This window comes from Chryseobacterium taeanense (assembly GCF_900099685.1).
In the GTDB taxonomy this organism is placed as follows: domain Bacteria; phylum Bacteroidota; class Bacteroidia; order Flavobacteriales; family Weeksellaceae; genus Chryseobacterium; species Chryseobacterium taeanense.
In genome coordinates, this window is the sequence record NZ_FNDW01000005.1 from 115,343 (window position 1) to 230,685 (window position 115,343).

The 115,343-nt window shown below is 36.4% G+C and carries 87 protein-coding genes (2 of these 87 running past the window's edge); 71 read left to right on the forward strand and 16 right to left on the reverse strand.

Annotation, left to right across the window (positions count from 1 at the left end; all coding sequences use genetic code 11):
• The 6 genes from BLR30_RS09070 to BLR30_RS09095 form a co-directional block, all read left to right on the forward strand.
• A protein-coding gene (locus tag BLR30_RS09070) for a SusC/RagA family TonB-linked outer membrane protein (RefSeq protein WP_089857376.1) crosses the window boundary here: on the forward strand, positions 1–674 show its end. Its footprint begins 2,368 nt before the window's first position; 674 of the gene's 3,042 nt are visible here — the last part of the coding sequence; its start codon lies beyond the left edge, outside the window; it ends in the stop codon at positions 672–674.
• A gap of 10 nt (positions 675–684) precedes the next feature.
• The gene (locus tag BLR30_RS09075) at positions 685–2,760 is read left to right on the forward strand and encodes a RagB/SusD family nutrient uptake outer membrane protein (RefSeq protein WP_175443633.1); all 2,076 of its coding nucleotides are present in this window, start codon (positions 685–687) and stop codon (positions 2,758–2,760) included.
• 203 nt (positions 2,761–2,963) lie between these two features.
• Positions 2,964–5,066, forward strand: coding sequence for a bifunctional aldolase/short-chain dehydrogenase (locus BLR30_RS09080; protein ID WP_089857382.1), 2,103 nt, complete (start codon positions 2,964–2,966; stop codon positions 5,064–5,066).
• 150 nt (positions 5,067–5,216) lie between these two features.
• Positions 5,217–6,497, forward strand: a complete 1,281-nt coding sequence (locus BLR30_RS09085; RefSeq protein ID WP_089857384.1) for a sugar isomerase — start codon at positions 5,217–5,219, stop codon at positions 6,495–6,497.
• A gap of 396 nt (positions 6,498–6,893) precedes the next feature.
• Positions 6,894–8,282, forward strand: coding sequence for an FGGY-family carbohydrate kinase (locus BLR30_RS09090; RefSeq protein ID WP_089857386.1), 1,389 nt, complete (start codon positions 6,894–6,896; stop codon positions 8,280–8,282).
• Positions 8,283–8,335: 53 nt separating this feature from the next.
• The gene (locus tag BLR30_RS09095; protein WP_089857388.1) at positions 8,336–9,487 is read left to right on the forward strand and encodes an alpha-hydroxy acid oxidase; all 1,152 of its coding nucleotides are present in this window, start codon (positions 8,336–8,338) and stop codon (positions 9,485–9,487) included.
• Between the two features lie 106 nt (positions 9,488–9,593).
• On the opposite strand, the gene BLR30_RS09100 is transcribed toward BLR30_RS09095, so the two are convergent.
• The 11 genes from BLR30_RS09100 to BLR30_RS09150 all read right to left on the reverse strand — a co-directional run bounded on the left by BLR30_RS09100 (position 9,594) and on the right by BLR30_RS09150 (position 25,287).
• Positions 9,594–10,634 (reverse strand): hypothetical protein, encoded by a 1,041-nt coding sequence (locus tag BLR30_RS09100; RefSeq protein WP_089857390.1) that lies wholly within the window; start codon positions 10,632–10,634, stop codon positions 9,594–9,596.
• Positions 10,635–10,744: 110 nt separating this feature from the next.
• Positions 10,745–11,188, reverse strand: a complete 444-nt coding sequence (locus BLR30_RS09105) for a nuclear transport factor 2 family protein (protein ID WP_089857392.1) — start codon at positions 11,186–11,188, stop codon at positions 10,745–10,747.
• A gap of 83 nt (positions 11,189–11,271) precedes the next feature.
• Positions 11,272–12,318 (reverse strand): GntR family transcriptional regulator, encoded by a 1,047-nt coding sequence (locus BLR30_RS09110; protein WP_089857394.1) that lies wholly within the window; start codon positions 12,316–12,318, stop codon positions 11,272–11,274.
• A 307-nt stretch (positions 12,319–12,625) separates the two neighbouring features.
• A complete protein-coding gene (locus tag BLR30_RS09115; RefSeq protein WP_089857396.1) occupies positions 12,626–14,761 on the reverse strand; it encodes a hypothetical protein in 2,136 nt (711 codons plus the stop codon).
• Positions 14,762–14,931: 170 nt separating this feature from the next.
• Positions 14,932–18,540: a DUF4450 domain-containing protein gene (locus BLR30_RS09120; protein ID WP_089857399.1), complete on the reverse strand. Its 3,609-nt coding sequence runs from the start codon at positions 18,538–18,540 to the stop codon at positions 14,932–14,934.
• 214 nt (positions 18,541–18,754) lie between these two features.
• Complete coding sequence (locus BLR30_RS09125; protein WP_089857401.1) at positions 18,755–20,158, reverse strand: glycoside hydrolase family 28 protein; 1,404 nt, start codon at positions 20,156–20,158, stop codon at positions 18,755–18,757.
• 93 nt (positions 20,159–20,251) lie between these two features.
• Entirely contained in the window at positions 20,252–21,157 is a 906-nt protein-coding gene (locus tag BLR30_RS09130; protein ID WP_089857403.1) for an alpha/beta hydrolase, read from the reverse strand.
• A gap of 24 nt (positions 21,158–21,181) precedes the next feature.
• A complete protein-coding gene (locus BLR30_RS09135) occupies positions 21,182–21,916 on the reverse strand; it encodes a rhamnogalacturonan acetylesterase (protein ID WP_089857405.1) in 735 nt (244 codons plus the stop codon).
• Positions 21,917–22,118: 202 nt separating this feature from the next.
• A complete protein-coding gene (locus tag BLR30_RS09140; protein WP_089857407.1) occupies positions 22,119–23,369 on the reverse strand; it encodes a glycoside hydrolase family 88/105 protein in 1,251 nt (416 codons plus the stop codon).
• A 104-nt stretch (positions 23,370–23,473) separates the two neighbouring features.
• Positions 23,474–24,922 carry a contractile injection system tape measure protein gene (locus tag BLR30_RS09145; protein WP_089857408.1) on the reverse strand — a complete coding sequence of 483 codons (1,449 nt, stop codon included), beginning with the start codon at positions 24,920–24,922 and terminating at the stop codon, positions 23,474–23,476.
• Positions 24,923–24,966: 44 nt separating this feature from the next.
• Complete coding sequence (locus BLR30_RS09150) at positions 24,967–25,287, reverse strand: hypothetical protein (RefSeq protein WP_089857410.1); 321 nt, start codon at positions 25,285–25,287, stop codon at positions 24,967–24,969.
• A gap of 522 nt (positions 25,288–25,809) precedes the next feature.
• Between BLR30_RS09150 and BLR30_RS09155 the strand changes: the two genes are divergently transcribed.
• From BLR30_RS09155 to BLR30_RS09230, 17 genes are all read left to right on the forward strand, one after another.
• Positions 25,810–26,355, forward strand: coding sequence for a Pvc16 family protein (locus tag BLR30_RS09155; RefSeq protein ID WP_089857412.1), 546 nt, complete (start codon positions 25,810–25,812; stop codon positions 26,353–26,355).
• Positions 26,356–26,398: 43 nt separating this feature from the next.
• A complete protein-coding gene (locus BLR30_RS09160) occupies positions 26,399–28,144 on the forward strand; it encodes a phage tail sheath family protein (RefSeq protein ID WP_089857413.1) in 1,746 nt (581 codons plus the stop codon).
• A gap of 84 nt (positions 28,145–28,228) precedes the next feature.
• Complete coding sequence (locus tag BLR30_RS17905) at positions 28,229–29,953, forward strand: phage tail sheath family protein (protein WP_089857416.1); 1,725 nt, start codon at positions 28,229–28,231, stop codon at positions 29,951–29,953.
• 32 nt (positions 29,954–29,985) lie between these two features.
• A complete protein-coding gene (locus BLR30_RS09170) occupies positions 29,986–30,417 on the forward strand; it encodes a phage tail protein (RefSeq protein ID WP_089857418.1) in 432 nt (143 codons plus the stop codon).
• A 24-nt stretch (positions 30,418–30,441) separates the two neighbouring features.
• Positions 30,442–31,764 (forward strand): phage tail sheath family protein, encoded by a 1,323-nt coding sequence (locus BLR30_RS09175; protein WP_089857420.1) that lies wholly within the window; start codon positions 30,442–30,444, stop codon positions 31,762–31,764.
• A gap of 31 nt (positions 31,765–31,795) precedes the next feature.
• Positions 31,796–32,227, forward strand: a complete 432-nt coding sequence (locus BLR30_RS09180; RefSeq protein WP_089857418.1) for a phage tail protein — start codon at positions 31,796–31,798, stop codon at positions 32,225–32,227.
• 2 nt (positions 32,228–32,229) lie between these two features.
• Entirely contained in the window at positions 32,230–32,697 is a 468-nt protein-coding gene (locus BLR30_RS09185) for a phage tail protein (RefSeq protein ID WP_089857422.1), read from the forward strand.
• Positions 32,698–32,897: 200 nt separating this feature from the next.
• Positions 32,898–33,059: a DUF5908 family protein gene (locus BLR30_RS17730; RefSeq protein WP_175443634.1), complete on the forward strand. Its 162-nt coding sequence runs from the start codon at positions 32,898–32,900 to the stop codon at positions 33,057–33,059.
• Positions 33,059–33,793, forward strand: a complete 735-nt coding sequence (locus tag BLR30_RS09190) for a CIS tube protein (RefSeq protein ID WP_089857424.1) — start codon at positions 33,059–33,061, stop codon at positions 33,791–33,793. Before BLR30_RS17730 ends, BLR30_RS09190 begins: the two co-directional genes overlap by 1 nt.
• Position 33,794: 1 nt before the next feature.
• A complete protein-coding gene (gene vgrG, locus BLR30_RS09195; RefSeq protein WP_089857426.1) occupies positions 33,795–35,540 on the forward strand; it encodes a type VI secretion system tip protein VgrG in 1,746 nt (581 codons plus the stop codon).
• Positions 35,541–35,544: 4 nt separating this feature from the next.
• A complete protein-coding gene (locus tag BLR30_RS09200; RefSeq protein ID WP_042722688.1) occupies positions 35,545–35,835 on the forward strand; it encodes a PAAR domain-containing protein in 291 nt (96 codons plus the stop codon).
• A gap of 155 nt (positions 35,836–35,990) precedes the next feature.
• The gene (locus BLR30_RS09205) at positions 35,991–36,401 is read left to right on the forward strand and encodes a GPW/gp25 family protein (protein ID WP_089857428.1); all 411 of its coding nucleotides are present in this window, start codon (positions 35,991–35,993) and stop codon (positions 36,399–36,401) included.
• A gap of 88 nt (positions 36,402–36,489) precedes the next feature.
• Positions 36,490–39,540: a baseplate J/gp47 family protein gene (locus BLR30_RS09210; protein ID WP_089857430.1), complete on the forward strand. Its 3,051-nt coding sequence runs from the start codon at positions 36,490–36,492 to the stop codon at positions 39,538–39,540.
• A 24-nt stretch (positions 39,541–39,564) separates the two neighbouring features.
• A complete protein-coding gene (locus BLR30_RS09215) occupies positions 39,565–42,354 on the forward strand; it encodes a hypothetical protein (RefSeq protein WP_089857432.1) in 2,790 nt (929 codons plus the stop codon).
• Between the two features lie 13 nt (positions 42,355–42,367).
• Complete coding sequence (locus BLR30_RS09220) at positions 42,368–45,568, forward strand: Ig-like domain-containing protein (RefSeq protein ID WP_089857434.1); 3,201 nt, start codon at positions 42,368–42,370, stop codon at positions 45,566–45,568.
• 129 nt (positions 45,569–45,697) lie between these two features.
• The gene (locus BLR30_RS09225; RefSeq protein ID WP_089857436.1) at positions 45,698–48,277 is read left to right on the forward strand and encodes a PKD domain-containing protein; all 2,580 of its coding nucleotides are present in this window, start codon (positions 45,698–45,700) and stop codon (positions 48,275–48,277) included.
• Positions 48,278–48,352: 75 nt separating this feature from the next.
• Positions 48,353–49,288 carry a hypothetical protein gene (locus tag BLR30_RS09230; protein WP_089857439.1) on the forward strand — a complete coding sequence of 312 codons (936 nt, stop codon included), beginning with the start codon at positions 48,353–48,355 and terminating at the stop codon, positions 49,286–49,288.
• Positions 49,289–49,355: 67 nt separating this feature from the next.
• Here the strand turns inward: BLR30_RS09230 and BLR30_RS09235 are convergent, their stop codons facing one another.
• The gene (locus BLR30_RS09235) at positions 49,356–50,021 is read right to left on the reverse strand and encodes a S24 family peptidase (protein ID WP_228400749.1); all 666 of its coding nucleotides are present in this window, start codon (positions 50,019–50,021) and stop codon (positions 49,356–49,358) included.
• 888 nt (positions 50,022–50,909) lie between these two features.
• On the opposite strand from BLR30_RS09235, the gene BLR30_RS17735 reads away from it, so the two are divergent.
• The 14 genes from BLR30_RS17735 (at position 50,910) to BLR30_RS18065 (ending at position 60,568) form a co-directional block, all read left to right on the forward strand.
• On the forward strand, positions 50,910–51,068 hold the full coding sequence (locus BLR30_RS17735) for a hypothetical protein (protein WP_175443635.1): 159 nt from the start codon (positions 50,910–50,912) through the stop codon (positions 51,066–51,068).
• A 77-nt stretch (positions 51,069–51,145) separates the two neighbouring features.
• Positions 51,146–51,340, forward strand: coding sequence for a hypothetical protein (locus BLR30_RS09240; protein ID WP_089857442.1), 195 nt, complete (start codon positions 51,146–51,148; stop codon positions 51,338–51,340).
• Positions 51,341–51,404: 64 nt separating this feature from the next.
• Entirely contained in the window at positions 51,405–51,800 is a 396-nt protein-coding gene (locus tag BLR30_RS09245; protein WP_089857445.1) for a hypothetical protein, read from the forward strand.
• A gap of 355 nt (positions 51,801–52,155) precedes the next feature.
• A complete protein-coding gene (locus BLR30_RS09250; RefSeq protein WP_089857449.1) occupies positions 52,156–55,647 on the forward strand; it encodes a hypothetical protein in 3,492 nt (1,163 codons plus the stop codon).
• A gap of 4 nt (positions 55,648–55,651) precedes the next feature.
• Positions 55,652–55,888 (forward strand): hypothetical protein, encoded by a 237-nt coding sequence (locus BLR30_RS09255; protein WP_089857451.1) that lies wholly within the window; start codon positions 55,652–55,654, stop codon positions 55,886–55,888.
• Complete coding sequence (locus tag BLR30_RS09260) at positions 55,879–56,091, forward strand: hypothetical protein (RefSeq protein WP_139164610.1); 213 nt, start codon at positions 55,879–55,881, stop codon at positions 56,089–56,091. Before BLR30_RS09255 ends, BLR30_RS09260 begins: the two co-directional genes overlap by 10 nt.
• Positions 56,092–56,250: 159 nt before the next feature.
• The gene (locus tag BLR30_RS09270) at positions 56,251–56,949 is read left to right on the forward strand and encodes a hypothetical protein (protein WP_089857457.1); all 699 of its coding nucleotides are present in this window, start codon (positions 56,251–56,253) and stop codon (positions 56,947–56,949) included.
• Positions 56,950–57,148: 199 nt separating this feature from the next.
• Positions 57,149–57,337 carry a hypothetical protein gene (locus BLR30_RS09275; protein WP_089857459.1) on the forward strand — a complete coding sequence of 63 codons (189 nt, stop codon included), beginning with the start codon at positions 57,149–57,151 and terminating at the stop codon, positions 57,335–57,337.
• 6 nt (positions 57,338–57,343) lie between these two features.
• On the forward strand, positions 57,344–57,622 hold the full coding sequence (locus tag BLR30_RS09280) for a DUF6966 domain-containing protein (protein WP_089857462.1): 279 nt from the start codon (positions 57,344–57,346) through the stop codon (positions 57,620–57,622).
• A gap of 57 nt (positions 57,623–57,679) precedes the next feature.
• Entirely contained in the window at positions 57,680–57,970 is a 291-nt protein-coding gene (locus tag BLR30_RS09285) for a hypothetical protein (RefSeq protein WP_089857464.1), read from the forward strand.
• A gap of 48 nt (positions 57,971–58,018) precedes the next feature.
• A complete protein-coding gene (locus tag BLR30_RS09290) occupies positions 58,019–58,669 on the forward strand; it encodes a hypothetical protein (protein ID WP_089857466.1) in 651 nt (216 codons plus the stop codon).
• Positions 58,670–59,131: 462 nt separating this feature from the next.
• Positions 59,132–59,362: a hypothetical protein gene (locus BLR30_RS09295; protein WP_139164611.1), complete on the forward strand. Its 231-nt coding sequence runs from the start codon at positions 59,132–59,134 to the stop codon at positions 59,360–59,362.
• A gap of 108 nt (positions 59,363–59,470) precedes the next feature.
• Entirely contained in the window at positions 59,471–60,154 is a 684-nt protein-coding gene (locus tag BLR30_RS09300) for a hypothetical protein (protein ID WP_089857469.1), read from the forward strand.
• 144 nt (positions 60,155–60,298) lie between these two features.
• A complete protein-coding gene (locus BLR30_RS18065) occupies positions 60,299–60,568 on the forward strand; it encodes a DUF1573 domain-containing protein (protein ID WP_089857475.1) in 270 nt (89 codons plus the stop codon).
• Between the two features lie 26 nt (positions 60,569–60,594).
• Here BLR30_RS18065 and BLR30_RS09315 read toward each other — a convergent pair whose 3' ends face one another.
• The gene (locus tag BLR30_RS09315) at positions 60,595–62,373 is read right to left on the reverse strand and encodes an AMP-dependent synthetase/ligase (RefSeq protein WP_089857477.1); all 1,779 of its coding nucleotides are present in this window, start codon (positions 62,371–62,373) and stop codon (positions 60,595–60,597) included.
• A gap of 275 nt (positions 62,374–62,648) precedes the next feature.
• On the opposite strand from BLR30_RS09315, the gene BLR30_RS09320 reads away from it, so the two are divergent.
• Entirely contained in the window at positions 62,649–63,788 is a 1,140-nt protein-coding gene (locus tag BLR30_RS09320) for an acyl-CoA dehydrogenase (protein ID WP_089857479.1), read from the forward strand.
• Between the two features lie 243 nt (positions 63,789–64,031).
• Here BLR30_RS09320 and BLR30_RS09325 read toward each other — a convergent pair whose 3' ends face one another.
• On the reverse strand, positions 64,032–64,946 hold the full coding sequence (locus tag BLR30_RS09325; protein WP_089857481.1) for a DUF4349 domain-containing protein: 915 nt from the start codon (positions 64,944–64,946) through the stop codon (positions 64,032–64,034).
• A gap of 548 nt (positions 64,947–65,494) precedes the next feature.
• On the opposite strand from BLR30_RS09325, the gene BLR30_RS09330 reads away from it, so the two are divergent.
• Positions 65,495–67,765: a zinc-dependent metalloprotease gene (locus BLR30_RS09330; protein ID WP_089857483.1), complete on the forward strand. Its 2,271-nt coding sequence runs from the start codon at positions 65,495–65,497 to the stop codon at positions 67,763–67,765.
• 80 nt (positions 67,766–67,845) lie between these two features.
• Here BLR30_RS09330 and BLR30_RS09335 read toward each other — a convergent pair whose 3' ends face one another.
• A complete protein-coding gene (locus tag BLR30_RS09335) occupies positions 67,846–69,441 on the reverse strand; it encodes a peptide chain release factor 3 (RefSeq protein ID WP_089857601.1) in 1,596 nt (531 codons plus the stop codon).
• 417 nt (positions 69,442–69,858) lie between these two features.
• On the opposite strand from BLR30_RS09335, the gene BLR30_RS09340 reads away from it, so the two are divergent.
• From BLR30_RS09340 to BLR30_RS09495, 31 genes are all read left to right on the forward strand, one after another.
• On the forward strand, positions 69,859–70,689 hold the full coding sequence (locus tag BLR30_RS09340) for a CPBP family intramembrane glutamic endopeptidase (RefSeq protein ID WP_089857484.1): 831 nt from the start codon (positions 69,859–69,861) through the stop codon (positions 70,687–70,689).
• A gap of 40 nt (positions 70,690–70,729) precedes the next feature.
• Positions 70,730–71,302, forward strand: a complete 573-nt coding sequence (rdgB, locus tag BLR30_RS09345; RefSeq protein WP_089857487.1) for an RdgB/HAM1 family non-canonical purine NTP pyrophosphatase — start codon at positions 70,730–70,732, stop codon at positions 71,300–71,302.
• A gap of 170 nt (positions 71,303–71,472) precedes the next feature.
• Entirely contained in the window at positions 71,473–72,387 is a 915-nt protein-coding gene (locus BLR30_RS09350; protein ID WP_089857489.1) for a ribonuclease Z, read from the forward strand.
• An 8-nt stretch (positions 72,388–72,395) separates the two neighbouring features.
• Positions 72,396–73,166: a TIGR02757 family protein gene (locus BLR30_RS09355; protein ID WP_394332373.1), complete on the forward strand. Its 771-nt coding sequence runs from the start codon at positions 72,396–72,398 to the stop codon at positions 73,164–73,166.
• 12 nt (positions 73,167–73,178) lie between these two features.
• Positions 73,179–73,709, forward strand: coding sequence for a DUF1003 domain-containing protein (locus BLR30_RS09360; protein WP_175443636.1), 531 nt, complete (start codon positions 73,179–73,181; stop codon positions 73,707–73,709).
• A gap of 194 nt (positions 73,710–73,903) precedes the next feature.
• Positions 73,904–76,279, forward strand: a complete 2,376-nt coding sequence (locus tag BLR30_RS09365; RefSeq protein ID WP_089857494.1) for a choice-of-anchor L domain-containing protein — start codon at positions 73,904–73,906, stop codon at positions 76,277–76,279.
• Positions 76,280–76,453: 174 nt separating this feature from the next.
• On the forward strand, positions 76,454–80,038 hold the full coding sequence (locus BLR30_RS09370) for a choice-of-anchor L domain-containing protein (protein ID WP_089857498.1): 3,585 nt from the start codon (positions 76,454–76,456) through the stop codon (positions 80,036–80,038).
• 120 nt (positions 80,039–80,158) lie between these two features.
• Complete coding sequence (locus tag BLR30_RS09375; RefSeq protein WP_089857500.1) at positions 80,159–82,531, forward strand: choice-of-anchor L domain-containing protein; 2,373 nt, start codon at positions 80,159–80,161, stop codon at positions 82,529–82,531.
• Positions 82,532–82,991: 460 nt separating this feature from the next.
• Positions 82,992–86,990, forward strand: a complete 3,999-nt coding sequence (locus BLR30_RS09380) for a hypothetical protein (protein WP_089857501.1) — start codon at positions 82,992–82,994, stop codon at positions 86,988–86,990.
• Positions 86,987–87,727 carry a hypothetical protein gene (locus tag BLR30_RS09385; RefSeq protein ID WP_089857503.1) on the forward strand — a complete coding sequence of 247 codons (741 nt, stop codon included), beginning with the start codon at positions 86,987–86,989 and terminating at the stop codon, positions 87,725–87,727. The genes BLR30_RS09380 and BLR30_RS09385 overlap by 4 nt, the downstream gene beginning before the upstream one ends.
• 52 nt (positions 87,728–87,779) lie before the next feature.
• On the forward strand, positions 87,780–88,277 hold the full coding sequence (locus BLR30_RS09390; protein ID WP_089857505.1) for a hypothetical protein: 498 nt from the start codon (positions 87,780–87,782) through the stop codon (positions 88,275–88,277).
• A 349-nt stretch (positions 88,278–88,626) separates the two neighbouring features.
• The gene (locus BLR30_RS09395; protein WP_139164612.1) at positions 88,627–88,908 is read left to right on the forward strand and encodes a hypothetical protein; all 282 of its coding nucleotides are present in this window, start codon (positions 88,627–88,629) and stop codon (positions 88,906–88,908) included.
• Between the two features lie 611 nt (positions 88,909–89,519).
• Positions 89,520–89,930, forward strand: coding sequence for a 5-fold beta-flower protein (locus BLR30_RS09400; protein ID WP_089857510.1), 411 nt, complete (start codon positions 89,520–89,522; stop codon positions 89,928–89,930).
• Between the two features lie 265 nt (positions 89,931–90,195).
• Positions 90,196–91,473, forward strand: a complete 1,278-nt coding sequence (locus BLR30_RS09405; RefSeq protein ID WP_089857513.1) for a hypothetical protein — start codon at positions 90,196–90,198, stop codon at positions 91,471–91,473.
• Between the two features lie 124 nt (positions 91,474–91,597).
• Complete coding sequence (locus BLR30_RS09410) at positions 91,598–92,461, forward strand: hypothetical protein (protein WP_089857515.1); 864 nt, start codon at positions 91,598–91,600, stop codon at positions 92,459–92,461.
• Positions 92,462–93,117: 656 nt separating this feature from the next.
• Positions 93,118–93,858: a hypothetical protein gene (locus tag BLR30_RS09415; protein WP_089857517.1), complete on the forward strand. Its 741-nt coding sequence runs from the start codon at positions 93,118–93,120 to the stop codon at positions 93,856–93,858.
• A 593-nt stretch (positions 93,859–94,451) separates the two neighbouring features.
• A complete protein-coding gene (locus tag BLR30_RS09425) occupies positions 94,452–94,673 on the forward strand; it encodes a hypothetical protein (RefSeq protein ID WP_089857521.1) in 222 nt (73 codons plus the stop codon).
• 61 nt (positions 94,674–94,734) lie between these two features.
• Positions 94,735–96,051: an ATP-binding protein gene (locus tag BLR30_RS09430; RefSeq protein WP_228400750.1), complete on the forward strand. Its 1,317-nt coding sequence runs from the start codon at positions 94,735–94,737 to the stop codon at positions 96,049–96,051.
• 393 nt (positions 96,052–96,444) lie between these two features.
• Positions 96,445–97,017 (forward strand): hypothetical protein, encoded by a 573-nt coding sequence (locus BLR30_RS09435; protein ID WP_089857523.1) that lies wholly within the window; start codon positions 96,445–96,447, stop codon positions 97,015–97,017.
• A complete protein-coding gene (locus BLR30_RS09440; protein WP_089857525.1) occupies positions 97,014–97,454 on the forward strand; it encodes a lysozyme in 441 nt (146 codons plus the stop codon). The genes BLR30_RS09435 and BLR30_RS09440 overlap by 4 nt, the downstream gene beginning before the upstream one ends.
• Positions 97,455–97,594: 140 nt before the next feature.
• Positions 97,595–98,440, forward strand: coding sequence for a hypothetical protein (locus BLR30_RS09445; protein ID WP_089857527.1), 846 nt, complete (start codon positions 97,595–97,597; stop codon positions 98,438–98,440).
• A 2-nt stretch (positions 98,441–98,442) separates the two neighbouring features.
• Positions 98,443–99,861: a hypothetical protein gene (locus BLR30_RS09450; RefSeq protein WP_089857529.1), complete on the forward strand. Its 1,419-nt coding sequence runs from the start codon at positions 98,443–98,445 to the stop codon at positions 99,859–99,861.
• 1 nt (position 99,862) lies between these two features.
• Positions 99,863–102,085 carry a pyocin knob domain-containing protein gene (locus tag BLR30_RS09455; protein WP_089857531.1) on the forward strand — a complete coding sequence of 741 codons (2,223 nt, stop codon included), beginning with the start codon at positions 99,863–99,865 and terminating at the stop codon, positions 102,083–102,085.
• 399 nt (positions 102,086–102,484) lie between these two features.
• Positions 102,485–102,928 (forward strand): sugar dehydrogenase complex small subunit, encoded by a 444-nt coding sequence (locus tag BLR30_RS09460; protein ID WP_089857533.1) that lies wholly within the window; start codon positions 102,485–102,487, stop codon positions 102,926–102,928.
• The gene (locus tag BLR30_RS09465) at positions 102,925–104,988 is read left to right on the forward strand and encodes a GMC oxidoreductase (protein WP_089857536.1); all 2,064 of its coding nucleotides are present in this window, start codon (positions 102,925–102,927) and stop codon (positions 104,986–104,988) included. Before BLR30_RS09460 ends, BLR30_RS09465 begins: the two co-directional genes overlap by 4 nt.
• A 6-nt stretch (positions 104,989–104,994) precedes the next feature.
• The gene (locus tag BLR30_RS09470; RefSeq protein ID WP_089857538.1) at positions 104,995–106,485 is read left to right on the forward strand and encodes a ferritin-like domain-containing protein; all 1,491 of its coding nucleotides are present in this window, start codon (positions 104,995–104,997) and stop codon (positions 106,483–106,485) included.
• Positions 106,486–106,506: 21 nt separating this feature from the next.
• On the forward strand, positions 106,507–108,060 hold the full coding sequence (locus tag BLR30_RS09475) for a peroxidase, FMP-type (protein WP_228400751.1): 1,554 nt from the start codon (positions 106,507–106,509) through the stop codon (positions 108,058–108,060).
• A 374-nt stretch (positions 108,061–108,434) separates the two neighbouring features.
• On the forward strand, positions 108,435–110,450 hold the full coding sequence (locus tag BLR30_RS09480) for a BCCT family transporter (RefSeq protein WP_089857540.1): 2,016 nt from the start codon (positions 108,435–108,437) through the stop codon (positions 110,448–110,450).
• 192 nt (positions 110,451–110,642) lie between these two features.
• Positions 110,643–111,440: a 4-hydroxy-tetrahydrodipicolinate reductase gene (locus tag BLR30_RS09485; protein ID WP_089857542.1), complete on the forward strand. Its 798-nt coding sequence runs from the start codon at positions 110,643–110,645 to the stop codon at positions 111,438–111,440.
• Positions 111,441–111,590: 150 nt separating this feature from the next.
• Positions 111,591–112,427, forward strand: coding sequence for an SDR family oxidoreductase (locus BLR30_RS09490; RefSeq protein WP_089857543.1), 837 nt, complete (start codon positions 111,591–111,593; stop codon positions 112,425–112,427).
• Between the two features lie 80 nt (positions 112,428–112,507).
• Positions 112,508–113,422 carry a helix-turn-helix domain-containing protein gene (locus tag BLR30_RS09495; RefSeq protein WP_089857545.1) on the forward strand — a complete coding sequence of 305 codons (915 nt, stop codon included), beginning with the start codon at positions 112,508–112,510 and terminating at the stop codon, positions 113,420–113,422.
• A 205-nt stretch (positions 113,423–113,627) separates the two neighbouring features.
• On the opposite strand, the gene BLR30_RS09500 is transcribed toward BLR30_RS09495, so the two are convergent.
• Entirely contained in the window at positions 113,628–114,665 is a 1,038-nt protein-coding gene (locus BLR30_RS09500; protein ID WP_089857547.1) for a serine hydrolase domain-containing protein, read from the reverse strand.
• 392 nt (positions 114,666–115,057) lie between these two features.
• On the opposite strand from BLR30_RS09500, the gene BLR30_RS09505 reads away from it, so the two are divergent.
• Positions 115,058–115,343: the beginning of a sensor histidine kinase gene (locus tag BLR30_RS09505; protein WP_089857549.1), read on the forward strand. Its footprint extends 806 nt past the window's final position; only the first 286 of its 1,092 coding nucleotides appear in the window; the start codon lies at positions 115,058–115,060; its stop codon lies beyond the right edge, outside the window.

The window sequence follows — 115,343 nt, forward strand, 5'->3', positions numbered from 1 at the left end:
GCGTAGTAAAGCCAGCAACCGGTACGCCCAAGCCAGGAGATATGAAGTTTGCCGCAGATAATGAAGCGGGAGATCAGTTTACCAGAAAAATGCAGAAAATCGGAAATGGTACGCCAGACTTTATCGGGGGAATCAGCAATAATTTCTCCTACAAAGGCTTTGATCTGGCTGTGTTTATGAAATTCAGTGTCGGAAACGATATTTACAATGCCACCAAGCAAAGTTTAAGTCCATATGCGATGTTCCAGAATGTTCCTTCAGAATTCGGAGACAATTATTATCATCTGATTGATCCTAACACAGGACAGGCAACAACCAATTTAGTGAGATTAAAAGAACTAAACCCAAATGAGAGCTCCAGTCTTTGGAGTTTAAGCAATACAAATACGACCAATATCGCTTATCCTTCATCCTATTATGTAGAAGACGGCTCTTATCTGAGAATTTCTCAGGTAACATTAGGATATTCTTTTCCTAAAGATTTTCTAAATAAAGTAATGCTTAGCAATGCCAGAATTTATTTTACGGTTAACAACCTGGCAACAATTACAGGATATTCAGGCTATGATCCTGAAGTATCAGCAGCAAGCGGAGTAACAGTGACACCCGGATACGACAGTTCTACATATCCTCGTTCAAGAAGCTATGTGCTTGGCCTTAACCTAACTTTTTAAATGTATAATCATGAAAAATATATATAATACTCGAAACCTTTTAAGAAAAATAGTAATTCTTCCTTCGATTGTTGTTGCTGTTCTCGCAATGAATTCATGCAGCGAGGATTTCCTGGATCAGCCTGCTTATAATTCGTTGGATACAGAATCTGTATTTAAAAATCTGGATACGGCAGAGATGTTTGTTCTGGGATGCTACAGAGGGATCGTTCCTACTGAAATGTACTACCAGCTGGGAGCCGGAGATACCGTAACTCATTCTTCGGAAGACGGCTCTACCAATAATTCCAAATACAATATTGCCAATTATAAATACGATGCCTATACGCCGAATACGGTAACAGGAATTTATTCTGCCATGTACGCCGTGATAGAAAGAACGAATATTGCCGTTAGTGGACTTAGTAAAATGGAAGCCAGTACAAAACGTGATGCTTTATTGGCTGAGGTGAAAGCAATCCGTGCTTTTTGCTATTATAATTTGATTCGTGTTTACGGAGACGTTCCTTCGGTTTTTAAACCTTTAGACGAGATGGATCAAAATGATCCGAATACTTTATACCCAAAACGTACTTCCAGAGATGAAATTTATGATCGTATTATCGCTGATCTTCAGGAATCCGTAGGTAATATTCCGAATTTCGGACAAAGTGGATATTCAACGACAGAGCGTCTAACAAAGCAGGGAGTGAATGCACTGTTGGCAAGAATTGCTCTTTATGCAGCAGGATATTCTCTTCGTTGGGATCTGAATACAGGAAGTGGAGCTATGATGTCTCGCAGAAGCGATAATGCAAGAATTCAGCAATTGTATCAGATTGCAGATAATGCCTGTGCCTCCATTATCAACGGAGGCAACAATTCCTTAGTTCAGGCTCAGGGTGGAAAAAGCGGTTTCGAATACCTGTGGTATAATTTCTGTCAGAGAAAATTCTCTGTAACCAATTCTGAAATCCTCTGGCAAATCGCTGAATACGGACCCAATACAAATTCAGCTTTCGGAGTTTATGCACATCCTGGATCCCGCGGTGGCACTTACGGATCGCGTAAAGCTTTACAGTTTATGCTTCCCAGCTATTATTTGTCATTTAATCAAGGAGATACACGTAGAGATGTTTCTTGTACATCATACAGCATCTATTTCTTAAATAATGGGAATGCAAGCGACAAATGGGTAAATGTAGGAACTACTTACTCATGCATTATGCCCGGGAAATTCAGGATAGGGTGGTGTGTGGAACCTCAAGCTGCAGACGGACGTAACCTGAACATCCCGCTATTAAGATATTCTGATGTTTTATTAATGTATGCGGAAACCCAGAACTATTTAAACGGCGGACCTACTGCTGCTGGAACAGCTGCTTTTATGCAGGTAAGAAACCGTGCAGGAATCGGAAACCTACCGGCTCCTACAGGTCAGCAGGCTTTTGAATCTGCAATTGTTCAGGAACGTAAATGGGAATTTGCAGGTGAGTTTAATCTTCGTACAGATTTAATCAGGATGAACCGTATTGCAAGTGAGATCGAAGCAACAAAACAAGCTATGAAAAACTTATCAGACCGTACAGGTCAGTTTGCAAACATACCGGTTTACCGTTTGTATAAATATCATCAGAATGCACAGGTCTACGGAGACCCGTTCTTGGCGGTCACTTATATCGAAATTACAAATCCTACAGAAATTGCAACGATTTTAAATGTTCCTACCAACTCCGCGAATTATGATGCTTATCAGACTGCATTGGCATCTATTGTTATGGCACATGGTCAGACTGTAACGGCTGGAGACAAATGGTATCCTGTAAATATGTTTCAGGCGTACACAAGTACATTCAACGGAAATGCAAGAAAAACCGTAGGGTTTACAGGTGGATTTAATGCACTGCAGATCGGAAATATTATCTATACAAAACCCACAGGTTCAGCAGAAAATGGAGGAACCTATCCGAACTGGATCGAAGGTGGAGGAGATGGCCTTTTCTATGGATTTGTACCTAACAAAACAGAATTGCTTCCCTTTGCTGCAGCTTCGGCAGGGCATCCTTTAGTGGATAATCCGAATCTTACACAGCTTCCGGGATATTAACCATCACTTGAAATAAACAGAACCAATCACAAAATGTTAATTTTATTTACCTGAAAATAATATTGTTACAGGCAGATTTAAAGCTAAAGAGAATAGAGTTTTAATTTATCTTTAAATTAAGCCTTTAGCAGTATAGTACGGGATGCTGTAAAAAATATTACCATCTAATTTTGGGTAAAAATTTAGAAATATTAAGATAACAAATGGAAAATGTAAAAACATTCAGATACGTAAACTATTTATGGGATGAAAATAAAGCCGCATCTTTAGGAAATGATCAGGTTGCTTTGTTTCTATACCGCTCAAATATACTGGGGGCAGACCTCAGAATCACCAATTACGGAGGAGGAAACACAAGCTGTAAAACCATTGAAAAAGATCCTTTAACCAATGAAGAGGTTGAGGTAATGTGGGTGAAAGGCTCAGGAGGAGATATAGGAACGTTAACAAGAAAAGGAATTGCAGGTCTTTACACAGAAAGATTACGTAACCTGAAAAATGTTTATGAAGGTCTGGAAGATGAAGATAGAATGGTAGGTTTATTCGACCATTGTATTTATGATCTCGACAGCAAAGCGCCTTCCATTGATACACCTCTTCATGGCTTGCTTCCATTCAAGCATATAGATCACCTTCATCCGGATGCTCTGATTGCTGTTGCAGCAGCGAAAGACAGCGAAAAAATTACGAAAGAAATCTGGGGCGATACAATGGGCTGGGTGCCTTGGCAGCGTCCTGGTTTTGATTTGGGATTACAATTAGAAAAATGTTTAAATGATAATCCGGGAATCAGAGGGATTGTTTTAGGCAGTCATGGATTATTTACCTGGGGAAATACTTCATACGAATGCTATATCAACAGTCTGGAAGTCATCGAAATGGCTTCCGAATATATCGCTAAAAAAATTGAAGAAAAAGGTCAGGTTTTTGGCGGACAAAAAGTAGAATCTCTTCCCGCCGAAGAAAGAAAAAATAAAGCAGCTCAATTGATGCCTTTGTTAAGAGGTTTAGCCTCTTCGGAAAACAGAATGGTAGGTCACTTTACAGACAGCGAAGTCGTCATGGAATTTATCAACAGTAATGATCTGGAAAGATTGGCTCCGCTGGGAACTTCCTGTCCCGATCACTTCCTCAGAACGAAAATTCAGCCCTTAGTTCTTACTTTAGATAAAAATGAAGATCTCACCGATTCTAAAGCTGTTTTTGAAAAATTAACTCCACTTTTTGAGCAATACAGACAGGAATACAGAGACTATTATGAAACCTGTAAACATGCTAACAGTCCGGCAATGCGTGACCCAAATCCGGTCATCATTATTTATCCGGGAGTAGGAATGTTCAGTTTCTCAAAAGATAAGCAGACAACGCGTGTTGCAAGCGAATTTTATATTAATGCCATCAACGTGATGCGTGGTGCAGAAGCTATTTCAGAATACACATCATTGCCAAGACAGGAAGCTTTCGACATAGAATACTGGCTATTGGAAGAAGCCAAGCTTCAGAGAATGCCGAAAGAAAAACCGTTATCAAGAAAAATTGCCATCGTTACCGGAGCCGGAGGCGGAATAGGGCAAGCCATTGCAGACAAAATGATAGCTGAAGGAGCAGTTGTAGTCTATACAGATTTGAATAAAGAAGCCGTAGAAACTGCAACATCAAAATACAGTAAAGATCAGGCGGTTGCTGTTGCGTGTGATGTAACCAAGGGAGAAGAAATTGTGAATGCTTTTAAACAAACAGTTTTAGCATTTGGAGGTGTAGACATTATCGTTCATTCTGCTGGTTTGGCGATTTCTAAATCATTAGAAGATACCACTTCAGAAGATTGGGATTTGCTGGAAAATGTATTGGTAAAAGGTCAGTTTTTAATGTCAAAAACTGGCGTTGAGATTATGAAAAAACAGAATCTGGGCGGAGATATCGTCAACATTGCAAGTAAAAACGGATTGGTTGCAGGGCCAAACAATGTCGCATACGGAACAGCAAAAGCTGCTCAGCAGCATATGACAAGATTATTGGCAGCCGAACTGGCAGCTGATAAAATCAGAGTAAATGTGGTGAATCCGGACGGAGTGATCGTGGGGAGTAAAATCTGGGAAGGTTCCTGGGCAGAAGGCCGTGCAAAAGCAAACGGAATTACCGTTGAAGAATTACCGGCTTTTTATGCAAAAAGGAATCTTTTAAACGAAATTATCCTTCCTGAAGACATTGCCAACGGCGTTTTTGCCTGTGTTGCAATTTTGAATAAAAGTACAGGAAATATCATCAATGTAGACGGAGGAATGGCTAATGCATTCCCGAGATAATTTAAATTTAACCACAAATCGAAGATTCGACGAAGTCAAAAGGCAAAAAAGTTTAGATATAGAATTTAGATTTTTGAACTTATGTTTTCAGTAATTTAGCTTTAATTGAACCAAAAACTTTTGTGACTTTTTGAGGTAAAAAAATAAATCATGATTATAGGAAAAGATATTATTGAACAAAACAATAAAAGTGAAATCGAAAGTTTTAATTCGGATTTCGCATATTTATCAGATAAACTCACAAAATCAGGGACAAACGTTGCTGAAATTGTCAACAAAATCGCTGATTTTCAGGTAGCCATTCCGAGTTGGGCTTTAGGTGCCGGAGGAACCCGGTTCGGGAGATTTTCTTACGGCGGCGAACCCGCAACATTGGAACAGAAATTAGATGATGTTGGATTAATTCACGCCCTCACGCATTCCGCAGGAGCTGTTTCATTGCATATTCCGTGGGATATTCCAAGTGATGTAGCGGCTATTAAAGAAAAAGCAGCATCTCACGGATTGGTTTTTGATGCGATGAATTCAAACACGTTTCAAGATCAACCGGGAGCGAATCATTCTTATAAATTCGGTTCTTTAAATACGACCAACGAAGATGCAAGAGCTTACGCCGTTGAGCATAATAAAGAAGTTATCAGAATTGGAAAAGAATTAGATTCAAAAAGCTTAACCGTTTGGTTAGCTGACGGAGCGAGTTTCCCCGGACAGCTGAATTTCCAGACAGCTTTGTCTAAAACGGAGCAAAGTTTAAAGGAAATCTACACAGGAATGCCCGAAGACTGGAAATTATTTATCGAATATAAACCTTACGAACCGAATTTCTATTCAACAACGATTCAGGATTGGGGTACTTCTTTCATGCTGGCTAATGCCTGTGGAGAAAGAGCTTATACCTTGGTTGATTTGGGTCATCATTTGCCCAATACAAACATCGAACAAATCGTTGCAACGTTGATGTATAAAGGAAAACTTGGAGGGTTTCATTTCAACGACAGCAAATATGGAGATGATGATTTAACGGTTGGATCAATCAAACCTTATGCTTTGTTCTTGATTTTCAATGAACTGGTGTACGGAATGGAGAACAATCCGCAGAATCCTTATCCGGCATGGATGATTGATGCAAGCCATAATATCAAAGATCCGTTGGAAGATCTTATTCAGTCTTTGGAAGCGATTTTAATAGCTTATGCACAGGCGCTTTTAGTAGATCAAAAAGCATTAAGAGAAGCTCAGCTGAATAATGATGTGGTTCGCGCTCAGGAAATTTTACAAAATGCGTACAGAACAGATGTTCGTCCATTATTAAAAGCTGCAAGAACGCAGACAGGTGCGGCGCTGGATCCTATTGCAGCCTACAGAAAGCTTAAAATAAGAGAAAACTTAATCTCCGAAAGAGGCTTACATGTAAAAGCAACAGGATTATAAACCTGTTTTAATCTGATAATTTGAACTTTCAAGTGCAATCGAAAGTTTTTAATTATATGTATCCTTATATTTTTATCATTAAGGTTGAAAGTGTTCGGATTATCGAGGTTTAGTAATACAGTGTAGAAAATGAGTGGATTTTTTCTCTTGAACCTTATTATCTGAACACTCCTTAATGGTGTGGAAATAACTAAATTTAAATTGAATATTCAAAAAATATAATTATCATTTGCTGAGTGAAACACCCTTGCGAACTTAAAAATGCAATAGTCAAGAAAATATTTGCGACTTTGCGTTAAAATAAAATAGAAACAAGCAAATTAGCGCTATTTGTGTTTAAATAAAAGATTACTTCGTCGCTTCGCTCCTCGCAATGACAAAAAATTCATCCCAAGAATGTCTAAAAAAAAGAAGGTAACCATCGTATTTGATATTGGAAAAACCAATAAAAAATTCTTTCTGTTTGATAAAAACTATAAAGAAGTCGTTCGTGAGTACACTGAATTACCGCTCACGACGGATGAAGATGGTTATCCTACGGAAGACTTGGTTGCACTTCAAAACTGGATTAAAGATAACTTCAATGCCATTCTCGATAATGAAAATTTTGACGTGAAAGCCATCAATTTTTCTACTTACGGAGCAAGTTTTGTACATCTGGATCAGAAAGGGAATGTCCTCACGCCATTGTACAATTACACCAAACCGATGGACGAGGAAATATTGGACTTATTCTATAAAAAACACGGAAGCAGGCTTAAAATAGCCCGAGAAACTGCTTCTCCACAAACAGGAATGCTCAATTCCGGATTGCAGCTATTCTGGTTGAAGTATAAGCATCCCGAAGTTTTCAAAAAAATTCGCTACAGCCTTCATTTACCTCAGTATTTATCATATCTGTTTACCGGAATTTGTGTGTCTGAATTTACTTCTATTGGATGCCACACCAATTTATGGGACTATGACAAAGCAGATTATCACGACTGGGTGTACGAAGAAGAAATTGACGCTCTGCTGCCACCGATTGTACCAACTTCAGCAAGCATCAACACTTCCTATAGAAATAAAAAAATTAAAATTGGGGTCGGAATTCATGACAGTTCTTCAGCGCTTTTACCGTATATTTTAAGTAAAAAAGAACCCTTTTTACTGCTTTCCACAGGAACCTGGAGTATTTCCCTTAATCCTTTTAATGATGAAAGTTTAACCGACGAAGACATCGAAAACAATTGCCTGAATTATATGAGAATTGATGGGAAACGTGTAAAAGCATCCCGTTTTTTCATGGGAAATGAATATAAAATTCAGGTTGAAAAATTGTGCGCACATTATGGAAAAGAATATGGTTTCCATAGAGAAGTTGAATTCGACCAGGATTTGTACCTGCGTCTCATGAAACACAAAGCGGTTTATTTTCGTTTTGAAGGAATTATTTTAAAAAGAAAAATAATCAGCGCAACAGATTTAAATTCTTTTGCTACTTTTGAAGAAGCCTATCATCAGCTGATGATTGAACTGATGGATTTGCAGATTCACACCATAACAAATGCTATCGGAAATTCAGAAATTAAAAATATTTATATTGATGGCGGATTTACCGACAATGATGTGTTTATGAAACTGATGTCGCACCATTTTCAGCATTACAATGTGATGTCTACTCATTCTCCGTTAGGTTCTGCGTTGGGTGCTTCCATGGTGATTTCAAACAAGAAAATAGACGAAACTTTTTTACAGCAGCATTATCAGATGAAAGTACTTCAACCGTTACTTTTTAATTTATAAAGTATTTTATTAATAGCAACTATCAACCATTAACCGTCAACCAATAACATATTATGGCATTTCCATTTGATACCCGTTATGCATCTCTAGAGTTACTCATCGAAAGAGCTAAAAAAAGAATGCCCCGTTTTGCTTTTGAATATCTGGACGGTGGCTGCAATGAAAATATAAACCGCGATAGAAATACAGACGAATTAAGAGAAGTGCTTCTGCGTCCGCGTTATCTTAATAACAATTTTGCGGAAGCTAATATGGAAACCGAATTATTCGGGGTAAAATATTCTGCGCCTTTCGGGATTTCTCCGGTAGGTTTACAAGGTCTAATGTGGCCGAACGCTCCGGAAATTCTGGCAAAAGCAGCTTTTAAACATAATATTCCTTTTATTTTAAGTACCGTTACCACAAGCAGTATTGAAAGAATTGCTGAATTAACGGAAGGAAAAGCCTGGTACCAGCTGTATCATCCGAGAGAAGAATGGTTGCGCGATGATATACTTGACCGTTGCGAGGCTTCCGGATATGATGTATTGGTAGTTTTGGCAGATGTTCCGACATTCGGATACAGAGCCAAGGAAATCAGAAACGGTCTGGCCATGCCGCCACAACTGAATTTCAGAAATGTATCACAAGCTTTGGTAAAGCCTCAATGGTGCCTGGAAATGTTAAAACACGGTGTTCCAAGCTTCAAAACGATGGAAAAATATATGGATAAAAACATGAACGTAAAACAATTGGGACAGTTCATGAACTCTACTTTTTCAGGAAGGTTAAATTCAGATAGAATCAAAGCCATTCGAGATAAGTGGAAAGGGAAACTTGTCATCAAAGGGGTTGCTTCCGACGAAGATGCAGAGGAAGCGGTACGGTTAGGTTTTGATGGAATGATTATTTCCAATCATGGCGGAAGACAGCTGGATGCCGGAGAATCTACGATTGCCGTAGTAAAAGAAATCAGCGAAAAATATAAAGGTCAGATCAAAATCATGATGGACAGCGGCGTAAGAACTGGTCCGGATGTTGCCCGTGCGTTGAGCTGCGGGGCCGAATTTACCTTTATGGGAAGAACTTTTATGTATGCCGTAGGAGCTTTAGGTGACAAAGGCGGCAATCATATTATCGAAATGCTTAAGATGCAGTTCAGGCAGGTAATGGAACAGCTTTGTTGTGAAAAACCGGAGGATTTGCAGAACTTTAGAGTGAAGTAGTAATTTTGTAATATAATTGCATTGAAAGCTATTTAAATTTTAATTAATTCTTTTTAGAATAAATTCATATTTATAATAAAATTCAAAGCATATCAAACTGCTGATATTATTTGATATCTTCTATGTTTATCCAGCCTGTTTGAGGTAAACCATCCTTTGGATCTGAAAAATTAATTAATGTCCAGTTTGGTTGTTTTTTAACTATAATAATTTCAAAATCTTTAGGTAATTCATTAATGACAAGTGATTTTATGTTAGGTTTTAATTTTATTTTACATTTTTTGCTTGTAAATGATATTTTATCATTTTTACTAATTTCACCTTTTACCTCTTCAATACTTTTTAAAATTGTTGTATTTGCCTTTTGAAGTTCTATGACTTCTAATTTTGTAGCAGGCTCAGGTTTATCTTTAATAAAATCATAATATTGATGTAAGCTTGCAAATCTCAGAATAACATCAATAATAAATAACACGAGAACCCCAGCATCTTTATATTTTAGGTAAAATTCTTCAACTAATTTAAGAAAGGATTTAAATTCAATGGAAAAATTTTCAGGACTTAAACTAGTTGAGTCAGTTGTTAATTGATCAGATAGAATTATTGCTTCGTTTGTTAAATCCTCAAAATTTTCAATAATATTCCAGTCATGGTTTAATGAGGCTATTTTTGCTATTTCACTTGAAAGACTACTAAATGCTGTATTGAGGTTTTTAATTTTACTTAACTCGGTCTTGGCAATAGAAGTAGAATTGATAACTCCTAATGATTTGAATAGATTTCCATTAAGATATTCTTGTTGTTTCACTAAGTTTGAAATAGCACTTAATGTAGAATCTGGTATTTTTATTGATTGGCTAATTTTTTGAAAATCATGGTTTTGAAGTGCTTTTGAAAAAGTCATCATTGATGCATTTAAACTTTCATTAATTTTATTTGCACTAATTAAACTATTTTGAAAACTACTATTGGCAAGTAATTTTGATATTGGCATTAAAGCAGATAAAGCATCAGGTTGAATATTTATATTTGAACTTTTCGCTAACTCATTCATTTGAATTTGTAATGGCGAAGATAATACACTTAATGATTTTGTTTTTTCAGATAATCCATTTATCAATTTTAGAAAGTCAAAAATATTGCTCATTTAATATATTTATTACGTGGATGTTAAAGCTAATAATTAATTTTACATAATCCAATCAATAAAATTAGAAAATTTACTCTGAGAACTTCTATTAATTTAAGCTGAATAATTTACTTTTTCTTCTCAGATTTCACGGCCTGTCTTGCCAGTAATTTCCAGCTGTTTTTCACTTTAGCCCAAACCAGTAAAATATCCAGTGTCACATCTCCCGGAGCTTTTCCGGCATCGGCTGTCGTTGCATAAAAATGATGGCGGACAATTGCTGTATTTCCAACAATCTGAACATTTTGATTGGTAATTTCAATGGTCACAAAATCTGATTTTTTGCTGACTAATTTTTCTACAAATTCTTTTGCATCATCAATATGTCCTCCCGAATGCCCGTACGTAAGTTCCGGTAAAATCAAGGATTCCAGTGCGGGTTTTTCACCGCTTATCATGGCAAGCCTAAGTTTTTCAGCAGCTTCAGTAACTGCTTCTGTATCATTTTTTTTCTGTGCTGAAACGAAAATAATCATCAGAAAGCTCAGTGTAAAAATTATTTTTTTAATCATGATAAAATAGGATGTTTAATTTAATTGTTAAGTTAAATAATTGCGCAATCGATTGCGCTTTTGTTTGAAATCTTATTTAAATATTAAAGAGAATCCCTCTGAATAAATTTAAAAACATTATTCACCGATTCTTTCTTATTTTTTAAAATCATATACGCTGCAGATTCTCCCATCGCTTTAAAATCTGTTGTGATAACGGTAATTCCAAGCAGTTCTTTCAGCGGAGTTTCATTGTAGGAGATTATTCCAATGTCTTTTCCCAGTTCAAGATTATTGTGTCTGATCTGTTTTACCAGATTCACCAGGTCACGTTCACGGATGGTGATAAAAATATCTTTGTCCTGCAGTTCCATGTCGGGGTAAATTTCGTCAAGAATTTCATAATCAAGCTTAAAATCTTTACAAAATTTCTCGAAACCACGGGCAATACGGAAAGGATAGGGGTGAATGTCTTTAACAGGATAAACGAGAATTATTTTTTCATAGTTCTTGATTTTATCCAATCCTTCCTTTAAAGCATTGTAAATATCGTGTTCAAAATCCTGAAAAATAGAGCCGTATTCTCCTGAAATATTCGGTTTTGTGTTATCGAGCATTAACAATTTATTCTTCGGGATTTTTTCAATAATATCAATTACTTTTTTCGTAGAGCTTGTATGCTTTGATTGCTCGTCTCGGAAATGAGGCATGATTACATAATAGTCGAAACCGCCCATATTTTTTTCCAGTGCATTGATAAAAAGTGTCTCGTCACAATGATAAATATACATTTCTACATTGCCTTTGGTACCGATTGCATTCACAAAATAATTATAAATCATCATTTTGTAAGTGCTGGGTTTGTTAATCAGAAAAAAGATATTAATGGTATCATTCTTATTGATGCGGGAAATATAATATCCTTTCCCCTTTACAGACTCAATAATCTGCCTTTTTCTAAGTTCTTTGTAGGCTTTTTCTACCGTATCCCGGGAAAGAAAGCACGATTCGCTTAACTCGTTAATAGATGGAATTTTTTCACCGATTTTTATTTCTCCGCCGTCAATTCCATCAAGAATAGAATCGACGATTTGTTTGTATTTGGGAACTCTGGAGTTTTCGTTGATGTGTATTTCAAAAGTTTCTGCCATGATTTTTCCTAAGAGAAATTATTTTAGTTTAACAAAAATCAATTTTAGAAAATTGATTTGCGACAGAAGACAAGTTACAAAAATTTACAATAACTGATAATTGCCATGTTTAATAAAATTTATTATTATAATTAATTGATTTTTAAATTATTGTGTTTATTTGTTTTTGTAAGTTTAAACTTTTCAAATTACCAATTTCGTAACGTAAAATCAATATCGTTCTATTTTATTATAATTTTTAAAAGCTTTAAATCAAAAAAGCCTGCCCCTTATTGGGACAGACTTAACTATATGAATGTGAAACTTTTTAAGGCATCTTTTTAAATCCTTCTGCTTTTATTTTCCATGTTCCGTCTTTCGGAAAACCGGGAAATTCTCCCGTTGAACTGTCCCAACCTTCGAGCATCATCGCAACGGCTGTTAAAGTTCCTCCATTTCCGGGAAGATAAATTCTCAATCTTCCATCCTGAAAATTATGTCCATTTTTCAAATAGGTATTGGTTTGAATATTCATGAAAAGTGCATCCAAAGCCTTGTTTGGAAGACCTAATCTTGCTGCTGTCATCGCTGTCATCGGAAAATCCCAACCCCATGTATGTTCCCAATTCCATCTTTCCCAAACGATATCCAATGTATTTTTCATGATTTTTTTATCCAGTTTCGGTGATTCTGGAACCATTCCCAAAGCTCCTAAAACAGAAGGATGGTCTGTCATCCATTTTGGAAATGTGAAAGAATCTTTTGCCGATTCCGTCGATAAATAAACACCATCATGAACCGGAAGCGGAGCCAATTTATTAATCATATCGTCCCATTTTTTATCTCTCGGTTCGCCTAATCTTTCTTTCCAAAGTTGCGCCACTTTCAAAGCCCAATCCCAATACGCCACTTCATAAGTCGGGTTAAAAGTATCTTTTGCAGGGAAAACTTCCTGCGCAGGAATGACACCTTTTCCTAGATTGTAACGGTTTTTCTCTTTGTCATATGTTGCAAAATCAGCCATAAATTCTGCCGTTGCATACACCAAGTTTTTATATTTTTCTAAAACTTTTTTGTTTTTGTTGTGACGGTATAAAAGTTCGGTCATATAAATTAAATGAGGTTGCTCCCAAATCAAAAACGCTGCTACAGAAGACGGACTTTCGTTTCCTTCGTTATCCGACATTTTAATCCATCGAACGCCTTTGTAACCTTGTCTTTCCGCTAATTTTTTAGCTTTTTCAAACGACCTGAAATAATAATCCAATTGTTTTTCCAAAATTTCCGGTCTTCCCCACAAAGCATAATGAACGCCGTGCCACCAATGCATTTCCGTGTGCGGTTTTCCGTACCAGCTGTTGAATGTCAAACCAGTTTCCTGCGGCGGATTGCTCCCTCCACACTGAACTTTTGTTAAATATTCAGACAAAACAATTCTACGCTCCAATTCATTGGCTCTTTTATCGGTACTTCCTTCAAAATCTACGGCAGCACCGCTTTCCCAGAAATTTTTCCAACCAGAAATGCTTTCTTTTTCAGCATCAGCAAATAAACTTTTTGAAGTTTTCTGTTTTTTCTCTGAAAATTCAACCGTCAATTCTAAATTTCTACTTTTTGAAGAAGGCTCGCAAACAAAATAATGTTTTCCAGCCTCGCTCAATTTTCCATCAGTGAAATACAGTTGCGTAAAATAATCTGCAGTCTGTAATTTATGTTCAATCAATCCCTGAGTTGAGTTGGACGAAATAATTTTTGTGAAGTGCCTATCTGCATTACCATAAAAAGCCGCTTCATCCAAAAACTGTCCGCTTGGATAAGGGTATTTTGCGAAAACCTTCAATCTTTTTTGAGAAATTAAATCAGACTCAATTTTAACCCCGATTTTATCTGAATTTTGAAAAGAAGCCGTCCATACTTTCACAGGAGTTCCTTCTAATGAAAACTCGCTGGTGATAATTCCTGTCCATAAATCAATTTTTTGGTTGATGTTTTGCAAATCTGAAACTTGTGCTTTTTGTCCGTTCTTTTTAATCAATTCAAGACCGACATTTCCGAGTTGCAGACGATGTTGGTTGACTCTGAAATATTCGACTGCTTTTTTGTTACGTTCCGGTTCCTTGATTTGAACACTGTACAAGGCTTTTCGACCGTCATTATTGAAGTCGTAAGGTTTTAAAGTCTCCTCGAATTTGAAATTTTCGGTATTTGGAAAACTGTTCCAGCCCCATTCCGACTGCGTTCCCAAAGAAACTCCGTTTTTATAATATTCAGGGAATGACTGCATTCCGGTGATGTCAACGGTGTACGCAAATTTACCGTTTCCAACCGTTAAGGTTGATAAAGTATCTGCTTTTACATTGACGATATTATGTCTCTTAACGACCTTCTTTCGGTCGATTTTCTGGGCATTCAAGGATGAAAACCCGATGCAGAAAAGGCTTAGATATATTGCAATTTTTTTCATTTTTAAATTTATTTTGTTTTTAACCGCAAAAGAGACAAAAGATTTCTCTTATTATTTAGCTGTTCAAAAGGTGGCAAAACGAGAATGTAAAATCATACATTTTGCAAACTTTTGAATTTTCTTATTTTCAAGCATTTCTTTTGAATCTTTTGTGGTAAAATATTTCATATTTATTTTAAAACAGTCGCACTCATCATTCCAATCACGACATCATTGCTCACGGCTGTGAGTTTTATCGATTTTAATTCTTTATTTGGGTCAATCGGCAAATCCAGAATGGTTGCAGCTCCGCCATCAACCTGTCGGTCTGTAAATCCCTTGATGCTTGAGTATTTGCTTAAAGTTCCGCCTTTATACAATTCTCCTGTCTTCAATTTTACACGATACGGAATTTTATCATCCGGAATTTCAAAAGCAAAATTATCATCAAACAAATCCTGCTCAATCGGCCACCAATTGGTTGGGTTTTTCATTTCCAATTCTGAAGTTGAACCGTCAACGTATTGAACCGTAATTGTTCCATTCACAATCTGCGACTGCATCGGATTTGTAGAACCTGCCACCAAAAAGTAGATTTTCTTTCCTTTTCCTGTTAAAGGAATTTCAATCGAATCAGGATAATTGTCCCACTGACTTGCAAAGACAATATTTTTATCTGATTTATCAATTAAAAAAGGAATTCCAAGAAAGTCAACCTTGTTGTTCTTTCTCTTATTCATTAATCCGCTGTCATCAATTTGAGCGATAATCAACGGATAGCACCAGTTCCCGATTCCCTGCCACGGAAGCTGTAGAGTAGGGACTTTCAATCTTGGTGAAAGGTATTTCTGATTGAAAATCTCAGTGACTTTTTCATTGTACTTTGAAGCCAAAGAAATATTGTTGAACTGACCTTGGTTTTCAATTTCCCAATCGGTGATTTCAATATTTTGTTTAATTCCGTTGTATTCAAGCTCGATAGAATTGGTTCCTTTACTTAAATAATTTGTTGGAATTTCAATGGTTGTATTTTGATTTTTCTGAATGCTGAATATTTTATTTAAACCATTAATACTCAGTTTTCCATTAATTGAATTTGCTGATTTTGATTGAATCTGAAGTTTTTTATTCAACCATTTTGTTTCCAAAGGAAAACGGATATCTACATTCACAGGTTGCCACCAAGTTGTTCCGTTTTGTTCTAACTGAATAAAGAAAGTTCCTTTTCTCTCCTGCGGGTTAAGTTCAAACTTGTGGTTGACCACCCCGTCTTCTCCCTTTGGTCGAATCCACCCCTCCAGAGGAGGGGAATTTTTAATCAAACCTTGTGGGTCGTAGATGTTTTTGATTTTCTTTTTTGAATCGGAATTTAACTGAAGACTTTCTGATATATAATTAACGTAATCGGTTTGTTCGTTTTTAATTTCTTCTCCTGAATATTTGATTTCAATTTTAAAATCTTTTCCTTTCGGCGTTTCAAACTGAATAATCGGCTGTAAAATAGAATTAGGTTTAACTTTCCAATCTACTTTTTTTCCATTCACTTTCACCGATTTGATGTTGGACTCATTCACAGCAATCTGCATTTCCAACGCTACAGGATTCTGATATTTTGAATTAAATAAATATTCAGTTTTCTTGGAAGTTCTTTTAAACTGATAATCCCAATCAGGAAGCTTCAGTTCGGCAGAATTCCAGTCTTTCGGAAAACCAGGCTTGATGCTGATTTTATTTTCTAATAAATTCGGATAAACTCCGAAAAGTCCTTCTGTCAAAGTTCTTGAAGCCACGCCAATCGGGTCGGCAAAATCTCGGTATAATTCTCCACGAAATGCATCGTAATGGGAAAGCTGTTCAAAATTCCCCGGACTGATGCCATAGTACATCGATTCGACCAGATTTCCCTTCCAAAGTTGGAACGCATCTTCATTTCTTCCGGCTTGCCAATACGCCAAAGCGGTCTGTAAATTTTCCGCCAAAGCGACATTGTTGATTGACCAATCGTAGGGTTGCCAGTTGGTTGTGGAAAGCGTATAGTAGTTTTTATCTTTCTCTCCTTTTACCGTCACCGGAATTTTAGGCGTATGATGATTGATGTATTGTAAATTCTGATAATCTTCAAATTCATTTAAAATAAACGCATCCGAAACATGATAAATCGACCATATTCCCGGTTTGTCGTGAACGATTTGGTTGCCCAAAGCATCTTTATATTCAGCAAAATAGCCTTTGTTTTTAATCCAAAGTTCATTTTTCATCGCCTTTAAAATCGCATCAGCTTCCTGTTCGTAAGGTTGCGGATTTTTACCAATGATTTTTGCCAATTTCGCCATTTCACGGTTGGCTCTGTAATTATAAGCCGAAGTGTGTGTCACTTTTCCACCTGAATATTGAAGCGCATCGCTTGCCCAAATCGCCGCATACGCATCATACAAATCGCCACGCTTGAAGTTTCGTTTTTCCCAATCCATATGGCGAACCATCGTTGGCCACATTTTCTTCAGAAATTCTTTGTCGCCCGTGTACTTGAAATGCGAAAACAGCTGGTCAAAAAACACCAGATTCATATCGTAATGGTGCGGTTTGGTATTGTCATTCGGGTTTCTGGAAATATATCCGCTTGAAAAAACCGAGGTTCCCATTTTTTCTTCGTGACGGGCAAGATGACGGATCGTGTCCATTTCCACGGGTGCAAAATCAGGTTTCAAAACCTGCGAATTGGCATAACTTTCAAAATGTTCTTTCGCCCTGTCGTGCCAACTCAACGCATCGGCTGTGTAAGCTCCTCGCCAAGCATTCAGTCGCATTCTCCAGGCAATAGCGCCGTGAAGAAAAGTCGGACTTTCCCAAATTCCGTCAGCTGCAACCGCTAAATTGGCTCCGAAATTATTTAAATCTGCATCGGGAGTTTTGAGCTGAATTCTATTGGTTAATGTTAAACGAGCTTTTTCAGCTTCATCAAATATGTTTTTTAAGTCTTCATCCGAAAAGTTTTTAGCTGATTTCCCTTTCGCAATTTGGATATAAACCGGATTTTTTTGCGAAGAATACGAAGCGTAAACAATCGGAGATTTTTCAGTTTTATTTTGAGTAAACTCAGAAAGTTTTTCTAAAGTCGTCGCATCGGTTTGCTGTAAAGAATTGATATTTGAAAAACTTCCGCTTACGATTTGAGTTTCTTTTTTCTTATTTAAATAATTAAGTTGAAACTGATTTTTATTAAGTTGAAACTGATTATTCAGGCAATATTCAGGAAGCAAATAAAATCCGGATTCCGGATCTGCACCGATGTCGCCGTTTCTGCTGAAAGTTGTTCCGCTTGCTCCGCCAAAAACTGCATAGATTTTTGTTGATGAATCTATGTTTAGCGTTTCCATTTTTAAAACCAAACCTTCTTCTTTCGCTTGAGCCAAAACGGTTAATTTCAAAGTTCCGTTTCCAAGAATCGGGTCTTTGATTTCATATAACATCGAACCCGGACGATAACGGGTTTCAATTTTATCAGCCTGAATTAATTTTTTTATCGAATTACCTTTCTGAATAGCAAACTGAAGATTGCCACCCATTCCGGGAAGATACAATGCGAATTCCGGCAAATCTCCGGCTTCCACTCTTGATGCGCGATTGTCTCCGTACAACGCACGGTTGAAACGGTATTTTCCGTTGACCAATAAAAAATCGCCTTTGTCTTCTTTATAGTGCAGTTCACGCTCATTGTTATGCCAATGTTTCGATTGAGCAAAAGAATGGGAAAGTGCCGACAAAACAATCAGTCCGGCAAGTATGGTTGTTTTTCGCATTTTATTTTATGTAGTTTTGAACACTAAGTTCACAGAGTTTTTATTATAATTGATTTAATAATTTTAGTCTCACAAAGCCGCTTCGCTTAAAAAAGCATTATAAGTTTACAAGTAATCTTATACAAGCAAAGTGGCTTTGTGGACTTTTAAGCAATATAATTTTTAAAAACATTGTGTTCTTTGTGTTCATTTATGCAGACTCTGAATAATTTTTTTACGGTTTTAACTCAGTTAAAGGTTGTCCGTTAACGGTTACATTTTTCAAGGTTACGTTTTTCATATAATCCACTTTGTAAGGAATCTGAACGCCCACCATTTTAGCATTAATCATTGTAAAATCGGTTACCGGAGAAGATTCGTAAGCATCTGAGAATACAGCATATTTTCCGCCTTTGTCAACTGTTAGATTTTCCACCCAGATATTTCTGATGGTTGGAATGTGATTTCCCGGCTTTTCGTAATGCATATTGAAACGAACCGCAGCTTCTTTGTAAGCTCCCACTTTTGTGTTATAGAAAAACACGTTTTCGATGATTCCACCACGGCTTGAGCTGGTTTTAATTCTTAAAGCACGGTCAAGATTTTTGCTATCCATTACGTTTCCAATAGCGTAAATATTTTTCGCACCGCCCGCAATTTCGCTTCCGATAACGACACCGCCGTGACCGTCTTTCATCTCGCAGTTTTCGATGATATGGTTTTCGGCAGGTCTTCCGATGTCTTTTCCGTCCTCGTCTCTTCCGGATTTGATAGCAATACAGTCGTCTCCTGTGTCGAAATAGGAATCTCTAATCCAGACATTTTTACAGGCTTCAGGGTCGAAACCGTCGTTATTCGGTCCGTGACTGATAACTTTTACTCTTTCAATTAAAACATTTTCACACAAAACAGGATTTAAGTTCCACATCGGAGAATTTTTCACCAAAACATCCGCCATATAAAAGTTTTTCGACTTGTAAGGCTGAACGAAATTAGGTCTTAAATACCATCCGTCTCCGAAAATTCTTTCTCTGGCAGGTTTTCTCTGCGCCATATATTCGTGAAGCTTCGCGCGGGCAGGATTTTGTCTTCCCGGACGGGTTTCGTTGTAGCCATATTTTGTCGCACCACACCAAAACCACCAGTTGTCGTTGTTGGCGTTTCCGTCCAAAGTTCCTTTTCCTGTTACTGCGATATTTTCTTCTTCGTAAGCGTAGATCAACGATGAATAATTCATACATTCCATTCCTTCCCAACGCGTGAAAACGATAGGGTAGTCTTTGCTATCCTGACTGAATAAAATCGTAGAATCGTCTGTTAAATGTAGATTGACATTAGATTTTAAATAAATTGCTCCCGTTAAGAAAACGCCGTTTGGAACGACAACTCTTCCTCCGCCTTCTGCATTGCATTTTTCAATGGCTTTTTTGAAAGCTTCCGTATTTTTTGTCTTTCCGTCACCAACTGCTCCAAAATCGGTAATCAAATAATCCACTTTTCTAAATTCAGGCTTTTTGATTTGCTTTTTTAACGCTTTGATTTCTTTTAAAGGCTGTTTTGCGGAAGTCCACGGTTTGTATTGTGCCGAAACAGTTATGGACAAAACTAAAGCGAATAAAAGTGGAATATATTTTTTCATAAGGATTTAGATTCAAGATTTTTGAAGAAGTTCTTCGTTTTGCAAACTAATATTAATACAAAGAAAAATTATCCTGCACTGTCGGTTACGAGATTATTTGTCAGGAAATAAGGTTTTCAGCCAATCAGAACATAGTTTTTTCCAGTTGTCAGTGAGCTCGGATTTATTGGTAATTCCGATTTTGTGTTCGCCTTCAGGAAAAACTAACAATGCGCCTTTCACTTTATTTTTCGTCATAGCCTGATAATAAAGAAGGCTGTTCATCACCGGAACAGTTTTATCATTTTGAGCGTGAATCAATAGTGTTGGAGGCGTTTTATCTGTCACCCGGTTTTGCATCGAGTATTCGTTGATTTTTTCCTGAGAAGCATTCTCTCCCAGTAAACTTTTACGACTTCCAACGTGAGCGTATTCACCTAAATCGATAACGGGAGAAACCAGAATTGCGAAATTTGGAATGGTTGGTATGGATCTCCAGTCGTTTTCCAGCTCTGTATAATCTGTGGTAATATTGCTTACTGATGCTGCCAAATGTCCGCCTGCGGAAGTTCCTATAACACCAATCTGGTCAGAGGAAATCCCATATTGAGAAGCATTTCTTCGAAGATATTTTATTGCTGCCTGAACATCCTGCAATGGTGCAATTTCTCTTTGCTTTACATCGGGAGAAATTGGTAATCTGTAATTCAAAACAAAAGCTGAAATTCCTAAAGTGTTAAACCATTTTGCAATCTGAAATCCATTCAGGTCATAAGTCAGTTTGTAATAACCTCCGCCTGGAATCACAATCACTGCCATTGGTTTTCTGTCTTCTTTTGGCGGTAAAAAAGCAAATAATTCAGGTTCTTTGATTTGTACAAGCCGACCGTCTTTCTCTTCATTTTTTAATTCTAAGCCTTTGGAATTCGGCATCTGACCTTTTGGCCAAAGCGTAATTTTTTCCTGGGCAGAAATTAGATTTACAATTAAAATCAAAAAGAATAATCCGAATTTTTTCATTGTCAATTGTCTAATGATAATGAGTTATTTGGTGTATTTTTCTAATCCGGTATTTAAAGGTTTCAAAGCGTTAACCGCAAGTTTCGCAACAGTTTCCGCGCCTAAGCGTGATAAGTGCGTGTCATCCGCTTTATCCTTGTCATAATAAGGGTTTTCGCCTGCTTTGAAATGAAGATGGAGTAGCTTTGATTTTTCCGGACCAGCTGCAATTTCCATTTGTTCTGTCAACAATTGCATATCAACGAAAGGCACTTTCATTGCATCGGCAATCAATCTTACTACCAGCGGATATTCTTTGTGTGTATCTACTAAAACACCATTTTCATTAAAATTCCTTCTTGTGATGGAGGTCATCAGAATCGGCGTTGCACCTTTGGCCCTGGTTTCGGTCACATATCTTTCCAGGTTAGCTCTATATTGTGTATAAGGATTAGTGAATTTGGTCGAGTCTTTCAGCTTTTGGTCGTTATGCCCAAATTGAATAATCACAAAATCTCCTTTTTTGAGTTGCTTCTCGACTTTGTCCCACCGACCTTCTGTTCTGAAGCTTTTTGAGCTTCTGCCATTCATAGCGTGGTTCTGGATTTCGATTCCCGATGTGAAAAATTGCGGAAGAACTTGTCCCCAGCCGTGTTCCGGATTTTTTTCCGGATTATCCTTATTTGACATTGTAGAATCGCCAATTAAAAATAAGGTTGGTTTCTGAGCAAATATTATTAATGAAAGAAACAGAAATATGATGGAAAGTTTTTTATGCATTTTTTGAATTGTTTTAAAGTTGAATCATTCGCAGCCCGGCTTGATGATAATTTATTATTTATTTTAATTGGAATCATCGAACCACTTCGTTAGGTTTGAACGAACTTTTCGAGAGCCTCAGAGTGACAAAGCAGGAGTCCTTCGACTTCGCTCAGGATAAACTACAGACGGAAAAGCTGCCCTAATTTAAATAATTATACTTTTATTTCTCGAATTCTAAGCTTGCCAAAATAAATGGACCTGTTCCTTTTCCGTCATTGGAACGGATTTTTTCGTTGACATAATATTCGTAAGAACCGTCTCTGTAAGGTTTTCCGCCTAAACCGGCAACAGCGCAACATTTGTTGAGATTGACAACGCCATTTTCATCAACTGTGATTAAGTTTTTGATTATGCCGTCATAGCCTTTTTTCGCTGCAGCTTTGTAAGATTGTGGCAAATAACCTTCGTTTACAGATTTGATAATGGTGTAAACAAACATCGCCGAAGCGCTCGCTTCCTCGTAATTGCCATTTTCCAAAGGTTTATCCAAGACCTGATACCAAAGTCCGGAATTCTTATCCTGAACTTTGATGACAGCATCTGAAAAAGATTTGATATAGGAAATGATTCTCGCTCTGCCGGGATGATTCTCCGGAAGATAATCTAAAACATCTACCATTGCCATTCCGTACCAGCCCATTGCGCGACCCCAGAAATTAGGAGAAAGTCCGGTTTCTTTATTTGCCCAAGCCTCTTTTTTACTTTCGTCCCAGGCGTGATAAAGCAATCCTGTTTTTTTGTCTAAAAGGTTTTTCTGAACGGAGTCAAACTGAAAAACAATGTCGTCATAAGCTTTTTGAGCGTCTGCGCCTTTTGTGAAATCTTTAGTATAGTGTGTGTAGAAAGGCATTCCCATATAAAGACCATCCAGCCAAACCTGGTATGGATAGATTTTCTTGTGCCAGAAAGAACCTTCTTTGGTTCTTGGCTGACCATCGATTTGTGAACGTAAGGTTTGAAGTGCTTCCAGATATTTTTCTTTTTTCTCTTTTTCGTAAAGATAAAGCAATACGTTTCCACTATTCAGCATATCGATATTGTACTTTTCTAACTCATAGGTCTGAATGGTTCCGTCTTGATTAATTAACTTTTCGCCCAAACCACTGATGTAATCATAGTATTCCTTCTTTCCCGTTTTTTCGTAGATTTTTTCTGCGCCGTCTAAAACAATGGCAGAAGGGTAAGTCCATTTTGGGCTTTTGCTGAAATCCAGCATCCAGGCTTCCGGGAAACGATGCATCTCGGAAAGTAACATTCTTTCCGACCAATTCAGATTAGTGGGAACAATTTTTCCTGATTGGGATTTTGAAGTTTCTGTTTTAACCTGGGCTGATTGTGCAGATGATAGAAAAATTCCTAAAGTTAGAGTTGCTAAAAAGATGATTTTTATTTTATGACAGGTATGATTCATCAGTAACAATTTTAACTGCAATCTAAAATGTTTAAGATAAATAATTATCCTGCACTGTCGGTGTAATTAATTGAAAATTTTCTGTAAGTAAGTTTAAGAATAAATTACCAATTGACAAACATGAATTTTTCCTTCCATGGCAATTTTACGAGACCAATTCCCCAAGCAAGTTTATCAAGTAAAACATCCTGTGTTTTTCGTTCTACGGTGAGGGTATAATCATAATCGGTGACAACCAGCTTACCCGAACGTTGAAAAAACTCATTTTGTAATAATGCCGGAGATGAATTTTTCATTGGCTTCCAATTGTGCAGAACACTTTCAATCACATTTGTAGCTTGTGTCTTATGCTTACGCGAAAGTTTTATATGTCTGTTAATACTTTGATGTATCGGAATATTGCATAAGAATTTTTCAAAAGTCATGTCATATTCGGGAGCATTTGTGTTTCCGGTAGCAATGAAATGCAGCAGATGAGCGCACAATTCAGGATCCGTGAGTTCCTGGGTTTCAGGATGCAGAAGATCACAATGTTCAAAAAAGGTTTTGATGAAAGGATGTATTAAAATAAGTCCTGCATTCCGGACATACTGTCCATTATTCGCAATTGCTTCCTCATGGTTTTCTGTTGTATGCTTATTTATTATTTCTTCATTAATATTCGTGTTTTCTTGCTGATCTTTTATTTCGGTTTTATAGCTTTCAATACGTTCAAGAATTTCTTTTTCTTTCATAAAAGGAAATACCTCAGCTACAGTTTTCCAATTTTCAGAACTTTTTAGATTGTAAAATTCCGCTGGATTTACTTTTAAGATTTGTTGTAAAAAATATTCCTGAAGATTACTTCCCGGGGACTTCAAATATTCCGATAACAAATGCAAAATCAGTTTCCAAACGACAATCCTGTCCTGATAATTTAATTTTGATATTCGTCGGATCATTTCAGTCTCCAAATTGATCTTTAATTCCTTATTTTCTAAAATAGCTAAGCATAATTGAGGAATTTGCCTGTCCGAAAGCTGATGAATAATACGATCCTGAACATATTGATTCGACAAAACAGAAATCATACTTTTTTTGAAGTTTTTGGCTGAAATAAGTTTATCAAACATTTTCGTTTCCAGAAAATCAATGCTTTTCTTATCTGAATTCCACCAGGGCATACATCCATTTTCTAAAAAATAGATAAAGGTCTGTACCATTTTTTCCTGAAAGCCAATTATATCTGCTTCAGTTTCATTTTCTTTTCCCTGCCCGGAAGTTTTATCAAGCTTTGATATTTCAGATAGTTCCTCTTTGAAGAGCAGGACAATTTTATCTCTTAATTCAGTATTCAGCGAACTGTTTTTTATATCCAGATTTAGTTCTAAGCAGGGAATTTGCAAAGTATTACCGGCTAGTTTTTGCTCTAAACTGTTGATGTATTTTTCTATTTCAGGGAAAACATCAATAGACAAAAAATTATTGATATCATCTTTTATACGATATGCTTTCTCTTTATTGTTGACGGTAATTTCAACAACTACTTTCTGGATGATATGATCCTGCTTCACTTCAAATAGATTTTAATTTTGCAATATTGAGTTTCCCGCTGTTTTTATTTTTTATCAAATTCCCCGCCCCAGAAACCTGCCGGACAAAGGCTTAATTTTGATCTCTGTTTTGCGCTCAGTCTGCATCCGCATCCTCTGATAAATCCGTCTTTTGGAGAATCTGCAAGTTCAAGTGTTTCAGGATTCATCCACTTCATCGCGTTGCAATTGTTGCCGTTTTTTAAAGGGCAGGCATTACAGATTTCTTCCCGTAAAGAGAAAATAGCTTCTTCATCCTGGTTTGCCATGCCTATTTTTGAACGCAGTTCATTGAAATGGCCGCCAATGATTTCATTGCGCTTGCCAAAAAGATTTTTAATATTCATTCGATTTAAGTTTTAAGATTATTGGGGTCAAAATTAGAGGAAGAAAATCCATCTTACGAATTATGAAGGCTGTCTGTTCTGTCTTTGCAGTAAAAAGCAAAATCATAAATACTTGTGCTTTTCCGGAATTTTTTGTTATGAAAAACGCTATGAAATTTTTTTAGAAAAGCAGTTTTGTTAATTTAAACCAAATGAAATGTGAAGAATATTTGCAGACTTATTTACATCAAAAACTTACAATACTGTTAGCTTTCACATTATAATGAAATAAATATTTTTTAGACCAAAATCTGGCTTCAAATTTCACCACGACTGGAATAAGGAAGTTTTAAATTTAAATTGCTGTTTTAATTTAATATTATAAATTATTGATTAATAAATATTTGTAAATTTATTTTTTTCATTTTTTTGAGAGAAATTAAAATGTTATTTACTGCAAAGACAGGTTTGACCCCTCAAAATATTTGTCTTTTGATTGACTGTGATTGTATGTTTGCAGCATAATAATAAAGAACAGAAATTATGATTGATAATGTACTAACGGTTTTAAAAGATACGCTGAACGTTGCAACTGATTTACATGATATTGTGGTGGTAGATAATATCGGAAAACACGAAGACGATACTTCAGGCCTCGACAATAAAGTTGTGATCACTTTAGTAAGTGTTGAGGAAGAATCTACCATGAAAAACGCCTCAAGATATAATCAGATAAAAACAGGCAACACCCCGGTTCGCTATGAATTGGAGAGTGCTCCGGCTTACCTGAATTTATATGTAATGATTGCTGCAAACAGAACAAGATATTCAAATGCTTTAATAAATATTTCAAAAGTTATCGAGATATTTCAGACAAACAATGTGTTGCAATACAATGATTTAAAGTTCAGGATCGAATTGCACTCCATTCCATTTGAGCAGTTAAGTTATGTCTGGGGACTATTAGGCGGAAAGGTAATGCCTTCTGCGTTCTACAAAATCAGTGTAGTAAAAATTGCAGCAGATACACCACCAATCAATATTGAATTAATTGATGAAGTAGATATTAAAAGTATCAAAGTCGATTAATCATAAAAAAAAACAAATAACCTTTAACTTAAATTTTTAAAACATGGCAAATTCAACAACGCCAGGCGTTTTCATTGAAGAAATTACTAAGCTTCCCAATTCAATTGCATTAATAGATACGGCTATGCCGGTATTTATCGGGTACACAGAAAAAATACCTGCAGGCTATAATATTGATGATAATGATAATGAAAAGCTTAAAATCAGCTCTCTTTTGGAGTATGAAGATAAGTTTGGAAAAGCAAAAAAAGAAAATATCCTGCTGAAAGATGTAAAAGATAAAGGAACAACGCTTATAGCGCCGGATGTGCAATATTTAATGTACTATTCGCTTCAGATGTATTTTGCCAATGGCGGCGGCCCATGTTATATTGTCTCTGTCGGAACTTATGATTCGGCATCAGCAGGCGTAGAATTATCTTCCCTAAAACACGGACTGGATGTTACTGAAACCATAAAAATTATAAAAGAACCTCTTCTTATCGTTTTCCCCGATGCAGTGTCGTTAGCAGAATCATATTTTTATGATCTTTATAAATATACGATAGGAAAATCAGAGAATAAAAACAGATTTGCCATTTTTGATACTTATGAAGGGAATTCTGTCACACTTTCAAATGATCTTAATACCATCGGTAACTTCAGAAAAGAAGTAGATCTTACCACGTATGCAGCAGCTTATTTCCCTCACTTAACTACCATTCTGAATTATAGCTTTGATGAAACAAATACGCCTATCATTCATACCGGTCTTCAGCAAGAAGAACAAACCAGCGCAAGTTTTTATGCGGGTGAAATTGCAGCTTTGGATGAATTAAAAAGGCTGGCTGGTGAAGAAATCTCAAAACCATCTGTAAATGCTATGGTACTTGCAGATTTATTAGGACAGGCGATTGCCATCGCAGAAGAAGTTAATGAAAATGCCGATGAAGCCTCTGAGGAAACAGATCATGCAAAAGCTGATTTAACAGAAGCAATTGCAGAAGCAAAAATTGTATTGGAAGCAATATATGACGGGACGATAGACGATTTTGTGATACCTGATGATGTAGAAGAAGCGCCAGCCTTCACTGGAGAGTTTGATGAATTGAAAACCGCTATTCTTGCTGTAAAGGACAAAGTAGGAGCAGCAAATGGTTTAACACTTAAAAATTTAGAATCATCCCATTCGGCATTATACAACCAGATAAAAAAGGAAATCATGTCATTGAAGGTTGTTTTGCCTCCATCATCAGCAATAGCAGGAATGTATGGAAGAATAGACAGTACAAGAGGTGTGTGGAAAGCACCGGCCAATGTCAGTCTTAATTATGTCATGGCTCCGACAGAAAAAGTTTCGGATGTAGAGCAATCAGATTTAAATATAAATGATTCAGGATCAATAAATGCCATCAGGACTTTTACAGGAAAAGGGACTTTAGTCTGGGGGGCAAGAACTTTTGATGGTCGAGACAAAATTGCCGAAGAAGATAATGTATGGAAATACGTGCACGTACGTCGCTATTGTGATATGATTGAGCAGTCGATAAAAGTAGCGCTCAAAATATTTATCGACGAACCGACAATTCCTTTCACCTATGCAAGGGCAAAAACAATGTTGGAAAATTTTCTCAACCAGCAATGGATCGAGGGCGCATTGGCAGGAAGTACTCCCGAAGAGGCTTACAAAGTGCAGGTTGATGGAACCAAAGATGAAATTACAAATAATAATATTCTGAATGCAAGAATCGAACTTGCAGTAGTACGCCCGGCAGAATTTATCACATTAAATTTCTCACACAAATTATAAAAATTCTAAAAAATAATCAGTCACCAGTAAACATTCGAAGTTTCACTTCGAGGTATATTAATCTTAATTTAAAAATTTTAACAAATGAATTACAAAACCCCTGGAGTCTATGTGGAGGAACTGGAAAAATTTCCACCTTCTGTAGCGCAAGTTGAAACGGCCATTCCTGCTTTTATCGGATATACAGCACTTGGCCAGAAGAATAAACCAACAAGAATAACTTCTATGTTGGAGTACGAGCAACTTTTTGGAAAAGCAAATCCGGAAACGTTTGCCGTTGCTTTCAAAGATGGCGTTGCAACCGCAACACAACCTAAAGTAAGCGATTTTAAAATGTATTATGCCATGCAGATGTATTTTGCGAATGGTGGAGGACCTTGTTATATCGTTTCAGTAGGACACTATGATGATGAGGTAACGGTAGGACCCTCTACAGCAGAAGGAACTTTATTATTCGGTCTTGAACTCCTGAAAAAAGAAGACGAGCCTACACTCATTTTGTTTCCTGACATTCAAAACTTAATTCCTGGTTTGGCAGATATTGATGCAGCAGAAGAAGCTTTTGTAGTTGCATCAGGTTACGTTACAGTTGCTACGGCTGCTAAAGCAGCTGCCCAAGCTGTTAAAGATGCCATCGAAGGAGGAGCCAATCCTGCGGCTGCTATTGCCGCTGCTACTGCAAAGGTTAACGATTATACAGTTACCAACGACAATAATGCTGTTCAAGTTGCTGCTTATCATGCTGCTAAAGCTGTAGAAACTGCTGCCAAAGCTGCTAATGTCGCCAATGCAACTGTCGCTAGTATTACAAGTGCTGCAAACATTGTTGTTACTAATTTTAATAATTATTATACGCTTGCTGATACAATTGAACAAGATTCACAAGATTATGCACTTGCTTTAAATTCTGCTTTAGATAATAGCACATTTGCTGCTAATGTTTATTCTCTTTATAACAGTGCTTTGAATCAGGCAGAACTCATGAAAGACAGATTCGTTATTATGGATGTTTTAGGAAATGATGCTATTTTCAGAGATAAAGTAAATGCATCAGGCTTAAAATACGGCGCAGCGTATTATCCAAAACTAAAAACGATTTTAAGTTATGCTTTCGACGAGGCTGAAGTTTTAGTGACCAGTGCATCAGGTCTCAACAATTTAGCTGATTTAAAATCTGCGAATTCAGAATTATACAACCAAGCTAAAAAAGCTATTGAATCAAAACAAGTAGTATTGGCTCCGTCTTCATCAATGGCGGGAGTGTATGCTAAAGTAGACAGCACTTCCGGAGTATGGAAATCACCGGCTAATGTTGGACTTAATTTCGTAGAAGCACCAACAGAAAAAATTTCTGACAGACAGCAAGATGCACTTAACGTAGATCCTACAGCAGGAAAATCTATCAACGCAATCAGAACATTTACAGGAAAAGGAACATTGGTTTGGGGCGCAAGAACACTGGACGGAAACAGCAACGAGTGGAGATACATCTCTGTACGTCGTTTCTTCAACATGGTTGAAGAATCTGTGAAAAAAGCAACAGAACGTTTTGTTTTTGAACCGAATACAGCCAACACATGGATTAGAGTACAAACGATGATCGAAAATTTCCTTAATCAGCAATGGCAAGACGGCGCTTTGGCAGGAAGCAAGCCTGAAGAAGCATATTACGTAAGTGTTGGTTTGAACAAAACGATGTCTGCCCAGGATATTCTTGAAGGAAGAATGAACATCGAGATCGGTATGGCTGCGGTACGTCCGGCAGAATTTATCGTGCTTCGTTTTTCACACAAATTACAAGAAGCATAAAAAAACTAAATAACAATTAAATATAAAAAATTATGAGTACATATCCATTAGTAAAGTTTGCCTTTGAAGTAGATTGGGGCGGAACGAAGGTAGGTTTTCAGGAAGTATCGGGATTAAATGTTGAAGCAGGTCTTATCGAATACAGACACGGAGCGAGTCCTGATTTCAGCAAAATCAAAATGCCGGGATTAAAAGTTTTCAATAACATTACGTTAAAAAGAGGAACTTTCAAGTCAGATAACGAATTTTTCGATTGGTTCCAGTCGATTCAGTTGAACACGGTAGAAAGAAGATCAATCACGATTTCTCTTTTAGACGAAAACGGTGAACCTGCGGTAACTTGGAAAGTTAAAAATGCCTTCCCGTTGAAAATGCAGTCTACAGATCTGAAAGCAGAAGGAAACGAGGTGGCGATCGAAACGCTGGAATTGGCACACGAAGGATTAACTATTGAAAATAACTAATTAATAATTTAAAAATCTAAAAAAATGAATTACAAAACACCAGGAGCCTACGTAGAGGAAATTGCAAAATTCCCACCATCTGTAGCACAAGTAGAAACAGCTATTCCTGCTTTTATCGGATATACAGAAAAAGGACCGAAAAATGAGCCGACAAGAATTTCATCAATGCTGGAATACGAAACAATCTTCGGAGAAGCAAACAAAGAATCTTTTACAATTACTGAAACATTAAATGATGGAGTATATACTACGAATGCAGAAGTAACTCCTAGTCCTTTCAAAATGTATTATGCGATGCAAATGTATTTTGCGAATGGTGGAGGACCATGTTATATCGTTTCTGCAGGAACAGCAGCAGGGTATCCAGCTTCAGTAGTGAAAGCTGATTTGGAAAAAGGTCTTGCTACTTTAGAAAAAGAAGACGAGCCAACGCTTATTGTTTTCCCGGATGCTGAAGCTTTAGCTGATGGAGCTTACCGATTATACGAATTGGCTTTAGACCATGCAGAATTAATGAAAGACAGATTTGTCATCATCGATGTTGTTGGAGATGTCAATGAATTTAAAGACACAACAGGACCTTCTGTAGGACCTAGCGGTAAAAGATTAAAATATGGAGCCGCTTATTATCCAAAATTAGAAACAATTCTAAATTATTATAACAATAACACTATTAGTTTTAATGGAAGTTCTGAAAATTTAGATGATTTAAAAACTACAGATTCAGCTAAATATAATAGAATTAAAAAAGCTATTGAATCTCACAGAGTGGTATTGGCTCCATCTTCAGCAATGGCGGGAGTGTATGCGAAAGTGGACAGCACTTCCGGAGTATGGAAAGCTCCGGCAAATGTAGGACTTAATTATGTAGTTGCACCTACCGTAAAAATCTCTCATGAAGAGCAGATGGAATATAATGTAAATGCAACCGGTAGATCCATCAACGCGATCAGAACATTTACCGGAAAAGGAACATTGGTTTGGGGCGCAAGAACACTGGACGGAAACAGCAACGAGTGGAGATACATCTCTGTACGTCGTTTCTTCAATATGGTGGAAGAATCTGTGAAAAAAGCAACAGAACGTTTTGTTTTTGAACCGAATACAGCCAACACATGGATTAGAGTACAAACGATGATCGAAAATTTCCTTAATCAGCAATGGCAAGACGGCGCTTTGGCAGGAAGCAAGCCTGAAGAAGCGTATTATGTAAGTGTAGGATTAAACAAAACCATGTCTGCCCAGGATATCTTGGAAGGAAGAATGAACATCGAGATCGGTATGGCTGCGGTACGTCCGGCAGAATTTATCGTGCTTCGTTTTTCACACAAATTACAGGAAGCATAAAAAACTAAATAACAATTAAATATAAAAAATTATGAGTACATATCCATTAGTAAAGTTTGCCTTTGAAGTAGATTGGGGCGGAACGAAGGTAGGTTTTCAGGAAGTATCGGGATTAAATGTTGAAGCAGGTCTTATCGAATACAGACACGGAGCGAGTCCTGATTTCAGCAAAATTAAAATGCCGGGATTAAAAGTTTTCAACAACATTACGTTAAAAAGAGGAACTTTTAAGTCAGATAACGAATTTTTCGATTGGTTCCAGTCGATTCAGTTGAACACGGTAGAAAGAAGATCAATCACGATTTCTCTTTTAGACGAAAACGGTGAACCTGCGGTAACTTGGAAAGTTAAAAATGCCTTCCCGTTGAAAATGCAGTCTACAGATCTGAAAGCAGAAGGAAACGAGGTGGCGATCGAAACGCTGGAATTGGCACACGAAGGATTAACTATTGAAAATAACTAATCATGGCTCTTTTATATCCTCCAACCAGTTTCTCTTTTATTGTTAACGGGATTTCGACTACAGAGGGTATTGACTCCAGATTTCAGTCTATATCTGGTTTATCAACAGACATTCCAACCGAAGAATATGCCGAAGGCGGTGAAAACAGATTTGTTCACCAGCTTCCTTTAAGACCAAAATATCCTAATTTAGTTCTTAAGCGTGGACTGATCGTAAGTTCCGGATTGATAAGCTGGTGCAGAAACGCCATGGAAAACTTTGAATTTGAACCCAGAAACCTCGTTGTTTCTCTTTATGGAGGGCTTCAATCTACAGCACCTTTAATGGTTTGGAATGTAGTAGGAGCATATCCGGTACGATGGGAAGTTTCAGAATTCAATGCAGAAGAAAGCAAATTGGCTATTGAAACAGTAGAACTGAAATACAGATATTTCACCATACCCACATCGTTAGCAAGTTTAGGCTTGTAATTTCTAAATCATATCTAAGCACATCGCAGTGTGTTAGTTTTCTGATAACATTCAGCAAAAATAATTTTTCATAAAAGATAACAGATTGGTCTGTCAAAAGACTGAATGCACTTGTTATGTGCTTGGATTTTTTAAAATAAATATGTTAAATCATTGATTTTTAATACTTAAAGTTGAAAATTGATTAAAAAACAAACGAAATGCCAATAGAAATAAAAGAGCTTCACATTAAAATAAATGTGGACGAGAAAACAGCAGCAGCGACTACCGCTTCATCAGCAGATGAGGCAAAAATCATGCGGGCTGTGAGTGAAAGTGTAGAGCAGGCAGTAAATATTCAACAACGTAAAAAAGAAAGATAATGGGAGAAATGGCAAAAGTAACGATACAGACCTACAAAGATAACGGCTATGGTCAAAATGCTTTAATTAATAGTAAAGCTTTTAAAGCCCTCATCAATCCGACAGGTTTTTCTATAACCCATAAGGTGGAATATGATACGTCACAACCAGAAGGAGCTAATGCTACCAATTCGAAGTTTGTTAAAAAGTCTCCTCAGTCTTTACAGTTAGAGTTTTTATTTGATGGAACAGGAGTGACAAAATCGAATCCTGGCAATAAGCTTATCAATAAGATAAAAGAAGGCTTGGGAAAAGATCCTTTCAGTAAAACAGCTGTAGAACAGCAATTAAAGGACTTTTATGAAGCGACGGGTGATTTTAAAGGAACAATTCATAAACCATATAATGTTATTGTCAGCTGGGGGAAGTTCAAATTTGAAGGATCTCTTACAGAACTTACGATAGATTACAAATTATTCAATAATGATGGAACTCCTTTGAGAGCTATTGGAAAGGCTACTTTTTTAGAATCAATTAGTGATGAACTTGCAGCAGCGATGGGGAAAAAATCTTCCCCAGACCTTACCCACAAAAGAACAGTACAGGACGGAGATACACTTCCCTTAATGACCGAAAAAATTTACGGCGATTCTAAATACTATCTGGAAGTAGCAAAAGTAAACGGTCTCATTAATTTCAGACAACTCATTCCCGGACAGGAATTGTTCTTTCCGCCATTAGAAAAAGTTTCATAAGATGAATAACAGCGGATACATACAAACAGCAAAAAACCCGGATTTAATAACTTTTAAAGTAATGTCCGGAGATACGGAACTGCCCGGAAAGTATGGGGTAAAAAGCATTGTCGTAGAAAAAGAAGTCAACAGAATTCCTTATGCCCGCATTGTCATTATAGATGGAAGCGTTCCGGAACAGGATTTTAAATTAAGCAATGAAGAACTACTGATTCCCGGAAAAGAAATTGAGATCACGGCCGGATACCATTCTAAAGAAGAAACCATTTTTAAAGGAGTTGTCGTAAAGCATAATATAAAAGTCAGAAACGGTTCATCTTACCTTATCATAGAATGTAGAGATAAAGCCGTAAAAATGACTTTGGGAAGAAAAAGCAAATATTTCTACGACAGCAAAGACAGCGATATCATCGAAGAATTGATAGGAAATAGCGGCGCTACTGCCGACGTAGAAGCTACTACAAACTCACACAAAGAACTGGTTCAGTATCAGTCTTCGGATTGGGATTTTATGCTGACCCGCGCACAGGCCAACGGAAAACTTTGTTTTGTTGAAGATGGGACGGTTAAAGTAGCAAAACCTGATTTCAGTGGCGAAACTGTGGAAACTGTTGTGTACGGATCCTCGGTACATGAATTTGACGGAGAAATTGATGCAAGAGATCAGTTCAGTAAAATTACCGCCAAAACATGGAGTTACACCGATCAGGAACTTACGGAAGTTGAAGCGCAGGATCCGGCCATCAGTCTCAATGGAAATCTTTCATCTGGTGACTTGGCAAAAGTTTTCGGAATTGAAGACTTACAATTGAAACACGGCGGAAATCTTACTCAGAGTGAATTGCAGGATTGGGGAGATGCCAAAGCAACTTTTCAGCAATTAGCCAAAACAAGAGGAAGAGTGAAATTCCAGGGAATTCCATCGGTGAAACCAGGCGTTACCTTAACACTTCAGGGAGTAGGAAACCGTTTTAATGGGAAAATATACGTCACAGGCGTACGCCACGAAATTGTTGATGGAAACTGGCTCGTAGATGCTCAGTTTGGTCTTTCTCCGACTTGGTTTTCAGAAACATATGATATCAGTGAAATGCCGGGCTCGGGAATTATTCCTGCCATAAGCGGATTGCACGTCGGAATTGTATCACAATTAGAATCTGATCCGGATGGTGAAGACAGGATTTTAGTACAAATCCCCATCATTAATAACGAAGAAGAGGGTATCTGGTCAAGAATAGCTACCCTGGATGCTGGAGAAAACAGAGGATCTTTTTTCAGGCCGGAAATCGGTGATGAAGTGATTATCGGATTTATCAACGATGACCCCAACGATGCAGTAGTCCTGGGAATGCTGAACAGCAGTACAAAACCGGCCCCGATTGTAGCTTCGGATGATAACCACGAAAAAGGATTTGTCACCCGGAGTGAAATGAAAATGATCTTTAATGACGATAAAATTTCCTATACGCTGGAAACCCCAAAAGGCAAAAAAGTGATCTTAGATGAAGATGCAGATATCATCAAAATTGAAGATGAGCATTCTAATATGCTGACGCTTAATAAAGACGGAATCAGTATCGAAAGTTCTAAAGATATCAAGATCAAAGCTAAAGGAGACATCAATATGGAAGGAGTCAATATCAACGTGAAAGCCAGTGCGCAGTTCAAAGCAGAAGGAAGCTCAGGTTCTGAACTTAAATCCGGAGCAGTAACCGTTGTAAAAGGCTCTCAGGTAAAAATCAATTAACAGGATGAAACCGGCAGCAAGAATTACAGATATGCATACCTGCCCTATGGTAACAGGAAATGTTCCGCATGTTGGCGGGCCCATTATTCCGGCAGGAGAACCAACCGTATTAATCGGCGGGAAACCCGCGGCAAGAGTAGGAGACAAAGCAGTATGCACGGGGCCTATGGATACCATTGCATCAGGATCTTCAAGTGTTTTGATCGGGGGTAAACCGGCAGCAAGAATGGGAGATTCCACCGCTCACGGAGGGGTAATCTCCGCAGGAGAAGCTACTGTTTTAATTGGCGGATGATATTTAAAAATAGTTTCTGATTCAATCATGAACTACCCTTTGAATATTATCTACCTGAAAACAGAAATGTAAAACATCAATAACAAAACGGTTGTCATAACTGAAACTCTATGTTACAGATGCAGGATGTTACAAATAAACATAACAAATAACGTATGAAAATAAATACAGATTTTTTAGGAATAGGCTGGAGTTTTCCGCCTGAGTTTAATCAGACTGAAGGAAAACTGGCAATGACCACCGACGTAGAAGACATCAATAACAGTCTTATGATCCTGTTGTCAACACGTCCCGGAGAACGTGTCATGTTCCCGGATTATGGATGCGATCTTCAGGAAATGCTCTTTAAGCCACTGGATCTTACACTGATTACTCAAATGAAAGGAATCATTGAGCGCGCCATTTTATATCACGAACCCAGAATCAACATTCTGAGTATTGAAATTGATGCTCAGGAAGAACTTGAGGGCGAAGTTTTAATACAAATTAATTACGAAGTAAGAAATACTAATACAAGAAGCAATATGGTTTTTCCTTTTTACAAGGGAGAAGCTACCGAAATATAATGAATTACGGGATGTCTGTAGCCATTTTAAATACTACCAAACACTACATAAGTATTGCATCTGACCATAGATAGATAAATATAAAAAAATGAAAAAAACAGATACATTTTCACATTATCGTGAAGGAAAATCACAAATGCAGCGCTTTTTAGCAGAGCTGGATCCGGGCAATCTCGAATTACACGACTTCGATTTGTTTGATTGGCTGTTGTTCGCAAACAATTTTGCACAGCGTGTAAACTATTTCGATAAAGATGATAATACAACACCAAAAGGAAACTGGGGAAACTTCTTCCTTGGTGATGATACCAATGCTGTTCCGCGTAGAGAAAGCGTTGAGTATAAAAGTATGAAAAAACAGGTTACAGATCTTATTTCCCAGTTTGAACAGGATAGCAACTTAACACCTCATCTCACATTATTCGTCTGCTTTTTAAAATTATTGGATTTTTCAAAAAAAGCTTTTAATAATCTGACCAAAAGACATCTGGATTTCTATTATAATGAAATTCTGCAAATCGAAAAAAATGACGCAAAAGCAGACAAAGTTTATGTGATCTTCGAATTAGCCAAAAAAGCACTTCAGGAAAAAATTCCGGGAGGAACACTGCTGGATGGTAACAAAGATATCAACGGAAAAAAACGTGTTTATAAAACCGAAGAAGAGCTTATTGCCAATCAGGCAAAAGTTGTAGAAATCAAAAGCTTCCTGAACGATGCCAAAAAAAGAGAGCTGAAGATGGCTCCGGTTGCCAATTCTGTGGATGGATTGGGAGACAAACTTCCTGAAGAAAGCAATTACTGGTGGCCGTTCGGGTATAATGCTGATGAAACCATTTCGGATAAATCAATTTATAAAGAACTTCCGAAAGCTAAGCTTGGTTTCTCCGTGGCATCTTCATTATTTGATCTGAAAGAAGGTGAGAGAACCGTTACGGTGAAAATCGATTTTATTAAAAATTCAACTCAGAAATTACAGAATTTATCCAACTCTGATATTGAAAATAACATCAAAGTGCTTTGCAGCGGAGAAAAAGAGTGGCTATCCGGAATCGTTTTACGCTGCGTAAGAAATAGTGATAATCTGCTGGAACTTTCTTTTACATTATCTAAAGATTTTCCTGCAGTGGTAGCATACGACAAGGAAGTGCTGATGGAGACATTTCAGACCAGTTTCCCTGTCGTAAGATTCATGATTGAAGGAGAGAAATACTATGATATTTATGAAGCTCTTTCAGAAAAACTCATAAAAAATATAGAAGTATCGGTTGATGTAAAAGGCGTAAAATCTATCCAGATCGAAAATGACAATGGTACTTTAAATTCCGAAAAACCTTATTATCCGTTCACTGCACAACCCATTAAAGGATCTAATTTTTACATTAAATGTCCTGAAATGTTTTCCAAGAAATGGCAGAATGCAGACATTACCATCAATTGGAAAAATACGCCTGATTCTATAAAAGATTTATATAACGCATATGTCATTCAGCCAAACCAGAACATCAGTGTGAAAGACTTTGAAGCGTTGAAAAATGCATCCATTGTTGGTTCTGATGCCTATTTTACTATAGATACAGCACTATTGGACAAAGAAATATGGCGTGAGAAAGGCAATGATATTGAACTGTTTAAAAAAGTAGAAAACGGCTACACAACTCAATTCTCTATTTATAATACAAGTAATAATGCAGGGACAAGTGAGGCTATCAGATTGAAGCTGAACCAGTCGGCATTACAAGATGTGTATCCTAAATTATATACCCTGGCATTGTCCAGCAGCTCCGAGATTGGAAAACTCATTCCGAATGAGCCCTACATTCCATTTGCGGAAGATATCGAGCTGAACTACAGCGCTAAAGAAAATGCATACTCTTATTTGAGTAAAGATTCGAGCGGAGAAGCATCAAAAAGTGAAGGCGTACAAGTGTATCATGAAGATGCATTCGGGCAGTACGAAAAAGAAGTTGCCACAAAAAGCATTGTGCCTCTACATCAAACCGGAGGTGAATTATACATCGGTCTGGAAGTCATGCCACAATCTACAGTTTCTCTGTTGATTCAGATGCTGGAAGGAAGTGAAAACCCTTTGGTGGATACTTTCGATGAGAAAGAATTTATCGAATGGCATATTCTTTCCGATAATACATGGATTGATTTGTCGAAGAACCTCCTGAAAAACGAAACGAGAAAATTTCTGGAATCAGGGATCGTTAAATTTAAAATTCCCAAAGACATCAAAACAAGTCACACAAGACTTACCGACGGACTGGTCTGGATCAGAGCTACATCAAAAAGAAGTTATGATGCCGTTTGCAAAATCCAGGGAATATATACACAGGCTGTTTTAGCGACATTCCAGAATCAGGATAATGATTTGGCACATTTGGATAACGGTTTACCGGCCAATACAATCTCTAAATTAATTACCAGAGTTCCACAGGTAAAATCTGTTGGCCAGCCGTATAATTCGTTCGACGGAAAATACAAAGAAGCAGACTCGGAATTTTACAGACGTGTAAGTGAAAGATTAAGACACAAGCACAGAGCTATCACCCAGTGGGATTATGAAAGTCTGGTATTACAGGAATTCCCGGAAGTTTTTAAGGTAAAATGTTTAAATCACACCTCAGAAAATTCATATATGGCTCCGGGACACGTAACACTGATGGTGGTGCCGAATATTAAAAATAAAAATGCTTTTGATGTCTACCAGCCAAGAGTGAGCAGAGCGAGCCTGAATAAAATTCAGAATTATGTAAATGAATTAAATACGATGCACGTTACGGCTCAGGTCATCAACCCCAATTATAAAGAAGCAAAAATACAGACTAAGGTGAAATTCTTTGAACAGTATGACGAGACATTTTACATGAAACAACTGGATGAAGATATTAAAAAATACATATCGCCGTGGGCTTTTACAGATTCCAAAGATATTGATTTTAATGTGGAACTAAATGTCAACCAGCTGATTACTTATCTGGAGCAATTGTACTATGTCGATTACATTGATGAGATCAAAATACTGGTGAACGATGTGGTACAGAAGAAATCTTTAATAGAAGTAGATCCCAAATCAATTCTGGTATCTGCCAAACAGCACCAGATTACTATTGCAGAACAAGTATGTATTTAATAATAAACAAGAAGAAAACATATCATGTCAGAAAATAAGCACATTAGTATATCAAAAAATGTAGAAACAGGAGATCAGACCGATTTTCACTTTCTGCGCAAAACAGGTATTGAATACATAGAAAAATTAGGAGGAAAACTTTGGACAGATTACAACTCTCATGATCCGGGAATCACGACGCTGGAGGTTCTGAGCTATGCCATAACAGATCTTGGCATGAGAATGAACCTCAACATGGAGGATATCCTTTCCTCTAATGATGAAGCTACAGACATTCATACACAGTTTCTGAAAACAGCGGAAATTCTTCCTTCAAGACCTTTAAATGAGCTCGATTATAGGAAGCTTTTCATTGATATCAACTTTACATCGGGTAATAAAAGACCGATCCGAAACTGCTGGCTGGTTCCTAATAATGAAACATTGTATGTTGATTGCAAAACAGGACAGCTGGATTTTAAACCTATCGGAGAGAAAACACAAAGCTTTAATGTAAAAGGATTGTATGACCTCTATGTTGATTACGACGAAGATGTTGATGACGGAAATAACGGATGCGGAAAATCCAGTGTCAATCTTCAGATATTAGAGCGCTATCATGCCAACAGAAGCCTTTGTGAAGATTTAGCCGAAATTAAAGAAATTGAAATCCAGAAAGTGGCAGTATGCGCACGTATCGGATTGGTAAACAAAGCCGATGAAGAGCTGGTGCATGCAAAAGTATTAAAAGCAATTAATAATTACCTGTCTCCTGAAGTTCATTTCTATTCATTAAATCAAATGCTCGAAAAAGGTCTGACGACCGATCAGATTTTTGAAGGTCCGCTTTTAGATAATGGTTTTATTGATACCGAAGAACTTAGAAACAGCCAGCTGAGAAGAGAAGTCCGTCTTTCGGATATCATCAGTGAAGTCATGAAAATTGACGGCGTGAAAGAAATTCATGAAATTTCAATTGCGGGTTGCGATAACGTGATTAAACAGACCAACGACTGGCTGATCTGCATTGAAAAAGGCAGAAAACCGGAACTTTGTGAGCTTAGTTCATTCAGCTACAGCAAAGGTTCGCTTCCGTTAAATATAAACGATAAAAAAGTTCAGGAATACCTGCAGACTCTTAAAAGAGAAGAAGAATTACTGAGAGAGGATGCAAGACAAAACAAAGAACTTGCTTTACCACAGGGAACATCTTATGATATTGCAAATTATGCAACGATTCTCAATGAATTTCCGGATACGTACGGCGTAGGAATCTCAGGAATTATAGGAAATCAAAACCCTGAGAGAGAAGCGCTGGCAAAACAGCTGAAAGGGTATTTGTTGTTTTTTGATCAGATTCTTGCCGGCTATTTTAAACACCTTGAAAAAGTAAAAGAAATATTAAGCGTAAGTGGTAATTTAAAGAGAACTTATTTTACCCAGGCTCTTAAAAATATTAAAGGATTTGACGAGTTGGTTTCAGATTATCCTGTCGGAAATGATGATGAGCTTACCGATGCTTTGTATGAAGAATTAGACAACAGCGTTGAACGTAAGAACGAAATCCTGGATCATTTGATTTCCCGTTTTGCAGAAACATTCAGCGATTACACTTTCCTGATGAAATCATTGTACGGAAAATCTGCCGATGAAATTGTCCTGAGCAACAAGCAAAATTTCCTGAATGAATACGCATCCCTAAGTAAAGACCGTGGAACAGGCTACAATTACACTTTGTTTGGCGAGTCAGACATCTGGAATACAGATAATATTTCCGGGGCACAGAAAAGAATAGCCCGTTTGCTGGGAATTAAAAACTATACACAAAGAAGTGTATCTCAATCACCGGTTTTAATCACTAAAACTTTAAACGGCGATAAAGCCAGCTATACCTGGAAAATAAAAGATGCCGCAAACAATATCATATTATCATCCATAAAAAGCTATGAGGTTGAATATGCAGCTACCAAAAACCTGAATGAAGCCATTTATCAGATCATCCAGATTGATGAAGAAGATCTTGAAAATGAATTGGAAAAACTGGGAGCCTGCGAAGACAATAAGTGCTTTATCGGAAACATGAATATTCGATTTTCAGGAGGCGGAAACTATTATTTTGATGTGGTGGATGATTCTCCGGAAAAGAATGTGATTGCTACCCATAAAAGAACCAACCCTTACCCGGATCTGGAAACTTTGAAAATAGGAATCAGGGAGACTGTAAGGTATTTCAGAGATGATTTTACAGAAGAAGATATTTTCTTTGTTGAGCATTTATTGCTAAAGCCCACTGTTAAAGATTACAGGCTTATGGGCGGTATCGGCTGCATGGAGATAGACCGAACCTTCAAAGTAATGTATGACATTGATGATCTTGCTGCTACAGATCCTGTAGAATATTCGGAAACCTTTATGCACTCCTGTGAAGAAGATTGTGAAACCGATGTTTTTGATCCTTATTCTTACCGGATAAGTGTGGTGCTGCCGGGGTATGCCTACCGTTTCCAGGATCCTGATTTCAGACGCTATGCGGAAACCGTTATCAGGCAGGAAATTCCGGCTCACGTTTTAGCTAAAATTTGTTGGGTGGGAGACCGTCTGACTGAAACCCAGACTGCGAAAAGTGACTTGTCTGAGTTTGAGGTTGCTCTTAAACAATTCCTTTCAGATAAATCGAAAAATAATACAGCGAATTTGGGCAATAGCATCAGCGATTTACTGACTGCTCTTACCAATCTGAATAATATTTACCGTCCGGGAAGACTTCTGGACTGTGAAAGGGATGATAACGACAGCTTAGACGGAAAAATCATATTAGGACAATCAAACATATAAAAATTGATAAACAATGAATACTAAATTAGATAATGTAACCACCCAATATAGAAAGTTTAACGAAAACCAGGCGTTAACTGACGGGCAATTAAACGAATTTATAGATTATTTTGAAGATCAGGACAGGCTTTCAAGAACCCGGTTGAGCGGTGTCGGGCTGGTATGCGGTTTTAAATCGGAATCTTCAGATTCAGACAGTGCCCTTGTTATCACGCAGGGAGCCGGTGTTACGACCGACGGGGATTTAATAACACTCCGTCAGAAATTAGACAAAACATCAGATGTTGCGATAGACTTCGACACCAGAAGTTACAAATATTATAGAAATTACACCGATGAGGTTGAATACAAGCATTTTCGTATCGAGGGAAATCAGGTGCCTCTTGTAGAATTAATTACTCAGGATGAATATGACAAGCTTACCAATGTTGAAGGTTTCAGGCCTTTAAAAGAAATTGGAAGTGCAATGAACGATAAGGTTGTTATTCTTTATTTAGAAAGCTATTCCAATGAAGAAACACCATGTCAGGATGCAGATTGTGATAATACTGGTGCAGAGCAGGTGTCTAATCTTAAAGTACTCTTAGCAGACTCGGAAAAGGTTCTGGAACTTATCTCCAGAGGTGATGCGAAAGATACCATTTATAAAGCTCATGATGCCTATGAAGAGCTTTTTGACCAACTACCCAAAATAGAAGCTAAAAGAGTTATTCTGGATGCAGATATTGTAAAAGCATCAGAATTAAAGGCGAGATTTCAGAATGCTATTACTTCTGTAGCAGACCTTAGCAAAGGTTTCGGGGCAATTGCCGGCACTTTTAATGTGAGCGTCAACTTTGGAGGTCAGTCTCTCGTTGATAAACTTACTTCTCTGTTGTACTCAAGCGGAGGATCAAGGCTGGAAGATTATCAATACCGATATGATCTGCTGAAAGATCTTATCGATACATACAATGAAATAAGAGGACTTATCCTGCATCTTAATGCTGAGTGTTGTCCTGATATAAATTCATTTCCGAAACATTTGTTGCTGGGTCGTGTAGGGGCTTCGCTGGAATTAGGAGAATACACTCTTTACCGCCATGGTTTCTATCATTCACCAGTAACCACTACGGATGATGAAAATTACGAAAGAGTTGTGATGCTTGCCAATCGTTTTGTGCAGAAAATCAATGGATTCCAATCGTATATCGGACCTGTGAAAATTACTCCTTCCAACCTTAATGTATGGTTAAGTGATAAGGCCATTCCGTATTATTACAATGTAGATAAATTACTGTTAAATAAGTGGAATTATGAAAAAACAAAAACAGACAGGGAAACGTATAACTTAAGTTATCATACCGATAATTTGGCAACAGATGACTTCGTTCAGACTCCTCTTAATTATAACATTGATAACTATGATTTCTATAGAATTGAAGGTCACTTAGGATTACCGTTTGAAACGGCAGTTCAAAATATCAATGATCTGAAAAAACAATACGGATTGGCTTTCGACGTTGCTGTATTACTTTTACAGGAAAACGGTAAAATAGATAGCAGACTGCCGGTTGAAACCAAAAAAGTATCGATAGATGAGCTTAGAAAGCAAATAACATCTGTTTCTAAGGATATAAGCACGGCAAAAGTTGACCCTAAAAATGCTTTATTAAATTTATCGAAAATAGACAGTCAGTTAAGATTACTCAATAAGGTAGACTTTTTACCTACTCCCGGATCATCCGGAGAAGAAGTAACGGTAGTAAAAGAAGATTCCAGAAAAGAAGAAATTACGACCGAACTTTTAAGTGAATTTTTAGAAAGAAAATCAGGATTAGAGCATTTAGCCGGTGTAAAGCCTGGCGGAACCTTTATTTTGATCTGTGAATCGGAAGCAAACAATCAGGTTCTTGCAGATTTCTCACTGCCTTATCTGTGCTGTTCTAAACAAAAACCAAACATTCCGCCTGTTGCTACAGACGACAAAGCGTCTTGTATGATTGGTAAAACAGTTATTATATCGGTGTTAGACAATGATTACGATGCGGACAATGATCTTTTAACAGTCGTTAAAAAATCAAATCCTTCTTATGGATCGGTAGTATTAAACAGTAATGGAACATTTACTTATACACATGATGGTTCGGCTAATCTTGAAGATTCATTCACATATTGTGTTAATGACGGTAAAGATGACAGTAACATCGCTACGGTATTTATCAAGATTAAATCTGCTCCGGTAGCTGTAAACGATCATGCTTCCACAGAAAACGGTGGTAGCGTTGATATACTGGTTAAAGACAATGATTATGATTTAGGAAATACTCCGTTAAAGGTATTTATAAAAACTCAGCCTTCCGGTGGAACAGCAACATTAAACCCTGACGGCAGCATAAAATATACCCATACCAACCCGTCAATTCTTACCGACTCGTTTACTTATTACATCAACGATGGTGAATTGGATAGTAATATAGCTACGGTGACAATCAGTATTGCACCACCTCCATGTGATTCAGGGATGGACGTTGTATTCATTTTTGATTATACAGGAAGTATGGGAAGCCAGATTGAAGCTGCTAAGACAGGTGCTTCAAACATAGTATCAACCATCCAGGAACAGTCTGGTGAAAATGCTTACCGACTAGGTATTGTATTAGCCGATGAGTACGGTTCCGGAACAGTTTCCAACTATCATACTGCTGCGGCATACACAAGCTTACCTCCTTCCCGAAAGTTTGTTAATACAGGACTTAATTCAAAATATCAGTGGATAACTGCCATGGAGGTAATGACTGATAATAATGAATCTACCTTTAAAACTCAACTTAATAAGCTGAATAATTATACAGGCGGATTAAGTCTTGGATCCGGATCGGGAGCTCCTGAACCAACCGATATGGCATTAAGCAGAGTCGTGGAATATAATTTTGCAGGAACATTCAGAAACAATGTCGCTAAATATGTGATCATCATAACCGATATCACTCCTGGTGGTAATGATGATACTGCTAATATTACAGATATTAATGAAATTATCAGACTGAAAAATAAATGTGTAGAAAAGTCAATTAAGGTTATCGTATTAGGAAGTGGCGTGAATAGCCAAATTAATGACAGATACGTCTGGAGAGAATTGGCCGACGGAACCGGTGGTTCTTGGAACTCAAGTTATAACGCTAGCGCAATCGAAACTGCCATTAAGAATGGTTGTGGAGGTAGAGACAAATAATAAGGTAAAAACATCTTATAGCTTAGAATAATACATTCTACAGTTACAACATAACTTCTTGGGCAGATGAATGTTCTGCCTGAGAAGATTATGAAATCACCTTAATCAATCATTTAAAAATGAATCATAATGAATAATCAATTAAGCAATATATCAACCCAATACCGAAAATTCAGTAAAGGACAGTATGTAGAGCACACCCAGTTCAACGAATTCCTGGATTTTTTTGAAGATCAGGATCGTTTGTCTAGAGTTATGCTGCAGGGTGTAGGTATCGTTTGTGGCCTGCAACCTGAACTTATATACAAAGACCGCCTGCTGAACAGTCTGCAGCTTTCTCAGGGAGTGGCTATAACAACAGACGGCGATTTACTTACCCTAAATAATACAAATAATGTAAGCAAAGATTTGTATGTGAGTGATTTAAAAACTATTGATATAGCCGCCAATAATTACACACACTTTAAAGTATATGATAATTTTAAAGTAAAATATCCTGCATTTTATGAAGGCTCAAAGCAAATTGACCTCTGGGAATTGTCGACAGCAGAAGAAGCTGGATCCGATTTTCAGGCTATTAAAAACCTCACAAATTTAGAAGATAAATACCTTCTGCTTTATCTGGAAAGCTTTGAAAAAGAAGTTAAACCTTGTAGAGGAGTAGATTGTGATAACCACGGAATTCAGCAAATCCGAAATCTTAAAGTATTAATTACTACAGAAAAAGGAATCAATTATATTCTTGAAAAAGATAAGATGCAGCCTCATCCCTTATTTTTAGAAGGGATTATGAACGGCGCAAAACTGGAACGAGCCATTGTAGAAAACCTTATTACAGAAAAAGGTGCTGAAGCACAGTTCTCATATTCAGATTTAAAAAAACTGTATTCGGATATTTTAGAAAAGAACAACTACGGAGAAGCTGTTTTTAAAAAAATCAATGCCATTTCAGAGATAGTAGGAATTCCTGCGGTTAATCATGAAGTGTTCAAAAATGTATTAAAAGAATCTCTCTCTCAGACAGTGGGCTTCCAGTATGTTTATGATGTCGTCAAAGATTTAATGGATACCTATTTTGAAATAACAAAATCGCTTCCTCAGTCTTTTACCAAATGTCTCCCGGATTTGCTTTCTTTTCCTAAACATATTATGCTCGGGAAATTAATTTCGGATATCCAATTGGATCCGGCAAGACATAGATTTTATAATTCGCCTGTTTTGGATGACGAAAAAGCAACCCGAAAAGTAAAAGAATTACTTAATCGTTTTAAGCAGCAGGTGCAAAATTTCAGATATTCCGGCAATTTTGAGACGGATGCGCAAATTAAAATCATCCCATCTCAAAAATCAGGAGCGCTTGGCAACAAAGCAATTCCTTTCTATTACGAGATTAATGAGGATTTTTTGAAAGCATGGAATTTTGATAAAACCAGTCAGCGGTCATCTCAATATAATCTGGCGTATAATACTGATTTCCTTTCATCAGATGCTCATATACAAAAACCTTTGGATTTCAATAAAGATAAAAACTCATTTTATAATATCGAAGGTCATATCAATAAATCTTATCTGGAGGTCTTTAATAAGATAACAAAAATCAGAGATGAGCAACAGCTTGATTTTGATGTTATGGTGTTGTCCCTGGCAGAATTGGTGAACAATAAAGACATGTTTAAAGCCTATTTCAATGAATATTTAGAAAATCATCAGGGATTAGAACATAAGCGTGGAGTCGAAAAAGGAGGTACTTTTTTAATCGTTTGTGAAAACTTAAAAAACGCAAAAGTTATCGCAGATTTTTCCCTTCCTTACATCTGTTGTACACCAAAAATTGAGGTTAAATTAGCCTTACCAGATACAGGTTTTTGCTCAAAATACGGTCCTGTACCTTTTACGGTATTCCCAATGAACGGAGATGTAGAAGCAATTGTTGCTGAAGGTCTCAGCGGAGGTGTAGAAGTTATAGACAGCAAATATTTCTTCAATCCGTCGAAAGTAAGTCCGGAACTGTATAATCAGGCAATCAGTTTTTCGGTAAATGGAAAACCTACGGATTGTACTGCTGAAGTTATTCCGCAGGCTGACATTCATATCGCAGTCGATTCTGAAACTGTTCTTAATAAGGATATTACGGAAACGAAGGTCACTTTTACGGTTTCAGGAGCCAATTTCTCAGATTATACTTATAGTTGGGATTTCTTCGACAGTGGCGAGTGGGTTGTTGTAAACCCTGATAAAGACGGTCATGTATTCTACTCTTATTATGGATTGGTTCCGGAAAGAATTCCAACCATCCGGGTAAATGTAAGTGGTAAAGGATGTACCCAGGAGATCGTTTTAAGTGACTGGTATGAATCTCCTTCTGCTCCGACGGTTACTGTTGACAGTATTAACTTCTCAGATGGTGGCGTAAGTTGCTGCGAAGGAACTATTCCAGAGATAAAAGCTGATGCATCAGGTCCTGAAATTGTTTTTTTAAAGGAACTAACTTTCAAATTGACAGGGAAAGGTGAGGGTGCATCATCATTTATGTATTCATGGGAGAAAATACAAGGTCCGACAGTAACACTTACCGGGGTCAACAGTCCTGATCTGCAGGTTACGGATTTAGTGATCGGAGAATATATATTCCAACTTACTGTTGTGGATGTCGAAAGTGGTTTGTTTGCTAAATCCCAAGAAGTGAGAGTAAACGTTTCTGAAGGTTAACCGAAACTCCTGATAATACTTTAAGGGGTGATAATATCATCCCTTATATTACTAACTTAAAAAAATAATAATATAATGGCAACAGCAGCATGCAAAATTTCATTTAAGATAAAATACACATCTTCCGAGCCGGTTACCAAAGCGACAGCGTTCTATAGACTCAAAGATGCGTCAGTATTTACAGAGTATCCTATACCATCACCGATACCGGTAAGTGAAGTTACGTTGGTTCAGCTTCCTGAAATTCTGACACCGGGTGAATATGATTTAATGGTAGAACTGGCTATAAATGAAGTTACCGACAGGCAGGCGAGTTCCTTTCAGATAGGCAAGTGTAATCCAATATCTTGTAAAGCGCCATCCATAGAGGATGTATATTTGGAAGAAAATGACCGGATCGTTATGAACTATTCGGTAGATACTGAAAATCTTTATGCAATACAGTATCAAATAGCGACGGACAGTAGTTTTAAAAATATTGTTCAGCTAAGGGTAATCATGGGAAGTGATTACAGCCCTACTGTATATGTTGAAATGAATGACGGAACGATTCCAAACAATACCCGATTGTACTTCAGAGCAAGAAAACATTGTTCTTTATCTGAACTTTCCGAATGGTCGAATGTGTTAGATTTTGTTTATCAAAAAGTTCTTTATCCTTTCGATGCCTATTGTGTATCGGATGCATTTAAAGATGTTGGCCCCACAGATATTGCTCAATATAAGGCAAGTATTTGCATATCAGGAAGCAATCCTTTGATGAAAAAAGTAAATCTTACGACAAGTGTTCCGCAAAAAGGAAGCTTTATTTATACAAATGGTTTAACCCCGGAAAAACCTGCAAAACCAGGAAATCTGGCAAGCTTCGATGCTTCTGAAGGGGTAAGTACAGGATTCAACGATTATGGAATAAGATGGATTCGATTCCAACGTGATACAAGTATCATTTATGATGTAAATCCACAGACAGGTCAGATTCTTGACGTTTCGCGTTATTCATGTAACACTTAATTGATATTTGCTGAAGACTAATAAAATCCTCTATTTTGAGGATTTTATTAAATAAGGCAGTTTTTAATTATCGTCTGTTGTTTTTGCGTCTTGTGCTTATGATATTGAAAAGTTTAGCAACATCCTTAAGGTGAATTTCGAAATCTTCGTAATATTCGTTGAGAGAATGAAGGGTGATAATGCCATTCTCAACATCGTGATTGATGATTCGCTTTACTAAAATACCTTTCTCTTTATGAACGATCACAAAGTCCCATTTATCGTAATGCAGTTTACTCATCCAGTAATCCTGTCGGATGTTTCTGCATAAAATAATATCGCCTTCCAAATAGCTTTCGTAAGATCCGTTATCCATACTGTCGCCTCTTACTTCAAAGCACATATATTCGCCACGATGCTCTACATCGTCAGTAAAAGGAATGGTAGGCAGGCTTTCTATATATTCTTCATCTGCAAATCTACTCAGATAGCCGGCCTGTGCATATTGATTGGCAAGCGGAACATTCATTATTTTTAAATCTGAAAAAACAACCGGGGAAGCACTGTCTTCATGTTGTTTCTTCTCTTGATTATGCAGTAAGTTGGTTACAAAATAAGCCGTTGTTTCGGGTATTTTTCGTTCGCCTTTTTCCCAATATTGTACGGCTCTTGTGCCAACTCCTATGGACTTTGCTATATCAGCCTGCTTCATATTGAGCTTCTTTCTGATTTCTTTGAATTCTAAATAGTTCATTTTGATGTGTTTATGGTTGATTGTGTAAAAAAAACGAAAAATTTTCACAATTATTTACTAAAAAGCGAACATTGTTCGTATATTTGTTTCGAGGTTGAGATGAGATACTGCAAATATACAAAATTATATTGACGATATAATTTTTATTTAATGTTTTTAAGCATTTTTTAAATCGTGTATGTCTTTGTAATCAGTTGTTTAATGTGGTATCTGTTCTCGGCGGTCATAGTGATTAGATTTTCTTTTTTTCTGTTTTAAATAGCGCTGATAAAAGCAAAAAAATAATTTCTAATCTTAAAAAATGCACATAGTTCGCTTGTTGATGTTGCTTTTTATAAGTTTTTGTGCGTGTAGTAATTATTTTTGTGAATAAAATGCGTTTGTTTTTACTCGTTTAGAAAATGGAATATGCCGTGTAACTATTCCGTTTGTTCCTGACAAAAAATAAGCCATAAAATAAAGACTTCATTACTGTTTAACATATAAAATATCGATTAATTATAGTTATCAGTAAAGAATTGTTATACACTTAAATACAAGAAACTTGTAAACAAGCTCAATGATCTTTAAGATAGAATGTTGCGTTCTTTTAAAAATAGATTTACGACAAGTAAACGAAACCGCTCAGCTTATAATATCAATGTAAGCAGCAACGATTGATTTACAAAAAGTAAAATTTAGAGAGAAGGTTAGAGGATTATTCTATGAGAAAATAGCCGGTATTAACTTTCTAAAAATCAAAAAACAATAAGGTATCAGACAACTTTTCGGAGGCTTCAATCTAGTCTTTAGGATTTCTTATGTTCTTAAAATAACAACCTGAAAGCACGAAGATTTGTCTGATTCAGAAAAAATAAAACTTATAACATAAAAAACTTTAATCAAACAATGAAACGTAGTAAAGAATTAGTAGAGAAAAGAAAAGATTTTGTCATCGATTATGTAAAACGTAACCAGGACAAACAGATGAAGGTAATTGTAACCGAATTAACGGAAATGCTGTTTTTGTCTGAAAGAACAATCTATAACATTATTGTGAAAGCGTAGATTATGATGACAAGACAAACCTTCAATTGCGATTAATCCCGGATTGATTTTAAAGAAAATTTAAAAATTAAAAACAATTGTCAATTAAAAAAACTTCAGAAACCATGAATAAAAAGAGAAGAAAAAAAATAAAAAGAAACAGAGAGAATTTAAAAAATCCCAGAAAAGATATTCATGATCTTATCGATGAACTGGCTTATGCAGACGAAAAAGAAAATATGCTGAAGAGCAAAAGATTTCTGGATGATATCTACTTCCTTGATCTGGAATAATGATACAACTGAAAGGGATGAAAAAATTAAAAATTTTAATCAATAATATATAAGAGAAGAGAAAATGAATTTGGATAGTATAAAAGCTCTATTAATCGGAACTGCAATAGCATTTTCAGGAGGATTATTAAGAGTCTTGATCTCAATACAAAATAAAGAGAAAAAAAAAGCATGGGAACATCTTATCACGCTCATGATAGTTTTCATAGTTGGTTTTACAATGAGTTATTTAATGAGTCGAGCTGAACTGAATGATAAATGGTATTCAACAGGGTTGTTATTTGTGCTTGGTTATGGTTATGATAAATTTCTAAAAATTATCACTACAAACTTACCCAACTGGATAGACAAGGCAGTCGACCTTTTTATTGAAAATCAATATGGAATCAGAACGGAAAGACAAACTGATGTGGAGAAAGATCAGAAAATAGATCTTCCTGAAGATCAGTCGACAAAATAACTGAATGCATTTTAGAGTAAAAAAGAAGGGAATACATTACATTAGGGTATCAGAAATTATTGAAAAGCTCATTGCTGCAACTACAGAATCCATCGATTAAAAAGCAAGGTATTCTCCTCAAAAAATGTGATTTTTGAACAGGATAACATGAAAACCAAAAACAAAAAAACCTGAAGTGGCTACACTATTACCTGTTTCTCCTATATGCTAACATGCCACTTCTGATTACTTACATTCTTTAAAAATCTCCCGTACAGGGTCAGGTTTTTCCACATTCAACAGGTGTATAAAACGCAATTATTTCAATTGCGTTTTGTATTCCTTTTAAATTAATATGAATTAAAAAACTAAGTCAATGAAAACAGCAAAACCTGTAGAAGTAGACCGTAAACCTCATAAAAACCCCGGTAAAAATCAAAAGCCGAAGAATAATTCCAGGGTTGTGCCTTTTTCTGAGGCGGAAATGGGGAATATGCAGATGCAAAAGTTGGGCAATACAATCGCTAAACCGGGATTAATAAATCGAGATAATAACAGATTGGGTTTAAATGGTGTCATTGCGGCCGTACACGGTTCTCGGAGTATTTATGACCAAGGTTCGGAAGTAATGTTCGAAAGATTTCAGGAAAGCCTGAAAGAAACTGGTGATATCAATCATTCAGACACCCAAAAGATGGAAAAAAGCTACGCGGCAACCTTGAACGTCAGTCAGATACAGGAATATTATAACCTTAAAACCGGGAATTATTTTCCAAAGACTTTACAGGAACAGGCTTTAGCTCATCAGGAAATTAAAAATCCACAAAAATCTTTAAAAACAACAGAAAAACAAGAAATAGTAAAAAAGGTTAACAATAAACCTGAAGAATCAAAGCAAATTATACATCAGAAACCGAAAGAAAAACCGGTTGAAATCAAAAAGATTCAGATTAAAACAGCCGTATCTGATGTTAATACTATTGACTCAAAAAAGATTGCGGATAAAAACGATGTTGCTCCTCCTCAAAAAAATAAAGGTAAGGATGAAAAAAGATCGGATCATAAAAAGTCAAATACAAAAACTAAAGCAGAGAAAGAAACTAAAGTTGTTATTCCTGATGATATTCAGGCTGTTGTCACTCCAAGAATGGATAAGGCTGTTGACAGCGAACAGGCTGAAATCGCTCCGGACGAGCAAACAACAATCAACATCGTAGGGCTTGTTGCAGCGGCGCAGGAGTTTAGAGATCAGGGAGTGGAAGCCAGAGCTCAGGTAAAAACTCAGAATGAAGCTGCTAAGACAATAAAAAATAAAATTAAAGAAGCTGAAAAAGAAATTCAAAAGTCGGATGCTGATTTGGAAAAATCGGAAGACAGCATACAGTCTAAAGAAAATTTAGTCCACCAACTTGAAAAAGGATTGGAAACTTCAGTAAAGAGACAGCAAAAAGTAGAACAGGAAGTAGGAACGTATCAGGAAGAATATCGTAAAAATAAGGCTAAAGCAAGCGATTTAAGTAAAGAATCAAATGATTTGATTGGCGGATCGCAAAAACATCAGGATCCTGAAAATGCAGATTCCGGGAAGCTTACCCAGAAATTAAGAGAACTAAATACCAATGCAGGAACAATAGATCAGGCTGTTTCTCAGTCAGGAAATACGGTTCAGAAATTGATTCAGGAAGCCCAGCAAGCTAAAGCTAAAAATGCAACAATGCGCAAAGAAGCATTGTCTTCCAGGGAATCCTTACGAAAATCAAAAACAAAACTGGCATCAGATACCAAAAAAAATAAACAGGCAAAAGATGAGTTAAAAAAACTTACCCCTAAATTAAAGCAAGTCGAATCACAAAGTAAAAAATTAAATCAGGAAGCGAACGGGTTATTGCTGGATTCATATATCATTGAAAGCGACGTGATAAAGACTCAAAATGCTTACTACAAAAATATGGCTACCGTTGAGGGGAGAACCAGCTTACAGCAAAAAGAGAAAGATAAAATTCAGCAGACTCCCAAAGATCTCGATGTTTCAGAGCGTCTGCTGATGGATTTTACCCAATTAAAAAGTCAGGATGAGCGGGTTGCTTTTCTCCGAAAATTAAATCCAAGCGAACAGAATCTATTAAAAGATAAATTTGATGAAGTAAATGCTAATTATGATAATGATCAGTCTGACCAGCAAAGTTTAATTAACGAAAATGTCGAAAGTATCAGAAATGCGCAGATTGAAAAATTCAATAACAAACGCAAAGATGCCTTACAGAAACCACTAAACTTAGTGACCAAAAATCTGAACAGGATTACCGGTTTGAAAAGACTCTGGATGTCTATCAGCATTGCTTTTTCAGGAATCTGGAACGATATTACATCCATCAGCTGGACCGATGTGGGTAAATTCATTGAATCGATTTTCAGTCCTAAAGCCTGGTATGAAACTATTTCAGGTTCTATTAGTGGTATTTGGGATGATCTGACAAATTGGAAAGGATTCTCGCAGGATCCGGTAGGAATGATTCTTCAGAAAGCTGCAGGAATCGCCAATAAAGTACTCGCTATTGCCGGTGTCATTACAGGAATATTGGGTGTTTTAACATTAGCTGCCACGGTTGGTTCTATCTTCACTTTAGGCGGTATGGCACCATTAGCGATATGGCTTGGAGGAGCTACCATAACGATGGGAACCATCACATTCTGGATCGGAGCTATTGCATTAGGGTTGAATGTCCTCAACGGAATTAAAAATATTTATGATATCCATACGGCAAAAACGGCTGATGTTTTATTTAAAAATTCCGGTGAGCTGAAGAGTGATATTGCCAATTCAGGGATGGCGATTATGGCGATGATAGGAGGAAAGGCTTCGAAAAAAGGAGGTGCTTCCATAAAAGATCTGGCAAAAAGGAATCCGAAGACTTTTGGTAAACGAACGTTCATCAATGTAAAAAATGGATTAAAAGCAAAAATTGTTTCTATCCCTCGCAAAATAACGTCTGTTTTCAAAAAAGAAACCTGGATAAAATCGGCGCAGAGTTTTAAAGCCGCTTATAAAAAAGCACAGGAATGGATTACTGAACCTTTCAGGAAAAAGACTGCAACACCAAGTGTGAAAGTAAAAAATTCATCAGAAGTGACAACAAGACATTCTTCCCCGGAACAGCATACTGAATTTATTGATACTTCTGAGAATTTGAAGAGAGAAAAAATATCAAAAAACACTAATTTAGCGGAAAAAAAAGCTTCTCTAAACAATATAGTAGAAGAAAGAGATTTTTTTTGGAAAGAACTTAAAGAAAGATATTTCCCTGATAATGATTGGAGTAAAACAGATTTTGTTACGGAAGGAGTAAATTTTGATAAATTTAAATTAGATCACCCTGATTTATTTGATGAAATGGCATCTAAATACAATTCAATAGATGATGCGAATAGGTATATACCCGGGTTGGTAGAATCAGGAAGTACTATGCCAGTTAAAGTTATATTTAAAAAGGGTGATGAGCTATTTAAAATTGTTCAAAAAGGAGGAAATATAGATAGTCCTTCAGCGTATTACTTAACAAAATCAGAATTGGATTTTGTCAAACAACACCCTGAAAGCTTAGAACAGGCCTTAGGGCTTCCGCTATCCAGTACAACAAGTGAATATGATGTCTTTAAAATTGTTGCCAAAAAAGACAATATTTCAGGATTTGAATCAATAATTGCTCGGACTAAACAATCTGCTAAAGTAAATCCTGGCGATTTTTATAAAACTACTGGTGGTAAGAAACAAACCCTTATTATTGATAATAAAAATTCCGATATTTGGGAAAAAGGAAGTACTCCTGTTGAAACCATATCACCTAAATCTTTACCAAAAATTGATTAGAATTATGAATACAAAAAAAGAATTGGAAAAAAAAGATTGGCATTATTATGTTTATGAAGAAAATAACAATATCACATTATCTGTGCCCATCCCAAAACCTGCTCCGGGATTTGATGTTATCCATACCTTGAGCGATTATGAAAAGGAAAAATATTTACAGATTGGCATTAAAGCTCTTGAAGAAAGAATTCAGGATATGAATGATAACTTTTATAATTATCAAATGAATTCATGGAGATGAGATTTTATGATTTGCTGGAAGGCAAGGATGTAACTGTAAATTCTATTTTAGAAGCTGATATATTATTAGAAAAAGCACTTCCTGATGCAATCAAAGCACCAAGAGCATCTCCCGAAGGAGGAATATCTGGTTGGAGTAAATTTAAAGATAAAAATGAGAATGGAATGTATCATAAAGACTATAACATTGATACTAAAACATGACTATGATATAGTTGTAGGACCTAAGTTGAGGAATCCGGGTGATATAAATTTGCCTAATTTTGAAGCTAAACCAATAAAAAATCCAATGGAAATTCAGATTGCTTTCACTAGTCAAAAAGGAGTAGATGTATTAAATAAATATATAATAAAATAATAAAAATGGAAGATATATTCATATACAAAGACGAATATGGTAATGAATGTACATTTCTTAGAGAAAAGTATTATAAACACGTATGTGCAGTAATTACAGACTTTTTTGAAGAACCATTACCTGATAATGAGTTTCATAAACATTTTAGAAGTCTATTAAATACATTGGAAAGCTACGATGATGTTTATACCATAACAACCGAAATGCCTTTTTATTGGTCGATCTGCATTATCGAAAACAGATGGACAAATAATCATTTAATAAAAAGTAAAACTAATGATGATTATAAAGAATGGGCTGATAGATATAATAGAGAAAATGGCATAGTAACGTTTATTATAGAAGGAATTAATGAAGAAACTTACGTTTTTAATAATGATGAAGGTGGTAAGAGTATATTTTTAAGAGGAAAATATTACGAATTTGTATGTAAATTGGTCTCTGATTTTTTTAAAGAGGTTCTAAAATATAATTTAATAAATGCTAGACTTATAAACAATCTTAACGCTTTATATGATAATGGAAAGTATGAGGATATTCGCAAGTTTATAGATAAAAAACCTTACCAATGGGCAATGTCCATAATCGAAAATAAAGAAACAGCTATGGTTTTAGATGATAAAAAGCTAGAAGAATATAATATATTTCTTGATGAGTTTTTTAAAGCCAACAATATGACATCTTTTGTTGTTCCTCAAGGCTAAAATTGGATAGCTGAACTAAAGTTAGAACCTCATTTCTTTTTACAAGTTTTGAGGTTTTTTATATTAGAGAAAGTCCGTGTCTTCAAAAAAAACTAGATAAAAGTAGCACAAAGTTTTAAAGCTGCTTATAAAAAAGCACAGCAATGGATTAATTCTTGAGGATGGTACTCCTTAATTACCTGATACTCCATCATCATTTATGGCTGGAAAATATAAAGGCTTTAAACTAAAACAAGATAAAATTAAAATACCAGCTGGAACTTTTATTTATGAAGGAGAAATTGCAGGACAGGGAGGGATTTATTTGGGAGGTACAAAACAAGTTTTTATCTCTGAGCCATGGAAAATCAGTGGAGTTGGAGTTTTAGAAAGTTATCCGTTAAAATAAAGAAATATGACAATTAAAGACTATTGTCTACAAATAAGTAAATTATTGGAAAAGGCAGACTACGAAAAGAGCAAAGTTTTTATACAGCTTGGAAATCTGTATGTTACTCATAAAGAAGAGGCTCTTTCAATTATAAAAAAGATGTATGGAGGTATGGGTTCATTCAACGATTTGGTACTATATAAGGACGGAAAGGTTGATATTGAGGCTAATGAAAAACTCAGCGTATTGAGAGAAGATTTGTATAAAGCAGTACTATCGGAAATTATTAAATTAAGATGTTAAAATATTAGAACAATTAAGATATAGGGATTTTCAAATATGGCAAAATAGTATAGACAAATGAAAACAGAAATTTTAAAATTGAATGGCATTTTTAATATGTCTTTTGGTAAAACATTTTTTACTGGTGAAGCTGAGAATATTAATAAGTTTATTGATGGTAAGTCAAAATGGGATATTTTTATTGATGATATTTATTTTGACACGATTGAATTTGAAAATGAAAATCTACCTTTAAATAAATATGAAATCAAAACAAAAAATAGATCTTTTTCTTATAACGGTTTTTTTGAAAAAGAATTATTAGATTTTAAAAACAAAAATATAATATTAAGATTAAAAGAAAATTAAATATTAATACAAATCTCTTGAAGTATCACAAGAAATAAATCTAATCACATGAACAACGAAATACATGAGCTCCTATACCATTATAACGAAGAAGGACAGGAAGGATACGATCTCAGCGAAGTACAGCTCCTTGAAGAAAGAGATGCTGAAAGAACTGAAAAACTAAAATTACTGCTTCAGAATGAAGATCGGTATATTGCTTATCAGGCGATGCTTATTTTACTCGCCTGGGCGGAGCCGATAGGATTTAGACAACTTGATCGGTTCATTTCCGAAAAATGGGATGAAAAAGAAACTTTTGAACCCCACAGAATACATGGTGAGGATAATGTGTACGATGTAATTGCAAATGCCTTATATATTGCCACTCTTAATGGTAAGCCGGAGCAGGAACTTTACCCTTATATCAAACATTTTCTTGAAATATACGGTACTCATTTCTTCGAATCCAATCTGAAAGAATTCCTTCTGAAGAAAAACTTGATACTGCTTTTAAATGACATAGAAAAGGCCACGCAGGATGCTTTGGAAAATAAAAGATATTATCAGGCAAGTCAGCTCTTTCCTGTGCTTGTACATTATGATAAAAATTATTTCAATAAATATAAGGATACGTTTACGTCTCTCATAAACAAAGATGATAGAATTAAATTTAATATTGAAGAGGTCGATAAAATAATGAATAAGCCTGGGATGTAGTGAATTAATCCCTCTGTCCATACCTTGTTTTGACGATAAGTTAACAATATATTGAAACGAGAATGAACTCTGTAATTACGTTTAATTATCATTTAAAAATTTATAAAGTTGCTTCAAAACGAGGCAGCTTTTTTTGTTTTCTAAATTAATATTTTAAACTCATAATCAATTCCGGGTTATTTAATAAAGTTAAAAATTATAAAGGTTAGAATATATTTCTCAATATGAAGAATTGTTGTTTTTAGCATCTTATTTCTTTATATATTTAACCCCGAAAAACACAAAGTCCTACTTTTCAGAAGCTGTTTTCACTATTTAAATTATAATAAAGCTGAATCAATATTCCGCTATTGATTGATGCTAAAAAAATATGTTGCAACAGAAAGGCAGGAATAAAACCGAAAACCTGCCACCGAAAGGAAAGTCAAAGTTTCTCTGTTGAAATTTTAGCAAAATAAGTAGGTGAAAAATAAATTTATTTTAAACATGAAAAAGTTAATGATTATGTCAGCTTTTGCACTTATGGCAAGTGCATCCTTAACAAACACACAAATACAGGCAAAAAAAGGAGGGTATATTTGGAAAGATTCTGCTGGATGTTATTATGAGGTTGTAACTCATAGTATGTTATGGGGGTTAATAGAGTGGGAAGATGAACCACGGCTTATTGGTTGTTGTCCAGGATTTGCGTAAATGATTCATTTTTAGCCTTAAACTGTCTTAAAAAGTAAACTATAAAAGCTATTAGATAGAAAGTATTTAGATGTGCTTTTGAGACAGCTTCTTTTAAAATCAAGAATAATGAAAAATGTAATACAATTCTTTTTAGTTGCTATAAGTTTATCGGTTCATGCCCAGGAAGGAATGAAAAAAGATACAATAGCAGAAAAGTATGCTGACATAGAAACTGTTACAATTAATGATAAAGATTATGATAAAGTAAATTATTCATATGGACTAAAACAAGAGATCAATAACCGGTTAAAAATAGGAAATTCTCCATCCACTTATGAAATGGGGCTTGAATTTAAAAATAATCTAAAGCAAAAAGGCAGAATAAGTAATGTTGTTTTGTTTCTGCATAAAACAGATCCAGATTATAAACTTGTAGATTTAGAAATTAACTTTTACAAAATTGATGCTTTAACTGGAAAACCCCAAGAGAGGTTAAATACAAAACAGATTATCTATACACCTAAAAATAAAAAAAGAACTAATGTAAAGATTAATGTTGAGAATTATCATATTCCTTTTCCTGAAGAAGGAGTTTTAGTTGCTGTAAGATGGCTGCATGATGGAATCAAGGATAAAGACATTGGGCCTTCTGTCAGATTGACAACTTATAAAGAAATATTAACATACACTCGATACGATGAGAAAATTGGTTGGGGAGCATTTAGTCTTTCAAGGAAACCTGGAATATACACGAATTTAATGATGGGATTAGAGGTTTACATCAAAAAAAGAAAAGACATCCGTGAATAAAAAATATCCATACATAATTATTGCCTTTTTGGTATTAATCATTTTGTGTTTGCTCACCTATAAAACTACTGAAAAAGTGGTTTTTAATGGTAATAAGGAAACTATGATTCATGATTTCGGAATCTTGGATAAAAAAAGAAAACCATTGTTTATGAGTACACTTTTAAATATGTCAATTCAAAATATGAGAGTTTAAAAGTATATGGAGTAAAAGATGGATGCGATTGTACCGAAAGTGAAGTGAGAAAAGGATTTTATTCAAAAAATGAAATCATTACTATAAAAACGAAATATGATCCTAATAAGTATAAAGATTCTGGAACTATTACTAAACAAATTTTTCTAATTACAAATAAGAATATATCAAAATTTGATACGATTTTTCCTCTAACTCTAAAAGGAATTGTAAAATAAAACCGCCTCAATAGAAGCGGTTTTCGTTATTCCTGGCGATCATACATTTTATTGTACAGATCAGAAAATTTTTCTTTGATAGCCTTTCTTTTAAGTTTTAAAGTAGGAGTTAAAAGTCCGGTTTCAATGCTCCACACTTCAGGGGTGAGTTCAATTTTCTTGATTTTTTCCCAGTTTCCGAGATGTTCATTGGTTTTCTCAATTTCTTTTTCGATTCTTTCCTTAAGCTCCTTACTTTTGGCAATTTCCTGCGGGGTTGAGCCTATATTCAGGTTATTTCTCATCGCCCAGCTCTTGGCAAACTCAAAATCAGGTTGTATAAGAGCAGTCGGCATTTTTTCGCCATCACCGACAACCATAATTTGCTCAATAAATTTAGAAGCTTTTGCCAGATTTTCAATGGTTTGCGGAGCAATGTATTTTCCTCCCGAAGTTTTAAACATCTCTTTCTTACGGTCAGTAATCTGAAGAAAACCGTCATTGTCGATATGGCCGATATCTCCGGTCTTGAAATACCCATCTTCCGTGAATACCTCTTTCGTCATTTCGTCATTTTTAAAATAACCCTTGAAAATGGAAGGTCCTTTCACGGTAATTTCTCCATCTTCCTGAATTTTCACGTTAACATTATCTAACGGAAGACCCACCGTTCCTATCTTCATTTTTCCGAAAGCATTCACAGAAATTACGGGTGAAGTTTCCGTTAAACCATATCCTTCAAGAATAGGAATTCCTGCATTTTGGAACATTAGATTTAACCTTGTTGATAAAGCTGCCGAACCCGAAACTAATGTAATAATTTCGCCGCCAAGTCCCTCGCGCCATTTTTTGAAAACAAGTTTATCAGCAATAATTTCCTGCAAACCTGATGGTTTAGAAACCGTTTTCTTTTTAGAGATCAGGTTCAGAGCCCAGAAAAATATTTTCTGCTTCAGCCCGCCTGCCGAAGAGCCGGTCGCATAGATTTTATCATAAACCTTCTCTACAAGCCTTGGTACAACGCTCATATAGTGAGGTTTTACTTCTTTTACATTTTCTCCCATTTTATCAATACTTTCTGCAAAATAAATAGAGAAACCATTGTACTGGAATAGGTAAAAAAGCATTCTTTCAAAAATATGACAGATAGGTAAGAAACTCAGAACTCTTGTGTCCTTATAATCAAGACTTTTCTTTTTCGGAATTCTAGGAATGGAACCTAACACATTAGAAACAATATTTTGATGTGTAAGCATAACGCCTTTTGGCCTTCCTGTGGTTCCGGAAGTATAAATGATAGTCGCCAGATCTTCCGTATTAATCGTATTGGAAAGGTCTTCCACTTCTATTTGGGTAGAATCATCTTCACCCAGATCCAACACCTCCTTCCAGTTGGCGGCTCCGGTGACGTTGTCGAAAGTGAAAATTCCTTGTAGCGACGGGATGTTATGCTTTACTTTCGTTACTTTATTTAAAAGATCTTTATCAGATAAAAAGCAGTATTTGATCTCGGCATTAGTAAATATAAATTCATAATCTTCCGGAGAAATACTAGGATATACAGGCACGGAAACTACGCCGATTTGCGAAAGTCCAAGATCCATAATAGCCCATTCTGTACGTGAATTTGTAGTAATCAGTGCGATTTTATCTCCTGGTTTTATCCCAAGTTTTAAAAGTCCGCGTGATATTTTATTTGCTTCGTTGATAAATTCCTGGGTAGAAGTCTTCTTCCATTCTCCCTGATATTTAGTTACAAACATATCCGTTTTAGGGTATGTCTCTAAAGCATAATGTGGTATATCGAATAATCTTTTGATAGTCATATTTTAAAAGTAATAGTTAAAGGATTTTAAATATAAGCATTTTTTTTAATTGAAAATATTTCGCTTTATAAATTAGCAATTAATGAAATGTATGGCATTATATCTTAATCATTATTTACGTTTAATAGATAGTTTTAATAATAATTTAACGGTTTTATTTATTTTTTAAAATTTGTTTAATTGTTGATTTACAGATTGTAACGTATGCCTTTTAATTCTGTTTTCAGATTTGTCTAAAAAGTGTAAATTAGCGACCATCTAATTATTCAATTTTTATGGACTTTAATTTATCAGAAGAACAGCTGATGATTCAGCAGGCAGCAAGGGATTTTGCACAGAACGAATTATTACCTGAAGTAATAGAGAGAGACCGCGATCAGAAATTTCCTGCAGAACAGGTAAAGAAAATGGGTGAAATGGGGCTTTTAGGAATGATGGTAGATCCTCAATACGGAGGCGCAGGGATGGACAGTGTTTCTTACGTTCTGGCGATGGAAGAGATTGCAAAAATAGATGCTTCTGCTGCCGTGGTAATGTCTGTAAACAATTCATTGGTATGTGCCGGACTAGAAAAATTTGCTTCCGAAGAGCAGAAAGTGAAATATCTTACGCCTCTTGCAAGCGGACAGGTAATCGGAGCATTTGCGTTGTCTGAACCTGAGGCCGGTTCTGATGCCACTTCACAGAAAACAACAGCCGAAGATAAAGGAGATTATTATTTACTGAACGGAATCAAAAACTGGATCACCAACGGTGGTACGGCAACATATTATATCGTAATCGCACAAACCGATCCTGAGAAAAAACATAAAGGAATCAACGCATTTATTGTTGAAAGAGGATGGGAAGGATTTGAAATCGGACCGAAAGAAGACAAGCTGGGAATCAGAGGAAGTGATACGCATTCTTTGATCTTCAATAATGTAAAAGTTCCTAAAGAAAACAGAATCGGTGAAGACGGATTTGGATTCAATTTCGCAATGGCGGTACTTAACGGTGGAAGAATAGGTATTGCTTCACAGGCATTGGGAATTGCTTCAGGTGCTTATGAATTAGCTTTAAAATATGCTAAGACCAGAAAAGCTTTCAAAACGGAAATCATCAATCATCAGGCAATCGCTTTCAAACTTGCTGATATGGCAACTCAGATTACAGCGGCAAGAATGCTTTGCTTTAAAGCGGCAGTAGAAAAAGATGCAGGAAAAGATATTTCGGAAAGTGGTGCTATGGCAAAACTTTACGCATCTCAGGTAGCAATGGATACCACAATTGAAGCAGTGCAAATTCACGGAGGATATGGATACGTGAAAGAATACCACGTAGAAAGAATGATGCGTGATGCAAAAATCACACAAATCTATGAAGGAACCTCTGAAATTCAGAAGATCGTTATCTCGAGAAGTATTGCAAAATAATTGCTTACGATAAATGAAATAGTAAAAGGCTCTCAAATTTGGGAGCCTTTTTACTTTCACACGAACCACAAAATATTAATAATATATTTGTTTTAACTTTTATTTTGATTCAATTTTCTAATTGAAGTTAAATTCTTAATGTAAATTAACACAACAAAGTTAGGAATACTAACTGTTGAAAAAACGGAATTTTGATTAAAATATTATTAAAAATAAAATTTAGTCCTGTATTATTCAGAATGCTTATCCATTTTTTTTTCTTTTTTTGAAAAAGTAATATCCGATGCCTGCAATCACAAACAATGGCCAGAGAGGAAGAATGAAAAGGAAAATAGAAGTAATGACATTCCAGCCGGAAGAAATGGCGGCGAAAGATTTCTCTCCAAAGTTCTCATTTTTTTTATCAACCAACGTTTCACTTTCTTGTCCATACAATGTAATGTCAATTTCACAAAGACTGTTTTCAACAGCATTGATTCCTGAAACTTCAATGCTTTTGTTTTCAATTTTCCCAATATTATAGCTTAGGTCAGACATCAGGTAATCAAACTTCTGGATCGGAATTTTTACTTTCAGATAAGCCGTTTTCTTATCATCATTTTGAGTCGAAATATTTTCGCTTCTTATAAATCCGTCATACTTGGCAACTTCCTCTTTTACAATTTCTTTTGCCGTTTCGGCATCATTAACGGTAATATCAATAATTCCTTTCTTGATAAGTTTATTTCTCTGGATATTCAGTTCGGTATTTTCCTTTTTCGGTTGGTTTTTATAAACAATTTTTGTTTCCCGGATCACTTTCGGAGCAGGAACATGTACAATGATGTTTCTTTCTTTTTTGGCAGAATCTTTCTTTTCAGTTTTTGATTCCAGTTTTACCGATGAAATTTTTTCAGATAAAGAATCAATAATTTTTGATGTACTTTCAATGTTTTCTTTCATTTCGCTTCCTGTACTTTGGAAATTTTTGATTTTAACATTTGCAGAATCAATAGTGGCATTTACCTGATTATTAATCTCACTGATTTTCTCAGACGCTTGAGTTATTGTACTGTCGGCCGAATTTACACTATTATCAAGTTGAGATGATACAGTTTCTCCTTTTTTACACATAATGAATGTTCCCGATACGGCAACGAGTAATATGACTTTTTTCATAACATTAATTTTTTCGTTGAGGTAAAAGTAGAAGAAAAGAAAAGTGGACTTTTGTAAATAAAAGGAAATGTTTTAGTAAAATATAACGTGCTGTTAATTAGTGTGGTAAAATTTATTTACAAATTATTTACAATTTTTTTGAATGATTAATTTTAACACATTATTCTTTTTAATTTGTTTTTTTACTTTAAATGCTGCTATACATAAAATCAAATTATTGAAATTTTATCTTTTTTATAAATAATTTTAAAAATCACATACGATGCTTTAGTAACAATCTGATTTTTGAATGCTAATAATTATTATATTTGTAATTAAAGATATTATAAAGTAAATACGATTTTATTAAGTATTTTGTAATTTTTTGTTGAATAATGTTGATGATTTTAAAATTTTAAATTTTTCGGAAATAGTTAAGAAATAAGAAAAATATTGAATTTATAGAAATCGTAAAAGAAAATCAGTAATGAATATTAAAAAAATAAATAAATCCTACAGTATCATAAGCAACCCAAATCAATAACATTTAATTCAAATCAATTAAACATATGAAAAAAAGATTATTATTTTTATCGAGTTTTTTACTGTTTTCTGCAACAGTTTTTGCCCAACAAAATCAATGGAGCAAAACTTCTCAAAAGAACATTCGTAATCCGAGGGAATTGTCAATAAAAGTTTCAGATTATCAATTATTAAGTTTAGATACGGATAACCTTTTAGATCAGCTTAAAAATGTCAGAGAAAGAAATCTCGCTGTATCCGAAAAAGGAACTTTAGTGAAATTTCCGAATGAGGATGGAACTTATGACACGTTTGAAGTTTGGGACGCTTCTACAATGCATCCTGATTTACAGGCCAGATATTCTGATATTAAATCATTTGTAGGTCATAAAGTAGGTGACAAAACAACAAAAATCAGGTTTACATTTGATCCGTACTTTGGTCTTAATGCATTGATAAGAAATACAAAAGGAATTTATTATATTGATTCTTACTCCTTTGATAATAAGAACTATATAATGTATAACAGGAAAAACGCTCATTCTTCGAGCATTTTCAACTGTTTATTTAAAGATGATGAAAATGCATTGAAATCTACAGCAGAATCTACCGGAAAAACAGTGGTAGACGGTCTTTTAAGAAGATACAGGTTTGCAGTTTCCACCACTACAGAATACACCGGGTATATATCACAGCAGGCTGGTGTGGGAGCAGGAACAGATTCCCAGAAAAAGGCGGCAGTACTGGCAGCCGTAAATTTAGTAGTAGCACGTCTTAATGATGTTTATGAAAATGATGTGGCTGTAACGCTGCAACTTATACCCAATACAGATTTGTTATTCTTCATCAGTTCGGACACCTATGATGCCTTAGATGCCGGTCAGATGATTGATGAAAACCAAACTGTGACTGATAATATTATCGGTTCCGCAAATTATGATATAGGCCACGTGTTCTTCCAGGCTCAGCAGGGAAATGATAACGGATTGGCATACAGGCCGGCAGTTTGTAGTGCTTCGGTAAAAGCAGGAGGTGTTACAGGTTCGGCTGTACCTGTAGGAGACCCTTTTGTTATTGATTATGTCGCTCATGAGGTAGGGCATCAATTCGGAGCTAATCATACACAGAATAACGCATGTAACAGAAATAATGCTACGGCAATAGAACCGGGAAGTGCTAGTTCCATTATGGGATATGCTGGAATTTGCTCACCAAATGTTCAGAGTAATAGTGATGCATACTTTCATTCAGTAAGTATTAATGAAATGTACACAAGAATTACAAGCTCCGGAGGAAATTGCAGTGTGAATACAGCCACGGGTAATAATGAACCGGTGGTAAATGCTGGTCTGGACAGAACGATCCCGATCAGCACACCGTTTGCTTTAACCGGAACAGCTACCGACCCTGATGGAGATGCCATCACTTATAATTGGGAGCAGATCAGTATTGGTAATGCGACCATGCCTCCCAGACCTACGAATACTACAGGGCCGATGTTCAGAAGTTTATGGGCTTCAACTTCACCTACAAGATATTTTCCAAAGTTAGCAACGATTATTGGAGGCTATGATCCTACCATTATTACAGCATCAGATCCGCGGGCTTGGGAAAAATTATCTTCTGTTGCACGAACACTTGCGTTTTCTTTATTGGTAAGAGATAATAATCCTGCCGGAGGACAAACTGGCCGTGATGATATCCAACTTACAGTAACAGCCGCAGCGGGACCTTTCACCGTTACTTCTCAAAATACTTCAGGAGTTGTATGGAATGCAGGGCAGACGCAGACAATTACATGGAATGTTGCCAACACAAATGTTTCTCCCGTAAGTACTGCTAATGTTACTATTTTAGTTTCAACTGACGGAGGAGTCACTTTCCCGTACACGCTTGTTGCAAGTACTCCCAATAATGGATCTTATACCTTTACCGTTCCGAATGGACTGGGAGTTACTTCAAATGCAAGAATCATGATTAAAGCTATTGATAATGTGTTCTTAAATGTAAATACTACAAACTTTTCAATTAATTCAACGTTAGGTGTAAACGATGCTGAAAAATCTGAAGATGATTTTGTAATTTATCCTAATCCTTCAAAAGGGATATTTACTATTGAAGCCAATGCTAAAAACGGAATTTCATATACTGTTTTTGCAATGGATGGAAAATTAATTAATCCTAAAAAAGAAGTGAAAAATACAGGAGGCAAAATCTCTGAAAAAGTAAATTTATCAGATTTACCAACCGGAGTTTATATAATTCAGGTAGATAAAGACGGACAAAAAATTTCTAAAAAATTAATCATTAATAAATAATAATACCTATTCAATAAACAAAAGCCGTTCAGCAATTTTACTGAACGGCTTTTGTTTTATATTACTAAAATCAGTTTTAATTAATTATTCCTGAACTCACTGATAAAATGCAGCTTCACGTTCGGGAATTTCTCCTGTGTCATATGAATGGTAAATGATGAATCTGCTAAGAAAACCAATTGATTGTACTTATCTCTCGCTAGGAATCTCTGTTTTAATCTTGCAAACTCTTTAAATTCTTCCGATTTTTCATCCGCTTCTACCCAACATGCCTTATGCATAGAAAGAGGCTCGTAAGAACATTTTGCTCCGTACTCATGCTCCAGACGGTACTGGATTACTTCATATTGAAGAGCTCCTACCGTTCCAATGATCTTTCTTCCGTTCATTTCAAGAGTAAACAGCTGTGCGACACCTTCATCCATCAACTGATCGATACCTTTTGCCAATTGTTTTGCCTTTAAAGGATCTGTATTATTGATATATCTGAAATGCTCAGGAGAAAAGCTCGGGATTCCTTTAAAGCTAAGTTTTTCACCACCAGTCAAAGTATCTCCGATTCGGAAGCTTCCCGTATCATGAAGTCCCACGATATCCCCAGGGAAACTTTCGTCTACTACTTCTTTTTTATCTGCGAAGAAAGCGTTCGGAGAAGAGAATTTCATTTTTTTACCTTCTCGTACCAGTAAATAATTTTCATTTCTTTTAAACGTTCCCGAAACAATTTTCACAAACGCAAGACGGTCTCTGTGCTTAGGATCCATATTTGCGTGGATTTTGAAAACAAATCCTGTAAAAGTATTTTCTTCAGGTTTTACAATACGCATATCACTTTCCTTGGGCTGTGGCATCGGAGCAATATCAATGAAAGCATCCAGCAATTCGCGCACTCCGAAATTATTCAAAGCAGAACCGAAGAAAACCGGCTGAAGATCACCTTTCATATAATCTTCACGGTTAAATTCAGGATAAACAGACTGAACCAGATCTAGCTCTTCACGTAAAGTATTGGCAGCTTTTTCACCAATTACCTCATCAATAGAAGCATCATTAATGTCATCAAACTTAATAGAATCACCAACTTTCTGTTTTTTCTCCTCCAAAAACAGCTGGATGTTATTTTCCCAGATATTGTAAATCCCCTGAAAATCGGCTCCCATCCCGATTGGTAATGAAAGTGGACAAACCGTTAAGCCCAATTTTTGTTCTACCTCATCCAACAAATCAAAAGCATCTTTACCTTCACGGTCAAGTTTATTAATGAAAACCAGCATCGGAATGTTTCTCATTCTACAAACCTGAACCAGTTTTTCTGTCTGTTCCTCAACTCCCTTTGCTACGTCGATTACAACGATCACAGAATCTACAGCCGTTAAAGTTCTGTAGGTATCTTCTGCAAAATCCTTGTGTCCGGGAGTATCCAGAATATTGATTTTATGATCTCTGTATTCAAAAGCCAATACGGAAGTTGCCACCGAGATCCCTCTCTGTCTTTCAATCTCCATGAAGTCGGAAGTTGCTCCCTTTTTTATCTTGTTAGATTTTACCGCACCCGCTTCCTGGATTGCTCCCCCAAATAGCAGCAGCTTCTCCGTAAGAGTTGTCTTTCCGGCATCGGGGTGAGAAATAATCCCGAAAGTTTTTCTTTTCTCTATTTCTTTGATTAAGTCTGACATATCGTATTTTGAAGTTGCAAAAATCGTAATTTTTAATGGAATGTGAAAATCAATTTCATAGACCGGATGGCATATGATATGTTCTAAAATATATAATGTATCGTCCAGCATGTATAAAGTATGTTTTAAAATATATCAACTTAGTATTTCATCAATAAGTTTACGCCTTTGTTTATCTTTAAAATACGCAGTATGGCAGATTTGAAAAATTTTCGTCTTACCTTGCGATAAAATAATCAGATCAATTTATCTGTAACATTTAATACAAAAAATAAATATTTCAGTATTATTCTGATTAAGATAAAATTACGAGTCCATATACACATCATAAAAGGTTTCTTTTCTATTTCATTATCCAAAACATAAAACAAACTTATCAAAAACATTTATCTTTGTTCAAATAAATCTATTTAAAGCATGCAAAACAGCAGATATCCAAAGTTTACATTTACATGGATAGGAGGGTTAGTTCTGTTCGCAGGACTGATAACAGGGACAATGGCGGTTTCATTTTTTAATGTTTTCTGGATGGTTGTTTTTAAAGAAAATCTGCAGTATAAAGACTGGTTCTTTATGCTTACCAACGCAGCAGGATTTCTTACCGCAATTGCCTTCTTCGATTTTTTTATTGTAAGACGAACTACCGGAAAGAAACTAAATTTCAATTTCTCACCAACCAATTTCTATACCTATCTGCTTATATTTCCCATGATGATCGGGATGATGTTCATAGCAGAATTTATTACATCTCAAATTCCTACCACAGGCCCTTTCTTCGGAAAATCTTACGAGTTTTTCAACAAAATTATGGAGCAGCTTACTTTTAATCCTGTTGTTATGGTTATTACCGCTGTCATCTGTGCACCCATTTTTGAAGAAATTATTTTTCGTGGAATCATCCAGAAAGGATTGATGAATAAAGGAGTAGAGCCTTGGAAGGCCATTATGTTTTCTTCAATTATTTTCGGAGTGGTGCACGGAAATCCATGGCAGTTCGTGGGGGCGGTTCTGTTAGGTTGTGTGCTGGGGCTGGTTTATTATAAAACAAAATCACTGCTGCTGCCGATGCTCCTGCATGGTTTTAATAATCTTTGCTCTACAATACTTATTATATATACTAAAAACGAAAGTTTCTCAGATGCTTTTAAAATCCCGGAATGGATGATACTTGCCATAGGAATTATTCTTTTTTCGCTGTTTTATTATCTTTTCACCAGAAAATACAAAGTACATTATTCTGAAATTTAAATTCAATAACCCTACCTATATTAAAAAATCAAAAAAGAAGATGGAATTACTGGTTGCCACACACAACATACATAAAAAAGAAGAAATTCAGCAGATTCTTGGAGAAGGTTTTACCGTAAAAAGCCTTACCGATTACGATATTCATGAAGAAATTGTGGAAGACGGTGATTCTTTTAACGCTAATGCTTTGATTAAAGCTAAATATTGCTACGAAAAAACCGGAATTCCAAGTTTAGGTGACGACAGCGGACTGGTCGTTGAATCATTAGACGGAAGACCCGGAATCTTTTCCGCACGTTATGCAGGAGACCACGATTTTGCCAAAAATATCGAAAAGGTACTAAGTGAAATGAAAGGCATTGAAAACAGAAAAGCCTATTTCATCACCGTTTTATGTTATTATGATGAAAACGGAGCCAAATATTTCGATGGCAGAGTACACGGAAACTTACTGAATGAAAATAAAGGATTCAAAGGTTTCGGTTACGATCCGATCTTCGTCCCGGAAGGATCTGAGAAAACTTTTGCCGAAATGGAACCTCAGGATAAAAATAAAATAAGTCACAGAAAACAGGCGCTGGATCTGTTTCTGGATTTTTTGAAAGAGAGGTAAGGTTAAGGTTGTTGAAATTAGATTTGTGATTAATGGAAAAGTTTAAATAATTAATTAAAAATCAAATCTCTTTGATTCATTTTTAATACAGTTGCTTTTATTCTCAATTTTAACCTTAACCTCAAACTTAACCTAAATTCCGTACATTTGTCTGAATAATAAACATCGATTTGAGTACTTATTTAACGATATTAGGTTTTAATTCAGCTATTCCGACGATTAATTCTTCTCCCACCGCTCAACTCCTGGAAATGGAAGAAAGATCTTTCCTGATCGATTGTGGAGAAGGAACCCAGGTACAGCTGAGAAAAGCAAAAGCAAAGTTTTCAAGAATAAATCATATTTTTATTTCTCATCTACACGGAGATCACTGTTTTGGTTTGCCAGGACTTATCGCGTCGTTCAGACTATTGGGAAGAGAAACGCCGCTGCATGTTTATGGTCCGAAAGGAATCAAAAAAATGCTGGAAACCATCTTTACAATTACCGAAACCCATCGTGGTTTTGAAGTGGTTTACCATGAACTGGATAAAGATTATTCAGAAAAAATCTATGAAGATAACAGGGTAGAAGTGTACACAATTCCATTGGATCACAGGATTTATTGTAACGGATATCTGTTTAAGGAAAAACCAAAAGAAAGGCACCTGAATATGCAGGAAATATCCAAATACAAAGAAATTGAAACCTGCGATTATCATAATATTAAAGCCGGAAAAGACTTTGTACTGAGCGATGGATATGTCCTTAAAAATGAAATTCTGACGACGGATCCGATCCCGCCTGTTTCTTATGCTTTCTGTAGTGATACAAGATATTTGGAAACCGTGATTCCCATCATCAAAAATGTGACGGTTCTTTATCATGAATCTACATTTTTACACGATTTAAAAGAAATGGCAGATTATACAGGACATACAACGGCTTTGGAAGCAGCAACAATTGCCAGAAAAGCAGATGTAGGAAAATTGATTTTAGGTCATTTTTCTAATAGATATGGTGATCTTACAGTTTTTACCGATGAAGCAAGAGTTGTTTTTCCGAATACTTTTTTACCAAAGGCACTTGAGCCTGTAAAAATTTAAAAAAAGCTATGTTGAAGTTTGAAGAATTAAAAATCTTCTTAGATGAAAAGGCAGATCAGTATAATAACCCGGATTTTATAGAGAATGATCCAATCCAGATACCGCATCGCTTCAGCCTGAAGCAGGATATTGAAATTGCAGGATTTCTGGCAGCGACCATTTCCTGGGGAAACCGTAAGGCGATCATAAAATCCGCTGAAAAAATGCTCGATATTATGGGCAATTCACCTTATGATTTTGTCATGAATCATTCGGAAAAAGACCTTAGGGAAATTAAAGATAAAAGTATGCACCGTACTTTCAACGGAGAAGATTTTACTTATTTTATCAAGCAGTTTGGCAGAATTTACAGAGAAAACGAAAGCCTGGAGGATTTATTCAAGGTGAATTATTCTGAAATGAATTTTTCTCATGCAATTGAGCGTTTCAGAGTTCAATTTCTCGGAACTGAAAAACACAGAACGCATAAACATGTAAGTTCACCATACAAAAATTCTTCTACCAAAAGAATTATAATGTTTCTGCGTTGGATGGTTCGTAAAGATAAACATGGTGTAGATTTTGGTATTTGGGAAAATACAGATCAGAAATATCTTTCTATTCCGTTGGATGTGCATACGGGAAATGTTTCTCGAAAATTAGGACTGATTAGCAGAACACAGAATGACTGGAAAACAGTAGAAGAACTTGATCTTGTAATCAGAAAATTTGATGAAAACGATCCTGCAAAGTATGATTTTGCGCTGTTTGGATTAGGCGTAACAAAAGAATTATTATAAAAGCTGAGCACAATGAAAAAATACGAAGAAAAAACTGAGGTTTTAGAAAGAATAGCCAACGGCATTACCTGGTGGATCGGTTCTATACCGTCACTTATCGCTCATACATTATTTTTTATCATATCGTTTTTGCTGCCGCTTCTGGGGCTTGTGGAATTTGATAAAATGTTGCTGATTCTCACTACCGTAGTTTCTCTGGAAGCGATTTATCTTGCAATTTTTATTCAGATGTCAGTCAATAAAAGTCATGAAAAGATCGAGGATATTCAGGAAGATATCGAGGATATCCAGGAAGATATTGAAGAGATCAGCGAAGATATCGAGGAAATCAGTGAAGATATTGAGGAAATTAATGAAGATATTGAAGATATTCAGGAAGATATTGAGGAAATCAACGAGGAAGAAGATGATGAAGACCACAGCGAACGGGCGAAAAATGTTATGCTGAAAAGTAATGTGAGTTCAAATAAAAATGAAATCAAAGCATTAAAAGATAAAATTCAGGAACTTCAGGATAAAATTGATGAACTGAAAAACGAATGACACATTTTTTTAAGCAAAATATAAAAATAACCGAAAGAAAGACTGATTAAAAATTAGTCTTTTTTTGTTGTATTGTAGATATATTATCTGTTATGTATCAATTTGTTGAATAGATTGAATTTTTGGCATAAATAATCTTTTATATTAATGAAATTTAAACTAAAAATTATTATTTTTGAACAAACAACAACAAAATGTTAAATTATAGACTAAAAAACTACTTTTTCTTTTTAGTATTTCTTCTTGTTTCCGGATCTGCATTTTCTCAGCATACATCCAGAAAAAACGGTAAAGTAAAGCTGACTTCTGAAAGTATGAAAGCCGGTGCATTTATTGATGTGAATGTGGCATCTTATACGCAGTCATCTTATACTCCTCAGCAACTTGTTCAGCAGGTTCTTATCAACGGGCAGTCAACCTGTGCAACACCGAATGTAAGTAACGTGACAGTATCTCCCAATCATCCTGTCACCGATAACGACAGATTCTGGGGATATTTTCATAAAGGAACAACCAATTTCCCATTTGAAGACGGAATTGTTCTGACAACAGGATATGCCAGACAAGCCGGAAATGCTGCAATTGCCAATAATCTTGCGGGTACTATTTCCTCAAACGGAGATGCCGATCTTGCAGCAGCCACCAATACCAATATTAATAATCAACGTGATGCCGTAGCGTTGGAGTTTGATTTTGTGCCGAATTCCAATCAGGTAAAATTCAATTATATCTTTGCTTCCGAAGAATATTCGTTAGGATATCCATGTAGTTATTCAGATGCATTTGCATTACTTATTAAACCAGTTGCTGGTGGTCCTTATACCAATGTTGCTATTCTTCCGGGAACGGCAGGACCTGTAAGTGTTACGAATATTCGCCCGGCTACACAGTTCGACGGATCCACGTTATCATGTGGAGCATTAAATCCCACTTATTTTGCAGGTTACAACACCTCCAGTATTGAAACCAATTACAACGGAAGGGTAGTCCCTTTAATGGCGATTGCTGATGTAACGCCAGGCGTTGCCTATCATTTTAAAATGGTTTTATCAGATTATAATGATCAAACGTTAGACTCTGCTGTTTTTCTTGAAGGAGGTTCTTTTGATATCGGAATTAAAATTGTAGATGCAAACGGAGTGGTTTTACCGGATACCGTAAATATGTGTGATAATACACCGCAGGTTTTGACAGCCCAGCTTACGGTGACTCCGGGTATGACTTTCCAGTGGTATAAAGATGGTGTTGCAATTAATGGAGCTACCAATGTTTCTTATACGGCCACTTCACCGGGTGCTTATGAAGTAAAGGTTGCTGTGCCCGGAAATCAATGCCCTGCTTCTGCTGTAATTACAATTGTGGGAGGAACAACGCCGCCTGCTCAGAATGCCACCTTAAAGCTTTGTACAACACCTTCGGTTTCTGCATTTAATTTAAATGATGCAATACCGATGATTACAACTTCAACAACGGCTGTTGTACATTATTATGTTAATCAGGCTGATGCTGTTGAACAAAATAGTAATTACCTTAGCACCGCAGCGACAAGCAACTATAGCGGTACTGATGGACAGGTTCTATATGTTGTCGTATCTAACGGCGCTTTCTGTAGTAAAATGGTCACTTTAACATTGAAAAAGGAAGCAACGCCTGTTGCTCAACTTACTGCTACTAAAGTAAGACTCTGTGCAGGAGAATCTACAACGCTTACAGCTGCTAACGGAGCTACATACGAGTGGGTGGGAATGTCCGGTACCGGAGCTACACAAACGGTATCACCAACTCAGACAACAACATATTCTGTATATGCTATCGGAGCACAGGGATGTAAGTCTTTACAGCCGGCATCTATTACCATCGAAGTTGTTCCCGCCATTACATCAAACCTTTCAGGAGGAATGATCTGCGAGGGAGATGTGATTACGCTGGACGCAGGAGCAGGACCGAACTATAACTATCTATGGAATACAGGAGATACTTCTCAGACTATTTCAGTAGGCACACCGGGAACTTATTCTGTAACAATAAATAATGGCGTTTGCGCTAAAGTATTCACTACGCAGGTTGTTCAGGCTATTATTCCTGAGATCACCAACGTGAATTATAATGAAAACGGAACGATGATCCTTACGGCGAGTAATCCAAGCAACGGAGCTTTAGAATATTCTATAGATAATGGACTTACATGGCAGAACTCTAATGTATTCTCAAATGTTCCGAGAAATTCAGTAATCTCAATCAGAGTACGTGTTAAAAAAACAAGCTGTGTAGGATTCCTTGAATATTTCACGTTTGTAATGCAGAATGTGATTACCCCGAATGGCGATAATATTAATGATATCATCGATTTCAGAGGGGTGAATCAAAATAAAGATTTTAAAGCATCTATCTTCGACCGCTATGGAAAAGAAGTATATAAAGCAAGTGGTTTGCAACCTTACTGGGACGGATATTTCCAAGGAAAACGCCTTCCTACTTCATCATACTGGTATCAGGTAAGTTTTGAAGATCCGGCAAGCAAAAAACCGGCTCTGAAAACAGGATGGATATTGCTTAAAAATATAGAATAATACATCCATATATCTTATTTAAAAAAGACTGACAATTTGTTGGTCTTTTTTTCGTTTTCTATATGATTGATTTAATATTGTAAGATTTGTAGAATTGTATTAGTGATAATGTAATTTATACAGAATCAATATCTATTCAAAAAAAATAGTATTTTTGTTTCAAATAATATAAAAATGTTAAATAGGAGGACAGGAAATTTACTTTTGGCTTTACTTTTAATTTTCTCAGGAAACATTATTTTTGCTCAGGACAGACAGAGTAAAGGTATTGTTAAAAAGCCTACAGCTCAAAGTATGAAGGCCGGAGCTTTTATCGATGTAAATGCTGCCGCATATCCCGAATCAAGCTACAGCGTTACACAATTGGTGAAAGATGTACTTATCAGTGGAGGTTCTACATGCTCTGCTGCCAATGTAAGCAATGTCGTTGTCTCTCCGAATTTAGCAGTAAGTGACCAAAACAGAAGCTGGGGCTATTTTAATAAAGCCACCACCAATTTTCCTTTTGCTAAAGGTATCGTTCTTACTACAGGATATGCGAGAAAAGCAGGTAATACCTTTCAGGGAACTTTAAGTGACGCGCTTCCTTCTTCCGGAGATGTGGATCTGGCAACTGCTTTAAATGTGAATAATGCCAATTTAAGAGATGCAACCTACATAGAATTTGATTTTGTACCGGCATCTACAACAGTTTCGTTCAGGTATCTGTTTGCCTCCAAAGAATACCAGAGTAATTTCACCTGTACCATTTCCGACGGTTTTGCCTTATTATTGAAAAAAGTCGGAGATCCTTCCTATACAAATCTCGCAGTACTTCCGGGAGGAGCCGGCTCGGTAAGTGTTACAAATATTATTCCGGCAAGCTTACCTTGTGGTCCTAAGAATGTTCAGTATTTTGCAGGAATCAATAACCCGCAGATTGAGACTAATTTTGATGGGCGTACAGTTCCTTTAACTGCAACAGCAACGGTAATTCCCGGTCAGACTTATCATTTCAAAATGGTTCTTGCAGATTATCAGGATTCAAATTTTGATTCAGCTGTTTTTCTGGAAGCCGGATCTTTTGATATTGGTGTACAGCTTTTAAATCCTGCAGGTGTGGCACTTCCCGCATCAATTAATGTATGTGATAACGCGCCTCAGACACTTACTGCATCAGTACAGGGCGGAGGGGCTACTTATCAGTGGCTATTGGGAACCAATCCTATTCCGGGTGCTACCAATGCATCTTATACAGCAACACAACCGGGAGTTTATACTGTTCAGGTATATTTACCTGGAAATTCATGTCCGGGAACAGCATCCGTAACGATTGTAGGAGGAACTTCTCCAACTGTACAGAACGCAACACTCACGGCGTGTTATACTACGGGGAATGCAATATTTAACCTTACTTCGGCACAGCCATCCATAAGTACAACGCCAGGAGCTACTTTTTCTTATTATCTCAATCAGGCAGATGCTTTAGCCGGAAATACAAATACAATTCCTAATCCTACAGCATTCCCGAGTTCAGGACAAACGGTATATGTTCTGGTGAAAAGCGGATTCTGTTCTAAAGTTGCTGAATTACAACTTGTAAAGGCACCACAGATCACCGCTGCTATTACCGCACCGGCAATATTAACCTGTACAAATTCACAGGTCACGCTGAATGCTTCCGGATCCACTTATCCTACAAGTGCTACTTTTGCATGGACAACGACAAACGGAAATATTGTTTCCGGAGCAGATACCCTGAATCCGGTGGTTAATGCAGCAGGAACTTATACATTAACTATTTCTAATACCTATCAGCCAGGAAATACAGTTTGTACAGGAATAGCAAATGTTACAGTCACAGGCGACAGTGCACCGCCAACAACAGGTTTAACGGCTTCTAAAATATTAATTTGCTCAGGCGAGTCTGTTACTTTAACGGCTTCAGGTGGTGCGACTTACAATTGGGTTGGCCTTACCGGAAATGGAAATACACAAACTGTTTCACCTACTACGACTACAACTTATACTGTTACTGCGGTTGGTGCTAATGGTTGTGTGTCTCAGACACCTGCAACGATTACCATAGAAGTTTCACAGCCGATCACGCTACAGAACGCTACTTTGTTAAAATGCTACCAGGCAGGCGGAATAAATTATGATTTAACAGAAGCGCAATCTCAGATTACTTCTGCAACCGGAGTTATTTTTTCTTATTATCTAAATATTGCTGATGCCAATGCAGGAAACACTAATACAATCAATAATCCAGCCTCATTCAATAGTGCGGGAAATCAAACGATATATGTTCTTGTAGTAAACGGAGGATGCAGATACGTCGTGAATTTACAGTTGTTATCAACTCCTGAAACGACATTAACAATTGCAACTCCTCAGCAAATAACCTGCACGACACCACAAATAACTTTGAATGCTTCAGGTTCTGTAGTCCCTACAAATTCTACTATTTCATGGACGGCATCCGGCGGCGGAAATATTGTTTCAGGGGCTAATACATTAACTCCTGTTGTGAACTCAGGCGGTGTTTATACTTTAACGGTTGCAAATGTTAATCAGCCGGGTAATTTAAACTGTTCATATACCACAAATGTTACTGTGACGCAAAATACAACACCTCCGGTAGTCACTTTAACAGCTCCGGTACAACAAATTTGTCCGGGAGAATCTGTTACATTAACAGCCTCAGGCGGAGCTACGTATAACTGGGGAACTCTTCCTGGGAATGGGAATACTCAGGTAGTTTCTCCGTCAAATACTACGGTGTATACAGTTACTGCGGTAGGTGCAAATGGCTGTGTTTCCTCAAATACTGCAACGATAACGATTGTAGTTGGCCCGCCTGTAGCCGTGTTGGCCGCATCAAAATCCAAAATATGCGTCGGCGAATCTGTTACATTAACTGCGTCCGGAGGGGTTACTTACGAATGGGTGGGGCTGCCGGGTAATGGAAATACTCAGGTGGTGTCTCCAACAGATACTACGATATATTCTGTCTATGCTTTAGGAGGAAACGGATGTAGGGTAGATGATCCGACATCAATTACTATTCAGGTAGTTCCGGCTATTGAATCTACCTTGCAGGATGTTTATGCTTGCGCCGGAGATTCGGGAATATTGGATGCAGGTGCAGGGGAAAACTATACTTACCTTTGGAATACAGGAGCTACTACGCAGACCATATCTGTAAATACTCCCGGGACATATTCTGTGACAATAAATAACGGAACCTGCTCTAAGGTATTCAGTGCACAGCTGATTAATCCGGTGCTGCCTCAGTTTACCAATGTTGTTTATGAGAATCATGTTTTGACATTATCCACAACAAACCCGACAGGAGGCGCTTTGGAATATTCATTGGACGGAGGAGTAACATGGCAGGATTCAAATGTTTTCTATAACATTCTTGATAATGCTAATTACAATCTCATGGTACGTGTAAAGAACGCAAAATGCGGAACAACATTAGCATTTTTTACCTTTGTCGTTATCAATGCGATCACCCCTAATCAGGATGGTAAAAACGATACGGTAGATTTTACAGGAATCAGTAAGTATAATAACTTTGCAGCTTCTATATTCGACAGATACGGCCAGGAAGTATTCAAAGCAAGTAAAAATGAAACCAGCTGGAATGGTATGCTAAGAGGAAGCCTGGTACTTCCGACTGCTACGTATTGGTATCGTGTACAATGGGAGAACCCCGCCAGCAAAAAGCTTGAGCTGCGCAGTGGATGGATTTTACTGAAAAATAGAAATTAACAATTATAAATAATATTAACCTCTCAATTTGGGAGGTTATTTTGCTTTTTTGAAGCAAAAAAGTTAAATATATATGAAGTATTTGCAAAAAAAAATTAAATTTGTTGAAACAAAATTCTTATGAAGAGATATCTACTACTGTTTTCTTTATTTATGGCCTCCTCGTCGAGTCTCTTTTATTCTCAAAACATTACTCCCAGAAAGCCTCAACAGGAAAAGGCATCCAATTTAACAATGAAAGCAGGCGCTTTTATCGACGTAAATGCTGCCGGATATGCTCCAACAGATTATACACCTTTACAATTGGTTAAGGATGTTTTAATCTCATCCGGGACAAATTCATGTGTTACTCCCAATGTATCTAATGTTCAGGTAAGCCCGAATTTACCGGCAGGTAATGCACAAAGATCATGGGGATATTTTCATAAAGGGACAACCAATTTTCCTTTTACAGATGGTATTGTCCTTTCAACTGGATATGTTGAAAAAGCTGGAAATAATTATATCAGTACCACACTAGGAGATAATCTTCCTACGGGGAGCGATCCTGATCTTGTAGCAGCTACAAATCCATCAGGGTCTCTTAATGATGCTGTTATTTTAGAATTTGATTTCGTGCCGACTTCTAGTCAGGTTAAATTTAATTATCTTTTTGCCTCTGAAGAATATACAGGATCTTTTCCCTGTAGTTTCTCTGATGCGTTTGCATTATTGTTGCGACCAACAGCCGGTGGACCTTATGTAAATATGGCCGTTTTGCCTGCTCCCGGAACCGGGCCTGTAAGTGTTACCAATATTCACCCTCAAGACAGTTTTACAGGAACCAATATGGGATGCGGTGCACCGAATGTTGCTTTTTTCGGAGGATATAATACATCTAATATTGAAACAAACTTTAATGGAAGAACAGTTCCTTTACAGGCTACAGCTACAGTAGTTCCGGGACAATCTTACCATTTTAAAATGGTATTGGCAGATGCTATTGACAGCAGCTTTGACTCTGCCGTATTTCTTGAAGGTGGATCTTTTAATATCGGTGTAGAATTATTAGATCCTTCCGGAGGTACTCTGCCTGAAGAAATCAATGTTTGTGACAATGTTCCTCAGGTGATTACGGCTTCTGTGAGTGATCCCAATATGACTTATCAATGGTTCTATAACGGAGTGGCAATTCAAGGGGCTACAACGCCAACCATTACAGCTACTCAGCCGGGAAATTATGAAATTCAGGTAACATTCCCAGCTAATCCTTGTCCTGGAAAAGCAAATATTAAAATTAACGGAGGAACTACACCTTCAGCTGTTGATGCTTCGTTACTGCTCTGTACAACACCGGATGTTACTTGGTTTGATCTTACCAATGCTATGCCGTCAATAAGTACAACTACCGGGGCAGTATTTCATTTTTATGAAAACCAGGCTGATGCTCTAGCTCAGAATAACAACTATATTCAGGACGTTCTGCATTATACCGGTAACGACGGGCAGATTCTTTACGTTGTTGTTTCAAATGGAGGATTCTGCAGTAAAATGGTTGAACTTACATTATTGAAAGAAGCAACGCCTACAGTAAGTTTAGTTGCGTCAAAACTTAAAGTTTGTCCAGGTTCTACAGTTGATCTTACGGCAACAGGAGGAGCAACCTACGAATGGGCAAATTTCTCAGGAACAGGAAACACACAAACAGCAACAGTTTATAATACAACCACATTCTCCGTATATGCGTTGGGAACAAAAGGCTGTAAATCCTTACAGCCGGCTACTGTTACTGTAGAAGTAGTACAGGAACTTACATCTCCACTTACAGATGTCGAAATGTGCCAGGGCGACAGAGTGACTCTTGATGCCGGTGCTGGAGAAAATTATACTTACCTTTGGAGTACAGGTGCGGTGAGCCAGACAATCAATGTAGATCAGTGGGGAATTTATACGGTAACCATCAATAATGGATATTGTGAAAAAACATTTACTGCAAAAGTGATGGGCGCAGCCTCTCCTTTTGTTTCGAATATTGATTATAGCAATAATACTTTAACCATTACGGCGGAAGTTCCGATGATTAATAATATTCCGCAGACTGCAGAATACTCTATAGACGGAGGCATTTCATGGCAAGATTCTAATGTATTTACCGGACTTCAGAATAATGCAACATATCAAGTACAGGTAAGAACAGTGGGAACACATTGTGTGGGTGCTTTAGAATTCTTCACATTCCATGTGGCTAATATTATTACTCCTAATCAGGATGGTATTAATGATACGTTAGACCTTACTGCTCTTAGCGGATTCAATAACTTTACAGGATCAATTTACGATCGATATGGTTCGGAAATGTTCAGGTTCTCAAAACAAAATCTGATCTGGGACGGAACTGTGGGTGGTAAAAAACTGCCAACGGCAACATACTGGTACAAATTCAACTTCCAGTATCCGAAATCAAAAGTAAATATGAGTCAATCTGGTTGGATTATGCTTAAAAACAGAGAATAATAGCAATTGATAATGCAATAACATAAATACCCCGAAAAGCCTTTGCTTTTTGGGGTGTTTATTTAAAAGGCTTAGATTTTATAATCCGAGCCTTTTTTCTTTTTCCACAATAAATTAATAAGCGTCTATTTTCAATTAAAACTCAGCCATTGGTATCGTAATACTTGTGGTGAGTTGCTGCAACTACAGAATCGATTGCCTGAAAAATAAGGTATTCTCCTCAAAAATTGTGATTTTTGACCCGAATAACCTGAAAATTCAAAAGAGGAAGCAAACTGAAGGCGGCTCATCGTTATCTATTCTTCACTACAAACTAAAATGCCACTTCTGATTGCTGAAATTTTTTTAAATCTCCCTCATAGGATCGGATTTTCCACATTCAACAGGTATATAAAGTGAAATTGCTCCAATTACATTTTATATACCCTTTAAATCAATATGAAACTAAAAAACTAAGTCAATGAAAACCGCAAAACCTGTAGAAGTAGACAACAAAGCCCATAAGAACCCCGGTAAGAAGCAAAGACCGAAAGATCCGGTGGTTATGCCTTTTTCCGAGGTAGAAGCAGGTAATATACAGACACAAAAATCCGGTGATGCAATCATTAAACCCAGATTGTCAAACCAAGATAATAACAGGCTCGGTTTAAATGGTGCTATTGCCTCCGTGCACGGTTCTCAGAGTATTTATGACCAAGGTTCAGAAATAATGTATGGTAGATATCAAGACAGCCTGAAAGAAACCGGAGATATCAATCATCCCGATACCAAAGACATGGAAAAAGGTTATATAGCAACCCTGAATGTCGCACAGGTACAGGATTATCACAATATCAAATCCGGAAATTATTTGCCTAAGACAATGCAGGAGCAGGCGGAAGTGCATCAGGAAAGTAAAAAAGACCAGGATGTTAAAGCATTAAAGCCGGAGCCAAAAACTAAGCCTGAGGAGAAATCGTCTGTGGAAACTAAGGATAAAGCAGAAGAGCAAAGCACTGAAGCCGCACCTTCTCCAAATGCCCAAAACAATCCGGAATTTACTAAATTAAGCAGTAAAATAGCAGCAACTGCACAATCGCAGAAAAGTCACGAACCGGCAAAAAAGGCAAGCAATGATGCACAGGCTGCGGCTCCTTCACCTGCCAACGAGCGTGAAAGTATGGCACAGGCAGGTCAGGTTGGTTATATGGATGACCAGAAGCCGGGAACATTCAGTAAAGTAGAGTTCAAAGCGTTGTTGAAGCAAAAGATTGAAGGGATCATACTTCCGAAAGATGAAGCGTCAGCAGATGATTTTGAAAACAACAACAATATACAACAAGTCAATAAAAATGCTGTTGCTGATGTTAAAAATGAGAAAAATGCCGCTATTAATGATATTGCTTCTGCCACAGCGGCAAAACCTAATGTTGCAGCACAGCCTGTTCGTACGATTGCCAAAATGCCGACACCTAATATAGGGAAAGCTCCGGGTATTCCCAATGCAGGAAAAGCAATGCCTAATAAAAGAGATTCTATAAGCGTGGAAAAACCTCTGCGGGAAGAAACAAATACCATTGACAGCGAAATGAAAGCGCATGGAGTTACCGACCAGATGCTCGCAAACTCCAACGAACCTTCATTCACTGAAGCTTTAGATGAAAAAAATAAAGCTAAAAAAGAAAGTGCTGCCGCCACAGAAAATTTCAGGAATGCGGAGAAAAACGAGCTTTCCAAAACTCGCGATCAGGCACAATCACAGGCAGCACATCATATTGCCGGAATGCACAATGCCCGAAAAGGCGGTTTGAATCATGCCCATGGTGAACAGAAGAACACCGCAACCAAAGACAGCCAGAAACGAAAAGAAATCGCCGACCATATCAACAGTATTTATATAGATTCTAAAAAAGATGTTGACAGTATTTTAAACAAACTTGATAAAAAAGTTGCGGAGATGTTTGAGTACGGTAGTAAGATTGCTAAAAAAGCGTTTGAAGATCATGTTGACAAGGGAATGAGTGCATACAAAAAGAAACGTTATGGCGATGCATATGCAAAATATGGTGCTTTAGCGACTGCAGGATTATGGCTTTGGGACAAAGCGACCGGACTCCCGGAAGAAGTTAATGAATATTTTGTAAGTGGTAAAGCATTGTATATTGATACGATGGATCATTACATTGACGACATTGCAACCCATGTTACCAACCAGCTTAATGCAGCCAAAACGAGAATTGCCAAAGGTAAAAAAGATGTACAGACGTACGTCAACAGTTTATCGCCAAGTCTGCGTAAGATTGGCAAGGAAGCTATTGCAGATATTCAGAATAAATTTAATGCGCTGGAAGAAAGCGTAAACAGTAAAAAAGATGCACTCATTGATGTTCTGGCAAAAAAATATGCCGAAAACGTAGCAAGTATTGATGCCAGAATTGAAGAATTGAAAGCACAAAATAGTGGTTTCATAAACAAAGCACTCAATGCATTAAGCGGAGTATTTGCGTTTATTATTGAAATTAAAAACACATTGACCAATTTATTGGCAGGTATTGTAGATGTTGTAATGGCAATTATTGCAGATCCAATTGGTTTCTTTAAAAACCTTATTGCAGGGGTCGGTCAGGGATTTGCCAATTTCGGAGCCAATATCTGGTCCCACCTTAAAACCGGCTTCTTCACATGGCTTACGGGAGCAACGAAAGGCATTGATCTTACCATGCCGGAAGATATATTCTCACTGAAAGGAATTTTCTCGATTACCACACAAGTGCTTGGTTTAACCTGGAACGGAATCAGAGCAATCGGTTCAAGAGTTGTTGGAGAGCCGGTCATGAAAGTTCTGGAAACCAGTTTTGAAATGGTGCAGATCGTCCGCAAAGAAGGTGCTGCTGGGCTTTGGGAACATCTTAAAGAGCAGTTTGCCGATCTGAAAGCCACGATTATGGATACCATTATGGACATGATCCAGACGCAGGTGATTCAGGCGGGAATTAAATGGATTATGGGCTTGCTGACTCCGGTAGGCGCATTTATAAAAGTTGCCATGGCGATTATTGATGTCGTAAAATTCTTCATCCAGCGTGCCGCACAAATTATGGAGCTTATTAAAGCCTTCATCGACAGTGTGGCAGCCATTGCCAGCGGAAATGTAAGTGCCGTCGCCAAATCAATAGAAAACGCTTTGGGTAAAGCGGTTCCAGTTTTAATCGGCTTTTTGGCATCGTTACTGGGAATTGGCGGTTTGGCTGATAAGGTTTTGGGCGTTATCCGTAAAATCAGACAGCGTATTGAAAATGCGATTGTAAAGTTCTGGACTTTTGTGAAAGGGAAGGCGAAAGGATTGTTAGGGAAAATTGGTGTTGGAAAACTTAGGTCGGATAAAAAAGAGGATGTAGATACTATCCCCGATGGAAAAGAAAAATTATTTGCCAAACTTAGAAATAATGAAGAAAAAATCAACGTTGATGGAGGACATAGATTGAAGTTTGAAAATGAAGGAGAATTAGCTGTTTATAGCACAAGAATAGGTTTTAATGAATTGTTAAGACAGAAGCAAGAAGAAATTCATGCAAATAAGACATCGAGTGATTATTCTAAAAAACAAGATGCACTCAATAAACTCAATATCGATAAAAAGAATTTTGGGAAAGAACTTTCCAAGTATATAGGCAAACACGATAAAAAGTATAGCGCTAATGTAAAAGAGGAGTATAATGCTATGAAAGATATATTGGTTTCTGTAGCATCATCACTTGAAATTATAGGTGTTACCAGCCTAGAAACAACTTCTTTATTACCTACTAACGTTACTCATACAACACAGGGGAAAAAGGCAAAACAAGTTATTGCCCAGCCTTTAACAAAGATACCGGGCAATACACATGGTTCTTCACCGGGAAGTAGTGTTCCTGTTGGATGGGAACAAATCGATCCTGATCAGCGTTCGGATTTTTGGGTAAGAGCCCATTTACTTAACCATCATTTACATGGGCCGGGTGTTGAATGGAATTTATTCCCCGCTCATAAAGATATAAACAAAGGTATGGAACTAGCAGTTGAAAATCCTGCAAAAAAAGCAGTTGCAGGGAAAGACAATAAATCTTATTTTTATGAAACCAATTTAACATACGGTGCTAGTGATTTCCCAACACATATAAAAGTTGAATTTGGAGAATATGATGTAAAAAAAGGTAAAAGAACACCAAGTCCATACGGATTTGATAAGCCCCTTGAAATTCCAGAACCTTATACTGTAAACATTAATACGGCCACTGCAGCTCGTTTACAGCAGGTTGCTAAAGCTAATGAAGTTAAAGGAATGACAGGATTCTTTAAAGAATTAGTGAATGAGCGTAATAAAAATGGAGTTTTTGACAGAATTAGTGATGTTAGACTAAGAATGTCTGGGATTGCGAAAGATTCACATATTGAGAATTTAAGATTATTAACAATTGAAAATAAATTGAGATTTATATGATAAATATTAATAAAAAACTTATAGATACGTTATACTATGAAGAAATTGAAGGTAGTAATTCATTGTTATGTCCTGGTGCAGTAAGTAAGCCTAGCCATATTATTTCTAAAGAAAACTTAGAAACAACAGTGAAGGAAAAAGGATTGATTTTTCCTGAAAGTTTAATTGATTTTTATAGTCAAGCCGCTATGTTATCACTAACATGGATGATTGTTGATGAACGATTTAGAAATGGCAAAGAAAGAGAGGCTGTATTCAAAGAAGATCCATGGATAAAGAAAGAGTATATAGATAATGGATATAGCTGGGAAGCCGTAAAAATACTGCTCAGTGGTAATCTAAATATAACTCAACTTACAAATGTCGTAGATTTAGAAAAAGTAAAATTGACCGGAATATATGATGCTGCAATAAGTGTAGGATTAAATGGAGGAGATTTAAGACCTATTGATACGAATGAATTTGTTGTTGCCTGCATGAAGGTTGAAGACGGGAAGTTAATAGACAATATGTATCTGTATACAGGTTTTGGCGGTTTTCCGGAAGTATTGTATGACATGAAAGTTACATTTGAACAATATTTAGAATTGGCTTATAAAGCTAAATGTTTCAATTATTGGAATTTGACTTACTGTTTAAAAGAAAAATCACCGAGTTACGAACTGATGAAAAGATTTTTTCCTGTAATTTTCCCACATATAGATCCCGATTTAAAAGAATTTGGGATAGAATATTAATGTTCGACAAAATAAATATAGAAGCGAAATTTCAATTTTGAAGTTTCGCTTTTTGCATTCAATAAGAGCTATTCTTAGCCGAAATGTAAGCCCCGTCGCCAAATCCATAGAAAATGCATTGGGTAAAGCAGTTCCTGTTTTAATCGGCTTTTTAGCCTCATTACTGGGAATTGGCGGATTGGCTGATAAGGTTTTGGGCGTAATTCGCAAAATTAGACAGCGTATTGAAAATGCCATTGTGAAATTCTGGACTTTTGTGAAAGGGAAGGCAGGTAAGCTGTTGAGTAAAATTGAGGTTGGCAATAAGGATAAGAAAGGCAAAGCTAAAAAGGAGAAAGAGACCCGTACGCGGGAAGAAATGAAAAATGACTTGCATAAAGGGATTACGGAGGGGACAAAACTCCTGAAAGACAAAAGCCTCGACAAAAAGCAAATTCAAAAACAATTAGATGTATTAGAAGAAACCTATGAATTGAAGGAACTTAAGATTGTTACAACCAAAGTAGATAAAGAAGGAAAGGAAAGATGTAACTTCACAAACAGAATATAAGCATAAAGATTCAGTTATATTATTTAGTGGATCTGATGAAACTCTGATAGCATATAAAATTAATCCTTCAGGAGGTACCACTACAAGAGATATTATAATAGCTCTAGGTAATGGTAAGTTTAATGGAAAACTTAAAGGAGTTTTATAAATAGTAATATCTTTGAATTAATATATAAAAAATAATAGAAATATGACAATTAGTAAATTGAAAATTGATTTGAAAAATCTTTTTTGAAATTTTTTTGATCAACAAAAACAAATAATCGATGAATTTTTAAAGGGAAATAATGATCCTAATGTAGTTAATTCGTTTATTAAATTAATAGCTAAAACAGAGTTAACATTACAATTGGAAGAAGATTTTGATTACATGGATTTTTATAGAATGAGCTATATTGAAGTAAATAAAGATTTATTATATCCTTTAAAGCAGAATAATCTTTTACCATTAGATATTAATTATAAAGGACGTTTATATTCCAACTTTAAGTATCTAAATCAAGAATTTATAAATGTAGTAACCTCAGAAAAGATATCTAAATTAGGTTCAGATGGTGTTCCTTATATAATTAACATATTTGATAATATAATGACTTTCTATTTTTTTGAGTGGGATTATAATGACCTTTAACGTTTAATATTTTATATACATATGCGAAATTTCTGTAAAGAAATTTCGCTTTTTTTATTCAAATCAAAGCCATTGCCAGCGGAAATGTAAATGCTAAATCCATAGAAAATGCATTGGGTAAAGCGGTTCATGTATTAATCGGGTTTTTAGCATCTCTGTTAGAATTGACAGATTGTGTGCAGTGCTGAAGAGAAGCGGTGCTTTCGTCATCATTTTTCAATGATAAAGTATTTGTAAAAGCTTCAATGACAATTATCTACAGAGTAAAATTCTTAACTCAGAAAGTTAAACAGCAGATTGAACTATATAATATAAAAACATACTCTGTAGTCAACATCATGTTGACCGTACCATCAATGGTATGTTGACCGTACCGTCAAGAGGGTGTTGGCCGCCCGATTGTGATGCCCTTGACCGTACGACACAAAAGAAATTGAATATGAAGTAGTGAAGTTCAGTCAAATTTTTAAAACTTCAATTTGGAAAGAATTTGTGATTGTTTGGAAGCTTTGTGTTATAATCTAAAATCATCTTTTTATTTTAAGAAAATTCGTTATATATTGTATTGACAAAAAATGAAGCAAAAATAATCACCAAATAATATTTAAGCCATGAAAAAAATACTATTCTTTTTTTTACTTCTGTTAAATCTTTCCATTCTAAGTGCGCAAACCATAGAATCCGGAAGCCGCAATACGGCAGGATATATCAAAAGTGACGGCACCATCGAAGACAGAAGCCATGCAACCGTAGGATATATTAAAAGTGACGGAACTATTGAAAATAAAAGCCACGGTACCATTGGCTATATCAAAAGCGATGGTACGATAGAAAACAAAAGCCATCTTACTGTCGGTTACCTAAAAAAAGATGGGACGGTAGAAAACAGCAGCCATGCAACCATTGGATATATCAAGGATGATGGAACGGTAGAAAATAGCAGTCATGGTACACTCGGCTATGCTAAAGGTGTAAAAAAAGAATGGGCTGCGGTGGTTTTTTTCTTCTTTAAAGTAGATTAGCGATAATTACGCACTGAAAATATAAGTTAAGAAATGAAGGCTCGGATTTTATAATCCGAGCCTTTGATGTTTTGATGTAAAAAGTAAGTCGGTGCCGGAAGTTATATGCAGATCCCAATGATAACTTTTGCTTCCATCATCCCAAAATTTCTCTCATTCGGTTAATTTCTGCAACTACAGAATTCAAACGGCAAAAAACTTTCGGCAGAACTAAAAAAGGTTGAATTTTGGACTGTAAAATTATAAGCCGCAAAGAATAGAATACATGGAAACAAACGAAATAACCACGAGAGAAAAATTAAAAACCTATTTTGAAACCGGGAAATACCCCACAGAAAGTCAATTTGCAGAATGGATCGATTCTTATTGGCATAAAGAGGAAAATATAAATTCCCAGGAAACTCTTGCAACAGTTGTTGGCAGAGATAATCAGGTTCCGGAGCAGGGAATTAAATTCGTGCAAAGTAAATCAACACCTTCTACTAAAATTGAATTAAGAATCAATAAGACAACATGGTCGCAATGGTTTGGAAATATGAATCCTGATCATACAGGAGTTTATAATAGTTCCTTTGGTTTCGGAGCGTTACAGAATGTTACCACAGGGGACGGAAACGTAGCTCTGGGAAGCCATGCATTAATGCAACTTACAACCGGCATCAGAAATACGGTAGTTGGGTCAGGTTCAATGATTGCTCTAAAAGAAGGATACTGGAATGTTGTCGTGGGGCAGGCCGCGCTGTATTATTTTGCTACAGGCCATAATAACACAGCCATTGGCAGAGTGGCAATGTGCAACTTCATAGGAGGATACGGCAATACGGCTTTGGGAAGCCATTCCGGATTTGTTGATGGTGGAACAATGCATACTCAGGAATATAATTTTAATACTTTTTTAGGGTTCAGATCGGGGTATACTACAGATCTTCCTAATAACCTGAAGGGAAATAATAATGTTACCATTGGAGCCAATGCCCCGATTGGCGGTAATACCAATAATAAATTAGTCATACATTCATCAGAAAACGTACTCAATCATAATGTAACACTTCCTCTTATAGGTGGAGATTTTGTAGAAAGAACTCTGGATTTTGATTCTTCATTAAAGGTTCACCGACTTCCAAAAGCAGATTCTGGTTTTACCCAAAACATAGTTGCAAAGCCTGATGGGACATTCGGAATAGAAGAAAGAACAAATTCTAATCATTATTTCAAAGAAGCCCGTACAGGAAGTTATTTTCAAATTGATAATGAATTTAAAAAGCCTCTTTACAGGTGCGTAGTCATAGAAAATATTTCAGAAGCAGAACCTGAAAAATCAATAGAATTATCATCATTAAATATAGAGCATATCTTTATAAACGGTACAGCAAGAATCGGTTCCAGAAGCTATTCTATTGCAAACGCCGAAACTTTATCTGTTAATTTTTTTCATGACGATTCTTACCTGGTTTTTACACAAATAAATGGACAAAAAGCTGAATGGTCACTTCACATAATCCTTGAATACACCAAAACTACGGACAGTCCAATATCATTATAAACCAGTCCGGAAAAAATAAAGACTCACTGCAACTACAGAACGGGCAGGGCAAAAAACTTTAATAAAAACAAAAAAAGGATGAATTTTGAACTCTGAATCGTACATAAAGAATATTTAAATTATTATGGAAAAAAACGAAATAACCACGAGAGAAAAATTAAAAACCTATTTTGAAACAGGGAAATATCCAACTGAAAGTCAGTTTGCACAATTGATCGATTTTTTCAGACTTAAAGAAGATGTCCTGACGAACAAAGAATTGGTAACGCTCGCCAATAATCTGGCTGCTCTTGATAATGGATATATTCTTTACAGCACCAGTAGTATTGAGAATGAGAAATTTCCAATCGTTGTAAGCTCAAAAGAAGGAGAAAGCCAAACTTTTACAATTGAAAAAACCGAAAACAAAGAGCAAAAGCGCTATTTTCAGGGCAGTGCGCCTTACACGGTTAGTACAAAAGAATTTCTGGTAGACCGATTAGAAGGATACAGATATTACTATCTGAACACTCAGATCGACGACGGCTATACAACGAGCAGGCTTTTCGGAAATAATCTGCCTCCGATTCCGGAGAATTTTGAACTAGTAACCGTGGAAAATAAAAAAATTTCTATAAAGATAAGTAACGAAGATTTTGATCGTAAAATAAATAATTTACATACACGTCTTACTTTTGTTAATAAAACCGAAATACTTATTGAATACGCATTATACGGAAACTACTGGTCCAATAAGTATATTTCTGAAGATATGGTAACGGATCATTATGATCTTGGAGATTTTTTAGTCTGTTTTTACAGAGCTGATCTCTCCGGAATCAGTAAATCTATAGAATGTAAAATTTATGACGAGGATAATGATACGCTGCTGATGACTGCCTCTTTAGTACCTGGGCAGAAAAATATCAATGTCTCTGCAGGAGCTGTGCTGTCAGGAGTGAGAAATGCCAGAATCGAATGCGATTATGAAAGTCAGGCAAATAAATAAGAGTTACTGCAACTACAGTATACACAGGGCAAAAAACTTTTACCAGAAGAAAAAAAGTCTGAACTTTGGACTATCAAAATAAAGGCTAAACATTCAGTCAGAAAGCCCTGCAACTACAGAACAGACAAAGCAAAAAGCTTTTATAATAATAAAAAAAGAATGACCTTTGAACTTCAATTCATCAACTGGCAAATACAAGCCTAAGCCAGTTAATATAAAAATTATTTGGAAATCATAAAACCAAATAAATGTGAATAATTAGTAATTGTTCATGAAAATAAATCCTCAACCGAGTAAGATTCTCAATAATAGAAAGCCTTTTACTCTTGAAATATTGGAATTTTCTGATGTGCAGATATTAGAATTTCCCCATGACAAAAAATAGCAGGAAACCTGTTGTTTTCTTTCAAGAGCAGACTTAAGTCTTTAAAAAGTAGGAATTTCAGTAATGGAGAACTTTCTAAAAACAATTGTCGCGGCAGTTGGGTAAGACTCTCAAAAGTGATTTGCTTTTCGGTTGAGGTTTATTTTAAAAACAAACTCATCACATTTTCAAAAAAATTCAGACAAAAAAATCCAGGAATCAATCGTGTTTGATAATTGGTAGCAGGAAAAATTATAAAAAGGACATAAGTAGTAAAAAACATTCAAACATTATGGAAGAAATAAATACATTAACCCAAAGAGAGGAGCTGAAAACCTATTTTGAGACAGGTAAATATCCGACAGAAAGTCAATTTGGAAAATTCATAGATAATTATGTCCATTTAAATGAATTTAATTTCGGGCTTGACGTAAAACCAACAGGAGATCACAAAAGTAAATACTATCATTTCTACTTAGCTGAAGAACCATGGAATAACAATAGAGGACATATGAATGTCGAAGATGCGACTCAAAATTCTCCTGAAAAGATAGACGGTTACACACATGTTCTATCCAGATACGTCGGCTACAAGCGTTTACATGTAAAATTAATAGGCGAACTGGATATTGATAAGCATCAGCCCAAGATCATCATAAAACGATATAAGCAAAAAAAGAAGCTTACAAGTGGTTTTTTAAAAATGGCAGGTTTCTATCAAGAACTTCCGGGAGATGCAGAATCCTGGGGAAGACAATCCGAATATCCTGTAACCTCAAATGAGATGGTTCTTGATATCAATCCGATTAACTATTTCAGGCCAGGTACTGACTACAGAGATTTTTATCCGGCAGGTACTTTTAACAGACCTGGGTCATTCAGATACTCGGTGCATCACAGAAAACCTTTTTCACTTATTCAAATGCTTTTGGAAATCGATGTAAACGGAACAAAATACAGATCGAATCCTGTTAATGTAAAAATCATTCTGGGGCGGGACGAAAAAGACCTGATTAATTATATGATTAGTTAATGAAAAAGATAGCCTCAACCAAGTAAGAAACTCCGACACAAGATCCCTTTGACTTTTGAAATAGTTGAATTTTTTAATGCAGGACATTAGAATCTTATCCACGATGTGAAATAGCAGGCTTAAAATCCTCTATTTTCTTTCAAAAGTAAGATTGATTCTTTAAAAAGTAGGAATTCCGTTATGTGAGAAATTTTCAGAAAACAACTGTTACGGCAGTTGGGTAAGATTCTCTGATGTGAGATACTTTTAGTTGAGGTTACCTTTTCAGTTACCAGTAAATATTTCCCCAAAATTTAAAACAGAAAATCTTGTATTAAGTGCTGCAAAAGCAGAATTCATCATAAAAAAGAAATTTAAACTAAAAACAATAACCAATGAAGACAGAATATTACAGAGATTATTTTTACTCATTTGTGAGCGGCTTTTCGGCTGAGGTTCGCTAAAATGAACCAAAAATAAATTGTAAACATCATAAGATGCATACAAAATATTTTAAAAAGCCGGGTAAGAAACTCTGAAACAGGAAACCTTTTTCTCTTGAAATATTGGAATTTTCTGACGCTTAACGATCAGAATCTCATCCAGGATACAAAATGACAGATCATCAGATCGTTTATTTTCTTTCAGGAGCAGACAACAATTCCGTGAAAACGGAAGATTGTTTCTTTAAAAAAGTAGGAATTCCGGGAAGAGAAAGACTTTCAGAAATGACTGCTGTGGCAGTTCTGGTAAGACTTTCCCATATGAGTTATATATGCTTGATTAATATACGTTTTCAAAAAAATAAAATTAAACAAAACTTTAATTGCTGTTAAAAAAACAACTTTTTGAGAAGCAAGAGATGAATTTTGAATTCAAAAAAAGACTAAGAAACCCATGGAGATAACAAAAATACAAAAATTATTCACCCATTTAGAAAACGTAATTACCTGGCGTATCAACAATTCTGCAGAAGACTTTAATACAGCAGCACCAGAATTTAAAATTAATGACCATGAAGGCTTTCAATTAGGAAACTATATTTCAGGGAAAGAGCTTGCCCATCAGGAAGTTATTATTCTTTTAATGGCTCTGTTACCACGGCTGGATCCTGCATTGCTGAAACGTATTTATTTGGAATTTCCCAACAGCGTGCTGTTCGATTTTTGTTCAGTCAATGATAATGGCAGGCTCTTTTATCCTACGATTCAGACGGTGCAATATATTTTGGGGGGCGAGAGCATTTCAGAAAGATTAAAAGCGCTGGATTATTTCGCTTCAGATGCAGTTTTGGTTAAAGATGAAATTATTGTTTTTTCTGGTTCAGGTCAGGATCATACGTCCATAAACAGCCAGATAAGTATTCATCAGGAAGCATTTAATGCAGCTGTTTTCGGATCAGAATTATTGCCGAAGATGAGCAATGATTTTCCTGCAGAACTGTTGTACACCAGCCGATCCTGGGAAGATCTTATACTTCCTCAGAATACACTGCAGGAGCTGAAAAGCATTGAAGATTGGTATAACAGCAGTCGGACTCTTATGGAAGACTGGGGCATGAAGAAAAAACTTAAACCAGGTTTCAGAGTACTGTTTTATGGAGATCCGGGAACGGGGAAAACCCTTGCGGCCAGTCTTTTGGGAAAATATACAAAACGTCCTGTTTTCAGAGTAGATGTTTCTATGCTGGTTTCAAAATACATCGGCGAAACCGAGAAGCAATTGGCTAAATTATTTGACAAAGCGGAAAATAAAAACTGGATCCTGTTTTTCGATGAGGCCGATGCTATTTTCGGAAAACGTACCAATGTACGGGATGCCCATGATAAATATGCCAATCAGGAGGTTTCTTATCTTCTGCAGCGTATAGAAACATTTTCAGGACTTATTATTCTGGCCTCTAACTTCAAAAATAATATGGATAAAGCCTTTACGAGGCGCTTTCATAGCTGCATAAAATTCAATAATCCCAAGCATGAGGAGCGTCTGCGTATCTGGCAACAGAATTTACCCGAACAACTACACCTTGATGGAATTGATTTGGAACAAATTGCTAAACGATACGAACTTACCGGGTCTAATATTATGAACGTAATCCAAGACGTAAGTTTAAAAACGATAGCACTGAAAGATCCTGATTACAAAGTAAGTCCGGATATGTTGTTAGAAAGCATCAGGAAAGAATATGTAAAAGAGGATAAAATTTTCTCATAGAAAATTACATCATGCAGAGGATTGTCTCATTGCTTTTTTAAGTGCTGTAAGTTATTGAAATGTAACAAATTGTACTTGATTGCCTCTTCGGAGTACTTGATTGTCTCTTCGGAGTGGTTGATTGCTTCTTCTAAACGATTGATTGGCTATTCGGAACAGTTGATTGCTTTATCGAAATGCTTGATCGCCTATTTGAAGTGTGTGAAGCTTTTATCGAAGTGGTTGATGGTCTCAACTGAACACCTGAGTGCTTTATCCAACAGGTTGAAGCCGCTAAAGAAAACATAAATCGGGCTTTTAAACCGAAACAATATTTCAAAGAAACCTTTAGAACATTGGAAAAAATAAAAACTAAGAGTTCTTAATTCATTTTAATCATTAAAAATTAAGCTCATGAAAGCAAAAATTCTGCTGCTGATTATATTCAGTGGCCTTACGTTAGGCTGCTGTAGAAGCAAACAAAAAGTTACGACCGTTTCCAAAGAAAATATACAGGAAACCGAAAAAGTGAAAGTTGATTCCCTGAGCTTACTGCATTCAGAATCTTCAGAGAGCAAATCTGCTGATATTTCAATTAAGGAATATAAAAATGAACTTTCCGGAGATATGTCGATCACAGGAAAATCAGATACATCCAATCCGTTTATTTTCCACAATATTGTCGGAAATGATACCATTCAGAGTATTTCCATTATGGGAAATGCAGAATATTCAATCAGCAATCATTATACAAAAGCATCCAGCAAAAAATCTGAAAATAAAAAAGAAGAATCAACCAATGTTTTTCAGGATATAGCTCAAAATAAAGTTTCAAAAGAAACAGCCAGGGAAAAGAGCTCGGAAGCATATCAGGAAACAAAAAAAATAAAAGTAACCGGATTTCAAATTACAGCCTGGATTTTCATGACCATTCTGGGAATCACTGTAATCCTCATGTTTTTCACCTATAAATACTTTAAAAAATGAAAACATCACAGAAAGGAATACATCTTATTTTATCATTTGAAGGTTTCAGTTCAAAGCCTTATCTGGATTCGGCAGGTATCCCGACCATAGGCTACGGAAATACATACTATCCCGGTGGTAAAAAAGTAACGATGAAAGATCCTGCCATCAGCAGGGAAAGAGGAGCCGAATTGTTTTCCTCAGTTTTACCAACTTATGAGAAAATAGTTAACAGTAAAATGAAGGTAGCGCTTACGCAAAATCAGTTTGATGCCCTTGTATCGCATACATACAATACAGGAGGTTCAGACACTTTGTTTTCTTTAATCAATAAAAAAGCAAATTCAGAAACAATCCGAGACTGGTTTACGTCAAGATATATTACCGCCGGAGGTAAAGTTCTGAATGGCTTGGTGAGACGTCGTAAAGCGGAGGCTGATTTGTTCTTTTCCCAGTAAAATGTTTACCCTTTTCCAATTTATACTTAATAGAAACGAAAAATAAAATTTAATTCAGTGAGAAGATTTTGTAAAACCAATTAAAAATAGAAGCAAATGAAAAATTCAGACAAATAATTTAATCGAAAAAAAGAAATTTTATGATAACACAAGACGAATTCAAACCTGTATCATTAGCAACAATATTTAGCTGGTTTGAAAAGGGTGATATTCCTACAGAATCTCAGTTTCGGCAGACATTTTCTTCATTCCGTCATTTAGATGAAAAAATCGAAATGGGTGATGTGGAAGGTTTAGAGAAAACTTTTACAGATCATCTGGAAGATGAAAACGCACATGATTCGGTGCTGGCAAAGCTTAATGCATCCAACCTTACCGCTGCCCACATAGATCAATGGAAAGAAAAACTGAAAATCAATCTAGCAGCAACAGTAGACAGTGGTGAAGAAACCGGAAACGTTTACACAAAAGAGCAAATCACACAAATCGTGAATATGCTTCAGGCAAAGGATAACGAAATGCTTGAACATATTGAGAAAATTAATGAAATGCTCGCTTCCGATGATGTGAATCTTGATGAACTTCAGGAGATCTTAGATTATATCAAAGAGAACAGGCAACAGATCGATTTGCTTAAAGAGGTTATTGCCAATGGCAGTTCAGATGATAAAATCAGACTTCTGGGAATCTATTCAAAATGGGGTTCTGTTGTATATCAAAACCAGTTTAATGATTTGGCTTATGATAAAATTCAGAATATCGAAGATGCAATCAGCAACGAAAAAACTAAACATGAAGAGAGGGTCAGGGGTGACTCTATCGTAAAACATAATCTTGATACACTAAGTTTTGTAATTGATGCCTACGACACCGTTACAATGTTTACAATACCCCTTAAGGTGAGAAGAGTAGACACAAATACTATTGAAGTGCTATTTGATTCAACACCACCAAATATAATTCAGTTAACAATTAAAAAAATATAGTTATGGACATTAAATACGCTTATTATAGAAGCTCAGTCGGATACAAAATCGAAGGAAAAACAGACAATGAAATTTTAACAGCCGGCGGCGGTACGAGGTCAATCAGTACTTTTTGGCATGATGGAAACTTTGATCCATTAGATTATGTGCCAAAAACACGAACGTTAACAATTAACGGTACATCTTATGATCTGTCGGCAAACCGATCGTTTACAACGCCTGATACGATTACCCGTTTAAAAGGAGGTACATCAGGTTCTTTAGTAGCCGGTGATGTTACCCTTGCAGCAGGTGCTAACATGGCGATCACTCAATCCGGGAATACCATTACATTAGCCTCTACCAATACAACATACAGCGCAGGTAATGGTCTTACCTTGTCGGGAACCACCTTTTCCTTACCGGTTACAACTTCAGGCAGTGGGAATGTAGTTACGGGAATCGTTCAGAATGCCAACGGGATCACAGTGAACCTGGGTTCTATGCCCACTTCATCGGATCTGGCGAATTATATTCCGTTATCGCAAAAAGGAGCTGCGAATGGTGTTGCAGGATTGGATGCATCCGGACTGGTACCTGCATCTCAATTGCCGTCTTACGTGGATGATGTGTTGGAGGGATATTATAAATCTGCCGACGGTAAGTTTTACAAAGAGGCATCATATACCAACGTCATTAATGGAGAGACTGGTAAAATTTATGTATCTCTTGATACCAACAAAACATACCGATGGACGGGAACCACGTTCGTTTATATTACTTCGGGAGCTGTAGACTCAGTTAATGGACAGACTGGAGTTGTGGTTCTTAACAAATCCCATGTTGGTTTAGCGAATGTAGATAATACTGCAGATTCGGCAAAGAGTGTTCTTTCTGCTACCAAATGGACTACAGCAAGAAGTATTACCCTTTCCGGAGTTACGGCAACAGCGCAAACCATTGATGGTTCCGGAAATGTCGCAATTCCAGTTACTGCCGTTCCAGCAACCTTATTAACAGGAACTGCAGCAATCAATACTACCGGATCAGCGGCGAAACTGTCAACTGCAAGAACAATTTCTGCTACAGGTGACGGAACCTGGGCGGTGAGCTTTGACGGTTCGGTAAATGTGGCCTCATCGTTAACATTGGCTGCAACAGGCGTAGCTGCCGGTACTTACGATCAGGTTACCGTTGATGCCAAAGGTAGAGTAGTTGCCGGAAATAATCTTGTAAGGTCTTACACGACTTCAATTTCAGGAACTGCAACAATCGGACACAACTTAGGAACCAGAAACGTAGAGGTTGCGATGTATGATACCGTAACTTTTTACAAAATAGACGGTAGAATAAAATTAACAGATCCAAACAAATTAGATATTGAATTTGATTCTAATTTACCAAACCCGGTATCAGTAACAGTAACCAGCAAAGATTTGTAATATGAGCGATATCAAATATGCACTTTATACCTCCTCAAAAGGCTTTAAAGTCGTAGGAGGTACAGCTGCACAGTTTTTAAAGGGGGATGGTTCGGTAGATACTACTTCTTATATCCCGGCAGGTACGGATATCAATATGGCTGATAAGAATATTAATTTCACTTCAGGAAGTCTATCGAAATTTGAAAATGACAGCCGGGTTTTTAATAAAGTCTTTCAAAAAATTACCTATGCCGCCCAGACTGGTATTTTTAGTATAAAATTTCCGCAAGCAACGGTTTCTGCAACGATGTTTGATGTGACTTTGAAGTTTTACGGATATCAAGATAAGCTTTTAGGAAATCTACGTATTTCGTTTTATAAAATTTCTGGAACAGCAATAAATCCAAATGGAGCAAAAGCTGTTATTGAAATTTCAGACAATTTCCCTACTAATGTTATTAATGTGGGTATAGATGCTAATGGGAAAGTATGTATAAATATTGGTGAACCTACAACTTTTTGGAATACCTATGTTGCCGTAGAAGTTGAAAGGGTTGGAGTTCATTATACAGGAAGAACGGCGGACTGGTCGAAAGGTTGGTCACAGGTGATTGAAACTGATACAACAAACTATCAATCTATTTTAAATATAGTTCCGGATATAGTTGCAACGAGAACCTGGGTCGATCAAAATATTGCAGGTTCGATTCCAAATGCTCCAACGGTACTGGGAGCTACTGATCTTAATACCATATTAGCGCCTGGCTTTTATAGTCAGCTTACCAATTCCGGATCCACTTTAACCAATAACTACCCATCTGATGGGTTATTTGCCGGAAGCTTACGAGTATACAGAACAATTTCTACGGGTATTGTGCAAGAGTACCAGACCAGAACTTCTGGGGGTACTGTAACATTTATAAGAAGCACTGAAAATAGTGGTGCAAGTTGGACTGCATGGAAGAAGGTGTTAACGAGTGTAGATTTTAATCCTTCCAATTACTATACGCAGAACGAAACTTCAAACTTGTTCGTCAGGAAGAGCGGTGCTGAGACGATATCCGATACCAAAACCTTCACCCACAGCCCTGTTATTCCCGATGCAACGCTTGGTACGCATGCCGTAAATAAAAACCAGATTACATTAAGCACGAATCAGGAAAGTGAAGGAGGGCAGCAATTAAAAATAAGCGGAAATAATTCTGTCGATATTACCAATTTTTTTGTGACATCGAGAGACGGAACAAGAAATGCTGATGATATTGCTCCCAATTCGACTTCACGAAGAGCGAGGTTTGATTTTGTAAAATCGAATACGGCAGGATTGGGAGGTTCTGGAAATTATGCAGGAATAATGACTTATTCCCCCTGGGACGGTACGAGTGCCTCTACAGGAGACTCGTCGTATCAGTTAGCATTTGCAAACCAAAGTGGTATTAATGGTTCTGGTATTCCAATGCTGAAAATCAGAAAAGGAATTGATGGAAGCTGGACAACGAAATGGTATAAATTCTGGACAGAAGCAGATTTTAGTTCATCAAATATTCAGCAGTGGAACAATGCGTACCAATACGGATTAAAGCTAAATGAAGAATTTACCACCAACCAAAATACAGGATTAGTAATTGCGGATGCATATTTTGGAGGTGAATCAGGTATTATAGATCATGAGCGTGGAAGATCTTTAGTAACGAAGATAAAGGAGTATTATTTTTACGGCTCCGAGTATGGTAATTTTGATGGTTTGAATTTCAATTCCGAAAATACGCACTTCGGAATGGGAACAGAAGTTAATGACAGTGATAAACTAAATGTAGAAGGATCTGTAAAAGCCAGTAAGAATTTTAAGTCAGAGGGCGAAAAACCGGATACAATATTTATTCCTAATGGCAACCTGGCTTCTTTAAGAGATGAAATCATTAATGATGAATCTGAATACGCCATCAGGTTGAATCCGCATGAATATCTAATGGATTCGTTCAGTTCACTGGAGGTAGACGATAGAAACAGGCTTATTCATGTTATTGGTGAGTATAGTAAAATGGTTGTTAATTTTAGAAGAATCTATCCGAAACAACAGATTGTTGTTTATAATTTTGACAAATCAGGTGCAACTATGGAAGTTAAAATACAAGGTAAAACCGTGTACAACATTGAACCGCGTGGTTTTGTCAGATTTTATGTAACAAATTCTTTAAGAGTAATTGCAGAAAGACAACAACCATGCGATGTGATTTGGTAAAATAACAAATAACCAATTAAAAACTTTTCAGGGCAATTAAAAAAGCCGCAGTCAGAGGACAAAAACCTTCTGATTGTGGCTTTTTTTAATTTACATACCTTATAGTTTGCGTTTTGAGCACGATTTGCACAAGAAATCACCTTTTAAAGAAAAATCAGTAAAAGTACTAATCCCGGATTGATGCGAATAGATTAATTTTGGAATTAAATGATAATGATATTTATCATGTATTATAGAAAACTTAACCAGAAAACGTAATGAAATGATAACATTCCTCAGAAAAAGATCCAGAATCTTATGCTTATGGTAAGCACGGCATCCCGATGAAAATCTTTATGATTTCTTGATGCTCTCTCAGAATAAATATCCAGGTTTTATTTAATCTCAAATTTAAAAAAAATGATTATCAACAAAATCCTCAACGTCGATGATTATTATTACGACGTATTTATGGCGATTTCGGAATCCCTCACAGGATTTTCCGTTAACGAACTCCAATCCACAGGCTTAGCCGAGACTTATTACCAACACATTCTTAATCAGATTGAAATGGCAACCTTCATCGATTTTCTGAATGTTTCTAAAAATGTTCTTGATAATGCGGAGAATAAAGATCAACTGAAAAATGCCATTTCTAGTCAAATTATGGACAACCCTGCAACGCAGCAAATTGCGCAAAGTGTGATTACGCTTTGGTATTTGGGAACCTGGGAAGGCGCTTACGTCAACGACAGATCTTACAAGGAAGGACTCGTGTGGAATGTAATGCATGCGCATCCTCCGGGAGCCAAACAGCCGGGCTTTAAATCTTGGGAAACAAAACCTGTAAACAGCAACTCATGAATCAGAAAGAAAATACACAGCCAAAGAAAGATGTCATCATCGTAGGAACAGGAATTGCCGGATCTTTAATCGCTAAGCTTTTAACAGATCATGTTTTTGATACAGGCACAAAAAAGATGATCCATCGTTCTGAAATAGACGACTCCAAAACATACAGGGAATTATCAATTCTGATGTATGAAGCAGGACTGGAAGCCGGGATAGAACTGGACTCTGCATCATCAATGGTTACTTACAACGATTACATCCGTAAGTTCTACATGGAAGAAGCAAAAGTTCCTAATTCACCTTATCCTGATTTAAAACAGGCGCCTTCTCCAAATGTTTTGGATATAGAACCGATCGTTCAGCCATTTCCGGATAAAAAAGGCTATCTGGTACAATTTGGGCCAATGCCTTTTGCAAGTGATGCAATCCGCGTTGGAGGCGGAACTACGCTTCACTGGCTGGGAACAACACCAAGAATGCTTCCGAACGATTTCAGGTTAAAGGAAAAATACGGAAGAGCAATGAACTGGCCGATTGATTACGATACGCTAAAGCCATATTACGAAATGGCTGAGTTTGAAATCGGTGTTTCAGGAAACGTTGCGGCGCAGGAATACCCTATCAAAGAAAGCATGGAAGAATATTACGGCAAAGATTATGTTTTTCCGATGGAAGAAATTCCGCAGAGTTATATGGATCATCAGATCATTAACGGGCTGTCGGGAACTTCGGTTCAGATCAATTCGGAAGAACTTCCGTTAATGTTCGTTCCATCACCGCAAGGGAGAAATTCTACTCCTAATATTGCTTACGGAACATCAAAATTAATCAAAGCTGAAATTTCAGAATCAGGATATACGTTATCTTTAAATAATATTGAAAGTGAAGAATACAAGGCTTTAGGTGCAGTCTGGAATCCTTATCAGGGAGAACGTTGCGAAGGAAATGCTTCATGCGTTCCGATCTGTCCGGTTCAGGCAAAATACAATGCTTTGAAAACATTGAAGAAAGCTTTATATAAAGTCAATAAACACAAGAATCTTCAGAGAAATCATAATATTCAGGTTCAGTCGCAGAGCGTAGTTTACAAATTAAGTGTAGACGTTGCAGATCAGGAAAAAATCTCTAAAGTTCATATCAGAAGATATATTTCAAAGGAAAAAACAAGTTTTGTTGAAGAAGTTATTGATACTAAAGAATCAATCGTTATTCTGGCTGCCAATGCTTTTGAAAACCCTAAAATCCTTTTAAATTCAAAATATACCGTCGTTGAAAACGGACAAAAGGTTGAAAGAACCGTTGCCAACAGAAGCGATCAGGTGGGAAGAAACCTGATGGATCATATGGTAATGCTTACCTGGGGATTATCTCCTGAGCCTGTTTATCCTTACAGAGGCCCGGGTTCCACAACAAATATTTCGTCTTTTCGTGATGGAAGTTTCAGAAGCGAATTCTCTGCATGGATCTCTCCTCTCGATAACTGGGGTTGGAGCTGGCCGGCTTTTTCTCCCGGATCAGACCTGGCTGAATTTCTGGGGCAGGGGCTTTTCGGAGAAGATCTGAAAGAAGCTTTAACATACAGACTTTCAAGACAGGTTTTGTTCCATTTTGAAATCGAACAGCTTCCGAATCCTAATAACAGAGTCACCATTAATGATCAGTATCTGGATGTGCTTGGGATTCCGCGGCCTGTTATTAATTATGACCTTACAGAGTATGAAATGAAAGCCATGGAACAGGCAAAACAGGCATCAGATCAAATGTTTGAAAGATTAGGCATTCAGGATTTCACAACATACAAGGCAACAGACAACAATACCTTTGTTTACAATGGCGTGAGATATTCTTACAACGGAGCCGGACATATTGTTGGAACCCACAGAATGGGTGATAATCCTGACGATTCTGTAACCAACAGCTATTGCAAAGCATGGGATCATCCGAATTTATATATTGTAGGAGCCGGGAATATGACCACTTTGGGAACTTCAAATCCTACTCTTACTTTATCCGCATTTACCATCCGTTCCGTAGAATCCATTTTGAAAGATCTGGAAACAATTTTAAAATAGAAAAAAATGAGACAAAGACTTATCAATAAAACAGAAAATCAGGAAAACAGCAGTCTTTCAAAAAATGCTTTTGCCAAAAACACCATCGTTGCAGAGGCAATTTCTTTACGGTCGTTGCTACTTGATTCTACTATCAGTAAAGAAAGCTGGATCGAGGGACTGAAATATCACAGCAAAACAGTTACAAACTTATTGTTAAATAATCAGATTGATGAATTTAATCAATATTTACAATCTCAGTTTGGGGGAGAAATCTCTGAAATACCTTCAGGCAAGCTTTCCAGAACAGCTGTTTCCGGAATTAAAAAGGGGCTGACTGAACTCGATTACCGTCCTGTTTTACAGGATCTTTTGCAAACAGCAATTCTAATTGAGCATTCTACCATTCCTCCTTATTTAACCGCTTTATATTCTATTAAAGACGGAACAAATATTTTGGCTTCGCAGATCATCAGAAGTGTTGCTGTAGAAGAAATGCTTCACATGATTATGGTTTGCAACGTGATGAACGCCGTGAGCATTCAGCCTTCGGTAAACCAGCCTGAAAATTATCCTGTTTATCCTACTAAATTACCACTGAATGTCGATTTCTATGTAGGTTTGGAAACATTTTCATCCAACAGTATTGCCACTTTTATCGCTATCGAAAGTCCGAGTAATCCTTTGGTAAAAGCACCAAAATATGATTATAACACAGAAACGAATGCCATACTTTCAAAAGCGGCGGTTCAGGAAAATGAGTTATGGACCTTGGGAAATATGAAGGATTTCATCATGAAAAATGTTCATACCATCGGAGAATATTATGATGTCGTATTTTTTTACATACTTGTTTTTCAGATTATTGCCTATTACAAGGCGAACGGAAAACTGCCGCAAACCTTTGAAGAATTAAATAAAGGCGGAATTTTCACAGGAGATCCTGCCAAACAGATTCGTCCGGAACAATATTACGGAAGTGGAGGTAAATTATATCCGGTAGATGCTCTCGAAGGGGTAATTCTTGTTTTCCAGGAAATTAAAGGACAGGGCGAAGGAGCCGATGATTCTATTTTTGATGTCGATGCTTCGCAATTTGAAGAAGGTGCCGAATTAGCACATTATTTCAGATTTAAGGAAGTTTTCCATGAACATTTCTATTTAGGAGGAGATTATACTCCTTTCACCGACGAAAACGGGATGATGCCTGTGACGACTCCTCCTGTGGGAAAACCGTTACCCGTTGACTGGAACGCAGCTTATCCGATGAAGCCTAATCCTAAAATGGCAGATTATAAGTCGAATCCACAATTATTTGCCCAGGGACAGGCATTTAATGAAACTTACAAAAAATTATTGGATGCCATTCAGGCAGCTGTAGAAGGAAATACTGAAGAATTATCAAAATCCATCATGTATATGTATGCGCTGAAAGAACAGGCAATCGGATTGATGAGCCAGCCATTAGACTCTCAATACAATGCAGGTCCGACTTTTGAATTTCCTGCAGGTTACTAATAACGATAAAACTAATATACCATGTTAAAAAGAAAAAAAGAGATCATCCAAGATCTTAATGCAAGACTATTTAAGGCTGCGCCAGAAGAAAAAAAAGGCTATTTGGCTCAATTGATGGACGGATATTCAAAATTGTTAATCGATGATCCTGTAAGGCCTTTTAGAGAAGAAAATTTACAGGAAATTGCCAATAATGTTGATTACGGGATTCTGGCGGCTCTTGAAGGAACCTGGGTAAGCTATAACGCGAATTATAATAAAAACATTACCAGACCTTCTCTTGGAAGTGGAATTCATACCACCATTATGCCTTCACCAGGTACAAATCCCGGAACAATTCCCGGAAAATTCAGTTTTGATACTGAAGAATATATTGAAAAATTAACATTTGAATTGGTTCCTGGCGGTGTCCGTAACCGTGGTGGTGCAACTGAATTATTTTGTGGCGCGGTAAAATACGACCAAACCATTAAAAGTGTCAATAAAGTAGAAGGTAAATCAGAATTAGAATACGCCGGAATCCATGAAGAAAACGGAATGTATCTTTGGTTAAGTGATGTCTACAATTATGCTGCTACCAAAGAAACTATAGAAAAAGACCGCGGGATTCACGCTTTTTCTGAAGAGGACTACAAAAAATACGGTTATAAAGGCGACTACAGAAACGAACCTTTGGTTGAGGTGAGAGATGAAAACGGTAATTCTTCATATATTCTTTTGAGCCAGCTGAAAGAGGGACAGAAATATTATGAAATCATTCCTGCACAGGAAATAAAACCTCTTGATGGTATTACCGGCCCGTATTTTATCCCGGATTATTCTATTTCAAGAAGTGGAGTTATCCCTCACGGAAGTACGATTACATTATTGGGAGACATTGCACCGAGCGGCCCGAATTATTTAATTAAAGGAACTCCGCAATTTCCTTATGGTGACGCAACCTGGCAACCCGATTATCTTTCCATTTCACCGACTATGGGAGGTGCAGGCGCAAGTGTAAAAAATCCGATTAACCTTGATGAGCCTGCGCCGGCCTGGGTTCATGAAAAACTGACGGATGAAAACGATCCCGGTTCAAATAAGATCTATACGCAAAGAATTCTTGCAGACGAGTTATACCCTTACTGCGTAAGGCCTGATATGAGGTTGAGAGATACTCTGAGCGGACAAAATGTTGCAAATTACGTCCTTATTCAGATGTCCTCAAGAATGAAAACCGGGGCACAGGGAGGAATTTTAAATGTTCCTTTTGTTAACCGTTTCGTGCCTACTGTAGAAGTAGATTTTCGCTTGTGGATTGAAACTGTGATTGAAGACGGAAAAGAAATCCTTCAGTTGCAATATGAGCAGATTATATTTTTCGAATTTGATTTCGGGAATGACGGTGGTACAACGAGTTGGCCGCACATTCAGGTGAATACACTTCGTAAAATAGAAGATATTCCTGCGGATCAGAGAAAAATTATTGATGAGCAGTTTTTTAATGCACCTTCCGGAATGAGCATGACTACACCTGCTTCTAATGCTGAGAATGCAGTAAATCCTCCTTCAGGATGCCCTTATCATAAAAGTTAAAATAATTATTTAAAGAGCAATGGATAGATTTTAAATCTTAGAGAAATTTTAAAAAATCTTTGGTGTATCATTGCTTCGATACAAAAATCGCTACTTGTATTAAGTGGCGATTTTTTATTGTTGTAATGAAAAGGTATGATTTAAAACGCTATAAATGAATTGATTATTTTGATTCCAATTAAAGAGAAACAGCAAAGCTTTCTCAATGCTTCATGAACGATATAAGGCAAATTACCTCTGAAACTGCCTGCCTTTCTTTAATAAGAATATATCTATCTTTGATGTGTAAAAACTTTCAATTTATAAACTTTCGATATCTTCTGAAAAATCGAATTTTTTGAAAATCAAATCACTATAAAATTTTTAAACAAAATATGGCAGAAAAATTTACAATCAGAACTACACTAAACAAAGGTATAATTATTCCCAGTTTAATTTTTATTGTGGGTATATGCGTTCTTTCTGCTGTGTATCCGAAACTTACCGAAGAACTTTTAAATGGAGTAAAAAACTTCATTTTCGTTAATCTGAACTGGGTGTATGTCTGGTCTGTGACTATTTTCGTTTTGTTTTTAATTTACCTTATGGTAAGCAAATACGGAGACATCCGGTTGGGTAGAAATGACAGCCGACCAGACTACTCATTTTTTTCGTGGATCTCGATGCTTTTTGCTGCCGGAATGGGAATCGGCCTCATGTATTTCAGTGTGGCAGAACCGATGCAGCATTATTCCAACGAAGTCTTTGCCGGAAAGTCTGTGGTACAGAGAGCGCAGAATGCACAATTATATACTTTCTTCCATTGGGGAATCCATGCTTGGGCCATTTATGGAGTGGTTGGATTATCTTTGGCATATTTTACCTATCGCTACCGTTTGCCACTTTCGCTCAGGAGCTGTTTTTACCCTTTATTAAAAGATAAAATTAAAGGAAGGTGGGGAAATTTAATTGATGTTTTTGCTTTGTGCAGTACGTTTTTTGGGATTACCACTACTTTAGGATTCGGCGTGGTTCAGATCAATTCGGGATTACAGACACTCAATATTTTACCCGAAAGCAGTTTTGTATATCAGGTAATTATTGTGGCTGTTTTGGTTTCTCTGTCGATATTTTCTGCGGTAAGCGGTTTAGATAAAGGCGTAAAAATTCTCAGCAGTATCAATATTGTAAGTGTAGTAATTTTGCTTCTGTTTGTCTTGGTTTTAGGACCTACAGTTTATTTAATTGGAAGTTTTACCGAAGGAATCGGAACGTATATCAACAGTTTTTTCAGCCTTACATTTAATACACACGTTTATGAGGAAAATACACAGCCTTGGTTTTATGACTGGACGATCTTGTACTGGGCCTGGTGGATTTCTTGGTCGCCTTATGTCGGACTTTTTATCGCAAAAATTTCTAAAGGAAGAACCATTCGAGAGTTTATTGCAGCCGTTTTGATTTTGCCGACTTTATTCAATTTTATCTGGATGTCGGTATTTGGAAACAGTGCCATTTGGTTTGATATAAATATTGCCAACGGAGCTTTAAGCCAGTTGGCCGGTAATCCTGATGCGTTGATGTTCCGTTTTTTGGAGTATCTTCCTTTAACTAAAATCGTGAGTTTTCTGGTGATTTCTATCATTATCATTTTCTTTGTAACTTCGGCAGACAGCGGAATTTTTGTCATGAATAGTATTGCCACGAAAAATGCTAAGGTTTCTCCGAAATGGCAAACTATCGGTTGGGGAATTTTGCTTGCCGTATTGGCTTTGATGCTTCTCAATGCCGGTGGTCTGGCTGCTTTGCAAAGTATGACACTTATTACAGCACTTCCGTTTTCCGTCATTATGTTGCTGTTCATTGTAAGCCTTGTAAAAGCTCTTTCGATTGATAGGAATTACTACGAAAAAGATTTTTCCAGCACGACAGTTCCTTGGTCAGGAGCTGCTTGGAAGGCTCGTTTGAAGCAGATTGTTTCCTTTTACGATGATGCTTCTGTAGACGAATTTATCAATGATAGAGTAAAAGAAGCTTTCGAAGAACTGCAGTCTGAATTTTCGAAAAATAATATCGAAGCCAAAATTAATTTGTACGAAAATCCTTTAAAAATGGAGATTGAAATCAGGCATGATATTGTTAATAATTTTCTGTATGGTGTAAAAAATGAATCCAGAATTATATCGGATTATTTGCTGACGGAAGAAAATCTTCCTGAAGTAAAAGACAATGTCGCCCATTTCCCGAAATCTTATTTTGGCGATGACAGAGACGGCTATGATGTACAATTATTTACAAAAAATGAATTGATTTCCGATGTTTTAAAACATTATGAAAGATTTTTGGAAATTATTTCTGAGGAAAATAATGAAATGTTCATAAGCAGTGATTCTAATAACAGATTTAAGTAGTTACAAAAATTTTACATCAATTTTGTGCGATCATAACTATAGTAGCTGTAAGCCATTGATTGAAGATTTTAACTTCGATGCTGACCAGCCGGATTAAAAATATTTTTTGTATATTACTTATCCGCAAATGCACTAACCAGGCAGATTTGTTATCACATGATACAGATCAATTGCCAATTAATATACATCATTATGAAAATAGGTCTTATCGGTTTTGGAAAGGCAGGGAAAGCTGTAGCTAATGTAATCCTTAGCAGCAAAGACTTTTCCTTACAATGGGTATTGAAGAATAAAAAAGAACCAGGAATGTCAACAGCTAAAGAAGCCTTAAATATAGAAGCTGATGACGAAAGTATCATTTATTCTAGATCAGAGATCAATATAGATCGATTTTTTGAGAAACATCCGGTAGATATTATTGTTGATTTTTCGAATTCTGACAGCATTTTTCAATATGGAGATGCCGCCGCCCATCATGGCATCAGGATTATATCTGCCATATCACATTATCAGGAGGAGCAGATTGCTTTTTTGAAAAAACTTTCTAAAATTACAACCGTATTCTGGTCTCCCAATATTACATTAGGTGTCAATTATCTTCTGTTTGCAGCCTCACTGTTGAAAAACATTGCTCCAGATGTAGATATCGAACTGATCGAAGAACACTTTAAGTCCAAATCTGAAGTTTCAGGCACAGCCATGAGAATTGCCGAAACATTGGATCTTGAGACAGAATCGATCAATTCTGTTCGTGCTGGGGGAATTGTAGGGAAACATGAGGTCATATTCGGCTTTCCTTATCAAACTGTGAGACTTGTTCACGAATCTATATCCCGGGAAGCATTTGGAAGCGGAGCATTGTTCGTAGCGCAAAACATCAAAAACAAAAAAGAAGGATTTTATAATTTTGAAGATATACTCCGTCCCTATTTTTTCGATCAATCCCGCTCATCTGATAGTAGCTACGAGGCATTAGGCTCTCAGTACTAGGTATGGGAATTCTTTAAGGCGTTAATATTTTAATTCAATATTATTTCGAGAAAATAACATTCACTGTTTGATTTTTGTAATCTATCGTTTCTATTTCGTTATAAATGATGCCAATTATCATTCTACTTTTGTATTATAAATAAATCAGATATGAATACAAATAAAGTATGGTTTATAACGGGTGCATCCAAAGGATTGGGGCTTTCGTTAGTGAAAAAGCTCATCGAAAACGGGTGTAAAGTAGCTGCAACAAGTCGAAAATCTCAGAGCTTAGTTGATGCTGTTGGAAATTTTGATGAGCAACAATTTTTACCACTGGAAGTAGATTTAGCGAGTGAGAAGTCTATCAATGAAGCTGTTGGTAAAACCGTAGCTTACTTCGGGAAAATTGATGTTTTAGTAAACAATGCAGGGTATGGAATCGGAGGAGCTGTGGAAGAATTAAATCAGAAAGAAATTAAAGACAGTCTTGATATTAATGTATTAGCTGTTATCAAAACCATGCAATCCGTAATGCCTTATTTCAGGGAACAAAAATCAGGAAATATCATTAACATCTCTTCGATTGCGGGATTTGCTCCGGGAATTGGCTGGGGGATGTATGCTGCAACCAAATATGCGGTAATGGGACTCTCTGAAGTTATGGCAGAAGATGTAAAAGAATTCGGTGTAAAAGTTACGGTAGTAGCACCTGGGGCATTCCGGACTGATTTTCTGCAAGATAGTTCCCTTGTTTTTGCCGAAAAGAAAATCGACGGGTATGATGCAGTAAGATCCTCACACGGGAAATACGCAACAATGAACGGAACCCAAATCGGTAACCCTGAAAATCTGGCTCAGATTTTTATGGATCTGGTAGAAAATCCTAATCCGCCGGTACGTTTGTATGTCGGAAGCGATGCCTATCATCGTGCAACGGAAAAGATCAGATTGCTTTCAGAAGAATTGGAAAACAATAAAGATATTTCTTTTTCTACCGATTTCTAAGTGAAATATGAAATGAAAATAAGGGGCGTTGGAAACAAATGGACAACGCTCTTTTTGTTTGATTTTTGTATATTTATGAAATGAAAAAAATGCAGTCACTGGAAGAATTTTATCGCTCAAAATTTGACCGGATTCCCGAAAATGTCCGAAATGGAGTAGGGCATTTTAATGTTTTTACAATTGATGAATACATCGGTGAAAACGCTAAGCCGGTGGTCTACAGCCGGAAAGATTATTTTAAGATCACCCTGATTATCGGTAGAAACAGGATTCATTATGCAGATAAAGTTATTGATATCCAAAAGCAGGGATTATTTTTTACCAATCCACAGATTCCTTACAAGTTTGAATGGATTGATGATTATAAATCCGGAATTTTTTGTGTGTTTACACCTGCATTTTTTCATCACTTCGGAAATCTGAACGACTACGAAATTTTTAAACCAGGCATGGTGCCTGTTTTTGAACTGACAGATGAGCAACTGGAAGATGTAACGCAGATTTTCAGGAAAATGCAGGCTGAAATGATTTCTGATTATGTGCATAAATATGACCTTCTCAGAAATCTGATATTTGATCTTCTGCATTATACCCTCAAAATGCAACCGACTTCAAAAACTGAAAAACAACAACCTAATGCTTCTCAGCGGATCACTCATCTTTTTCTGGAACTTTTAGAGCGTCAGTTTCCGATAGAAGATTTGACGCAGCAGATACGCTTTCGTTCTCCGTCTGAGTTTGCAGGTCAGCTTTCCGTTCATGTCAATCATCTTAACAGGGTCATAAAAGAGGTTACGGAAAAGACAACTTCTGAGATTATTGCCGAGCGCCTTTTACAGGAAGCAAAAATTTTACTCAGGCATACTGATTGGAACATTTCAGAAATCGCCTATACATTAGCCTTCAAAGAAGCTACTCACTTCAATAATTTCTTCAAGAAGAATATGCAGATTACCCCGAATCAGTTTCGGGAGATCAGTAATGTGGGCGGATAGATTTTTTATCAGATTGCTTTTCGCAGGAAAACAAACAACTTAGAATAAATGTTGATTGTATTCGCATTGTTTTTTGAGACTTATTTTATTGAGGTTAACGGTTCTCGGCTTAGCGATGTGGAGGATTATAACACTTAAGTAGATGCTAAACACAAATGTTTCATAAAGGCACCTCAGCCGTCATATTGCCGAACCGATGTTATGGTTAGTTTTTCTTTCTCAATATTCTAATTATTCGGTTATACATTAATTCAGACATATTCCAATTATAGCCTTCAAAGTTCACCGTATTCGTAAATTGAATGACTACAGCGTCTATGTCCTTATGATATTTAGCAATGGTTTGGTATCCGGGTATCAACCCTGTATGTTCATACTTATAAATAGAGGAATAGATTTCTTGTTCTTTTTTATCTCTAAAGACAGATCCATCATTTAATGCCCGAATGAATTTACTCAAATCTTCCGCTGTCGCTAGTATTGAACCGATATTTTCCGTTTTTAAATCCTTATCATAACCTACATAGTAACCGCTCATAACATCATCAATGTTTACGTCTTGAATTGAACCAAAAGTGTGCTTTAAATTCAACGGGTTTAATATTTCTTTTTGAATGTATTCAAATTTATTATATCCAAGAACACGGTTCATTATTTTGCTGAGTAATAAGTAATTGGTATTGGAATATTCATAATCCGCATCGGGTTTAAAGTTTGCTGGTTTATCTAAAACCAAAGCAAGTTGTTCGTTTTCGGTTTCTTTTGGAGTCGCCCAATACATATATGTATCGGTGAAGTTTGGAATACCACTTCGATGCTTAACCAACATTCGTACAGTTATTTTATCGGAATATTCTATTCTATCTTTCAATTCGGGTAAATAGTCTGAAAGTGTCTTGTCTAATGATAATTTTCCATCACGAGCCAATTTAGCAATCGCAACTGCATTATATAATTTACTAACACTGGCAATTTTAAATAATGCATTCGGATCGGTTGGAATTCTATTTTCTCTGTTTTTGTAGCCTGAAGTATAAAATTTTGTTCGATTCCCCGTTTTGTTTACACAAACAATAATACCATCAAATCCGTAATCCGATACTTTGTCAACTTGTTCCTGAACGGTCTTTGGAAGTGGTTTTATCCAGGCTATTACAATAGGCCACGGAACAAAATACAATGAAATTATTGTTCCCAAGAACAATAAAATTATAATTATTCGTTTTGATTTTTTTTTATTCATTTTGTTTTCTGAATGAAGCTGTGCTTACATTAGCCACAACTTCCAAATTTATGCGTTGCATCAATCTAGTCTATAAAAGCTTCACAAAGCCATTGCTCAACCAATATAAAAATTTATTTTGACAATTTGATTGTAAAGTGTTTACAATTCAATTTATATCTTAATTTTCTAAATTAAATAAACTTTTTTTCTTAAATAACTTTTTAACTTACACATTTAGTGAGACACTACCAGTTTTCTAGCATTGCTATTTGAGACTTTAAATATATTCAGACATTTTATTTGGTCGATCATACGTTTCACAAGTATGTTTTACTGCTTCACTTTAAAACTGTTTAGTTTCTCCGATTCAATACTTATCTTTACATTCATAGAAACTAATGTGAAGTTTAATGATTGATAGTGGTAAAAATCTTATATACGGTTTAAAAAAAAGAATATTAATCTGGATAACAGCATTTCTGTTTTCCTATTTATTCATCTATCTGATTGATCCTTTTTATTACAAAGAACTTCTTGCAAAATCATTTTTTTATATTGCAGAGGATTTTTTCTGGGTACTTTTTTTCTCTGTTATTATTGCGGAGGTAAGTTTGTTAATTGATTATTATGTTAATAAAACAATTTCCTGGAATGAAAAAAGCCTTCGAAGAGTACTGATTCAAACTGTACTTCAAA

What these genes read in the sequence shown, in the direction of transcription:
- BLR30_RS09075 (WP_175443633.1), top strand. Translation starts at nt 685, where the DNA reads ATGAAAAATATATATAATACTCGAAACCTTTTAAGAAAAATAGTAATT.
- BLR30_RS09080 (WP_089857382.1), top strand. Translation starts at nt 2,964, where the DNA reads ATGGAAAATGTAAAAACATTCAGATACGTAAACTATTTATGGGATGAA.
- BLR30_RS09085 (WP_089857384.1), top strand. Translation starts at nt 5,217, where the DNA reads ATGATTATAGGAAAAGATATTATTGAACAAAACAATAAAAGTGAAATC.
- BLR30_RS09090 (WP_089857386.1), top strand. Translation starts at nt 6,894, where the DNA reads ATGTCTAAAAAAAAGAAGGTAACCATCGTATTTGATATTGGAAAAACC.
- BLR30_RS09095 (WP_089857388.1), top strand. Translation starts at nt 8,336, where the DNA reads ATGGCATTTCCATTTGATACCCGTTATGCATCTCTAGAGTTACTCATC.
- BLR30_RS09100 (WP_089857390.1), bottom strand. Translation starts at nt 10,634, where the DNA reads ATGAGCAATATTTTTGACTTTCTAAAATTGATAAATGGATTATCTGAA.
- BLR30_RS09105 (WP_089857392.1), bottom strand. Translation starts at nt 11,188, where the DNA reads ATGATTAAAAAAATAATTTTTACACTGAGCTTTCTGATGATTATTTTC.
- BLR30_RS09110 (WP_089857394.1), bottom strand. Translation starts at nt 12,318, where the DNA reads ATGGCAGAAACTTTTGAAATACACATCAACGAAAACTCCAGAGTTCCC.
- BLR30_RS09115 (WP_089857396.1), bottom strand. Translation starts at nt 14,761, where the DNA reads ATGAAAAAAATTGCAATATATCTAAGCCTTTTCTGCATCGGGTTTTCA.
- BLR30_RS09120 (WP_089857399.1), bottom strand. Translation starts at nt 18,540, where the DNA reads ATGCGAAAAACAACCATACTTGCCGGACTGATTGTTTTGTCGGCACTT.
- BLR30_RS09125 (WP_089857401.1), bottom strand. Translation starts at nt 20,158, where the DNA reads ATGAAAAAATATATTCCACTTTTATTCGCTTTAGTTTTGTCCATAACT.
- BLR30_RS09130 (WP_089857403.1), bottom strand. Translation starts at nt 21,157, where the DNA reads ATGAAAAAATTCGGATTATTCTTTTTGATTTTAATTGTAAATCTAATT.
- BLR30_RS09135 (WP_089857405.1), bottom strand. Translation starts at nt 21,916, where the DNA reads ATGCATAAAAAACTTTCCATCATATTTCTGTTTCTTTCATTAATAATA.
- BLR30_RS09140 (WP_089857407.1), bottom strand. Translation starts at nt 23,369, where the DNA reads ATGAATCATACCTGTCATAAAATAAAAATCATCTTTTTAGCAACTCTA.
- BLR30_RS09150 (WP_089857410.1), bottom strand. Translation starts at nt 25,287, where the DNA reads ATGAATATTAAAAATCTTTTTGGCAAGCGCAATGAAATCATTGGCGGC.
- BLR30_RS09155 (WP_089857412.1), top strand. Translation starts at nt 25,810, where the DNA reads ATGATTGATAATGTACTAACGGTTTTAAAAGATACGCTGAACGTTGCA.
- BLR30_RS09160 (WP_089857413.1), top strand. Translation starts at nt 26,399, where the DNA reads ATGGCAAATTCAACAACGCCAGGCGTTTTCATTGAAGAAATTACTAAG.
- BLR30_RS17905 (WP_089857416.1), top strand. Translation starts at nt 28,229, where the DNA reads ATGAATTACAAAACCCCTGGAGTCTATGTGGAGGAACTGGAAAAATTT.
- BLR30_RS09170 (WP_089857418.1), top strand. Translation starts at nt 29,986, where the DNA reads ATGAGTACATATCCATTAGTAAAGTTTGCCTTTGAAGTAGATTGGGGC.
- BLR30_RS09175 (WP_089857420.1), top strand. Translation starts at nt 30,442, where the DNA reads ATGAATTACAAAACACCAGGAGCCTACGTAGAGGAAATTGCAAAATTC.
- BLR30_RS09180 (WP_089857418.1), top strand. Translation starts at nt 31,796, where the DNA reads ATGAGTACATATCCATTAGTAAAGTTTGCCTTTGAAGTAGATTGGGGC.
- BLR30_RS09185 (WP_089857422.1), top strand. Translation starts at nt 32,230, where the DNA reads ATGGCTCTTTTATATCCTCCAACCAGTTTCTCTTTTATTGTTAACGGG.
- BLR30_RS17730 (WP_175443634.1), top strand. Translation starts at nt 32,898, where the DNA reads ATGCCAATAGAAATAAAAGAGCTTCACATTAAAATAAATGTGGACGAG.
- BLR30_RS09190 (WP_089857424.1), top strand. Translation starts at nt 33,059, where the DNA reads ATGGGAGAAATGGCAAAAGTAACGATACAGACCTACAAAGATAACGGC.
- vgrG (WP_089857426.1), top strand. Translation starts at nt 33,795, where the DNA reads ATGAATAACAGCGGATACATACAAACAGCAAAAAACCCGGATTTAATA.
- BLR30_RS09200 (WP_042722688.1), top strand. Translation starts at nt 35,545, where the DNA reads ATGAAACCGGCAGCAAGAATTACAGATATGCATACCTGCCCTATGGTA.
- BLR30_RS09205 (WP_089857428.1), top strand. Translation starts at nt 35,991, where the DNA reads ATGAAAATAAATACAGATTTTTTAGGAATAGGCTGGAGTTTTCCGCCT.
- BLR30_RS09210 (WP_089857430.1), top strand. Translation starts at nt 36,490, where the DNA reads ATGAAAAAAACAGATACATTTTCACATTATCGTGAAGGAAAATCACAA.
- BLR30_RS09215 (WP_089857432.1), top strand. Translation starts at nt 39,565, where the DNA reads ATGTCAGAAAATAAGCACATTAGTATATCAAAAAATGTAGAAACAGGA.
- BLR30_RS09220 (WP_089857434.1), top strand. Translation starts at nt 42,368, where the DNA reads ATGAATACTAAATTAGATAATGTAACCACCCAATATAGAAAGTTTAAC.
- BLR30_RS09225 (WP_089857436.1), top strand. Translation starts at nt 45,698, where the DNA reads ATGAATAATCAATTAAGCAATATATCAACCCAATACCGAAAATTCAGT.
- BLR30_RS09230 (WP_089857439.1), top strand. Translation starts at nt 48,353, where the DNA reads ATGGCAACAGCAGCATGCAAAATTTCATTTAAGATAAAATACACATCT.
- BLR30_RS09235 (WP_228400749.1), bottom strand. Translation starts at nt 50,021, where the DNA reads ATGAACTATTTAGAATTCAAAGAAATCAGAAAGAAGCTCAATATGAAG.
- BLR30_RS17735 (WP_175443635.1), top strand. Translation starts at nt 50,910, where the DNA reads ATGAAACGTAGTAAAGAATTAGTAGAGAAAAGAAAAGATTTTGTCATC.
- BLR30_RS09245 (WP_089857445.1), top strand. Translation starts at nt 51,405, where the DNA reads ATGAATTTGGATAGTATAAAAGCTCTATTAATCGGAACTGCAATAGCA.
- BLR30_RS09250 (WP_089857449.1), top strand. Translation starts at nt 52,156, where the DNA reads ATGAAAACAGCAAAACCTGTAGAAGTAGACCGTAAACCTCATAAAAAC.
- BLR30_RS09255 (WP_089857451.1), top strand. Translation starts at nt 55,652, where the DNA reads ATGAATACAAAAAAAGAATTGGAAAAAAAAGATTGGCATTATTATGTT.
- BLR30_RS09260 (WP_139164610.1), top strand. Translation starts at nt 55,879, where the DNA reads ATGGAGATGAGATTTTATGATTTGCTGGAAGGCAAGGATGTAACTGTA.
- BLR30_RS09270 (WP_089857457.1), top strand. Translation starts at nt 56,251, where the DNA reads ATGGAAGATATATTCATATACAAAGACGAATATGGTAATGAATGTACA.
- BLR30_RS09275 (WP_089857459.1), top strand. Translation starts at nt 57,149, where the DNA reads ATGGCTGGAAAATATAAAGGCTTTAAACTAAAACAAGATAAAATTAAA.
- BLR30_RS09280 (WP_089857462.1), top strand. Translation starts at nt 57,344, where the DNA reads ATGACAATTAAAGACTATTGTCTACAAATAAGTAAATTATTGGAAAAG.
- BLR30_RS09285 (WP_089857464.1), top strand. Translation starts at nt 57,680, where the DNA reads ATGAAAACAGAAATTTTAAAATTGAATGGCATTTTTAATATGTCTTTT.
- BLR30_RS09290 (WP_089857466.1), top strand. Translation starts at nt 58,019, where the DNA reads ATGAACAACGAAATACATGAGCTCCTATACCATTATAACGAAGAAGGA.
- BLR30_RS09300 (WP_089857469.1), top strand. Translation starts at nt 59,471, where the DNA reads ATGAAAAATGTAATACAATTCTTTTTAGTTGCTATAAGTTTATCGGTT.
- BLR30_RS09315 (WP_089857477.1), bottom strand. Translation starts at nt 62,373, where the DNA reads ATGACTATCAAAAGATTATTCGATATACCACATTATGCTTTAGAGACA.
- BLR30_RS09320 (WP_089857479.1), top strand. Translation starts at nt 62,649, where the DNA reads ATGGACTTTAATTTATCAGAAGAACAGCTGATGATTCAGCAGGCAGCA.
- BLR30_RS09325 (WP_089857481.1), bottom strand. Translation starts at nt 64,946, where the DNA reads ATGAAAAAAGTCATATTACTCGTTGCCGTATCGGGAACATTCATTATG.
- BLR30_RS09330 (WP_089857483.1), top strand. Translation starts at nt 65,495, where the DNA reads ATGAAAAAAAGATTATTATTTTTATCGAGTTTTTTACTGTTTTCTGCA.
- BLR30_RS09335 (WP_089857601.1), bottom strand. Translation starts at nt 69,441, where the DNA reads ATGTCAGACTTAATCAAAGAAATAGAGAAAAGAAAAACTTTCGGGATT.
- BLR30_RS09340 (WP_089857484.1), top strand. Translation starts at nt 69,859, where the DNA reads ATGCAAAACAGCAGATATCCAAAGTTTACATTTACATGGATAGGAGGG.
- rdgB (WP_089857487.1), top strand. Translation starts at nt 70,730, where the DNA reads ATGGAATTACTGGTTGCCACACACAACATACATAAAAAAGAAGAAATT.
- BLR30_RS09355 (WP_394332373.1), top strand. Translation starts at nt 72,396, where the DNA reads ATGTTGAAGTTTGAAGAATTAAAAATCTTCTTAGATGAAAAGGCAGAT.
- BLR30_RS09360 (WP_175443636.1), top strand. Translation starts at nt 73,179, where the DNA reads ATGAAAAAATACGAAGAAAAAACTGAGGTTTTAGAAAGAATAGCCAAC.
- BLR30_RS09365 (WP_089857494.1), top strand. Translation starts at nt 73,904, where the DNA reads ATGTTAAATTATAGACTAAAAAACTACTTTTTCTTTTTAGTATTTCTT.
- BLR30_RS09370 (WP_089857498.1), top strand. Translation starts at nt 76,454, where the DNA reads ATGTTAAATAGGAGGACAGGAAATTTACTTTTGGCTTTACTTTTAATT.
- BLR30_RS09375 (WP_089857500.1), top strand. Translation starts at nt 80,159, where the DNA reads ATGAAGAGATATCTACTACTGTTTTCTTTATTTATGGCCTCCTCGTCG.
- BLR30_RS09380 (WP_089857501.1), top strand. Translation starts at nt 82,992, where the DNA reads ATGAAAACCGCAAAACCTGTAGAAGTAGACAACAAAGCCCATAAGAAC.
- BLR30_RS09385 (WP_089857503.1), top strand. Translation starts at nt 86,987, where the DNA reads ATGATAAATATTAATAAAAAACTTATAGATACGTTATACTATGAAGAA.
- BLR30_RS09400 (WP_089857510.1), top strand. Translation starts at nt 89,520, where the DNA reads ATGAAAAAAATACTATTCTTTTTTTTACTTCTGTTAAATCTTTCCATT.
- BLR30_RS09405 (WP_089857513.1), top strand. Translation starts at nt 90,196, where the DNA reads ATGGAAACAAACGAAATAACCACGAGAGAAAAATTAAAAACCTATTTT.
- BLR30_RS09410 (WP_089857515.1), top strand. Translation starts at nt 91,598, where the DNA reads ATGGAAAAAAACGAAATAACCACGAGAGAAAAATTAAAAACCTATTTT.
- BLR30_RS09415 (WP_089857517.1), top strand. Translation starts at nt 93,118, where the DNA reads ATGGAAGAAATAAATACATTAACCCAAAGAGAGGAGCTGAAAACCTAT.
- BLR30_RS09425 (WP_089857521.1), top strand. Translation starts at nt 94,452, where the DNA reads ATGACAGATCATCAGATCGTTTATTTTCTTTCAGGAGCAGACAACAAT.
- BLR30_RS09430 (WP_228400750.1), top strand. Translation starts at nt 94,735, where the DNA reads ATGGAGATAACAAAAATACAAAAATTATTCACCCATTTAGAAAACGTA.
- BLR30_RS09435 (WP_089857523.1), top strand. Translation starts at nt 96,445, where the DNA reads ATGAAAGCAAAAATTCTGCTGCTGATTATATTCAGTGGCCTTACGTTA.
- BLR30_RS09440 (WP_089857525.1), top strand. Translation starts at nt 97,014, where the DNA reads ATGAAAACATCACAGAAAGGAATACATCTTATTTTATCATTTGAAGGT.
- BLR30_RS09445 (WP_089857527.1), top strand. Translation starts at nt 97,595, where the DNA reads ATGATAACACAAGACGAATTCAAACCTGTATCATTAGCAACAATATTT.
- BLR30_RS09450 (WP_089857529.1), top strand. Translation starts at nt 98,443, where the DNA reads ATGGACATTAAATACGCTTATTATAGAAGCTCAGTCGGATACAAAATC.
- BLR30_RS09455 (WP_089857531.1), top strand. Translation starts at nt 99,863, where the DNA reads ATGAGCGATATCAAATATGCACTTTATACCTCCTCAAAAGGCTTTAAA.
- BLR30_RS09460 (WP_089857533.1), top strand. Translation starts at nt 102,485, where the DNA reads ATGATTATCAACAAAATCCTCAACGTCGATGATTATTATTACGACGTA.
- BLR30_RS09465 (WP_089857536.1), top strand. Translation starts at nt 102,925, where the DNA reads ATGAATCAGAAAGAAAATACACAGCCAAAGAAAGATGTCATCATCGTA.
- BLR30_RS09470 (WP_089857538.1), top strand. Translation starts at nt 104,995, where the DNA reads ATGAGACAAAGACTTATCAATAAAACAGAAAATCAGGAAAACAGCAGT.
- BLR30_RS09475 (WP_228400751.1), top strand. Translation starts at nt 106,507, where the DNA reads ATGTTAAAAAGAAAAAAAGAGATCATCCAAGATCTTAATGCAAGACTA.
- BLR30_RS09480 (WP_089857540.1), top strand. Translation starts at nt 108,435, where the DNA reads ATGGCAGAAAAATTTACAATCAGAACTACACTAAACAAAGGTATAATT.
- BLR30_RS09485 (WP_089857542.1), top strand. Translation starts at nt 110,643, where the DNA reads ATGAAAATAGGTCTTATCGGTTTTGGAAAGGCAGGGAAAGCTGTAGCT.
- BLR30_RS09490 (WP_089857543.1), top strand. Translation starts at nt 111,591, where the DNA reads ATGAATACAAATAAAGTATGGTTTATAACGGGTGCATCCAAAGGATTG.
- BLR30_RS09495 (WP_089857545.1), top strand. Translation starts at nt 112,508, where the DNA reads ATGAAAAAAATGCAGTCACTGGAAGAATTTTATCGCTCAAAATTTGAC.
- BLR30_RS09500 (WP_089857547.1), bottom strand. Translation starts at nt 114,665, where the DNA reads ATGAATAAAAAAAAATCAAAACGAATAATTATAATTTTATTGTTCTTG.